Annotated in this window: 104 protein-coding genes and 1 tRNA gene (2 of these 105 running past the window's edge); 59 read left to right on the plus strand and 46 right to left on the minus strand. The window is 61.8% G+C overall.

Going from position 1 to position 114,110, the window contains the following annotated elements:
- The 13 genes from AC1RRC_RS07060 to AC1RRC_RS07120 all read left to right on the plus strand — a co-directional run.
- A protein-coding gene (locus tag AC1RRC_RS07060; protein ID WP_493054550.1) for a LacI family DNA-binding transcriptional regulator crosses the window boundary here: on the plus strand, positions 1-90 show its 3' end. The gene continues 870 nt to the left of window position 1, outside the view; the window shows 90 of its 960 coding nt (coding positions 871-960); the start codon falls outside the window, past its left edge; it ends in the stop codon at positions 88-90.
- Positions 91-218: 128 nt separating this feature from the next.
- Positions 219-2,522: a glycoside hydrolase family 65 protein gene (locus tag AC1RRC_RS07065; RefSeq protein WP_493054551.1), complete on the plus strand. Its 2,304-nt coding sequence runs from the start codon at positions 219-221 to the stop codon at positions 2,520-2,522.
- A 9-nt stretch (positions 2,523-2,531) separates the two neighbouring features.
- Positions 2,532-3,176, plus strand: a complete 645-nt coding sequence (gene pgmB / locus AC1RRC_RS07070) for a beta-phosphoglucomutase (RefSeq protein ID WP_493054552.1) — start codon at positions 2,532-2,534, stop codon at positions 3,174-3,176.
- 104 nt (positions 3,177-3,280) lie between these two features.
- Complete coding sequence (locus AC1RRC_RS07075; RefSeq protein WP_493054553.1) at positions 3,281-3,439, plus strand: hypothetical protein; 159 nt, start codon at positions 3,281-3,283, stop codon at positions 3,437-3,439.
- Positions 3,440-3,635: 196 nt separating this feature from the next.
- Positions 3,636-4,643 (plus strand): TRAP transporter substrate-binding protein, encoded by a 1,008-nt coding sequence (locus AC1RRC_RS07080; protein WP_493054554.1) that lies wholly within the window; start codon positions 3,636-3,638, stop codon positions 4,641-4,643.
- 35 nt (positions 4,644-4,678) lie between these two features.
- On the plus strand, positions 4,679-5,737 hold the full coding sequence (locus tag AC1RRC_RS07085; protein ID WP_493054555.1) for a porin: 1,059 nt from the start codon (positions 4,679-4,681) through the stop codon (positions 5,735-5,737).
- A 51-nt stretch (positions 5,738-5,788) separates the two neighbouring features.
- The gene (zwf, locus tag AC1RRC_RS07090) at positions 5,789-7,255 is read left to right on the plus strand and encodes a glucose-6-phosphate dehydrogenase (protein ID WP_493054556.1); all 1,467 of its coding nucleotides are present in this window, start codon (positions 5,789-5,791) and stop codon (positions 7,253-7,255) included.
- A gap of 303 nt (positions 7,256-7,558) precedes the next feature.
- Positions 7,559-8,851 carry an ABC transporter substrate-binding protein gene (locus AC1RRC_RS07095; protein WP_493054557.1) on the plus strand — a complete coding sequence of 431 codons (1,293 nt, stop codon included), beginning with the start codon at positions 7,559-7,561 and terminating at the stop codon, positions 8,849-8,851.
- Positions 8,852-8,894: 43 nt separating this feature from the next.
- On the plus strand, positions 8,895-9,860 hold the full coding sequence (locus AC1RRC_RS07100) for a carbohydrate ABC transporter permease (RefSeq protein ID WP_493054558.1): 966 nt from the start codon (positions 8,895-8,897) through the stop codon (positions 9,858-9,860).
- Positions 9,861-9,899: 39 nt separating this feature from the next.
- Complete coding sequence (locus AC1RRC_RS07105; RefSeq protein WP_493054559.1) at positions 9,900-10,739, plus strand: carbohydrate ABC transporter permease; 840 nt, start codon at positions 9,900-9,902, stop codon at positions 10,737-10,739.
- Positions 10,740-10,796: 57 nt separating this feature from the next.
- Positions 10,797-12,470 carry an alpha-glucosidase family protein gene (locus AC1RRC_RS07110; protein WP_493054560.1) on the plus strand — a complete coding sequence of 558 codons (1,674 nt, stop codon included), beginning with the start codon at positions 10,797-10,799 and terminating at the stop codon, positions 12,468-12,470.
- A 74-nt stretch (positions 12,471-12,544) separates the two neighbouring features.
- Complete coding sequence (locus tag AC1RRC_RS07115; RefSeq protein WP_493054561.1) at positions 12,545-13,762, plus strand: ABC transporter ATP-binding protein; 1,218 nt, start codon at positions 12,545-12,547, stop codon at positions 13,760-13,762.
- Positions 13,763-14,007: 245 nt separating this feature from the next.
- Positions 14,008-15,228 (plus strand): maltoporin, encoded by a 1,221-nt coding sequence (locus AC1RRC_RS07120; RefSeq protein ID WP_493054562.1) that lies wholly within the window; start codon positions 14,008-14,010, stop codon positions 15,226-15,228.
- An 85-nt stretch (positions 15,229-15,313) separates the two neighbouring features.
- Here AC1RRC_RS07120 and pdxR read toward each other — a convergent pair whose 3' ends face one another.
- Positions 15,314-16,825, minus strand: coding sequence for a MocR-like pyridoxine biosynthesis transcription factor PdxR (gene pdxR / locus AC1RRC_RS07125; protein WP_493054563.1), 1,512 nt, complete (start codon positions 16,823-16,825; stop codon positions 15,314-15,316).
- Positions 16,826-17,192: 367 nt separating this feature from the next.
- Here pdxR and AC1RRC_RS07130 point away from each other — a divergent pair, with 367 nt between their 5' ends.
- Together AC1RRC_RS07130 and AC1RRC_RS07135 are read left to right on the plus strand one after the other, a co-directional pair.
- Positions 17,193-18,128: a porin gene (locus AC1RRC_RS07130; protein WP_493054564.1), complete on the plus strand. Its 936-nt coding sequence runs from the start codon at positions 17,193-17,195 to the stop codon at positions 18,126-18,128.
- A 33-nt stretch (positions 18,129-18,161) separates the two neighbouring features.
- The gene (locus AC1RRC_RS07135) at positions 18,162-19,523 is read left to right on the plus strand and encodes an amino acid permease (protein ID WP_493054565.1); all 1,362 of its coding nucleotides are present in this window, start codon (positions 18,162-18,164) and stop codon (positions 19,521-19,523) included.
- A gap of 36 nt (positions 19,524-19,559) precedes the next feature.
- Here AC1RRC_RS07135 and AC1RRC_RS07140 read toward each other — a convergent pair whose 3' ends face one another.
- Together AC1RRC_RS07140 and AC1RRC_RS07145 are read right to left on the minus strand one after the other, a co-directional pair.
- Positions 19,560-20,471, minus strand: coding sequence for a substrate-binding periplasmic protein (locus AC1RRC_RS07140; protein WP_493054712.1), 912 nt, complete (start codon positions 20,469-20,471; stop codon positions 19,560-19,562).
- Between the two features lie 53 nt (positions 20,472-20,524).
- On the minus strand, positions 20,525-22,408 hold the full coding sequence (locus tag AC1RRC_RS07145; protein WP_493054566.1) for a glucokinase: 1,884 nt from the start codon (positions 22,406-22,408) through the stop codon (positions 20,525-20,527).
- Positions 22,409-22,619: 211 nt separating this feature from the next.
- On the opposite strand from AC1RRC_RS07145, the gene AC1RRC_RS07150 reads away from it, so the two are divergent.
- The 3 genes from AC1RRC_RS07150 to gntR all read left to right on the plus strand — a co-directional run bounded on the left by AC1RRC_RS07150 (position 22,620) and on the right by gntR (position 25,761).
- Positions 22,620-23,654 (plus strand): substrate-binding domain-containing protein, encoded by a 1,035-nt coding sequence (locus AC1RRC_RS07150; protein WP_493054567.1) that lies wholly within the window; start codon positions 22,620-22,622, stop codon positions 23,652-23,654.
- Positions 23,655-23,747: 93 nt separating this feature from the next.
- A complete protein-coding gene (locus tag AC1RRC_RS07155; protein ID WP_493054568.1) occupies positions 23,748-24,665 on the plus strand; it encodes a substrate-binding periplasmic protein in 918 nt (305 codons plus the stop codon).
- Between the two features lie 67 nt (positions 24,666-24,732).
- A complete protein-coding gene (gntR, locus tag AC1RRC_RS07160; protein ID WP_493054569.1) occupies positions 24,733-25,761 on the plus strand; it encodes an HTH-type transcriptional regulator GntR in 1,029 nt (342 codons plus the stop codon).
- 231 nt (positions 25,762-25,992) lie between these two features.
- On the opposite strand, the gene AC1RRC_RS07165 is transcribed toward gntR, so the two are convergent.
- From AC1RRC_RS07165 to AC1RRC_RS07175, 3 genes are all read right to left on the minus strand, one after another.
- Positions 25,993-28,356 (minus strand): GH36-type glycosyl hydrolase domain-containing protein, encoded by a 2,364-nt coding sequence (locus tag AC1RRC_RS07165; RefSeq protein ID WP_493054570.1) that lies wholly within the window; start codon positions 28,354-28,356, stop codon positions 25,993-25,995.
- The gene (locus AC1RRC_RS07170) at positions 28,353-29,660 is read right to left on the minus strand and encodes an MFS transporter (protein ID WP_493054571.1); all 1,308 of its coding nucleotides are present in this window, start codon (positions 29,658-29,660) and stop codon (positions 28,353-28,355) included. Before AC1RRC_RS07170 ends, AC1RRC_RS07165 begins: the two co-directional genes overlap by 4 nt.
- A gap of 173 nt (positions 29,661-29,833) precedes the next feature.
- A complete protein-coding gene (locus AC1RRC_RS07175; protein ID WP_493054572.1) occupies positions 29,834-32,830 on the minus strand; it encodes a TonB-dependent receptor domain-containing protein in 2,997 nt (998 codons plus the stop codon).
- Positions 32,831-33,938: 1,108 nt separating this feature from the next.
- On the opposite strand from AC1RRC_RS07175, the gene AC1RRC_RS07180 reads away from it, so the two are divergent.
- From AC1RRC_RS07180 to AC1RRC_RS07195, 4 genes are all read left to right on the plus strand, one after another.
- A complete protein-coding gene (locus AC1RRC_RS07180) occupies positions 33,939-34,454 on the plus strand; it encodes a gluconokinase (RefSeq protein WP_493054573.1) in 516 nt (171 codons plus the stop codon).
- Between the two features lie 928 nt (positions 34,455-35,382).
- Entirely contained in the window at positions 35,383-35,628 is a 246-nt protein-coding gene (locus AC1RRC_RS07185) for a hypothetical protein (RefSeq protein ID WP_493054574.1), read from the plus strand.
- 427 nt (positions 35,629-36,055) lie between these two features.
- Positions 36,056-38,227 carry a 3-keto-alpha-glucoside-1,2-lyase-like domain-containing protein gene (locus tag AC1RRC_RS07190; protein ID WP_493054575.1) on the plus strand — a complete coding sequence of 724 codons (2,172 nt, stop codon included), beginning with the start codon at positions 36,056-36,058 and terminating at the stop codon, positions 38,225-38,227.
- A 135-nt stretch (positions 38,228-38,362) separates the two neighbouring features.
- Entirely contained in the window at positions 38,363-40,387 is a 2,025-nt protein-coding gene (locus tag AC1RRC_RS07195) for a glycoside hydrolase family protein (RefSeq protein WP_493054576.1), read from the plus strand.
- 151 nt (positions 40,388-40,538) lie between these two features.
- Here AC1RRC_RS07195 and AC1RRC_RS07200 read toward each other — a convergent pair whose 3' ends face one another.
- Complete coding sequence (locus AC1RRC_RS07200) at positions 40,539-41,222, minus strand: TetR/AcrR family transcriptional regulator (RefSeq protein ID WP_493054577.1); 684 nt, start codon at positions 41,220-41,222, stop codon at positions 40,539-40,541.
- 143 nt (positions 41,223-41,365) lie between these two features.
- On the opposite strand from AC1RRC_RS07200, the gene AC1RRC_RS07205 reads away from it, so the two are divergent.
- The 11 genes from AC1RRC_RS07205 to AC1RRC_RS07255 all read left to right on the plus strand — a co-directional run bounded on the left by AC1RRC_RS07205 (position 41,366) and on the right by AC1RRC_RS07255 (position 52,950).
- Positions 41,366-42,238 carry an alpha/beta fold hydrolase gene (locus tag AC1RRC_RS07205; RefSeq protein ID WP_493054578.1) on the plus strand — a complete coding sequence of 291 codons (873 nt, stop codon included), beginning with the start codon at positions 41,366-41,368 and terminating at the stop codon, positions 42,236-42,238.
- The gene (locus AC1RRC_RS07210) at positions 42,235-43,902 is read left to right on the plus strand and encodes an FAD-dependent monooxygenase (RefSeq protein ID WP_493054579.1); all 1,668 of its coding nucleotides are present in this window, start codon (positions 42,235-42,237) and stop codon (positions 43,900-43,902) included. Before AC1RRC_RS07205 ends, AC1RRC_RS07210 begins: the two co-directional genes overlap by 4 nt.
- A complete protein-coding gene (locus tag AC1RRC_RS07215; RefSeq protein ID WP_493054580.1) occupies positions 43,899-44,903 on the plus strand; it encodes a VOC family protein in 1,005 nt (334 codons plus the stop codon). The genes AC1RRC_RS07210 and AC1RRC_RS07215 overlap by 4 nt, the downstream gene beginning before the upstream one ends.
- Complete coding sequence (mhpA, locus tag AC1RRC_RS07220; protein WP_493054581.1) at positions 44,900-46,636, plus strand: bifunctional 3-(3-hydroxy-phenyl)propionate/3-hydroxycinnamic acid hydroxylase MhpA; 1,737 nt, start codon at positions 44,900-44,902, stop codon at positions 46,634-46,636. Before AC1RRC_RS07215 ends, mhpA begins: the two co-directional genes overlap by 4 nt.
- Positions 46,611-47,420, plus strand: a complete 810-nt coding sequence (locus tag AC1RRC_RS07225; RefSeq protein WP_493054582.1) for a 2-keto-4-pentenoate hydratase — start codon at positions 46,611-46,613, stop codon at positions 47,418-47,420. The genes mhpA and AC1RRC_RS07225 overlap by 26 nt, the downstream gene beginning before the upstream one ends.
- 10 nt (positions 47,421-47,430) lie before the next feature.
- On the plus strand, positions 47,431-48,399 hold the full coding sequence (locus AC1RRC_RS07230; RefSeq protein ID WP_493054583.1) for an acetaldehyde dehydrogenase (acetylating): 969 nt from the start codon (positions 47,431-47,433) through the stop codon (positions 48,397-48,399).
- A complete protein-coding gene (gene dmpG, locus AC1RRC_RS07235; RefSeq protein ID WP_493054584.1) occupies positions 48,396-49,424 on the plus strand; it encodes a 4-hydroxy-2-oxovalerate aldolase in 1,029 nt (342 codons plus the stop codon). The genes AC1RRC_RS07230 and dmpG overlap by 4 nt, the downstream gene beginning before the upstream one ends.
- A 104-nt stretch (positions 49,425-49,528) precedes the next feature.
- Positions 49,529-50,638 carry a transporter gene (locus tag AC1RRC_RS07240; RefSeq protein WP_493054585.1) on the plus strand — a complete coding sequence of 370 codons (1,110 nt, stop codon included), beginning with the start codon at positions 49,529-49,531 and terminating at the stop codon, positions 50,636-50,638.
- Positions 50,639-50,758: 120 nt separating this feature from the next.
- Positions 50,759-52,003: a hypothetical protein gene (locus AC1RRC_RS07245; RefSeq protein ID WP_493054586.1), complete on the plus strand. Its 1,245-nt coding sequence runs from the start codon at positions 50,759-50,761 to the stop codon at positions 52,001-52,003.
- Between the two features lie 13 nt (positions 52,004-52,016).
- Positions 52,017-52,418: a type 2 periplasmic-binding domain-containing protein gene (locus AC1RRC_RS07250; protein WP_493054587.1), complete on the plus strand. Its 402-nt coding sequence runs from the start codon at positions 52,017-52,019 to the stop codon at positions 52,416-52,418.
- Positions 52,419-52,746: 328 nt separating this feature from the next.
- A complete protein-coding gene (locus tag AC1RRC_RS07255) occupies positions 52,747-52,950 on the plus strand; it encodes a hypothetical protein (protein ID WP_493054588.1) in 204 nt (67 codons plus the stop codon).
- Between the two features lie 61 nt (positions 52,951-53,011).
- On the opposite strand, the gene AC1RRC_RS07260 is transcribed toward AC1RRC_RS07255, so the two are convergent.
- Positions 53,012-53,086, minus strand: a tRNA-Val gene (locus AC1RRC_RS07260).
- A 235-nt stretch (positions 53,087-53,321) separates the two neighbouring features.
- On the opposite strand from AC1RRC_RS07260, the gene AC1RRC_RS07265 reads away from it, so the two are divergent.
- Positions 53,322-55,328, plus strand: a complete 2,007-nt coding sequence (locus AC1RRC_RS07265; RefSeq protein ID WP_493054589.1) for a TonB-dependent receptor plug domain-containing protein — start codon at positions 53,322-53,324, stop codon at positions 55,326-55,328.
- A gap of 51 nt (positions 55,329-55,379) precedes the next feature.
- Here the strand turns inward: AC1RRC_RS07265 and AC1RRC_RS07270 are convergent, their stop codons facing one another.
- From AC1RRC_RS07270 to AC1RRC_RS07295, 6 genes are all read right to left on the minus strand, one after another.
- On the minus strand, positions 55,380-56,885 hold the full coding sequence (locus AC1RRC_RS07270) for a tripartite tricarboxylate transporter permease (RefSeq protein ID WP_493054590.1): 1,506 nt from the start codon (positions 56,883-56,885) through the stop codon (positions 55,380-55,382).
- Between the two features lies 1 nt (position 56,886).
- A complete protein-coding gene (locus AC1RRC_RS07275; RefSeq protein ID WP_493054591.1) occupies positions 56,887-57,348 on the minus strand; it encodes a tripartite tricarboxylate transporter TctB family protein in 462 nt (153 codons plus the stop codon).
- A gap of 93 nt (positions 57,349-57,441) precedes the next feature.
- Positions 57,442-58,416, minus strand: a complete 975-nt coding sequence (locus AC1RRC_RS07280) for a tripartite tricarboxylate transporter substrate binding protein BugD (protein WP_493054592.1) — start codon at positions 58,414-58,416, stop codon at positions 57,442-57,444.
- 273 nt (positions 58,417-58,689) lie between these two features.
- Positions 58,690-59,577: a flagellin N-terminal helical domain-containing protein gene (locus tag AC1RRC_RS07285; protein WP_493054593.1), complete on the minus strand. Its 888-nt coding sequence runs from the start codon at positions 59,575-59,577 to the stop codon at positions 58,690-58,692.
- Between the two features lie 135 nt (positions 59,578-59,712).
- On the minus strand, positions 59,713-60,075 hold the full coding sequence (locus AC1RRC_RS07290; RefSeq protein ID WP_493054594.1) for a cupin domain-containing protein: 363 nt from the start codon (positions 60,073-60,075) through the stop codon (positions 59,713-59,715).
- A 70-nt stretch (positions 60,076-60,145) separates the two neighbouring features.
- Entirely contained in the window at positions 60,146-61,573 is a 1,428-nt protein-coding gene (locus AC1RRC_RS07295; RefSeq protein ID WP_493054595.1) for a glycoside hydrolase family 28 protein, read from the minus strand.
- On the opposite strand from AC1RRC_RS07295, the gene AC1RRC_RS07300 reads away from it, so the two are divergent.
- From AC1RRC_RS07300 to AC1RRC_RS07310, 3 genes are all read left to right on the plus strand, one after another.
- On the plus strand, positions 61,572-61,754 hold the full coding sequence (locus AC1RRC_RS07300; RefSeq protein WP_493054596.1) for a hypothetical protein: 183 nt from the start codon (positions 61,572-61,574) through the stop codon (positions 61,752-61,754). The two genes, AC1RRC_RS07295 and AC1RRC_RS07300, sit on opposite strands and share 2 nt — an antisense overlap.
- A gap of 69 nt (positions 61,755-61,823) precedes the next feature.
- On the plus strand, positions 61,824-63,512 hold the full coding sequence (locus AC1RRC_RS07305; protein ID WP_493054597.1) for an FAD-dependent oxidoreductase: 1,689 nt from the start codon (positions 61,824-61,826) through the stop codon (positions 63,510-63,512).
- 109 nt (positions 63,513-63,621) lie between these two features.
- On the plus strand, positions 63,622-64,725 hold the full coding sequence (locus AC1RRC_RS07310; protein ID WP_493054598.1) for a DUF4214 domain-containing protein: 1,104 nt from the start codon (positions 63,622-63,624) through the stop codon (positions 64,723-64,725).
- A 43-nt stretch (positions 64,726-64,768) separates the two neighbouring features.
- Here AC1RRC_RS07310 and AC1RRC_RS07315 read toward each other — a convergent pair whose 3' ends face one another.
- Complete coding sequence (locus AC1RRC_RS07315; protein ID WP_493054599.1) at positions 64,769-65,029, minus strand: hypothetical protein; 261 nt, start codon at positions 65,027-65,029, stop codon at positions 64,769-64,771.
- 305 nt (positions 65,030-65,334) lie between these two features.
- Between AC1RRC_RS07315 and chrA the strand changes: the two genes are divergently transcribed.
- The 7 genes from chrA to AC1RRC_RS07350 all read left to right on the plus strand — a co-directional run bounded on the left by chrA (position 65,335) and on the right by AC1RRC_RS07350 (position 72,076).
- On the plus strand, positions 65,335-66,681 hold the full coding sequence (gene chrA, locus AC1RRC_RS07320) for a chromate efflux transporter (RefSeq protein WP_493054600.1): 1,347 nt from the start codon (positions 65,335-65,337) through the stop codon (positions 66,679-66,681).
- A 142-nt stretch (positions 66,682-66,823) separates the two neighbouring features.
- The gene (gene fnr, locus AC1RRC_RS07325; RefSeq protein WP_493054601.1) at positions 66,824-67,627 is read left to right on the plus strand and encodes a fumarate/nitrate reduction transcriptional regulator Fnr; all 804 of its coding nucleotides are present in this window, start codon (positions 66,824-66,826) and stop codon (positions 67,625-67,627) included.
- Positions 67,628-67,654: 27 nt separating this feature from the next.
- The gene (locus AC1RRC_RS07330) at positions 67,655-68,380 is read left to right on the plus strand and encodes a helix-turn-helix domain-containing protein (protein WP_493054602.1); all 726 of its coding nucleotides are present in this window, start codon (positions 67,655-67,657) and stop codon (positions 68,378-68,380) included.
- Positions 68,381-68,459: 79 nt separating this feature from the next.
- Entirely contained in the window at positions 68,460-69,959 is a 1,500-nt protein-coding gene (locus tag AC1RRC_RS07335) for a sensor histidine kinase (RefSeq protein ID WP_493054603.1), read from the plus strand.
- The gene (locus AC1RRC_RS07340) at positions 69,956-70,369 is read left to right on the plus strand and encodes a response regulator (RefSeq protein WP_493054604.1); all 414 of its coding nucleotides are present in this window, start codon (positions 69,956-69,958) and stop codon (positions 70,367-70,369) included. The genes AC1RRC_RS07335 and AC1RRC_RS07340 overlap by 4 nt, the downstream gene beginning before the upstream one ends.
- 10 nt (positions 70,370-70,379) lie before the next feature.
- On the plus strand, positions 70,380-71,447 hold the full coding sequence (locus AC1RRC_RS07345) for a sensor histidine kinase (protein WP_493054605.1): 1,068 nt from the start codon (positions 70,380-70,382) through the stop codon (positions 71,445-71,447).
- Entirely contained in the window at positions 71,444-72,076 is a 633-nt protein-coding gene (locus tag AC1RRC_RS07350; RefSeq protein WP_493054606.1) for a response regulator, read from the plus strand. Before AC1RRC_RS07345 ends, AC1RRC_RS07350 begins: the two co-directional genes overlap by 4 nt.
- Before the next feature lie 16 nt (positions 72,077-72,092).
- Here AC1RRC_RS07350 and gudD read toward each other — a convergent pair whose 3' ends face one another.
- Complete coding sequence (gudD, locus tag AC1RRC_RS07355; protein ID WP_493054607.1) at positions 72,093-73,421, minus strand: glucarate dehydratase; 1,329 nt, start codon at positions 73,419-73,421, stop codon at positions 72,093-72,095.
- Positions 73,422-73,612: 191 nt separating this feature from the next.
- Between gudD and AC1RRC_RS07360 the strand changes: the two genes are divergently transcribed.
- Both AC1RRC_RS07360 and AC1RRC_RS07365 read left to right on the plus strand, forming a co-directional pair.
- A complete protein-coding gene (locus AC1RRC_RS07360) occupies positions 73,613-74,659 on the plus strand; it encodes a LacI family DNA-binding transcriptional regulator (RefSeq protein ID WP_493054608.1) in 1,047 nt (348 codons plus the stop codon).
- Positions 74,660-74,691: 32 nt separating this feature from the next.
- Positions 74,692-75,030: a hypothetical protein gene (locus AC1RRC_RS07365; RefSeq protein ID WP_493054609.1), complete on the plus strand. Its 339-nt coding sequence runs from the start codon at positions 74,692-74,694 to the stop codon at positions 75,028-75,030.
- Positions 75,031-75,234: 204 nt separating this feature from the next.
- Here AC1RRC_RS07365 and AC1RRC_RS07370 read toward each other — a convergent pair whose 3' ends face one another.
- From AC1RRC_RS07370 to AC1RRC_RS07435, 14 genes are all read right to left on the minus strand, one after another.
- Positions 75,235-76,053, minus strand: coding sequence for a hypothetical protein (locus tag AC1RRC_RS07370; protein ID WP_493054610.1), 819 nt, complete (start codon positions 76,051-76,053; stop codon positions 75,235-75,237).
- Positions 76,054-76,223: 170 nt separating this feature from the next.
- Positions 76,224-76,598 carry a YajD family HNH nuclease gene (locus AC1RRC_RS07375; RefSeq protein WP_493054611.1) on the minus strand — a complete coding sequence of 125 codons (375 nt, stop codon included), beginning with the start codon at positions 76,596-76,598 and terminating at the stop codon, positions 76,224-76,226.
- 85 nt (positions 76,599-76,683) lie between these two features.
- On the minus strand, positions 76,684-77,112 hold the full coding sequence (locus tag AC1RRC_RS07380) for a hypothetical protein (RefSeq protein ID WP_493054612.1): 429 nt from the start codon (positions 77,110-77,112) through the stop codon (positions 76,684-76,686).
- 559 nt (positions 77,113-77,671) lie between these two features.
- Positions 77,672-78,130, minus strand: a complete 459-nt coding sequence (locus AC1RRC_RS07385) for a GNAT family N-acetyltransferase (protein ID WP_493054613.1) — start codon at positions 78,128-78,130, stop codon at positions 77,672-77,674.
- Between the two features lie 468 nt (positions 78,131-78,598).
- A complete protein-coding gene (locus AC1RRC_RS07390) occupies positions 78,599-79,117 on the minus strand; it encodes a GNAT family N-acetyltransferase (RefSeq protein WP_493054614.1) in 519 nt (172 codons plus the stop codon).
- 188 nt (positions 79,118-79,305) lie between these two features.
- Positions 79,306-80,154 carry a hypothetical protein gene (locus tag AC1RRC_RS07395; protein ID WP_493054615.1) on the minus strand — a complete coding sequence of 283 codons (849 nt, stop codon included), beginning with the start codon at positions 80,152-80,154 and terminating at the stop codon, positions 79,306-79,308.
- Between the two features lie 419 nt (positions 80,155-80,573).
- Entirely contained in the window at positions 80,574-80,846 is a 273-nt protein-coding gene (locus tag AC1RRC_RS07400; RefSeq protein ID WP_493054616.1) for a hypothetical protein, read from the minus strand.
- A 50-nt stretch (positions 80,847-80,896) separates the two neighbouring features.
- On the minus strand, positions 80,897-81,229 hold the full coding sequence (locus tag AC1RRC_RS07405) for a hypothetical protein (RefSeq protein ID WP_493054617.1): 333 nt from the start codon (positions 81,227-81,229) through the stop codon (positions 80,897-80,899).
- 171 nt (positions 81,230-81,400) lie between these two features.
- Positions 81,401-81,817: a tetratricopeptide repeat protein gene (locus AC1RRC_RS07410; protein ID WP_493054618.1), complete on the minus strand. Its 417-nt coding sequence runs from the start codon at positions 81,815-81,817 to the stop codon at positions 81,401-81,403.
- 48 nt (positions 81,818-81,865) lie between these two features.
- The gene (locus AC1RRC_RS07415) at positions 81,866-82,189 is read right to left on the minus strand and encodes a colicin immunity domain-containing protein (RefSeq protein ID WP_493054619.1); all 324 of its coding nucleotides are present in this window, start codon (positions 82,187-82,189) and stop codon (positions 81,866-81,868) included.
- Between the two features lie 76 nt (positions 82,190-82,265).
- Positions 82,266-82,640 carry a YajD family HNH nuclease gene (locus AC1RRC_RS07420; RefSeq protein WP_493054620.1) on the minus strand — a complete coding sequence of 125 codons (375 nt, stop codon included), beginning with the start codon at positions 82,638-82,640 and terminating at the stop codon, positions 82,266-82,268.
- A 113-nt stretch (positions 82,641-82,753) separates the two neighbouring features.
- Complete coding sequence (locus AC1RRC_RS07425; RefSeq protein WP_493054621.1) at positions 82,754-83,362, minus strand: hypothetical protein; 609 nt, start codon at positions 83,360-83,362, stop codon at positions 82,754-82,756.
- A 227-nt stretch (positions 83,363-83,589) separates the two neighbouring features.
- Positions 83,590-84,588, minus strand: coding sequence for a putative phage abortive infection protein (locus AC1RRC_RS07430; RefSeq protein WP_493054622.1), 999 nt, complete (start codon positions 84,586-84,588; stop codon positions 83,590-83,592).
- A gap of 327 nt (positions 84,589-84,915) precedes the next feature.
- A complete protein-coding gene (locus AC1RRC_RS07435; RefSeq protein WP_493054623.1) occupies positions 84,916-85,233 on the minus strand; it encodes a hypothetical protein in 318 nt (105 codons plus the stop codon).
- 656 nt (positions 85,234-85,889) lie between these two features.
- On the opposite strand from AC1RRC_RS07435, the gene AC1RRC_RS07440 reads away from it, so the two are divergent.
- Positions 85,890-87,422 (plus strand): SEL1-like repeat protein, encoded by a 1,533-nt coding sequence (locus tag AC1RRC_RS07440; RefSeq protein WP_493054624.1) that lies wholly within the window; start codon positions 85,890-85,892, stop codon positions 87,420-87,422.
- A gap of 78 nt (positions 87,423-87,500) precedes the next feature.
- Here AC1RRC_RS07440 and AC1RRC_RS07445 read toward each other — a convergent pair whose 3' ends face one another.
- Positions 87,501-88,232: a hypothetical protein gene (locus tag AC1RRC_RS07445; protein ID WP_493054625.1), complete on the minus strand. Its 732-nt coding sequence runs from the start codon at positions 88,230-88,232 to the stop codon at positions 87,501-87,503.
- Positions 88,233-88,304: 72 nt separating this feature from the next.
- Entirely contained in the window at positions 88,305-89,249 is a 945-nt protein-coding gene (locus AC1RRC_RS07450; protein ID WP_493054626.1) for a DMT family transporter, read from the minus strand.
- A 119-nt stretch (positions 89,250-89,368) separates the two neighbouring features.
- Here AC1RRC_RS07450 and AC1RRC_RS07455 point away from each other — a divergent pair, with 119 nt between their 5' ends.
- Both AC1RRC_RS07455 and AC1RRC_RS07460 read left to right on the plus strand, forming a co-directional pair.
- Entirely contained in the window at positions 89,369-90,196 is an 828-nt protein-coding gene (locus tag AC1RRC_RS07455; RefSeq protein ID WP_493054627.1) for an AraC family ligand binding domain-containing protein, read from the plus strand.
- Positions 90,183-91,109 carry a delta(1)-pyrroline-2-carboxylate reductase family protein gene (locus AC1RRC_RS07460; protein ID WP_493054628.1) on the plus strand — a complete coding sequence of 309 codons (927 nt, stop codon included), beginning with the start codon at positions 90,183-90,185 and terminating at the stop codon, positions 91,107-91,109. The genes AC1RRC_RS07455 and AC1RRC_RS07460 overlap by 14 nt, the downstream gene beginning before the upstream one ends.
- A 26-nt stretch (positions 91,110-91,135) precedes the next feature.
- Here the strand turns inward: AC1RRC_RS07460 and AC1RRC_RS07465 are convergent, their stop codons facing one another.
- Entirely contained in the window at positions 91,136-91,621 is a 486-nt protein-coding gene (locus AC1RRC_RS07465) for a MarR family winged helix-turn-helix transcriptional regulator (RefSeq protein ID WP_493054629.1), read from the minus strand.
- A 134-nt stretch (positions 91,622-91,755) separates the two neighbouring features.
- Between AC1RRC_RS07465 and AC1RRC_RS07470 the strand changes: the two genes are divergently transcribed.
- Complete coding sequence (locus AC1RRC_RS07470; RefSeq protein WP_493054630.1) at positions 91,756-92,169, plus strand: cupin domain-containing protein; 414 nt, start codon at positions 91,756-91,758, stop codon at positions 92,167-92,169.
- A 4-nt stretch (positions 92,170-92,173) separates the two neighbouring features.
- Here the strand turns inward: AC1RRC_RS07470 and AC1RRC_RS07475 are convergent, their stop codons facing one another.
- Positions 92,174-93,082 carry a helix-turn-helix domain-containing protein gene (locus AC1RRC_RS07475; protein ID WP_493054631.1) on the minus strand — a complete coding sequence of 303 codons (909 nt, stop codon included), beginning with the start codon at positions 93,080-93,082 and terminating at the stop codon, positions 92,174-92,176.
- Between the two features lie 132 nt (positions 93,083-93,214).
- Here AC1RRC_RS07475 and AC1RRC_RS07480 point away from each other — a divergent pair, with 132 nt between their 5' ends.
- Positions 93,215-94,381, plus strand: a complete 1,167-nt coding sequence (locus AC1RRC_RS07480) for a 4-hydroxybenzoate 3-monooxygenase (RefSeq protein ID WP_493054632.1) — start codon at positions 93,215-93,217, stop codon at positions 94,379-94,381.
- A gap of 138 nt (positions 94,382-94,519) precedes the next feature.
- Here the strand turns inward: AC1RRC_RS07480 and AC1RRC_RS07485 are convergent, their stop codons facing one another.
- From AC1RRC_RS07485 to AC1RRC_RS07495, 3 genes are all read right to left on the minus strand, one after another.
- Entirely contained in the window at positions 94,520-95,926 is a 1,407-nt protein-coding gene (locus tag AC1RRC_RS07485) for a multicopper oxidase family protein (RefSeq protein WP_493054633.1), read from the minus strand.
- Entirely contained in the window at positions 95,923-97,275 is a 1,353-nt protein-coding gene (locus AC1RRC_RS07490; RefSeq protein ID WP_493054634.1) for a TolC family protein, read from the minus strand. The genes AC1RRC_RS07485 and AC1RRC_RS07490 overlap by 4 nt, the downstream gene beginning before the upstream one ends.
- A 186-nt stretch (positions 97,276-97,461) precedes the next feature.
- Positions 97,462-97,815 carry a hypothetical protein gene (locus AC1RRC_RS07495; protein ID WP_493054635.1) on the minus strand — a complete coding sequence of 118 codons (354 nt, stop codon included), beginning with the start codon at positions 97,813-97,815 and terminating at the stop codon, positions 97,462-97,464.
- Positions 97,816-98,084: 269 nt separating this feature from the next.
- Between AC1RRC_RS07495 and AC1RRC_RS07500 the strand changes: the two genes are divergently transcribed.
- Positions 98,085-98,225, plus strand: a complete 141-nt coding sequence (locus AC1RRC_RS07500; protein ID WP_493054636.1) for a hypothetical protein — start codon at positions 98,085-98,087, stop codon at positions 98,223-98,225.
- A gap of 43 nt (positions 98,226-98,268) precedes the next feature.
- On the opposite strand, the gene AC1RRC_RS07505 is transcribed toward AC1RRC_RS07500, so the two are convergent.
- Complete coding sequence (locus AC1RRC_RS07505; RefSeq protein WP_493054637.1) at positions 98,269-99,099, minus strand: IclR family transcriptional regulator domain-containing protein; 831 nt, start codon at positions 99,097-99,099, stop codon at positions 98,269-98,271.
- Positions 99,100-99,231: 132 nt separating this feature from the next.
- Here AC1RRC_RS07505 and AC1RRC_RS07510 point away from each other — a divergent pair, with 132 nt between their 5' ends.
- The 4 genes from AC1RRC_RS07510 (at position 99,232) to AC1RRC_RS07525 (ending at position 102,482) form a co-directional block, all read left to right on the plus strand.
- Positions 99,232-99,912: a 3-oxoacid CoA-transferase subunit A gene (locus tag AC1RRC_RS07510; protein WP_493054638.1), complete on the plus strand. Its 681-nt coding sequence runs from the start codon at positions 99,232-99,234 to the stop codon at positions 99,910-99,912.
- Positions 99,909-100,559 carry a CoA transferase subunit B gene (locus AC1RRC_RS07515; protein WP_493054639.1) on the plus strand — a complete coding sequence of 217 codons (651 nt, stop codon included), beginning with the start codon at positions 99,909-99,911 and terminating at the stop codon, positions 100,557-100,559. The genes AC1RRC_RS07510 and AC1RRC_RS07515 overlap by 4 nt, the downstream gene beginning before the upstream one ends.
- A gap of 47 nt (positions 100,560-100,606) precedes the next feature.
- Positions 100,607-101,809: a 3-oxoadipyl-CoA thiolase gene (gene pcaF, locus AC1RRC_RS07520; RefSeq protein ID WP_493054640.1), complete on the plus strand. Its 1,203-nt coding sequence runs from the start codon at positions 100,607-100,609 to the stop codon at positions 101,807-101,809.
- Between the two features lie 97 nt (positions 101,810-101,906).
- Positions 101,907-102,482 (plus strand): lysozyme, encoded by a 576-nt coding sequence (locus AC1RRC_RS07525; protein ID WP_493054641.1) that lies wholly within the window; start codon positions 101,907-101,909, stop codon positions 102,480-102,482.
- 17 nt (positions 102,483-102,499) lie between these two features.
- Here the strand turns inward: AC1RRC_RS07525 and AC1RRC_RS07530 are convergent, their stop codons facing one another.
- From AC1RRC_RS07530 to AC1RRC_RS07555, 6 genes are all read right to left on the minus strand, one after another.
- The gene (locus AC1RRC_RS07530) at positions 102,500-102,769 is read right to left on the minus strand and encodes a DUF5985 family protein (RefSeq protein WP_493054642.1); all 270 of its coding nucleotides are present in this window, start codon (positions 102,767-102,769) and stop codon (positions 102,500-102,502) included.
- The gene (locus AC1RRC_RS07535) at positions 102,769-103,032 is read right to left on the minus strand and encodes a DUF5985 family protein (RefSeq protein ID WP_493054643.1); all 264 of its coding nucleotides are present in this window, start codon (positions 103,030-103,032) and stop codon (positions 102,769-102,771) included. The genes AC1RRC_RS07530 and AC1RRC_RS07535 overlap by 1 nt, the downstream gene beginning before the upstream one ends.
- Complete coding sequence (locus AC1RRC_RS07540; RefSeq protein WP_493054644.1) at positions 103,033-103,422, minus strand: hypothetical protein; 390 nt, start codon at positions 103,420-103,422, stop codon at positions 103,033-103,035.
- Between the two features lie 94 nt (positions 103,423-103,516).
- Positions 103,517-106,459: an insulinase family protein gene (locus AC1RRC_RS07545; protein ID WP_493054645.1), complete on the minus strand. Its 2,943-nt coding sequence runs from the start codon at positions 106,457-106,459 to the stop codon at positions 103,517-103,519.
- A 102-nt stretch (positions 106,460-106,561) separates the two neighbouring features.
- Complete coding sequence (locus AC1RRC_RS07550; RefSeq protein WP_493054713.1) at positions 106,562-107,308, minus strand: LrgB family protein; 747 nt, start codon at positions 107,306-107,308, stop codon at positions 106,562-106,564.
- Positions 107,301-107,678, minus strand: a complete 378-nt coding sequence (locus AC1RRC_RS07555; protein WP_493054646.1) for a CidA/LrgA family protein — start codon at positions 107,676-107,678, stop codon at positions 107,301-107,303. Before AC1RRC_RS07555 ends, AC1RRC_RS07550 begins: the two co-directional genes overlap by 8 nt.
- A gap of 400 nt (positions 107,679-108,078) precedes the next feature.
- Between AC1RRC_RS07555 and AC1RRC_RS07560 the strand changes: the two genes are divergently transcribed.
- From AC1RRC_RS07560 to AC1RRC_RS07570, 3 genes are read left to right on the plus strand one after another with little or no spacing between them, the layout of a single operon-like run.
- Entirely contained in the window at positions 108,079-108,714 is a 636-nt protein-coding gene (locus tag AC1RRC_RS07560) for an Hpt domain-containing protein (protein ID WP_493054647.1), read from the plus strand.
- A complete protein-coding gene (locus AC1RRC_RS07565; RefSeq protein ID WP_493054648.1) occupies positions 108,711-109,646 on the plus strand; it encodes a GGDEF domain-containing response regulator in 936 nt (311 codons plus the stop codon). The genes AC1RRC_RS07560 and AC1RRC_RS07565 overlap by 4 nt, the downstream gene beginning before the upstream one ends.
- A gap of 5 nt (positions 109,647-109,651) precedes the next feature.
- Positions 109,652-113,374, plus strand: a complete 3,723-nt coding sequence (locus AC1RRC_RS07570) for a CHASE domain-containing protein (protein WP_493054649.1) — start codon at positions 109,652-109,654, stop codon at positions 113,372-113,374.
- A 7-nt stretch (positions 113,375-113,381) separates the two neighbouring features.
- Here AC1RRC_RS07570 and AC1RRC_RS07575 read toward each other — a convergent pair whose 3' ends face one another.
- Together AC1RRC_RS07575 and AC1RRC_RS07580 are read right to left on the minus strand one after the other, a co-directional pair.
- Entirely contained in the window at positions 113,382-113,735 is a 354-nt protein-coding gene (locus tag AC1RRC_RS07575; RefSeq protein ID WP_493054650.1) for a hypothetical protein, read from the minus strand.
- A 57-nt stretch (positions 113,736-113,792) separates the two neighbouring features.
- Positions 113,793-114,110 carry the 3' portion of an isocitrate lyase/PEP mutase family protein gene (locus tag AC1RRC_RS07580; protein WP_493054651.1) on the minus strand. 495 nt of this gene lie beyond the right edge of the window, so only the last 318 of its 813 coding nucleotides appear in the window; its start codon lies off the right edge, out of view — the gene reads right to left on this strand; it ends in the stop codon at positions 113,793-113,795.

The raw sequence follows: 114,110 nt of genomic DNA on the forward strand, positions 1-114,110 counted from the left end.
CAGTTGGCAAAGAAAATGCTGGCCCTGATCGAGGGCCGGCCGGTGCAGTCCGAAATACTGCCAACCAAACTGGTGGTTCGCCAGACCTAGCGAATTTTCCCCTTGTAGTTCGTAGCACGTGCAGGCGCCGTTTGCCGGCGCTTCCTCCAGATCAAAATGACATCGATACCATCATGAAGGACCACACCTTGCCTCACTCTGATCAGCCTTTATCCGCTATGCAGCCCGATCCGTGGTGCATCCGTGAAAACGCCTTTTCCACGCAATCGCATTTTCTTGCCGAGACCCTGTTCGCGCAGGGCAATGGCTATATCGGCCTGCGCGCCACCGGGGAAGAAGGCTACTGCGGCCCGGCCGCCACCTCGCTCGATGGCAGCTACCTGAATGGGTTTTACGAAACCGAACCCATCGACTATCCCGAGACGGCCTACGGCCTGGCAAAGACCAACCAGTTCATGCTCAATGTCCCCAATGCGAAGGGGATAGAACTGTGGCTGGAAGACGAACGCTTCGATCCGCTGCAGGGCGAGTTGCTGGCCTACGAGCGCACCCTGGACTTCCGGACCGGCGTGCTGCGCCGCTCCCTTGAATGGTGCTCGCCGCAGGGGCGCCGTGTCGCCATCCGCAGCCGGCGCGTAGTCTGCTTCGCCAACAAGCATTTGTTCGCGATCGAATATGAAGTGCGGCCACTGAATTTTTCGGGCCGGGTCCGCCTTGTGACGTCGATCGACGGGGCGGTCAAGAATCAAGAAGCCGGTTCCGATCCGCGCGTCGGTTCGGCGGTGTCCGGGCCGGTCTTGCAATTGATCGAGGCGCGCCAGCATGACGGTTCGGCGGCCCTGGTGCAGCGCACCGTCAATAGCGGCTTTACGCTGGTCACGGCGACGGAGACACTGCTTGACCTTGACCACGGCTCCCACACCACGCGCAACGGGCAGCGCCTGGAACACACGATGACGTTGCAGCTGGAGCAGGGGCAGTTGGCGCGCCTGAATAAGTTCGGCTGCTATTTCTCTTCCCGTGATTACCCGGCGGACGAATTACTGGGACGCGGCCAGGCCACGCTGTCACGTGCCCGGATGGAAGGGTTTGATGCGCTGCTGCGTGCGCAAGAGGCGTACCTGAGCGACTTCTGGCTGCAGGCCGACGTCCAGATCGGCGGCGACGACGCGCTGCAACAGGGCATCCGGTTCAATCAGTTCCACTTGCTGCAGTCGGTCGGGCGCGATGGCAAGACCAATATCGCGGCCAAGGGAGTCACGGGGGAGGGCTACGAAGGCCACTATTTCTGGGATACGGAAATCTATATCTTCCCCTTCTTCCTGTACAACAAACCAGAGATTGCGCGCCAGTTGCTGGAATACCGGTATGCCGGGCTGGGGGCGGCGCGCAAGCGCGCGCGGGAAATGTCGCATGCTAAAGGCGCGTTATACCCGTGGCGCACGATTGCGGGTGAAGAGTGCTCGGCCTACTTTCCGGCCGGCACGGCGCAGTACCACATCAACGCCGACATTACCTACGCGATCAAGCAATATTGGGAAGCCACCCACGACCATGATTACCTGCTGCGCTGCGGCGCTGAAGTGGTGATGGAGACGGCCCGCATCTGGATCGGCATTGGCGGCGATGATCGCGAAGGACGTTTCAGCATCAACCAGGTGACCGGCCCGGACGAGTACACGGCCCTGGTCAACAACAACTATTACACCAATGCGATGGCGCGCATGCATCTGGAATTTGCGGCCACGCTGGCACAGCAATTACAAGCGTCATGGCCGAAGGAATTCGCCGGCATTGCCGAGCGTATGCAGCTCGAAGCGGGCGAGGCCGCCGCATGGCGCGACGCGGCGGCGCGCATGGTGCTGCCGTACGATGCGGCGCTGGGCATCCACCCCCAGGACGACAGCTTTCTGTCCAAGAAAGCCTGGGATTTCGCCAGTGTGCCGAAGGAAAAATATCCGCTGCTGCTGCACTTCCACCCGATGGTGATCTACCGCCACCAGGTCTGCAAGCAGGCGGACGTGGCGCTGGCCCTGCTGTTGCTGAGCGACCAGTTTACGCTGGAAGAAAAGCGCCGCGACTTCGATTACTACGAAGCGATCACCACCCATGATTCGTCGCTGTCGTCCTGCATCTTCAGCATCATTGCCGCCGAGGTGGGGTATGGCGACAAGGCATATGACTACTTCATGGAGACGGCGCGGCTGGACCTGGACAACACGCACGGCAATACCCATTACGGCGTGCATACCGCCGCCATGGCGGGCACCTGGATGGGCGTGGCCTATGGCTTTGGCGGCATGCGCGTGGCGGGCGGCGCGCTGGGGTTCGCGCCCACGCTGCCGCGCCAATGGACGCACTACCGCTTCCAGATCCACTTCCGCGGTTGCCGGCTGGGCGTGCGCGTGACGCAGGCCAGCGTGGAATACCACTTGCTGGCGGGGCCGGCGCTGCAATTTACCCATCGCGGCCAGCCTGTAGTGCTGGGCCTGGCCGGCCGAATCCAATCCTTCCCACTCTGAGAGATCACCATGAAACCAACCCGCTACGACGCCGTGATTTTCGACCTGGACGGCGTCCTGACCGATACTGCCCATTATCACTACGTGGCCTGGAGACAGCTGGCCGACAGTGTCGGCGTCCCGTTTGATTTGCAGGCCAACGAAGCATTGAAAGGGGTTGACCGCAAAGGGTCGCTGGAACTGATCCTGGCGGGCGCCCAGCGCAGCTACAGCGACGTGGAAAAGCAGGTCATGGCCGAGCACAAGAATTGGCACTACCAGCAATTAATCAAGGACATGACCGCCGCCGATCTGCTGCCGGGCGCGCTGGCGGCGCTGGAACGGGTGCGCGCTGCGGGCCTGAAAGTCGGGCTGGCGTCGGCCAGCAAGAATGCTGTCGATGTGCTGCACCGGCTTGGTATCCACAGCCATTTCGATTACGTGGTCGATGCGGCCCGTATCGCGCAGGGCAAACCTGACCCGGAAATCTTCCTGAAAGCGGCCAGCGAGCTGGGCGTGATTCCCGCGCGTTGCCTGGGCGTGGAAGATGCGGTGGCCGGGGTGGCGGCCATCAAGGCGGCCGGCATGCGTGCGCTGGGGGTGGGCGATCCGAGGGTGCTGACCCGGGCCGACGTGGTCATTCCAAGCCTGGAAGGGTTCACGCTGGACTGCTGAACAGTCTCGCTGTGCGTGCGATGCCATGAATCTCAAGAGTCTGGCCAATTTGCCTGGCGTCGCCCAAGGGATGCCAAGCCAAGCCGCTGGCGCGCAGCCTGGCCGTGGGCCGCAGCAATGCGTTCGGCATCATCGACCCGCTGGCGGCGCATGCGGCGGGCGATCCGGGGCTGTTCAAGCTGGTCGGGGGGATGTCGACGCGGCTGGAGCAGGCGCACATGCACCTGCTGATTGCGCCGGTGTCGTCGCACCGTGATCGTTGAACACCATCTGGCCGGTGCGGGCGCGGTGCATGCATTGCAGGAGGCCGGCATTGTCATCGGCCGGGCGGCATGGCCGGGCGCTGCCGCGGCGCCTGAGTGGATCCCCTGTTGTTCTTGATTGCAAAATCCAAAACGTTTAAGATTCATTAAAAACGTTTTGGATGATAAATAACTACTAATACCAAGGAGGCGTGTAATGAGGGGATTAATCAAGTCGTGGCTGGTGCTGTCCGCGTTCGCGGGCGTGGCCACGGGCGCGTTGGGCGCGGACTATCAGGCGCGCAACATCATCTTCGGCTACGGACTGGCCGAAGACAGCAACCAGGGCCGCGCCGTGAAGTTCCTGTCGGACGACCTGGCGAAACGCACGGGGGGCAAATTCAAGCTCAAGGGGGCAGCCAGCGGCGCCCTCGGGAATGACCCGCAGATGCAGGCGGCGCTGGTGGCCGGCAACCAGGACATGGCGGTGGTGTCGACCGCCACCCTGGTGGGCATGGTGAGCGATTTCGGCGTCTACGATTTGCCGTTCGTATTCGGCAACGAGCAGGAAGCCGATGCGATACTCGATGGTCCGTTCGGGCAGGCGCTCAACGCCAAGTTGCGCGAAAAGGGCCTGGTGGGCCTGGTCTATTGGGAAAACGGCTTTCGCAACCTGACCAACTCGAAACGCCCCGTCGAAAAGATCGAGGACTTGCAAGGGATCAAGCTGCGCGTCATGCAAAACCCCGTCTACATCGATATGTTCAAGAGCTTTGGCGCGCATGCGGTGCCGCTGCCGTTCCCGGAATTGTTCGGCGCCTTGCAATCGGGCGCGGTGGACGGCCAGGAAAATCCGGTCAACACCATCCAGTCGGGCAAGTTCTATGAAGTGCAGAAATACCTGTCGATGACCAGGCACGTATACAGCCCATGGATCGTGTTGGCCAGCAAAAAATGGTGGGACAGGCTGAGCCCCGATGAGCAAAAGGCCTTGCAGGCGTCCGCCGAGGCGGCCCGCGACTTCGAGCGCAAGGACAGCCGGGACGGCGCCGGCAAAGCTGTCGAATTCCTCAAGAAAAAAGGCATGCACATCAATGTCGTCAGTGAAAAAGAATTGGAGCGCATGCGCGACGCGAGCCGCGGTGCGATGCACAAGTTCGCTGCCGACGGTCACGTCGCGTTGATCAAAAACCTGCAGTCCAGCCTGGAAAAGCTGCGCAAGTAAGCGCCTGTCTATCCCTCAATTTTTGGATTCCTCTGATGAAAAGTACGACTTTTGCAGCAGCAGTTTTGGTCTTGTGCTGCGGCGCCGCCATGGCGCAAAGTTCGGTGGCGCTGTATGGCGTGGTGGACGTGGGCGTATCGCTCGACCGCGGCGGCATTGCCGGCAGTGCGACCCGGGTCACCAGCGGCATGGCGACGCAAAGCCGCTGGGGCCTGCGTGGCAGCGAAGACCTCGGCGGCGGCGTGAGCGCGCTGTTTGTCATTGAAGGCGGCTTCAGCGCCGACAAGGGCACGTCGACCCAGGGCGGCACGCTGTTTGGCCGCACGTCCATTGTCGGGCTGGGCGGGCGTTTCGGCGCCGTCACCGCCGGCCTGCAAGACACGCCGCATTTCACCACGCTCAACGTGGTGGTCGACCCGCTGCGCAACGGCATCGGCCGTTCGAACAACTTGATGGCGCCCACCGGTTTCCGCGCGCGCAATTCCATCCTGTACCGCAGCCCGTCGCTGAATGGATTTTCCGGCGACTTCATGTATGCGGCGGGGGAAGTGGCCGGCGACTTCGCTGCCGGTCGCACGCTCGGCGGCTCGTTCGGCTATCGCCAGGGCCCGCTCAACGTGCGCCTGGCTTACCACGTGCGCAACAACGATACCGACGTCGTGAAAAACACCGGCAACGCCAGGAACTTGCTGCTGGGCGCCAATTACGACATCGGCGTGGCCAAGGCCTATGGCGGCCTCGCCCTCGACAAGGGATTGAACAGTTCGCCGTTAAACAATACCGCCGCGTCGTTTGGCGGCGCCGCGCCGACCGCTTCGACCGATAGCAGTGCCGTGTTGCTGGGGCTGTCGGCGCCGTTGGGCGCCAGCACTGTGGTCGCGACGGTGATTGCCAAGAACGACAAGACCGTCTTGAACCAGGATGCGCGCCAGTGGGTGTTTGCGTACATGTATGCATTCTCGAAACGCACCGATCTCTACAGTTCGTATGCGCGCATCGTCAATCAGCACGGCGCCGCCTACACGGCCGGCAACAGTGAAGAACCCGGCACCGGCGACCGCCAATTCACGGCAGGCCTGCGCCACCGTTTCTGACCGCCCCCGCGTCCTGCGGACTCTTCTGTGTAGTTTGAAAGGAAATGATCGATGTCGAAAAATTCGGTTGCGGGCGAGACGCAGCCCCCGCAAGTGGTGGTGCTGTTTGGCGCCACCGGCGACCTGGCGCGGCGCAAGCTGCTGCCCGGTCTGTTTCACCTGTCGCGCGCCGGCTTCGCCCCCGGTTGCCGGATCATCGGCGTGTCGCTCGATGACCTGGGTGTCGATGAGTTTCGCCAAGTTGCCCGGGAGGCGCTGGATGAATTTTCGCCCCGCAAGTTCACGGATGCGGACTGGCAAGCCTTTGCGCCGAGCCTGGACTATTTGCCGCTCGCGGTCGGTCCGGCCGGGCTGCGCACCGCGGTCGAGCGGGCCGAACGGATGTTCGACCAGCCAAGCCAGCGCCTGTACTACCTCAGTGTGCCACCCGGCGCCGCCTTGTCGTGTGTGCGCATGCTGGGCGAAGCGGACCTGGTCGAACGCTCCCGCATCATCATGGAAAAACCGTTTGGCAGCGATCTGGACAGCGCGGTGCACCTGAACCGGCAACTGCACGAAGTGTTCCGTGAAGAGCAGATTTTCCGGATCGACCACTACCTGGGCAAGGAAGCGGCGCAAAACATCCTGGCCTTCCGCTTTGCCAATGGCCTGTTCGAACCGATCTGGAACCGTAATTTTATCGACCATATCCAGATCGATGTGCCGGAGACGCTGGGCCTGGGGGCGCGCGGGGAATTTTATGAGCAGACCGGCGCTTTTCGCGACATGGTGGCGACGCACCTGTTGCAGATACTTGCCTTCGTGGCGATGGAGCCGCCGACGACACTGGAGCCGGCGCCGATCAGCGAAGAAAAGAACAAGGTCTTCCGCTGCATGATGCCGGTCCAGCCCACCGATGTGGTGCGCGGACAGTATGCGGGCTACCGCGAAGAACCGGGCGTGCGCAGCGACTCGGACACCGAAACGTATATCGCGCTGAAATGCACGATCGATAACTGGCGCTGGGCCGGGGTGCCGTTTTTCCTGCGCACGGGGAAACGCCTGGCCGAAGGCCAGCGCATCATTTCGATAGCGTTCCGCGAGCCGCCGAAAAGCATGTTTCCAGCAGGCTCCGGGATCGGCGCGCAAGGGCCCGATCACCTGACCTTCGACCTGGCCGATGCGTCCAGGATGTCGCTGTCGTTCTATGGCAAGCGTCCGGGACCCGGCATGCGCCTCGACAAGTTGAGCTTGCAGTTCGCGATGCACGACACGGCGCTGGCCGGCGATGTGCTGGAAGCCTACGAGCGGCTGATCCTCGATGCGACGCGCGGCGACCGCACGCTGTTTACCACGGCCGAGGGGATTGAGCGGCTGTGGCAGGTGGCGGCGCCGTTGCTGCAGTCGCCGCCGCCGGTGCGGTTCTACGCGCCCGGGTCCTGGGGGCCGAATGCGATCCACCAGCTGATCGCGCCACGCACGTGGCGGTTGCCGTTCGAGCGCTCGTGGCGGGCTCCGCGCCCGCCCGTGGAAGGGTAAGTCGACGCCGCCTTGTAGAAATAGTATTTGCTGCGTCGCAAAATCAATAAGCCTGTACAAATGCCATTGAGCGCCTACACTGGACGTTGATGATAGCGCTATCATGTGTCGTCCTGGCAGAAAAATGTGTTTTTACAATGCGTTATTAAAGTTATTTACATTCCAAAACGCTTTGGATAGAATCCATAACGCTTTGGATGTTCATATGTGCATTCTAGGCGCAAGGATGTTTCCGCATAACGTCGTGCTGGAACTTTGAAAATAAGAAGGGCCCCGCAAGTTGCCGGGTCAACGGAGATCGCAATGATTGTTTTGAATGCTGTAAAGAAATCGCAGTTCTTGGGCGCAGTGGCAGCAACCGCCCTGATGATCAGTGGCGCCGGCGCCGTATCGGCGGCGGACCTCACCATTTCCTGTGGTTCAGTCGGCCAGGATTTTGAAATCTGCAAGAAGCTGACCGAAGAATGGTCCGCCAAGACGGGCCACAAGGTCACGCTGTTTACCGCACCGAATTCCACCACCGACGTGCTGGCGCTGCTGCGCCAGCAGTTCGGCGCGCAATCGGGCGAGATCGACGTGATCATGGTCGATGTGGTGTGGCCAGGCGTGCTCAGGGAACACTTGCTGGACTTGAAGCCGTATTCGAAGGGCGTGGAAAAAAGCCATTTCCCGGCGATCGTCGCCAACAACACGGTCGACGGCAAATTACTGGCGATGCCATGGTTTACCGATGCGGGCTTGCTGTACTACCGCAAGGACTTGCTGGAAAAATACAAGGAACCGGTGCCGGCCACCTGGGAGCAGATGAGTGCGACGGCGCAGCGTATCCAGGACGCCGAGCGCGCCGCCGGCAATAAAGGCATGAATGGCTATGTGTTCCAGGGCAAGGCGTACGAGGGCCTGACGTGCAATGCGCTGGAATGGGTCTCGAGCTACAAGGGCGGCAGTGTCATCGAGCCGGGTGGCCAGATCAGCATCAACAATCCACAGGCCGCCAAGGCGTTGGACATGGGCGCCAGCTGGGTCGGCAAAATCTCGCCCAAGGGTGTGTTGAGCTTTGGCGAGGAAGAAGCGCGCGGCGTCTTCCAGAACGGTAATTCGGTATTCATGCGTAACTGGCCGTATGCCTGGTCGCTGTCGCAGAAAGAGGGCAGCAAGGTCAAGAACAAAGTCGGCGTGGCGGCCTTGCCGAAAGGTGGCGCGGACGGCCAAAGCGCCGCAGCGCTGGGCGGCTACCAGCTGTCGGTGTCGAAATACTCGACTCATCCAGCCGAAGCGGCCGACCTGGTGATGTACCTGACCAGCAAGGATGTCCAGAAGCGCCGCGCCATCGAGGGTTCCTACAATCCGACCCTGCCCGAGTTGTACAAGGACGCCGACGTGCTGAAAGCGGCGCCATTCTTTGGCACGCTGTATGACGTGTTCACCAACGCCGTGGCGCGTCCTTCCACCGTGACGGGCAAGCGCTACAACGAAACGTCGGCGGCGTTCTGGGGCGCGGCGTACGCCACCATGTCCGGCAAGGCGCCAGGCGCGGCCAGTGTCAGGAAGCTGGACAGCGATCTGAGCCATATCCGCCGCGGCGACAAATGGTAAGCACGGTGTCGCGCCACATCCAATTCATGGGAAGAGACAATATATGAATACAGCAACACTCAGCGCTCCGCCGAACGCTGGCCATTCCGTGCCCGGTCCGGCGCCGCAAAGCGCGCTGACCAAACAGCGGGTACGCAGCGCCTGGCTATTCCTGGCGCCGATGCTGATTATCCTGGTGCTGGTGGCGCTGGAACCGCTGGGGCGCAGCCTGTGGCTGAGCCTGACGGATGCCCACCTGGACCAGTTGAACGGGCCGGGGGTGAAGTTCGTCGGGCTGGAAAACTATATTGGCGACTTCGGCCTGTTCTTCAACCAGGGCCACCTGGTGGAACCGCAATGGGCTGCCGCCGTCAAGAACACGCTGTTTTTCTCGGTCTGTTCCGTGACCCTGGAAACCATCTTTGGCATGGCTGTGGCGCTGGTGCTCAACGCCGAGTTCAAAGGGCGCGGCCTGGTGCGTACTGCCGTGCTGGTGCCGTGGGCGATTCCCACCATCGTGTCGGCCAAGATGTGGGACTGGATGCTGCAAGAGCAATACGGCATCTTCAACGTGGCGCTGGCGGCGCTGGGCTATGACAGGATCGCCTTCACCACGGACTTCCCGATGTTTTGCGTGCTGCTGGTCGACGTCTGGAAAACCACGCCGTTCATGGCGCTGCTGATCCTGGCCGCCCTGCAAATGCTGCCAAAGGATTGCTACGAAGCGGCGCAAGTCGACGGTATCCATCCGGTGCGGGTGTTTTTCAAGGTCACGCTGCCGCTGATCAAGCCGGCGCTGATGGTCGCCATCATCTTCCGCCTGCTCGATGCGCTGCGCGTATTCGACGTGATCTACATCCTGACCGGCACCAATGACAGCACCATCAGCATGTCGGGATTCGTGCGCGAAAAAATGATTTCCAACGGCTATGTCGGCGAAGGTTCCGCGGCGTCGACCGTGCTGTTCCTGGTGATCGCGCTGTGCACCATCTTGTACATGCGGTTCAGCCGAACCGATGCCGAAGGTTAAGTTAAGTGATCCGCATTTGCCGATCGTAGGAGAACTATTGTGGTGAAAAATATTTGGTGGCGGGTCGCCTTCTGGGCCCTGGTCACGGTGGTGGTGGTGTTCTCGCTGTTCCCGCTGTTGTACGCCATGCTGACCTCGCTGTTGACGGGCGGCGCGCTGTATGACGTCACGGAAGTGGTCGACACCGGTGTCAGCCTGGCCAACTACGCCGCGCTGTTCGACAGTACGCAACACTTTGGCGTGAGCATTGTTAACTCCGTAATGGTATCGATGTCAGTGGTGGTGGTCTCGCTGTTCCTCGGCGTGACGGCGGCTTACGCGCTGGGCCGTGTCAAGTTCCGTGGCCGCGGTCTGTTGCTGATGGCGATCCTGGCCGTGTCGATGTTCCCCCAGGTGGCGGTGCTGGCCGGCATGTATGAAATGATGCAGACGCTGGGCCTGTACAACAAGACGCTGGGTCTGGTGCTGCCGTATATGTTGTTCACCTTGCCGTTCACGGTCTGGGTATTGACCACCTTCATGCGCGATTTGCCGAAGGAGCTCGAAGAGGCCGCCGTCATGGATGGCTGCACGCCGTGGCAAATCATCAAGGACGTGTTCATGCCCTTGATGTGGCCGGCCTTGGTGTCGACTGGCTTGCTGGCGTTCGTGGCGGCCTGGAATGAATTCCTGTTTGCGCTGACCTTTGTCACCAAGGATCTCGGCCGTACCGTGCCGGTGGCGATTTCGCTGATCGGCGGCGGCGCCAGTTCGCAAGAACTGCCATGGGGCAAGCTGATGGCGGCATCCGTGCTGGTTACGCTGCCCCTGATTTTGATGGTGCTGGGCCTGCAGCGAAAAATCGTCTCGGGCTTAACCGCTGGCGCCGTCAAGGGTTAAGCGGTCATCAATCGGGCCGGCGGTTTCGTGCACGCGTGGAGTTTTGGAGCAGCGCCAATGAACAAGGTTAAGTCTTACAAGCAGTATTCGTGCGACCCCGGGCAGGCCGACTGGTGGCGTGGTGGTGCGGTCTACCACATCTATCCGCGCAGCTTCCAGGATAGCAATGGTGACGGCGTCGGGGACCTGCGCGGCATCGCGCAGCGCTTGCCATATATCGCGGCGCTGGGGGTGGACGCCATCTGGCTGTCCCCCTTCTTCAAGTCGCCCATGAAAGACTTTGGCTATGACGTCAGCGATTACACCGACGTCGATCCCAGTTTCGGCACGCTGGATGATTTTTCCCGCATGCTCGACCATGCTCACCGGCTGGGGTTGCGGGTATTGATCGACCAGGTCTTGAGCCATACGTCCGACCAGCATGCGTGGTTTGTGGAAAGCCGCGCCAGCAAGGTCAACCCGAAGGCGGACTGGTACGTTTGGGCCGACGCCAGGGGGGACGGCAGTCCGCCCAATAACTGGCTGTCGATCTTTGGCGGCTCGAGCTGGCAATGGGATACCGTGCGGGAGCAGTACTACCTGCACAACTTCCTCGCCAGCCAGCCCGATTTAAACGTGCGCAATCCGGCAGTGCAGGACGCGTTGCTGGAAGTGCTGCGCTTCTGGCTGGAGTTGGGCGTCGATGGTTTTCGGCTCGACACCGTGAACTTTTACATGCACGACGCCCAACTGCGGTCCAATCCGCCGCGCGGTCGCCCGACCGGCATCGATGGCGCGGTCGCCAGCGTCAATCCGTATGCGTGGCAGTGGCATGAGTATGACAAGACGCAACCGGAAAACCTCGCGTTTCTCCAGCGGATACGCGCGCTGCTCGATACCTATCCCGGCACTGCCACCATTGGTGAAATCGGCGCCGATGATTCGCTGGGCGTGATGGCGCAATACACCCAAGACGGCGATAAATTGCATACCGCCTATAGCTTTGACTTGCTCAGCGACGCCTGTTCGGCGCCGCACTTGCATCACGTCTTGCAGGACTTCGAACAGCGGGGCAGTGATGGCTGGGCGTGCTGGGTCTTGTCCAATCATGACGTGGTGCGTGTCGCCACGCGCTGGGGCGGCGGGCAGCAGGGCGGCGCGGCGGATGCGCTGAAATTGTTCGCGGCGCTGCAACTGTCACTGCGCGGCAGCCCGTGTATTTATCAGGGCGATGAATTGGGCTTGCCCCAAGCTGAATTGACCTTCGGCGAATTGCAAGACCCGTATGGCATCGCCATGTGGCCGGCCTTCAAGGGCCGCGACGGCTGCCGCACGCCAATGCCGTGGGAGTCAGCGGCGGTGCATGCCGGCTTTAGCGACGGCAGCCAGACCTGGCTGCCGCTGGCGGCGTCGCACCGCGCACTGGCAGTCGATCGCCAGCGCCAGATGCCGGACAGTGTGCTGATCCACTACCGCAGGTTCCTGCGGTGGCGCAAGACCCTGCCGGTGCTGGTTCATGGCGCCATCGAGCTGTTGCCGGCAGATCCGAACGTACTGGCGTTTGTGCGCAAGCTCGACGGCAGACAACTATTGTGCGCTTTCAATTTGTCGGCAACGGATGCGGCTTATCCGTTGCCGGACGGCTTGGGCGTACTCACTGCTTGCGACGGCCAGGGCTATGGTCCGGTACACCTGGTCGACAAGCGGCTTAACTTGGTTGGCTGGGGCGCGTGCTACGCCTGGGTGGCGTAGCACGCGGCCGGGTGTTGAGACACGTCCGGCCAGTCAATTTTAGAAATACAACAAATTTCAGAAGGAAGAGTGTCATGGGCGATTTGGTCTTTAAAGGTATCCACAAACGGTATGGTTCGGCACCCGACACCATCCGCGACGTCAACTTAACCATCAAGAAGGGCGAGTTTTGCGTCTTCGTCGGCCCGTCGGGCTGCGGCAAGTCGACCTTGCTGCGCATGGTCGCCGGCCTGGAAGATATTACCGGGGGCGAATTGCTGCTCGATGGCGTTCGGGTCAATGAAAAATCGCCGACCGACCGCGGCGTGGCGATGGTATTCCAGAGCTATGCACTGTACCCCCACATGACGGTGTACGAGAACATGGCGTTTGGCTTGAAGATCCAGAAGGCCAGCACCGACACGGTTGACAAGAAAGTGCGCGAAGCAGCGCGCATCCTGCAACTGGGCCATTTGCTGGAGCGGCTGCCGAAAGAGTTGTCAGGCGGCCAGCGCCAGCGCGTCGCCATCGGCCGTACCATCGTGCGCCAGCCGGAAATCTTCCTGTTTGACGAACCGCTGTCGAACCTGGACGCGTCGCTGCGCGTGCAGACCCGGCTGGAGATCGCCAAACTGCACGAGGATATCGGTTCGTCGACCATGATTTATGTGACCCACGATCAAGTCGAAGCGATGACGCTGGCTGACAAGATCGTGTTGCTCAATGCGGGCGAAGCGATGATCCGCGACGGCAGCGTGGCGCAATTCGGTCCGCCGCTGGAGCTCTACCATTTCCCGGTCAACAAATTCGTCGCCGGCTTCATTGGCTCACCGAAGATGAATTTCATCCCTGGCGTGCTGGAGCATATCGGTGCGGATTTCGCCACGGTGCTGGTGGGCGACAAGGAGCTGACCGTCCATGTCGATGCACTGGGTTTGGCGCGCGGCGCCGCGGTCGAGGTGGGCGTCCGTCCGGAACATGCGCTGGTGACGGAAGACAGGGACGCCGACAACGTGATTCATGGCCAGGTGGCGTTCGTGGAAAAACTCGGTGAGGCTTCGTACCTGTATGTGCGCCTGCACAATGACCAGTTGATCACGGTGCGCGAGAGCGGCGATACCGCCAGGGACATCGGCGACGTGGTGATGGTCAGGATGGAAGCCAATCAACTGCATCTGTTCAAGGAAGATGGCCGCGCTTGCCGCCGCATGATCTATGTGCCGGCACTGGACGCGGGCCGCGGCGCCCCGGCGGATCCAACGGCGCCGGTGGTACCCATGAGCACCATGAAAAGGCAGCGCCATCTGGCTTGATACGCCGGCGCCGGCGGTTTTTTTTGCCACGAATCCAAAACGTTTTGGATTAGCGGCAAGAGCGGTCGGCGCCACCTCGTCCATTCCAACTGTGTAAAAGGAGGCTGGCAGAAGCAGTCAGGGAGCGTTTTAACTAAAAATCCAAAACGTTTTGGATTTGTGCGCAAGGAGGTTGCCGAATGGCGGCCTCAAGAAAAAGAGAGGGCATAGCGACTCTCTCATATTGAGAAACCAGGGGATGCATTGTGAAGAACTTCAAGAATAAGACGTTGTCGGTGGGCGTGGTGTTGGCGTTGAGCGCGGGTTATGCCTGCGCGTCTGATGAGGCTGGTGAATTTCACGGTTACCTGCGCGCCGGCGTGGGCAAGACCACCAAAAATAGCGCGCAAGCGTGCTTCCAGGCGCCGGGCGCCAGCCAGAAATATCGCTTCGGCAATGAATGCGACACCTACGCCGAATTCGAGTACCGCAAGGAGTTGGTGAAGTCGGAAAGTGGCGCCAGCTTTGTCGGCACCATCATGACGAATTTCTACGAACCGAATTCGACCAGCGCCGGCAAGAACTTTGGCCTGGCTGAAATGATGATCGAGGCAAAGAACCTGCCGTTCCTGAACGGTGGCGTGGCCTGGGCCGGCAAGCGCTATTACAACCGTCCGGATATCCACGTGCTGGACTTGCAGCTCGTCAACATGGATGGTGTCGGCGCCGGTGTCGATGGCATTCCGCTGGGGCCGGGCCGGGTGGGCTACGCCATGCTGCGCAATGACAACCTGGGCGGCGTCGCCACGTCGTCCGCCACGCGCCAGCAATTCCTGTATCACGGCGTGCCCGTCAACCGCAACGGTTCCCTGAACGTTGACGTCACCCTGATCAACGCCAACGCGAAAGCCGCGGGCGCGTCGGGCGGCTATGCGTTGTCGGTGGCGCATAACCAGGGCGCTGTGTTTGGCGGCGCCAATACGCTGTGGCTGCAATATGCCCGGGGCGCCGGCGTGGCCGCCAAGTCCGGTGTGCTGGGCGACATCTTTGCCGGTTCCAGCAGCCAGCAAAGCCGCATCGCCGATCAACTGGTCTGGCAAATCACGCCCAACGTCACCGGTTCGGTCAATGCGCTGTACCAGCGCAACCGGAGCGCTACCGGCGTCACCACCTGGACGTCGGCAGGCGCCCGCCCGAGCTATGCGCTGAACAGCAACCTCAAGCTGGTGCTCGACGTCGGCCATGATGCGGTGCGCCCGGAGCGTGGCGACGTGCGCCACCTGACGAAGATTTCGTTTGCCCCGGTACTGACCACCGGCAAGGGTTATTGGTCGCGTCCTGAGTTGCGTGCATTCGTCACGTACGCAAAGTGGAACGATGCGGCGCAAAAAGCCGCAGCGGCGGGCGATCCGGTGTCGGGCACCGGCGTATTTGGCACTGCCCGGCGCGGCCTGTCGTTCGGGGTCCAGACGGAAGCCTGGTGGTAACGTAGTGCGGCGTCAACCAGCCGGTTGATGTGACGGAACGGCGGCGGCGGTGGCGACACCGCCGCCGGCCACATCGGCGTGGAAACTATGGCCAGAATTGCTTGATGACCCTGGCCAGCACGTCGAACGCGGGGCCGATCTGTTCATTGGGCACGCTGCCGTAGCCCAGCATCAGGCCACGCCGCGCGTGTTCCGGCTGCTGGTAATAGCGCGACAGCGGCCTGGCCGTGACGCCCTCGCGTTCGGCGGCCACGCAAATCGCCACGTCGTCACAGCCATCGGGCAGCGCCATTACCAGATGCAGTCCCGCCTCGCCGCCACATATCACGCCGTCGCCGAAATGGCGCGTGATTGCCGCGCGCAACAGGCGCAAGCGTTCCGCGTAAATGGCCCGCATGCGGCGGATGTGGGAAGCGTAATAGCCTTCGGCCATGAAGTCGGCCAGCGTCGCCTGGGTGTACAAATGGCCGCACCGGTATAGCTCCGACAGGCCCGTGGCGAAGGTTTGCGCCAATGGCTCCGGCACCACCAGGTAACCGATGCGCAAGCCCGGGAACAGGGTCTTGCTGAAGGTGCCCAAATACAGGACGCGCTCATGCCGGTCGAGTCCCTGCAACGCGGCCAGCGGTCGGCTGCCATAGCGGAATTCGTTATCGTAGTCATCTTCCACCACCCAGGCGCCCTGGGCGGTGGCCAATTCCAGCAAAGCCCGGCGCCGCGTCAGGCTCATCACCATGCCAAGCGGGTATTGATGTGACGGCGTGGCGACAATCAGGCGCGGCGGCGGGGCGTCCGGGCACAGCAGCAAGCCTTCGGCGTCAACCGGGATCGGCACGGTCTGCACACCGACCGAGCGCAGCACGCTGCGGGTGCCCCAGTAGCATGGATCTTCCACCCACGCGCGGTCGCCGCTGTCGGTGAGCATGCGGGCAATCAAGTCCAGGGATTGATGAATGCCGCTGGTGATCAGGATTTGCCCGGCATGGCAATTCACCGAGCGCGCCACCCGCAAATACTCGGCGATGGCGGCGCGCAAGGGCAGATAGCCTCCGCCACTGGAATAGGTGAGGAAATCGGCGCGCGAGCGGCGCCAGTACTTGTTGTGCAAGCGGCTCCAGATCTTGTTGGGGAATTGTGTGACGTCGGGCACCCCGGGCATGAACGCGCCCCACTGGGTTTGACAGACACCGGCCTGCGCAATCAGGTGGTCGCCCCGGTTTGACAGGAAGAACTGCGCCGCCGGAGCGCCGCTGTGCGCACTGTGTTGTTCATCGCGCGGCGCGATTGTGCTGGGAATCAAATGCGCCGGCTCGGTATCGGCAACAAAAGTGCCGGCGCCGGTGCGGGACTCCAGGAAGCCCTCGGCCAGCAACTGGTCATAGGCAAACGTGACGGTGTTGCGGGACACGCCCAGTTCCGTGGCCAGCGCCCGTGTGGACGGCAGTTGCCGGCCCGGCGCCAGTGCCTGCGACAGGATGGCTTCCCGTATCACCCGGTAAATCTGGCGGTTGACCGCGACCGGGCGGTCCACTGTTTTAACGCTGCGCTGGCAATCCACGCGCTGCAAAAGAAAATCCGATACGGACGCGATACGCAAGCTGGCTCCATAAGAATTGACGCGGACCGGCGTGGGCAAGTGCGCCCTGCAGGCAGGGTCCGGCGTAATGGGATGGAGGCCACTTTGCGATGCGTTTGGCATGGCAAAGTGGCCTCATGAAAAAACTCCAACTGGCTCTACATTCCCTGGCCACTTGAACCTTAATATCAAGCTGGTTGTAACACTTCTGTAACAAATTCCCGGATGCGACCGATCGCCAGCGGGCGCTGGCAATCAGTGATGATAGCGCTATCAGTCAAGCCTTGCAATCGCTCGATGGCAGCCTGGCAGGACGGCGCCGGCATGCGCTGGTGGCGCCGGGATTCAACAATGAAAAGGGAACCCAGTGAATATGAAGGTATGCGCCATGGCGGCGCTCACCGCCTGTACGGGGCAGGCGCACGCGCAATCGGCACTCTCCGTCTACGGCGTGCTCGATGCGGGCTTGATCAGGCAGACCGGGACCACGCTGCAAGTCGGCAAAGGCGACTTTAACCGGCTCGGGTTCAAGGGCAGCGAAGCGTTTGGCAATGGCTGGTCCGCCAACTTCCGCCTGGAGGCGCGCTTCTTGCCGGACACCGGCACGACCGAGGCCAATGGCCAGCGGCCGCTATTCCAGGGACGCTCATGGGTCGGCTTGTCGGGCGAATTCGGCGCGCTCCGGCTGGGACGCGATATGACTGCCGTGCAAGACGCGGCGTCGGATTTTGATCCGTTTGCCTTCCGCACCGTTGGCGCGATCGACGCGATCACCGGCAACTATCTGTCCGATACGTCGCTTGCCTCTTCCGGCAACCGCTTTTCGAACGCGGTGTTTTACCAGAGCCCCGTGCTGCGCTGCATGCAGCTCAGCCTTTCCATCGCCACCCGGGAGCCGCTCAATGGTGTGCCGACTGTGAAGTCCCACCCGTATTCCGTTGCGCTGCTGTACAACGCCGGCGCACTGGCCGCCATGGTGGGCGTGGAACGCGGCACCAATGAGGACCGCTTCGTCAGTCTGAACGGCGCCTGCAAGATCGGGACCGCCAATCTGATGGCCTCGTACTCCCGCTTGCAGCGCGCCGTTGGCTTCGACGAAACCAATTGGCTGCTGGGCGGGGATATTGCGGTGCGGGGCGGGGCGATCAAGCTCGGCTACGGCCACATCAAACCGCAATTGTCGCGCGCCAGCAAACAGGCATCGCTGGGCTATTGGCACACGCTGTCCACCCGCACCGATCTTTATACGGATGTGAGTCGCCGGAGCGCTGCGGGCGGACCAGCCAGCCACGCACTGGACCTGGGTTTACACCACACCTTTTAAGCGAAGGATTTTCATGACTGACGAGGAGAGAAGATGAGTTCATCAACACCTGTATTGAAAAAAGGGCTGAAACAACGGCACCTGACCATGATTGCAATTGGCGGGGTGATCGGCGGCGGCCTGTTTGTCGGCTCGGCCGCCGTCATCAAGACGACCGGCCCGGCGGCATTTCTCAGCTATGCGCTGACTGGCCTGCTGATCGTGATGGTCATGCGCATGCTGGGTGAAATGGCGATCGCCAATCCGTCGAGCGGCGCATTTGCCGACTACGCGCGGCAAGCGCTGGGCGGCTGGGCAGGGTTTTCCGTGGCCTGGCTGTACTGGTATTTCTGGGTCGTGGTGGTGGGCTTTGAAGCGGTGGCCGGCGCAAAAATCCTGACTTACTGGCTGGGCGACGTCCCGCTATGGCCGCTGGCGTTTGGCTTGATGGCGCTGATGGTGGCGACCAACCTGTTTTCCGTGTCGTCCTTTGGCGAATTTGAATTCTGGTTTGCCGGCATCAAGGTGATCGCCATCGTGATCTTCCTGCTGTTTGGCGGCTTGTATGTGGTGGGCATGTGGCCTAACCACGGCATGGACTTCAGCAACCTGGCCGCGCATGGCGGCTTGCTGCCCAATGGCGGCGGCGCCATCTTTTCCAGCGTGGTGGTGGTGGTGTTCTCGATGGTTGGCGCGGAGATCGCCACCATTGCCGCGGCGGAGTCGGATAATCCCGCCGAGGCCATCAAGAGCGCCACGAATTCCGTGATGTTCCGGCTGGGCACGTTCTACGTCGGTTCGGCGTTTTTGCTGGCGACCATCTTGCCATGGGATTCCGTGGTGCTGGGCGCATCGCCGTTTGTCAGCGCCTTCAAGGTCATGGGGATTCCCGGGGCAGACCACATCATGAATGCCGTGGTGTTGACCGCGGTGCTGTCATGCCTGAACTCGGGCATCTACACGGCGTCGCGCATGCTGTTTGTGCTGGCGGCAAATAACCAGGCCCCGGCCAGCTTCACCAGCACCAATCGCAAAGGGGTGCCGATGACGGCCATCCTGGTGTCCAGCGTGGTCGGTTTCCTGTGCGTGGTGGCCGCTTACGTGTCGCCGGATACGGTATTCATGTTCCTGCTGAACTCGTCCGGCGCGATCATCCTGTTCGTGTACATCATCATTGCCTTGTCGCAGGTGATCTTGCGCATGAAGACGCCGGCGCAGCCGCGCGCGGTCAAGATGTGGCTGTTCCCGTGGCTATCGCTGGCCACCATCGGCGTCATGGTGGCGCTGCTGGTGCAAATGGGGCTTGACCCGGAGACCCGCTCGCAACTCTACCTGAGCTTGCTGGCGCTGGGCGTTTCCGTCTTGACGTACTGGGTGACGTGCACGCGGGCCAATCCCGCGCTGGAAAAGGGTTAATGGCGCCACTCCCGGGCCGGTGCGGCCCGGGAGCATTCAGGGCAGGGGAGGGCGCAGGTTCTTGCTGTCGCCCGGCTGGAACCACAGTTCCTTGCGGCCCAGCGGGGTTTCCGCACTCAGGTGCGGATTATCCATGTCGATGATGAGGCGCTTGTCGATTTTCGCTTGCCGGATGGCCGGCCCGAAATATTTATAGAACAGCCGGTCAAACGAACCATCGGCCAGCGCAAGTTCCAGGCCACGCCGGATTTCTTCCGCCAGCTTGCTATTGTTTTTACTGACAAAGAAATAATCGGGGGCGGGATAGCGTATCAGGATGTACGGATCGATGACGGTGCGCGCATCAGCCGCCGCTTCGTCCCATATCTCGCCGACCGCCCGGGGGAAGTAGTCGATCCGCCCGGCATTCAACATATCGAAGATGTTGTAGTACCCGGTAATGCCACAGACCTTCAGGCCATTGGATTTCAAGATGTCGACATCGGTCCAGTCATGGCCCTGGCCGGCCAGGAAGGCTTTGATGTCATTGACGGTTTTGACGTCGCGGAATCGTTCGGCATGCGACTTCGGCAACAGCATCAGGCGCCAGCCGATCAAGCCCTTCGACAGCGGGATGCGGACCGGCAGCAATCGCGCTTCACGCTCGCGCGACGTGGTGGTGCCGACCACGTCGACCTTGCCGCTGGTGCGCGCCAGTTCCAGCAGCGCGCGGCTTTGGTGCATGTACAAGGTGGTGAATTTTAACTGGTACGCGGTGCCGGCTTTTTGCAGCGCCAGCTGGAGCAACTGGATATTGTATTCATTGCGGCTGTCCTTGACGTTTTCCGTGCGCGGGTACAACACGGTTTCCGCCGCCGACGCCGTGCCCGTGCCCCATGCCAGCAGCGCCGCTGCCATGCACAGGCCGCACGACCAGTGCGATTGACGCGCTCCCGCTGAATTTACCATGCTCAATTTGACCTCCCCAGGCTGAATCACTGCCGCAAGCGCGGCGGAACTTCTCATTGCTGACAATGCGATATGGACGGTGCCAACGGTTCGGGCTGGCCGGCGCCGGCCCGTTCCGCCTTTTGCCCATCGACGGATAAGCCGACGCATAAAATGTCGATCAGCAGCAGTTGGATAAAGCGTGAAATCATCGGCAGGTAAGTGGCCGCGTCAGGGCCGCCCTCGCTGTGGCTGGCACCCAGGCAGACCGTGGCCCGCTTCGCCAGTTGCGATTTGTGGCAGGCAATGGCGATCACGCCTGCGCCGGCCGCCCGCGCCGCGCCAACCGCCGCCAGCAGTTCCGTGTCATGGCCGCCGCTGGCGATCGCAATCACCAGGTCGCTGGCGGTCAGCCGCGCGGACGCGGGCAGGAATTGGTGAACGTCACTGTGGATCGCGGTCGGGATGCGCTGGCGCTGCCGCAGCAATTTGTATTGTCCGTCCAGCGCCGGGACGCCGGCGTTGCCGGGTGCATAGAAATCAATCCGGCTGGACTGCCGGATCAAGTCGATTGCGCGGCCGATCGCGTGCGGGTCGATTTGCCCGCGCAGTGCGAGCAGGGAAAACGCCGTGTTATGGATGACTTTGTCCGTCCATGCCTGCACATTATCGACGCCGCGCACCGGGCTGTGACGGGCAGGAAAGGAAGTGTTCAAGGCGCCGGCATACTTCAGCTTGAAGTCGCGCATCCCCATGAAACCCAGGGTACGGCAAAAGCGGATCACGGTTGGCTCACTGACTTGCGCCTGGCGCGCGATAGCGGCAATTGGCATTTCCACGATCCGGCGGGCCTGTTCCAGCACGACGGTGGCGACTCTGCGCTCGGCTGGCGGCGACACCCGCTGCAAATGCTCGACCCGCCCGACCAGCAGGCTGGCGTCGCTGCCGCCCTTCAGACGGCCCGACAGCATGGCCGTCAAACCATGAAACGCGGCCTCGTGCGTGGTGACCAGGCAGGTTGGAATGTGCGCCACATAGCTGGCGATCGGGCCCCTGGCCTCGAACCGCCGGCGGAACGGCGAACGGGGCAGCCAGTCGCGCAGTTCGGATGTCATGCCGCAATCGATAAAGACACCGCCGACTGCGCCCAGGGTGGTCGCCATGTGGGCGCAAAAGGCGGCCAGTGCACTGCAGAAGACGTCCATCACTTCGCTGCAGAGCGGGTCGTGGTCGAGCGCGGCCCGTGCCATGATGTGCCGGGCGTCGGCGGCGCCGGGGATGACGCCATGGCGCTCGGCCAGCGCGCGGTACACCAGTTCGATACCGGCCGGCGAGAGGAGCCGCTGGTAGGTGACGGAGGGCCAGGCGCGGCGGGCATGGTGCAGCACGTCGAGTTCGCGCTGGTCGGACGGTCCGAAGTCAATCTCGCCGCCCTGCTGGCCGATGGTCAGGAAGCCCTCATTGGTCGGGACCAGCCCGGCTGCTGCGGCGCCTGTCCCGGCACCGACCGCCACGATGGCCAGCACGCCGTTGGCGACGGGCGCGCCGCCGCCCATGCTGGTGCGGCCTGCCCCGGGTAAGTGTGGCAGGGCCATGGCCAGCGCCGCCAAATGATCGACGACCAGCAGCGTTTGTAGTCCGAGCCGTTGTTGCAAGGTCGGGGCGGGGCAGCCGTACGCGTCGCTCAAGACACGGGAGGGATCGGCGCCGGCCGGGCAAGCGATGGCCACGGCGCCATGCCGTACCGGTTCGCCCGCGTGGTTCGCCAGATAGGCCGTCAGCAACAGCGTGATGTCGCCCGTGTTGTCATAGCTGAAGCGCCGCGCGGCGCTGAAAACGCCCGGTGAGGACTCGAGTGCAAAGTGCGCGCATCCGTCACTGAACTGGGCCAGCAGGCGGGGGGCGTCGGCGTAGGGCGCCCCCCGCCGATGGCGTTCCGGTTTGACGTATTGATTCATGGTGCGCAGCGGTGCCTGGCTGATTTCCTGAAAAACATACCAATATTTCGATATGCAAGCGTTATGAACTGTAACCAAAACGTTTTGAAAAGTAAATGTGTTTTATCCTTGGGTATGTTGAAGGTACGTTGGGCGCGCTATATTGCTGCTACCGGCGGGGACGGCGACGCGCCCGTCCCGTTACGTTCCGCTGCATTTTTTCCTGGATACCATGTCGCTTAAATTAATCGCCCAAACCCTGGGCTTGTCCATCACGACGGTCAGCCGCGCCCTCAACGGCTATCCCGAAGTGTCTGAAAAAACCCGCAGCCAGGTGGTCGCCACCGCCAGGCGGCTGGGCTACAGTCCCAATGTATCGGCGCGCGGCCTGGTGACCGGCAAAATGGATGCGGTGGGCATGCTGTATCCGATCAGCAGCCGCACCTTGGGCGACCCTGCCTTCCTGAAAACCATTGCCAGTCTGGCCTGCCGGCTGGATCAGGAAGACATGGACCTGGTGATTTCGTCGGCGGCGGAAGAAGACGAGTTGCGCGCTTACCGGCGCATGATCGGGCGCCACCGGGTCGATGGCTTAATCGTGGCGCAGACCCTGGTGCGAGACCCGCGGCTGGAATATCTGCTGGAACAGCAGTTTCCCTTTATCTCTTACGGGCGGAGCCAGGGCTGTGATCGCTATCCCTGGTTTGATGTCGACAACCGCAGTGGCCTGAAGGCGGCGGTCGCACGCTTGCTGGCGTTCGGGCATCGCAAGATTGCCTTGATCAGCGCATCGCCCGCGCTGAATTTTTCTTCGCAGCGGCGGATCGGCTATCAGGAGGCGTTGACCGAGGCCGGTCTGGCGGTCAACCCCGCTTATCTCCTCGACGACGTCTTCGATCGCCGCAGCGGGTATCGCGCCATGATGCGCTTGCTGGCGCTGGAGCACGCGCCGACGGCGGCCATCGTTGAAAACGATCTTGGCGGCATCGGCGCGATCCGCGCGCTGCTCGATGCGGGGGGGGGTCCCGGCAAGGATCTGTCCATCATCACTTATAACGGCTTACCGCCCGATACCCTGCTCGGCACGAAAGTCACGTCGGTGGTGTTGCCCGACCCTGAGCAAATCGGGCGGCAATTGGCCGATATGACACTGGCGCTGTTGCGGGGGGCGGACTGGCGCACGCTGCAAGTGTTATGGCAGCCCCAAATCAAGGCAGGAATGTCTGACGGTCCTTGCCCGGCCGATAAACCGGCGGTGCGGCGCTGATGCAGCGTAAATTTCCCTTTACAAATGCTGGTCTGGTGCTAGATTGAGATTATATTGATAGCGCTATCACATTTGGCGCGCGCGGAGGCTGAAATGAAATACCTGCCAGCTCAGAGAATGCAAAGATGGGATTTGTTCAATAGTGTATTCCTGGTGAGCCTGCTCTTTGCATTATGCGCCGCGTCATGCGCCGCCACCCAGGTTGTCCAGTATCCCCGCGCGGAAAGCATCAAGGATTGTCGCAACGACTATAATGTGCAATTGCTGCAATTGGCATTAAAAAAAGCCGGCGCGTCCTACCAGTTGAAATTCACGTCGCTGTATATGCACCAGAGCCGCGCCCTGCTGGAGCTGGCGCGGCCGGACGGGCAGGTGGATGTGGTGGGCACCACCACCTCGAAGGAGCGTGAAGCGCAATTGCTGCCGATTCGTATTCCGTTGTCGAAAGGCTTGATCGGCTGGCGCCTGATGCTGTTGCCGAAAGCGGATGCCGAGAAATTCAAGGGCGTCAAGGGACTCAATGACTTAAAGACTTTTAGTGCGGTGCAAGGCCATGACTGGACTGATACGGATATTTTGCAGAAGAATGGGTTAAAGGTATTTGGCGTAGTCGGCTATTACAATATCTTTGATATGCTGATGATTAAGCGGGTAGATTATTTTCCGCGGGCGATTGCGGAAATATGGAATGAAGCAATGCGTGACCCGCGTAGCGCAATTGATCCGTATATTATCTTGCGCTATCCGTCCGCCGATTATTTCTTTGTAAATAAATCGAATGTGAAGTTGGCGGAAGAAATTCGCCGCGGCTTGGAAATCGCATTGGCCGATGGGTCGTTTGATAAACTGTTTTACGAATATTTCGCACCGGCCATACGGCTGGCCAAACTGGACAAGCGGGTCATCATCGATCTGGAAAATCCCACGCTCAGCGCGGAAACGCCGTTGGCCCGTAAGGAACTGTGGTTCCACGATGGCGATATCAAGAACTTCCTGCGCGCTGCGCCATAAGCCGGCACTGGCAGGAAAGCCGCGCAGACCGTACACTGACTTTGCCGACCAACTTCAATTATTCTGGATGAACCATCCTGCCAGGACCAAGAGCCGCGCCACCGGACGTGTGACGCTCGAAGCCGTGGCTGCCCATGCGGGGGTGGCGACCATGACTGCGTCGCGCGCCATCACACAGCCCGATATGGTGTCGTCCGTGCTGCGCGATCGCGTCAACAAGGCAATTGAAGAACTGGGCTATGTGCCCAACCGTGCCGCGCGTGCGCTGGCGTCGTCCAAGTCCAACGTGATCGTGGTGCTGGTCCCGTCGTTATCCAATGCGGTATTTACCGACGTGCTGATGGGCATACAAGATGCGCTCGGCCCTCACGGCTATCAAATCCTGATCGGTAACACGCGCTATTCGGATGCCCACGAAGAACGCTTGCTGAACGCCTATATGCAGTCCAACCCGGATGGCATCTTGCTGTCGAGCCTGTTGCACAGCGAGGGTGCGGAGAAAATCCTGGTCGGATGCGGCGCCCCCCTGGTGTCGATGATGGACTTGTCGACTGATCCCGAGCGGGCGTCGGTGGGGTTTTCCCAGGTCGAGGCGGGCTATAAAATGACGCGCCACTTGCTGGCCAAGGGATACCGCCGCATCGGCTACATGGGCGCACAGCTCGATGAACGCACCATGCGGCGGCGCGACGGGTATCGCATGGCGATGGCGGAAGCGGGCATGCTCGACCCGCTGCTGGAGCTGATGGTGGCGACGCCGTCCAGCATTGCCCTGGGGGCGGAGTTGCTCGAGAAAATGATGGCGACCATCGCGCGCCTGGATGCGGTTTTCTGTTGTAACGACGACCTGGCCCATGGGGCCATTTATTACTGCCAACGGCAGGGGATTGCCGTGCCCCGGCAAATGGCCATTTGCGGCTTCAACGACTTGCCGGCGTCAGCCTGGATGCATCCCTCGTGCACCACGGTGTCGACGCCACGTTATCAGGTGGGTTTCGAAGCGGCGTCCCTGCTGCACGCGCTGATCAAGGGTGAGCAGCCCAGCGCCCGGCATATCGACCTGGGCTTCACTATAATGCAACGCGAGAGTACCTGACGTCACGCCCGGCCCTGCAGGGAAACACCTTACAAAGCGGCCGTGGCAATGCCCGCGCGGATAGCGATCATAGCGCCAACATCGATACGCGAATTGGCGCCAAAATCAGACTACCCGTGCAATGTCGCTTGAACCGCCGCGTCCGAGGCCCCATTGCCCGAGTGTCGCGGATGCCGATGCGGTCAGTGTGGTGGTGCAGACCGGCGGCGCCTGCCGCCCCCGGCATTGTGACTATTCCGGCACACAAACATCCAGGATGTAGGTCTCGCCCGCGATAACTGGCGACACGCGGGCTTCCGGCAGCACTTGGCCCCCTTGCGACACGGTCATTTGCGCCACGTCCGCGCGGCGGACGTACATGACGAATTTGGCGCCACGGAACAGCCGCGTGACTTTCATCTGGTCCCAGGAGTCGGGCATTTGTGGCTGGATGCGCAGGCCATCGCCATCCCCCTGCAAACCGCACAGACCTTCGATGAAGCAGCGATACGCCCAGGAAGCCGTACCGGTGTTAAACAGGTGACTGGATCGGCCTGCGTGTTTCGGGTACTGGCGATAGGCGCCGCGGTAATAGTTGGGAATGAAAACGGGAAGCTGTCCGCGCTGCAGGTAGTCTTCTTCGCCAGGTCCCGGGATCATTTGCCGCAGCAGTTGGTAAGCGCGGTTGTTTTCGCCGGCAATATACAAACTAAAGATGTAAAACACGGCCGCATGGTTGTACACGGCGCCGTTTTCCGCAGAGCCGGGATGCTTTTGCGTCACCCGCCCAATGTCTTCTCGCATGCTTGAAAACGGTGGCGCGAACATCGCCACGCCATACGGCGTACTCAGTTGCGCATCGACCTGGGCCAGCATCTTCTCGCGCTGCTGAGGATTGGCGGCGCCGCTTAAAATCGACCACGCTTGCGGGTTGAGCCAGATTCGGCCTTCGATGTCTTGCCTGGTGCCGAAGGTCACCCCGTCATCGGTGATGCCCCGTGCATACCAGTCGCCATCCCACAGATGGCGGTTGGCGGCTTCGTTGATGGCGTCGGCGCCGCACCGGTACAACACCGCCATTTTCGGTTCACCATGCCGCGCGCAGATGTCGGCCCACAGATTCAAGGCGTAGGCCGTCGCGATGGTCAGCCAGCCGGACACGCCCTGTCCCTTGTAGCCGACCATGTTCATCGGATCGCACCAGTCGCCTTGCGCAATGTAGCTCAGTCCCCGCTGGTCACGCGCCCCGTCGAGCCAGTCCATCGCGCGGCAGATACGGGCAAACACCGTGAGCGCCTGGCCATCCGTGACGCCATGGACGGTTTCGTTCAGTAACGCGTAGTCGTCGGTCTCGTCGAGGTAAGACTTGATGCACACCGGCAACCATACGCAATGATCGGTATGCGGCACCTGGTTGATGTATTTCAGCTCGGCGCCTTCCGCCAGCAATATGCCGTCCGGCATGGCGCCATTGGCTTCCTGCTGTGACAGCGCATGCAGGAAGGCGGCGCGGGTGGTGGCCGGATGAATGTAGCTCATCCCCATATTGTCCTGCAGGTAATTGCGGGTCTGCGGATCCGTGGTCAGGCGGTTGACGTCGCCGTGGTAATACACTTGCCGCGCCAGCCAGTTGTTGACGAAATTGTCTAGCTCGGCATCCGGCGTTTCGATTTCAAGGCAGCCGCTGCCCATTTCGATATAGCATGCGTAATCGCTGCGGGCATTGGCAAAGGCGGCCTCGCTCAGGTGCTTGCTGCGCACATTGCGGATCTCGGCATCGTCGAACGCCGGGCCGAACAGGAAGCGGTAGGTGCGTTCTTCCTTCGGCTCCAGTTCGATACGGTATTGCACTGCCGCCGCGGGGCTTTCGTAGCGCGCTTCGCCGCGCCCCAACTCGGTGGTATCGAGCGAGGACGGCGCATGCAGTCCGCCTTCGCCCTCGAAATTTTGCAGGACGGTTTCCCACGAGGTCGGTTCGGTTTCGCACAGGAAGAACGTTTTGTCCTTAAAGTACTTGTTCTTGAAGTAGTCCGCGACTTTTTGGTATGGCGTCACACTGGTGGCAACGATGCCGCCCAGGTCCGCGCGGTATTCCGCGGACTGGTTCATCCACGACATGTAGCCGATCGGGAAGTAGGGATACACGCTGATGCGGCGCTTGTGGCCGGACAGGTTGGTGACCTTGACCGTCCAAAATTCCACCACGTCGTCAGTCGACAGGAACAGCGTCATCTCGATGCGGACACTCAGGTTTTCGACGATCCAGGCGACGTCGCTCTTGCCAACTGAAAAGCAGAAATAATCCAGCGGCGCCCGCGCCGGTTCATAGGGAACGGAAAAGAAGCGGCCGGACTCTTCATCTTTGACGTAAAGGAAACGGCCGGGATGGTGCGCATAGTAGTTTTGTTCCGGCTGCATGAACGTCTTGGCCTCGAGATTGGGCGCATGGGCGTACTTCGCGGGCTCCGGTTGCATGAATTGTGCGGTGGCATAGCCCCGGCAATTGACCTGGACCATCATCTTGCGATTCCATAGGAATGCGCCAGCCTTGGGCATGACAGTCGGGCTGGTTAATTCGTAACGGTCGCCGTTGTTGGTGGGATAGAGCGTGTTCATTTTTTTCGTGCCATCAGTTCGGTTTGAATTTGGTTCAGTTTGCGGCTGTCCAGCGTATAGAAAAACATCACCGCCACCGCGAGCAGTGCGAATAGGGCGGGAATCACGGACATCAGCCACACAATGCCACCTTGCGAGACGGCGGTTTGCGCGGCGTTCGGCACGTAGCCCATGGTTGTCAGCAGCGCGCCGATGACGGCAACCGCGATGGCCGTGCCGAGTTTTTGCGAGAACGTGGCGGCGGCGAACGTCAGTGCCGTGGCACGGCGACCAGTGCGCCACTCGTTGTAGTCCGCGGTATCGGCATACATGGAAAACGCCAGAGGCGACTTGGGGCCCAATACAAAGCCCATGGCAATCTGCGCCGCGTACATCAAGCCGATTTGATGCTGCGGGATAAAGTAAAAGGAAGCGGACAGCAGGGCGGTCATGCTCATGAGGATGATCAGCAATTTTTTCTTGTCGACGAAACGGGTCATTACCGGTGTCAGCGCCGCGCCTGCCGCCGCTGCGACCATATAGGCTGGAACAAAGGTGGCCAGCAGTTCAGGGCGCTGGACGTAGTATTTGAAGTAGTACACGGCGGTGGAGGTGCGCAAGGTGATGGTCACCATGATGATCAGTGACAGAAAAAACAGCACCACCCATGGTCGGTTATGCAGCAAGTCCCGGATGTCTTGCCGCAGGTTGGCTTGCTGCGCCGCCGGCGGTGCGATGCGCTCGCGGGTATTGAGAAACGTGATGGCAAACAGGACGGTTGCTGCGATGGCCCAGGCCACGATGGCCAGTTGCCACCCCCGCTGTTCGTTGCCGGCGCCAAAGAATTTGACCATGGCAGGTGTCGCTGCCGTCACAATGCTGCTGCCGGCAAAGGCGAAAATAAATCGCAAGCCATTGACCGTGGAACGTTCCTGCGTATTGCCGGACATGACGCCGGACAAGGCGTTGTACGGGATGTTGACACTGGTGTAGCACACCATCATGAGCAGGTAAGTTGCATAAGCCCAGATGAGTTTGCCGTCAGGTCCCAGGCCGGGTGTCGTAAACGTCAGCCCGGCGGCGCCAGCCAGTGGCAGCGACATCCAGACCAGATAAGGGCGGAACTTGCCATAGCGGGTCGTGGTCCGGTCGGCCAGCGCACCGATCATCGGATCCGTAAATGCGTTGATGATCTTGACCGCAAACAGCATGGCTGCCGCGGCACTGGCCGATATGCCGAACACGTCGGTATAAAAGAACAGCAAGAACGTCGCGATATTCGTCCAATAAAAATTGAACCCCATATCGGCGACGCCATAGCTCATCTTTTCTCGCCATGACAGGGACGCAGTGAGCACTGGGGTCGGTGGCGGTTGCATAGTCATAGGGATTGTAGATGATCTGGTGGTCAAAATGCCCCCGAAGTTGGGCCGTTAAATCGCTCCCCGGCCGCGAAAGCCGGACAGGGAGCGCTGCATGCGTGCCGCGTGGTCAAGCGTTAAAAGTCATAGCGCAGGCCAACCCGATACGTGCGGCCCAGCACATCGTACAACGCGGGGTTAATGCCGAAACCCGGGTTGGGTTGCGGCGCCGGCACGGGGTCGACATTGGCAATGTTGTCAATTTTGAAGAATGCCATCAGGTTCTTGGAAAACTTGTAGCTGCCGCCGAGGTCGACATAGAACGCACCCTTCATCTTGTTATCGGCAATGGTCGGGTGAATCAAGGTCGACACCGGGCAGTTGGTTTGGCATTCAATGAATTCATTGCTGTACACGCCTTTGCTGATCCAGCGCTCGCTCAGGGTCACGCTGATTTTGTCGTGATCCCAGGTCTGGGTCATCAGCCCCTTCCATTTGGGCGTCGCTCCCAGGTTGACGCCGGCGCCTTCGGTAGGGATGGTGCCGACGACGCCGGAGTTGGTGATGAAGCTCTTGGTGTGCGTCGCCAGCGCGCGCAACGTCAGGCGGCCCGGCAAACCCAGCGCGCTCAGGTTGGTCCGGTACGCAGCCTCGATGTCAAACCCTTTGTTGCGCAGCGACGCCAGGTTGAATGCCTGTACGGTAACGTAATTGCTGCCTGGCGTATTCAGTACCATCGCCTTGCAGATTTCCTGATTGCCTGCCACGCACAAGTCGACTTCCTGCTGGGCCGTCAGGGACGAGATGACATTGTTGACCTTGATGTCAAAGTAATCCACCGACGCACTAAAGCCGGGCGCCCACGATGGCTGGCTCAGTACCACGCCCAGCACCGTGTTGCGCGCAATCTCGGGGCGCAGCTGGGTGTTGCCGATGGTGCGCTGCTGGATTTGTACCGACGTGCCTTGGTAATTGACTGCATTGTTGACCACCACCGGCGCCGCAAACAGTTCGCTTAAATTCGGCGCCCGCACGTCTTGCGACGTCACTGCGCGCAGCATCAGGCCGCTCACGCCGGTTTTCCAGTTGGCGCCCAGCTTCCAGCTGTTGACGTAGCCCGACGTGCTGTAATGCGTGCGGCGCCCGGCCACGTTCAGGTTGGCGTCGCCCAGGCTGGCCGATTTGAGGACAGGGACATTGAGCTCGACGTAACCTTCCTTGACGCTATAAGCGCCTTGGCCATTGTGATAATTGCCGGCGTACCAGTTGTTGCCGACTGTGGCATTGAGTACCGGGTCAGCCGGATAGGCCGCGCTGTTCGGGCTGTCGGCCGACACGCCGTTACCGTAGGCGTCGGCGCGCACCGTATATTTCTCCTTGCGCCATTCGGCGCCCGTGGCAATGGCCACCGGACCGGCCCATGACGAGAACGGCTCGCCGTTCAGGTTAAAACTGACCACCTGCTGGGTTTGTTTGGCATGCTGCTGTGGCCCGTTGGCCGGCGCGATGTAGGCCCAGGCCGCTGGATTGATCGCAACGTTGCCGATCACGTTCAGCGGTACGCAGCCCGATGCGACGGCGGCCGGATTGCGGCATGCCACGGTGCCATTGGCCAGTCGCACCGCGTCAATCGCGGCAAGGTAGCGGTTATTCAGCGTGATGTCGTGGACGATGAGGTCCGTATCGTTGCGCCCATGCTGGGCATAGGCGTTGTAGCTCCAATCCTTGTTCAGCGCAGTAAAACGGCCTTCGGCGCCGAGCACGAAGCGCAGTTGGGTACGGGTCGGATGCACATTGATGTTGGCCGGGAAGATCGCATTGGCCGTGCCGTATTTGAAGCTGGTAATGTTATTCGCCGCACAGGCAGCCTTGACGCTGTCTGGCAGGAACGGGTTTTCGCACTGGATGTCGAGATTGCCTTGTTTGGCGGCGCCCGGATTCGGCGAGAACTGCGATGCGACTTGTCCATAATTCATGCTGGCAAAGATCGAGTTGTCCGGCGTGACGTCATAGCCAACCCGGGTATAGGCGACTTTGCGGGTCAAATCCATGCCCAGCGTGGTGCCGGCGCCGACGCTGCCGCTCAAATCGCCGCCGACGCAGAAAGGCGAGACGCAGTTGGTGACGGCGCCCGTACCGGTTGGTTTGCCGTTGGAACCGTATTGGAACTGATAGGGCTGGCCGTTATCACCGAATGCCGTGCCTTGCAGCGGGCCGCTCGTGATCAGGCCGTATTTCGAGTACTGGAATTGCTGTGCGTGCTCAATGAAGCGGTACTGCGGCTTGCCGTCATTGGTCTGGCCCAGCGGACGGACTTCAAAGGCAGGATTTTTGTACCAGGTCCGGCCATTTGACCCCACTTCGCCGAAGCCAGGGGAAGGCACGCCTTTCTCGCGGCCATATTCGCCGCTGACCACCACATGCAGCTTGTCGTCCATAAAGGAACTGCCCCATGCAGCCTGCAATGAGACGTTCCTGTCATCGCCGTAGGTGGTTTGGCCACCTTCGCCCTTGAACTTGAAGCCCTCGTATTTTGTGTCGGTAATAAAGTTGACCACGCCGCCAACCGCGTCCGAACCATAGGAGGCCGATGCGCCGCCGTTGACGACGTCGACGCGCTTGATCAGTAATTGCGGGAACTGGCTGACATCGGTGACGCCCGTGACGTTGGCGCCGACGACGCGCTGGCCATCGAGCAGGGTCAGGGTGCGGATCGGTCCCAGGCCACGCAGCGAAAGCGAACTCAGTCCCTGGATGCCGCTGCTGGTGCTGTTGGTGCTGGTCGTGCGGCCTGTGCTGCCTTGCAAGGCGGGCAGTTCGGCAATGGCATTGAACAAATTCGGCTTGGCGGATTTATCCAGGTCGCCAGCGCTCAGGGAACTGGTGGGGGTAGGCTGGGTAAAGCCACGCGAAACAATACGGGAACCCGATATCGTCACGACGTTGGTGACGAGCGCGTCCGCCGCCGGCGCAGGGGCGGCTTCCGGTACGGCCGCTTGGGCGCCTTTTGCGGTGTCGTTCTCCGGGGCCGACCCTGGGGTAGCCGATTGCTGCGCATAGCCTGGCAAGGCTAACCAGGCACAGGCGCTGGCCACTGCCAGGTTGATCAGGGTTCTACGGGCTGGGTTCTGCATGATGTCTTTTCTCCGTTTTTCTAATGTATTTGCTTTACGCTAAGTTCGAAGCGGCGTGAGGTGCACTCATCCCGCCTCTGCCAGTCGCGTGCACTGGCAAGCAAGTCTCGACCCATCGATCCGGGTGACGAGTGGCAAACAATTCGTTTCAAGCATTGGCCGGGCAGGCACCGCTCAGCCATGCACTGGTAGGGCAGGCACTGGCTGTGAAGCCAGTTCGCACGGTCGTGGTTGACCGCATCATTGACAGAACCGAGGGCGCCAGGCAGTGCTTGTAGTATTGCCTGACAACCATCCTTCACCAATCTTTATCGCAAACCGCAAGCCAATATGGTAGCGCTATCATAACTGCTTGTTTTGCCTAGATAGCGCTAACATCGATATCAGTATAGTAGCTTAGTCCGTTTCTTTGTAAAGCCACTTTTTATGTTGCAATGCAGCACACAAGACGCTGCTGAGTATGCGCGATACTGTGATTTGGTCCGCTGGCGCTATAGGCGTGCGCATGCATGCAGAGAAAATTTGCACTTGCAGCATAAAGTTTTTCTATGTTTTTCATTTCGTGCTGAAAAACGCCAAAAAAGTCGAAAACATTCATTTATATACGTTTTGGAAGTGTTCGAAACGTTTTGGGGGTTGTGGTGACGGATCTTGTGCGGTGATTGCGAAGTTGGTGCGGCCGAACTCTGCTTCGGCCTCCTTGGCAAGCGCTTCGTAAAATGCCTGACAATATTTTTTGTCGCCAGGTTGCGTCGTGGTGGTGGCCTGTTGCTGCTGGCACTGTTCACATCGGCAAAGTCCAGTGCATGGGTCGGACGATTCGGTAGTAGGGGGTATGCTCATCTTCAATCAGGGGCAAGCCATCAGGCCGGTTAGGACTGTCCTAACGGTTGCCGCGTTTAAACGAGGCAAAAGTGGCTTTTGGTGCGCGAAATCAAAACGTTATGAACTTTACCCAAAACGTTATGGATTGTAAATGTATTTTTCCATGCCTCCCTTCTGGAAGGGCGATCGCGCACAAGTTTTCCTTTACAACGCTGTACTAATAGCTAAAATGCAGGTTTCTGATAGCGCTATCAAACTCGTCAAACTTTGATAGAAAAATCATATGAAACATATCAAACAGTCAAGCCGGTGGGTTGTCATGGGCGTCTGCGGCAGCGGAAAAAGCGAGGTTGGTGCTCGCGTGGCCAAAGCCCTTGGTGCAGCGTTTATTGAAGGAGATGATTTTCACTCGCCGGCCAATGTCGCAAAAATGGCGGCCGGCATTCCGCTGGACGACACGGATCGCGTGACCTGGCTACAGTTGCTGCGCGATGAAATTGCCGCCGCGTGCAGGCGCGGTGACAGCTTGGTGGTGTCATGCTCAGCGTTGAAGCAGCGTTACCGCGATGTCTTGCGCGCGGGCGATCCTGCGCTGGGCTTTGCCCATCTGCACGGCGAGCGCGGAGTCATCGCTGCCCGACTCGCGAAGCGCAAGGATCACTATATGCCACCTGCCTTGCTGGACAGTCAGTTGCTGGCGCTGGAGCCCCTGGTGCCGGGCGAAGCGGGGATGACGCTGGATGTGGCGGCCAGCCCAGAGCAGTTAGCCAGTGCGATTCTCGCGGCTGCACAAAGCTAATCCGGCCGGCCGGCAGGTCGCGCAGCGCGACATCCCGCAGCGTGGTGGAAAACGCCCGCAGTTCAATAGGCCCGGCCGTGTTGGTCGGTATCTGGGCAATGAAGCCGATCTTTGTGTTGAACAGGGCAAGGAAGTTCGCACCATCCGGCCCCCGGACCGACAGCCTCCCGGCGATGCCGCATAATTGCTTGCGGTGAGATGGGGAATTGGTCTTGCAGGATTTGCGCATCCTGCGCATTCCCGCCCCGCATTAAGAAAAATTGTGGTTGCGGCGGCATGCAAACGCTGCGGATGGTCAGCCAGGTCGCGGTCGAGGATACTGTCCTCGGTGCGCAGGCCGATGCGGTGGGCGGTATTGATTTGCGGTTCCACCAGCCGCATTAGTTCATCGGTTGCCCGCTCGGGGGCGCGCTCAAACCCGAACGACAAGGAGTGGCCGTAACGGCGCAGGTAGCCATTGAGGCGGATGCGCAGGTTCTCAATCAATTCAAGCGGTCCAAACTGGTCGAGTCCAGTGAAAGTGCAGGGGGTAAAAAGGACTAAATTACACCAGAAACGAAAAAGCCGGCTTCGCAATGAACCGGCTTTCCTGTAACTGCTTGATTTTGCAGTGAAACTTTGGTGGGAAGCACAAGTTTCGAATTTGGACTGGTGGCAACGTCAAAACATCATGGATGCCGTCTGCGCAGGGAAGGTAATGTAGCGACTACCGCTTCACTGCGCTGACGTACGCTGGGAGCATTGGTTATTGCCCCAAGTTTGCCCCAAATTCCGGGGTGACAGGCGTTTTGAACCTTGCAGTGTGAATGCTGTTGAGGGGTATTTTTTGCAGCCGTCTCCCTATGGGGAAGGGTGCCAGATGGCCAGAAAACGGCACGGCATGGCGGTAAATTAAACCGGAATTTGCACCAGGCTGAGTGTGGACGCGATGAGCGCCATGGCGCGGATTGCGGAGGACTGCGCCAGCCCGCTCCTAGTCGCCTGGATGCCGCGGGAAAGCCTGGATCCGGGCGCCGATGACAGGGCCTCCATCGAGGTCTGGCTGAAGACCATCGCCGGCAACAGCTCCAACGGGGCGCGGGAGACTATCAACACCTACTGCTACCAACTGGCCAAGCTGCGCTGGTACTGCGAGCGCCTGGCCGGCCTGCCGCCGGGGTGCTGGAGCATGTAGCGTGTCAGCGCCTTTGAAAGTTGCCTGGCCAAGCTGCCGCCGCACGCGCTGTGTGAGAAATGCGGTAAGCGGATTTTCGGTCCGGAGGATGGTGGGCATACGCGGTACCGCAAGCGGCCGGCAGCTAGTCCGCCATCCTGCGTTTCATCCATTCCATCATCAGCGCCCTGCACGGCACCGGCTATCTGCCGGTCATCGCCACGGCCGCATTGACGGAACTGGCGCCTGACAATGACGGTATATCAAATAGGTATATCTAAAACGAATATTGTGAATTGATTGGGCAAAAACAGCATGCCAAACTCTGCGCAAAAGATTGAAGGCGCTGCGTATGGGGGCTGCGGTATGGCGACTTGTGTATTGTGGTTTCTTGTTAACTGCTCCCGCCTCAGTAATCCATCCATATTAATTAGAAGGAGTCCCAACCTTGTGCGACCGCAACTTTTGGCCGCTCTTCATTGCCGCAATAACCTGCCTTCCCGTCGGCATCGCCATCGCTGCGACCGGATCCCCCAACGTTCAGCGCATCGAATTGAAGGGAGACGCCGGCGGAAAACGCTTTGATGGCATCGGCATTGTGGACGGGGGAGGCGCCACCTCCGTGCTGTTGAAGGATTATCCGGAGCCACAGCGCAGCCAGATCCTGGACTTGATGTATAAGCCAAAGTTTGGTGCTTCGGTCAGCGCCCTGTTGGTTGAGATCCCCGGTGACGGCAATTCGACGCAAGGTTCTATGCCCAGCCATATGCATACCCGGGACGACCTCGATTACACGCGTGGCTATACGTGGTGGGTGATGCGCGAAGCGAAGAAGCGCAATCCCGCGCTGACCTTGGATGGCACCGCCTGGAGTGGTCCGGGCTGGCTTGGCGACAAGGGTAACGGCTTCTCGCCAAGCGGTGGCAAGGGGGAGTTCTTCTCGACGGACGCGGCGGATTATTATGTAAGCTGGCTCAAGGGTTTGCGCGAGGTGTATGGCCTGGAGTTCGACGCTATCGGCAGCCGCAATGAAAAGGGCGTCAGCTATGATTTCGTGAAAACACTGCGCGCCCGGCTTGATGCCCACGGCTACGGCAAGGTGAAGATCCACAGCTTTGACAATTGGCATGATGAATCGAAGTTTGATTTCGTCAAAGACATGCCGAACGACAAAGATCTGCGCGACGCCATCGACATCGTCAGTGCTCACGTCAACGTCCTCGACAAGTCCAGGGTCCCGCCGGAGGTGCGGGAATCAGCGGGAAAAATGGGCAAGCCCTTGTGGAATACCGAGGGGCATGTGTACATCGCGGGCTATGACGGAGCGATTGGCGTGGTTCGCGCCTTTAACGAAAACTACGTCCATAATGGCATTACCAAGATCGTCAACTGGTACGGTATTGCTGGGGTGTATACAGCGGAACCCTACGCTGGTGATAAGGAATCCGCGATCCGCGCGAACTGGCCATGGAGCGGGCACTATCGTTTGAATCCGCACCTATGGGCTTATGCACATTATGGCCAGTTCACCGAGGCCGGCTGGACATATCTAAACGGCGGCTGCGGAGAACTCGACGGCGGCGGCACCTTTGTGACGTTGAAATCTCCAGGCAAGGACTACAGCGTCATCATCGAAACCAGGGAGGCAAAGGCACCGCAACAGCTTCAGTTCAAGGTGGGCAAAGGCTTGTCCGCGCGGGACGTCTCGGTCTGGCGCAGCAACGTACAGGAACAGTTTGTCCGCATGGCCGATATCCACCCACGGGACGGTGTGGTCACGCTGACATTGGATCCGAATTCCATCTACTCGCTGACCACTACTCGTGGTCAGCAAAAAGGCGCATTCCCCGACGTGCCCACGTTGCAGGCCTTCCCGTTCCCTTACCGTGAGACTTTCGATCAGTACACGCAGCCCCAGGAATGGGGCCATTTGCCGCGCTATTTCGCGGACATCGCGGGCGCCTTTGAACTGGCGTCCTGTCCGGGAGGCCAGGGCCGATGCATGCGCCAGGCGGTTCCCGTCGCCACCCATTCCTGGGCGCCCGACTGGAATCCCTACACCATTATCGGCGACGACCAGTGGGCCGACTACGAGGTCGGTGCCGATGTCTATCTGAACCCCGGCGAGGCGGCGGGAGTGATGGGGCGCGTCAATCATGTGGGGTCCGGATACGGATTCATCCCGAAGGGCTACTTCCTGCAGTTGAACGACAGCGGCCGGATCGAGCTAGTTGTGGCGCGCGGCAAGGCGGACAAAAAGGCGCTGGTGGGCGATAGTGAACAGCAAGCGCTGATTAAAGCGCAAAACGACGCCAGCGAGGGCGGCGAGAAGGTACTGGCATCCGCGCAGGTTGCGGGAGCGGGTGCGAACCGCTGGCACAACTTGATGCTGCGATTCAAGGGGGCCGAGATCACGGGCTTGGTGGACGGCAAACCAGTGGTCAGCTCGACGGATGGCTTGTACGGAAAAGGAATGGCGGGCGTGATCGCGGGCGCGAGCGGGAAAAAGTTCAGTATGCCGTATTTCGACAATGTGACGGTCAACCGGATCGACGGACCGGCGCCAGCACCTTCAATTGCATTGCCGGGACAGGGACCGATCTATCGAGTCTCGAAATAATCTTAAAGAGAAACAGAAACAATGGAACGCAGAGCATTTTTAAAGTCAGCCGGCGCCGCGGGTGCGCTAGGCACGGCAATCGGGCCGGTGGCCGCGCAGCAGCAAAGCGGGGAGGCCGGCGCCGGCATATCCATTTTGTCCAGCGCTTCATTCAAGCTGGGGTTTGAACCGTCATCCGGCAGTATGCTTTCCATCGCGCATCCGCAAGACAACGCCCGCATGAGCTGGATTGGCGGCCCGGCCAACGCGCCGTGGCAAACGCGCTCGCTGCAATGGGGGCTTGGATTCGCTGACCTCGGCAAGTCGGTGATGCACCGGGGCCGCTGGGAGACGGCGGCCGGGTTCTTGGTGGACGCCGCCAAGCGGCAGGCGCGCAGCGTCTACCGGGTGGGCGCGCTGGAAGTGGTGGTCACGCGCACGTTGAAGGAGGACGCGCTGGAGGAACGCTACCAGTTCAGCAACCTGGGCGCCGATGTCTTGCCGATGGCGGGCTCCAGGCACGCGCTGGCTATCGCCACGCCGTTCAACGATCACTACACCGACTCGCACGATGTGATGGAGAATCGCTGTCACGCGCACATCTGGACGGGTGGCACATCATCGTGGGTGGCCATGCAGCGCATGGGGGGGCGCGCACCGCATCTGGGACTGGTGCTGACCGAGGGCTCCCTTGCTTTTTACAGCGTGTGGGGACGGGACGAGGTGGTCAGCTCCAACACCCGTGGCAACTTCATGCTGCATCCGGAAATCCGCGACCTCCAGCCAGGCGAGACGCGCGCCGTGGCCTGGACCATGTTCTGGCACGGAGGCTGGGACGATTTCTTCGCGCAGTGCGCCGCTCGTTCGACGGTCTTCGTGCAAATGGAGGCCTCGCACTACACGGCCTATGTGGGCGAATCGGTGCGGTTGTCGGTGCGGGGCAGGAACCTGAAGGCGGCGGCGCTGAAACACAAGGACGTGGAACTGCCGCTGACGCGCGCCGGCTCCGCGCTGCAGGCGTCGTTCAAGGCCGACATCGTGGGCGAGCGGGTGCTGCAACTGACCACGACTGCTGGCACGAAGACGCCGATCGTGCTGAACGTGGTGCCGGCGCTGGACCAGTTGATCGCCGCGCGCTTGAAATTCATCGTCGAACGCCAGCAGGTCAACACGCCGGGCGACCCGGCGGAGGGCGCTTTCGTCGTATACGACAACGAGACCGAGTCGCAGGTGCGCAGGGACAAGGTGGCGGCGCGCGACCGCAACGAAGGACGCGAACGCCTCGCCATGGGGGTGCTGCTGGCGCGCTGGCTGCGCACGCAGCCTGAACAGGACCCAGCCCTCATGACCGCGCTGCACCGCTATGTGGAATTTGTCTCCACGCGCCTGCAGCGGCCCGACGGCTATGTGCTGGACGCCGTCGGCAGCCCGATCGAACGCCTGTACAACTGGCCCTGGGTGGCGCAGCTGCACCTCGAGCATGCGCGGCTCACCGGCGCGGAGGCATCGTGGCAGGCCTTCGTCCGTACCATCGAGAGTTACTATGCACTGGGCGGGGAAAAGTTCTACGCTATTGGCATACCGGTCTATGACGGGCTGACCGCCCTCAGGAAGGCGGGCCGCATGGCGGACCATGCCAGGGTGCTGCCGTTGTTCGAAAGGCACGCGCGCAGGATCGAGGAAATCGGTTCGCGTTATCCGGAGATGGAAGTGAACTACGAGCAGTCCATCGTCGGGCCGGCCGCCGTGCTCCTGCTGGAGCTGCATAGGGCCACCGGCGACACGCGCTGGCTGAACGCCGCCAAGCCCCACTTGGCCTTGCTGGAACTGTTTAACGGCCGCCAGCCGGACCACCGCATGAACGACGTGGCGATCCGCCACTGGGACGGTTACTGGTTTGGTAAACGGCTGCTGTTCGGCGACACCTTCCCGCACTATTGGAGCACGATCACGGCCATCGCCTTCCATCACTACGCCCGGGCTGGCGGTGGCAAGGCGTATGCGCAGCGGGCCGAAGGCATCATTCGCAACAACCTGTCGCTGTTCCAGGCGGACGGGCGCGCGTCCGCCGCGTATGTGTATCCACTGTCCGTCAACGGCCTGTACGCGCGCGTTGCCGATCCCTATGCCAACGACCAGGACTGGGCCTTGGTGCACGCGCTGCAGATGCGGGATTCATGATTCGTTTGCCGGGTGTCGCCTCGGTTTTGTGCCGCATGTCGCTCCCGGCGCGTCCTGCGGCACCTTGCCTGCACGCGGCCGGAAGTGCGGATGAGTTGATGAGGACCGAACAGCTTTGTGAAATTAGCTCGTCAGTATTCCTGCCTTGGCCTTATGCGGCGGCGGCGTTGCTGCGCCCGAGCAGCGAGTCCGGCGCCACTGCAATCCGCGCCAGTGGCAATGCCACGAACTCGGCTGCTTCCGCCGGCGTCATGCCCATGCCGCGCAGGATCGCCGCTACCATGCGCTCCGGGTAATCCGGCGCCACATCCCCTGTCGACAGCCGCAACACTGTGGTCAGCATGGTCCCGGCCATGATATCCAGCCCTTCCTCAATGGTGATGCCGCGGAACTGGCCGGTTTGCAAGCCGTCCGCGATATGCTGCGGCAGGAATTCATAAAACAGGTTATTCGGTCCCGCCGCGTGCAGTCCGGCCGCGCACACGAATCGCGCAAACAGGGGATAAGCCCTGGCCGCCTGTAAATACAGCCGCAGGCCGCAGGCGATGCGGCGCGCCGGATCGGCATAGCCGCCGACCTCCGTTTCGATCAGCCGCAGCAGTTCATTGTTGAGCGTATCGCTGAGCGCCTCCAGCAATTCTTCATTGGTCCGGAAATGGTTGTAAAACGAGCCTTGCGACACCTTTGCGGTTGCGATGACTTGCTGGATCGCGCTCGCCCCCACGCCATTTTCCGCAAACACTTGCAACGCGCTTTCAATCAGCCTCGCGCGCATGCGTTCGCGCCGCTCGATGGCCACCCGCGTGCGGTGATCGCCATTGCTTGCCTTTTCCATGCCGGTTCCTGTCGTTCGTCCTGAAGGCGAGAGTATAAGCAATACCCTGGCTGTTGTCATCCCGAGACATTTCTCACAACGAGACTCTTGTCATAGCGAGATAAATCTCACTATACTCTATCAACACCACCTGGAGACACTTCATGCAATCCTCGAACCATGGCGCAAGCCTGGCCGGCCACACAGTGCGCATAGGCAATAAACACATTCATGTCAGCGAAGCGGGCCAGGGTCCGGCCTTGCTGATGCTGCATGGGGGCGGTCCCGGCGCATCCGGCACCCCCAATTACGAACGCAACATCGGTGCGCTGGCCGCGCACTTCCGCGTCATCGTGCCGGACTTGCCCGGCTATGGCCGTTCCACCAAAGGCCTGAGCCGGACCGACCCTTTCGGCGAACTGGCCGACACCATGCATGGCCTGCTTGATGCGCTGCAGGTGCGGCGTGCCCATGCGGTTGGTAATTCGCTGGGAGGCGCGTGCGCATTGCGCATGGCGCTGGACCGTCCGGCGCGCATGGGCCGGCTGGTGTTGATGGGGCCGGGCGGTGTCGACACCACGCGTGGCTTGCCGACCAAGGGCCTGAATCACTTGCTGGATTACTACAAAGGCGAAGGGCCGACGTTGGATAAGCTGCGCACCTTCATCCGCGAAGATCTGGTGTTCGACGGCAGCCAGGTGCCGGACGCCGTCATCGAACAGCGGTTTCAGGCCAGCATCGACCCGGAAGTGGTGGCGCAGCCGCCGCTGCAACGTCCCAAAGGCATCCCGAAGTTCAGCAAGATCGATTTCACCCGCGACAGTCGACTTGCCACACTGCCCAACCCGACGCTGGTGCTGTGGGGCACAGAAGACAAGGTCAACCGTCCCAGTGGCGGCAAGTCGCTGCAGCGGCGCATGCCGAACTGCGATTTGTACCTGTTCAGCCGCACCGGCCACTGGGTGCAATGGGAACGGGCCGACGAATTCAACGCGCTGGTGACGGCGTTCATCCAACAAGACAGGAGTCCAGCATGAGCGGCACCCCAACCATCCTGATCGCCGGCGCCGGCCCGACCGGCATGTGCGCGGCCATCGAAGCGGCGCGCCGCGGTATTGCCGTGATCGTCGTGGAAGTGAAATCCGCCGATCAGCCGGCCGACGCCAAGTGCAACAGCATGGCGTCGCGCACCCTGGAAACGCTGCGCCGTTTCGGCATTGCCGACGAGGTGCGCGCGGCCGGCTTGCCGGACGATTTTCCGACCGACGTGATCTACGCCACCAGCATGAATGGTCCGGAGTTGACCCGCATCGGCATGCCGTCGCGCGATGAGCGCAGCGCGGAACCTTTTCCGAAGGATTTTCCCGATGCGCACTGGCGCACGCCGGAACCCTATGTCCGCATCAGCCAGCTATACAGCAATCCCATCATTGCAAAACGCATGCGTTCCCTGTCGGGCGTCACCGTGCATTACGACACCGAGGTCCTGGGGTATGAACAAGACGCCACCGGCGTCAGCCTGCGCGTCAGGTCCGGCGGCGTGGAATCCGTGCTGCGCGGCGATTATCTGATTGGCGCCGATGGCGGACGCAGTCCGGTACGCTACCAGATGGGTGTCAAGTTGCAGGGCGACGCAGCGCTCGCGCATACCCGCTCCAGCCTGATCCGCGCACCAGGCCTGGGCAAATTGTTTGGCGCGCGCCGCAAGGCCTGGATGAGCTGGATCGTCAACCACAAGGTGCGTGGCGTGGTGGTGGCCATCGACGGCGCGGACCTGTGGCTGGTGCATCGCACCTTGCCGCACGGTGAGCGTGATTTCGAGGCGCTGGACAAGGAGCAGTCGATCCGCGACATGCTGGGCGTGGATGGTGATTTCGCTTTTGAGATCGTGCACCATGAAGACTGGGTGGGGCGACGGCTGGTGGCCGAGCGCATGCGCGATGGTCGCGTGTTCCTGGCCGGCGATGCGGCCCACCTGTGGGTCCCGTTTGCCGGTTACGGTATGAATGCCGGTATTGCCGACGGCGTCAGCATCGCATGGCTGCTGACCAATGTGCTGCAAGGCTGGGCCGGTCCCGCCATGCTCGATGCCTATGAGGCGGAGCGCCATCCAATCACGGACCAGGTGTCGCGCCTGGCGATGCAAAGCATGGTCGAGATCATGGATACGCTGGGCAGGAACACGCCGCCTGCCGCCATGTCGTCGCGCTACAACCCGGCCGGCATTGCGATCCGCAAGGTCATGGGCGCCAAACTGCATGCCTTGAACGTACCGCAGTTCACACCGGAAGGGTTGAATTTCGGCTATTACTACGATCACTCGCCCATCATCTCGTACGACGGCGTGCCGCCACCGTCCTACAGCATGGGCTCGGTCACTCCGTCAACCGTTCCGGGCTGCCGCTTGCCGCACATCTGGCTGGCGCCTGGCGTGTCGGTGTGCGACAGGCTGGGCATGGCATACACCGTGCTGCGCTTCGAACCAGGCATCGACTTGGCGCCGCTGATGGAAGCCGCGCACGCGGCCCACATGCCGCTGGCGATGCTGGACGCGCCGCCACAGGCCGGCGATGAAGCGTTCCAGCATCCGCTGCTGGTGGTACGCCAGGATATGCATGTCGTCTGGCGCGGTCATGCGCTGCCCAATGATTGCCGCCTGCTGGTTGACCGGTTGTGCGGCAAGGTAACGGTGCTTGCATGAATACGGAGACCCGTCAAGGCGCTGCTTCGCTGTTCGGGCGGATGCGCTTGGGCTATGTGCTGGTCGAATCGCGCAAGCGCGATGACTGGCACCGCTTCGGCGAAGAGGGACTTGGAGTGCATGTCGACCGGACGGGCGATGACGCGCTGGTTTATCGAATCGACCGCCACCAGCGCCGCTTGATCGTGCGCGACGGCCCGATGGAAGACGTGGCCGCGCTGGGATGGCAACTGGATCACGACGATGCCGTGCAACTGGTGTTGCAACGCCTGCGGGCGCGCGGCATCGCAGTGGAAGCCGGTCCGCCGGAAGAGGCGGCGCTGCGCGGCGTGGCGCAATACTGGTCGTTCGCGGGGCCGAAGCGCGTACGCGTGGAATTGTTCGTGCATCCGGTGTACACCCCTGCTGCGCTGTCCATGCGTGCCAGCGGATTTGTCACCGGGGCGGGAGGCATGGGCCACGTGGCCATCACCACGCGCGAACCGGAAGCAATGCAGGCGTTCTGGCGCGAAGTGTTCGATGCGCGGCTGTCCGACCATATCGAGGAGCGGTTGAACGGTGTGCTGATGGAACTGACATTCCTGCGGGTTAACGAGCGCCACCATTCAGTGGCCACGGCAGCCACGCGCGGCGTGCGGTTCAATCCTCTGCGGACGCAGATCCACCACCTGAACCTGCAGGTCGCCAGCCTGGATGACGTGACCGAGGGTTACCGCCGCTGCCGCAAGCTCGGCTACCGCATTGCCAGCGCAATCGGACAGCATCCGAACGACCGGGAAGTGTCGTTTTATGTGGAAAGCCCGTCCGGCTTCGAACTTGAGCTGGGATGGGACCCCATCGTGGTCAACGACGCCACCGGCTGGACCCCCACCACGTACCACGGCATCAGCCTGTGGGGGCATTTCCCAGAAAGCCTGACTGCGGGCGACAAGCTGAAACAACTGGGGCGGGGGCTGCTGTCGCTCACGCAGCGTGAATACGTGGCAGGGAGAAAATCATGAACCATCAAGGAGACACGGTGGACGTGGCCATTGCAGGTCTTGGCCCCACCGGACTGATGCTGGCGCATTTGCTGGGCCGGCGCGGCTGGAAAGTGCTGGTGCTGGAACGTGAGCCGCGGTTTTACGGCAATGCGCGCGCCGTGTATACCGACGACGAATGCATGCGCATCTTCCAGTCGGCCGGAATTGCGCCGGACCTGGAGGCGGACATGCTGCTCGACACGCCGGCGCAATGGGTGTTCGCCGATGGTTCCGTGCTGGGCCAGTTCATCAGCACGAAAAAGCCCTATGGCTGGGGGACGTCGAACTTCCTGTACCAGCCGTACCTGGAAACCAAGCTGGAATCCTTGCTGGCCCGCTACCCGAACGTGCGCATCCAGCGGGGCCGCGAACTGGTGAATTTTCTGCAGCATGTCGATGGCGTCACGTTGACGCACGCCGCGACTGCCGGTTCCGCCTATGGCGCCAGCGAGTGCGCCGCCGATACCGCGCCGGCGCACCGCGACGTTGATGCGGTACGGGCGCGCTACCTGATCGGCTGCGACGGCGGGCGCAGTACCGTGCGTTCGCTGCTGGGCATTAAGCTGGCGGGCACCAGTTTCCCCAATCCATGGCTGGTGATCGACCTGCGCCTGAAGGAGGGGGAGCAGGCGTTCCGCCACATCCCGTATTTCAGTTTTTACCTGAAACCGGAGCAGCCGACCATCAGCGTGCCGCAGCCGGATGGCCATCACCGCTTTGAATTCATGCTGGTACCGGGTCAGACCAGGGAATACATGGAACACCCGGCCACTGTGCGGCGCCTGCTGGCACAGCACATCGACGTCGACAAGGTCGAGATCCTGCGCAAGCTGGTGTACACCTTCAATGCGCTGGTGGCGGAGCGCTGGCGCGACGGGCGCGTGCTGCTGGCCGGCGACGCGGCCCACATGACGCCGCAGTTCATGGGCCAGGGCATGAGCTCCGGGCTGCGCGACGCGGCGAACCTGGCATGGAAGCTCGATGCGGTGCTGCGCGGCGGCGCGGACGGCGCTTTGCTCGATACCTATGAGTCCGAACGCCGGCCGCATGCGAAGCAAATGATCGATGCATCGGTGCTGATGATGAAATTCGTTTCCCAGCGTAACCCTGCCATGGCATGGCTGCGCAATACGCTGGTGCGGGCCATGTTGCTGGCGCCGGCCTTGCGCGGCTATGTGCGCGAAGGCGGTTTCAAGCCTAAACCGGCTTTTGCGAAAGACCAATACTTCGGCTTGCCGCGGCAGCGGCGCCACGGGGCCGAAGGGCGTTTGCTGGCGCAGCCGCGGGTGCGCACGTTTGACGGCCGCCACCTGCTGCTCGATGAAGCACTGGGCGAGGGCTGGGCTTTGCTGGGCTATGGCGCCGATCCGGCGGCTCCCCTGCCGGCAGCGTTGCAGCGCAGCCTTGCCGCGCTTGGCATGCGTTACGTCACGGTGTTCGGGCTCGGCATGCGGCCACAGGGGCAAAGTATCGCGCCGGTCGCGCCGTCCGGCGTGGCCGAACTGGAAGACGTCGGCGGCGAGCTGACGGCGTGGCTGCGCGAGGCGGGCGTGAACGCCGGCCGGATTGCCATTGTCCGCCCCGACAAATACGTATACGGCATCGTGCCGCCGACGGCGCTGGCCGCCGCGATGCAACAGCTTTCTCAACAACTTTGCCGGTCTGTTCCGGCGCACAGGGTCCAACATGACGATTTTGAAAATGCCGCCTGAGGCATCAACCGAGGCTGTCGTCCAAGCCGCCGCCGCGTTGCGCGCCGCGCGTGCGCAATGCAGGCCGGTTCCACCCATTTCCGCCACGTTCGGCATTGGCGGACTGGACTGCGCCTATGCCGTGGCAGGCATCAACACGGCCCTGGCGCTGGAGCAGGGGCGAAGCATCACAGGACTGAAAGTCGGTCTGACATCGAAAGCGGTGCAACAGCAACTGGGTGTCGGCGAGCCGGATTTCGGCGTGTTGCTCGATGACATGGAGGTGCTCAATGGCGAGATAGTCCCGATGGCGCGGCTGATGCAGCCCAAGGCGGAGGCGGAGATCGCCTTCGTTGTCGGGCGGGACCTGGATACGCGGCAGCCATCGTGGGCGCAATTCCTGAATTGCCTGGAATACGCACTGCCTGCGCTTGAAATCGTCGACAGCGCGATCGCCGACTGGAAGATCACGCTGGCCGATACCGTGGCCGACAACGCATCGTGCGGCATGTATGTGCTGGGCGACCAGCCGGTGGCGCTGGGCGCGGTGCAATTGCTCGACGCCGGCATGCAGATGACGAAAAACGGCGAAACCGTGTCGGTCGGCTCGGGGGGCGCCTGCCTCGGCCATCCATTGCGCGCCGCCTACTGGCTGGCGCGCACCATGGCGGCGCGGGCAAATGGTTTAAGGGCGGGGCAGGTGATCCTGTCTGGCGCGCTGGGGCCGATGGCGCCGGTGGTGGCAGGCGATGTGCTGCAGGCGCGTATCGCAGGCGTGGGCACGGTGTCGTGCCGGATGGCGTAAGGAGACTGGAATGCATCACAAGATCAAGGCTGCCATCATTGGCAGTGGCAATATCGGCACCGACCTGATGATTAAAATTCTGCGCCATGGCGAGCGGATCGGGATCGCCGCAATGGTGGGGATCGACCCGGCATCGGACGGCTTGGCGCGGGCCGCGCGCCTGGGCGTGGCCATCACGCCGGAAGGTGTGGAGGGTCTGGTGCGCCTGCCGGAATTCGATGACATCGATATCGTGTTCGATGCCACATCCGCTGGCGCCCACGTGAGAAACGACGCCTTCCTGCGCGCCGCGAAGCCGGGCATCCGCCTGGTCGATCTGACGCCCGCAGCCATCGGCCCGTACTGCATCCCGGTGGTCAACGGCGCAGCGCATATCGGTGCCCCCAACGTCAATATGGTGACGTGCGGTGGCCAGGCCACCATCCCCATGGTGGCCGCCGTCAGCCGCGTGGCGCATGTGCATTATGCGGAAATCGTGGCCAGTATCGCCAGCAAGAGCGCCGGCCCCGGCACCCGCGCGAATATCGATGAATTCACGGAAACCACTTCGCGTGCCGTGGAAACCGTGGGCGGCGCCGCGCGCGGCAAAGCCATCATCATCCTGAATCCGGCCGAGCCGCCGCTGGTGATGCGCGACACCGTGTACACGCTGAGCGATGTGGCCGACCGCGCCGGGCTGGAACGTTCAATCGAACAGATGGCGGCGGACGTGCAATCGTACGTGCCGGGCTACCGTCTCAAGCAGCGGGTGCAGTTTGACGAGGTGCGGCATTTGCGCATTCCCGGTGTCGGCCATATCGACGCGGGACTAAAAACGTCGATATTTCTTGAAGTGGAGGGCGCCGCGCATTACCTGCCCGCCTATGCGGGCAACCTGGACATCATGACCAGTGCCGCACTGCGCATGGCGGAACGCATGGCTGAAAATATGACCGGACCTTTCGCAGGCAAGCTGGTGCAGGAAAGGAACCCATCATGAACCACGATAACGGGCGCAAGCTCACCATTTCCGACGTCACATTGCGCGACGGCAGCCACGCGATCCGCCACCAGTACAGCATCGACCAGGTGCAGCGCATTGCCCGCGCGCTGGACGAGGCGGGTGTGGATTCCATCGAAGTCGCGCACGGCGACGGGTTACAGGGCGGCAGTTTCAATTACGGCTTCGGGGCGCATACCGACGTCGAATGGATCGCCGCCGTTGCCGCCGTGACCAGGCGCGCGAAAATCGCGACCCTGCTGTTGCCTGGCATAGGCACCGTGCACGATTTAAGAGCCGCCTATGAGGCCGGCGCGCGCATCGTGCGGGTGGCCACGCATTGCACGGAAGCTGACATTTCGCGCCAGCATATCGAATATGCGCGTTCGCTTGGCATGGATGCCGCCGGCTTTCTGATGATGAGCCACATGACGACGCCGGAGCACCTGGCGCAGCAGGCCAAGCTGATGGAAAGCTATGGCGCCACCTGCTGCTACGTGGTCGATTCCGGTGGTGCGCTGACGATGAATGACGTACGTGCGCGGTTCCGCGCCTTCAAGGCGGTGCTAAAGCCGGAAACCGAGACCGGCATGCACGCGCACCACAATCTCAGTCTGGGTGTGGCTAACAGTATCGTGGCGGTGGAAGAGGGTTGCGACCGCATCGACGCCAGCCTGGCCGGCATGGGCGCGGGTGCCGGCAATGCGCCGCTGGAAGTGTTCATTGCGGCAGCGGAGCGCATGCAATGGAACCATGGCTGCAACCTGTATAGCTTGATGGATGCTGCCGACGACATCGTGCGTCCGCTGCAGGACCGGCCGGTGCGGGTAGACCGAGAGACCCTGGCGCTGGGCTACGCGGGCGTCTATAGCAGCTTCCTGCGCCACAGCGAGGCGGCGGCGGAGAAATATGGCTTGCGCACGGTCGACATCCTGGTCGAACTGGGTCGCCGCCGGATGGTGGGCGGGCAGGAAGACATGATTGTCGACGTGGCGCTGGATTTGCTGAAGCGACAGGCCGCGTAAGCATGCCGTAGTCCGTCTTACTCATCCATTTAAATTTGCCGGCGCGCCGCTTCCTGGTGGCGCGATGGCCCCTTGCATCCCTAAGAATAGCATCAGGAGACACGATGAACACCCCAACCAACTCCCGCCGCACTGCGCTGACCACCGCTTTGCTGCTGTCCGCTGCGGCACCGGCCCTGGCTGGCGAAGGCTTCCAGGTCCGCTACAACCTCGCCGGCACACTGGGTGGTGAAATGTTTGCACCGCCAGACCAGACCGGCTGGGCGGCCGGCGTCGCCGCCACGCACCTCGACGTCAACAAAGTGAGCGGCGACGACGGCGGCGTGCTGACCAACCGTACGCCGTCCGGCACGGTGCCGGTGCCGGGCGCGCCGACCGCGCTCGCGCCGCAATATGGCGCCCATACCGCGCAGGTGTACGGCACGGGAACCTTTAAGTTGATGAACTTCGCGGCCGGCTATGTCTCGGAGGACAGCTATGGCGGCGGGCGCCTCGCTTTCCTGTTCAATGTGCCGCTTGGTGAGAAAACGCAGTATTTCGATGCGAAGGGGGGCACGCCGGCGCTGCAATGGAACGCGGTCGCGGTGGCCGCACTCCCGGCCGTCGCGCGGGCGGCCGTCAATGCTGGATTCAACGCGCAATACCAGGGCGCACTGGCGACGCAGGCTATGGCGGAAACCGGCAAGGTGTCAGGCATCGGCGACGTCGAGTTGCAGGGCGGCTGGCTGTACGTGACCGACAAATGGCGGCTGCTGGCCGGCATCTCCATCGTACTGCCGACTGGAAAATATTCATCGAAGGCGGGGCCGGACATCGGCTTTGGCAACTTCACCACGTTCCGTCCGTCCGTGCAGGCGGCGTACATGGTCACGCCGGACTGTTCTCTGTCCGGCAAATTCACGGTGGGTATCAATGGCCGCAATCAGGACAACGATTTACGTAGCGGGAACTGGGTGGGCGCGGAACTTGCCGCAGGCTATAAGACGCCGCTGGGTGTGTTCGGCGTGCATGGCATCCGCGTCCAACAAGTCCAGGACGACAGTAACAATCCATGGGGCGCCAGCCGCTTCCGGTCCAACAATGCGGGCGTATTTTTTACCACGCTGGTGCCGGGGTTCAATGCCGCGTTGACTGCACAAGTGATGAGTTCCACCAATTCACGTAATGCCAAGCATGGCAATTTCAGCCAGGTGCGCGTCACCAAAGTGTTTTAACCGCTCCGTTGTTCCCGCACTCCCCGAACTATGCCCGGGGAGTTGTTGCTGCGGCCTGGCGGCCGCGGTTTTTTCTCCCTTACTTGGACTTACACCATGAAGCACCCTATGTGTCCTACCATGCTGGCACTGACGCTGGCTATGCTGGCGACGACAAGTTATGCCGCCGGCGATGGCCCGGCCGTCACCGTGTCCGGCTATGGCACGTTCGCCTACACCATGAGCGATACCGATACAGCGGAATTCGGCCGCAGCAACCAGCTATATGGCGCGAAAAAGTCGCCAGTGAATTGGGTTGATTCGAACCTCGGCATCCAGGGAACGCTGGCCGCCAATGACTGGCTGTCGTTCACGGCCCAGGGACTGGCCCGTAAGCTCAACACCGGCGACTGGGGCGCCGAGCTTTATTGGGCCTATGCACGGGCGAAGATCGGTCATCGCTGGACGGCGATGGCTGGCCGCATCGCCGCCCCGATCTACCTGATCTCGGATTATCGCAACGTCGGCTTTGCCAACACGACGATCCGTCCGCCGCAGGAAATGTATGCGCAAGTCCCCTACGACAACCTGGACGGCGCCGCAGTCAGCCACCAGGCTGATATTGGCGGCGTCAACCTGACCACGCAGTTGGTTGCCGGTTCCACCAAGCAGGATCTGACCGTGCCCGGGGCAGCGCCCGGTACGCATACGGTGCTGAGGATCCATGGCGCCAAGTCTGTGAACGTGTTGGCCGAACAAGGTGCGCTCACACTGCGCTTCAGCTACACGCAATCGCGCCTGACTGCGGACAATTCCGCAACGATTCCCCTGACGTTGGCCTTGAGCAGTGCAGGTACAGCATATGGCATGCCGCAGCTGAATGCACTGTCTGACCGGTTGGCGGCCAACAATAAAAAGGCATCGTTCACGTCAGCCGGTCTGGTGCTGGATCGTGGCAAGCTGTTGCTACAGGCAGAGGTAGGCAAACGCAAAGTCGATGCTTTCATTCCCGATACGCGCGCATGGTATCTGATGGGCGGATACCGCTTGGGGGCGTTCATGCCTTATGCGGCATACGCGTCGCTGCGCTCGCACAATTCTGTCGGCAATAACGTGCCGGCTGCCTGTAGGGCCGATTTACCCGCGTCCTGTGGGGTAACCGTCCGTATGCTGGCGGGCGCGGTCGACGGTGTGCTGGCGCGCGGACTTGCCGTGCAGTCGACCATCAGCGCCGGTGTGCGCTGGAATTTCGCGCAATCGGCGTCGTTCAAGGCGCAACTGGACCGAGTTCGTCCCGATCACGGAGCTGGCCTGCTGATCAATGCCGCGCCGGGTTACCACGGTAGCGCCACCGTCTGTGCGGCCGGCGTGGATTTTCTTTTCTGAGGCAAGGATGAACATGAAGACACTGATGGCAGGTGCCGTGTTGTACGCGGCATCGTTGGCGGCTGATGCGGAAGAGCTGGTCGTGATCGTCAACCCGTTGAATCCGGCTACGAAAATGTTCCCGTCGCAGGCTGCACAATTTTTTCTTGGCAAATCGCAAATGTTTACTCCGGTGGATTTGCCGGAAAACTCGCCGCTGCGCGCGGAGTTTTACCAAAAGGTGGCGGGCAAGGACGTTAGCGAAGTCAAGGCAATCTGGGCCAAGCTGACGTTTACGGGTAAAGGCGCCGCACCGAAAGAATACCGCAGTAGTTCCGACGTGAAAAAAGCCGTGGCGGCTGATCCCAACGCGATCGGTTATATTGACAAGGCGGCGCTGGACGGCACCGTCAAGGTTATCCTCACGGTGCCATAAGTAATGGAGACACTTGCCATGCCACACCGGTCTCAGTCTGGGTGTCGACCTGTATACGGTTGGCCGGATATTGGGGCATGGCAACGTCCAGACAACCCGGCGCCAGGCCCTTTCGCATGTCGACGCCAAACGGGGCAGGGCTGACGCAGGTTGTTCCAGGTAGTCGTGGCCGGCGCCAGCGTTGGCGGTGCAAATGTAGCGCGGCGCGCATTTTGGCACCGTTTTGCGACGAGTTTGACACCGCCTGTGACCACTGCTGGGTGACCGCGTACGCGGCGGTGCCGGCCAGGTCGGCGTGACCCGCACCGGCTGTTTCGGAAGACCGGTGATGGGCAAACTGTTGTCAGCGACCAAGGACGGCGAAGGTAGCGAGAGCGGCAAAGCCGCCACTTGGCGCTCCACGAAGCCAGTGGCCGCCTTCAGAGCGGCCTGCCGGTCGCTGCGCTGTAAGGCCTGTAACGGCGTCACGCCGTTTAACGACCTCTTGAACGAAAATAGCCGACTCTTGTCGGCTATTTTTGCGGCAATGTGATTTCGCATTGCCCCAATTTTTATCAGCTTTTCTCGTAAAGCACTGACAAATAAAGAATTTTTGGTGGGAAGCACAAGTTTCGAACTTGTGACCCCTGCAGTGTGAATGCAGTGCTCTACCCCTGAGCTAGCCTCCCGTTGAGTGCAAGCATTATAGCGTACGAAATGTATTTGTAAAAGGGGGATTGCCAATTTCTGTCCCGGCGTCAAAGGTCTGCAACGCAACCATGACCTCTGTCCAAGACAGCGCGCCACCTCGTGTTGCCTCTATACCAGAACCGCAACGTTGTCGTTGGTTCAACGCAACGCCGCGTAGTAAACTCCGGAAACGCCATTCTTTCTGTTTCCTATGAACCGCAACCGGTATCGACCATGCGCCGCCTGATTGCCCTCCCATTGATGTTCGGGCCCTGCGCGCACGCGGAGCAGCCCGATGTGGATTTGACGTCCCTGTCGTTTGAAGACCTGGGCAAAATCGATGTCAGCGCCTCCTCCCTGTTGCCGGCCACCTGGCTGTCAACGGCGTCGACCGTGACGGCGCGCTCGCCGCGCGACTGGGAGCGCAGCGGGGCGCGCCGTACTTACGATGCGCTGGCCGATGTGCCGGGCGTGTTCGTGATGCCGCATACCAACGGCAACCAGATGCTGGCGATCCGAGGCTATGCGCGGCTGACTTCGTTTACCGGGGTGGCGGTGACGCTCGATGGCGTGCCGCTGACCGACTTGTACCGCTCGTCGCCGCAATACAGCATGCCGGCCATTAATCTCGGCGTGCTGGCGCAAATGCAGTTGATCCAGGGGCCGGGCTCGGCGCTGTATGGCAGCGACGCCTTCCACGGCGTGCTGGCGCTGCGCACGCACGGCGCCGACGAATCCGGCGCGGAAGCCAGCGCCACCGCAGGTCACGGCGGCTATTACGATGTCGCGCTGCGCGGCACCATGGCGCTGGGCCAGGATGGCCACGCCAGCATGGCGTTCGCCGCCAATGGCCAGGGCGACCAGCACCGGACCGCCACACGGCCCAATCCGGCCGGCGGTGCGCCGATCTCGGTCGAACGCGATAACGCCTTCATGGCGCAGACGGCCGTGGTGAAAGCATCGCTGGCGCGCATGGGCGGCTGGACCTGGCAGGGCGGGCTGTACCTGCACCGCTATGGCGCCGACAATTTCCAGGGACTGGGTTCGCGGCTGGCCGGGGCGCAGGATCTCGGCGGCGTCGATACCCGCTTCGCCATGCTGCAGGCGGGCGCCACCCGGCAAATGGGGGAAGATGCGTCGCTGGAAGTCAAGGCGTATGGCTGGTGGATCGACAATTCGCTGGCGAACCGCCTGCAGTCGGGCGGGAACACGGTGCAGCGCGACCTGGCCAGCCGCCAGGACCGCATCGGCCTGCAAGCGATTTACCGCGACAGCCTGCCGGCCTGGCGTACCGGCTGGGCGCTGGCGCTGGGCGCCGAGCGTCTCAACGTACGGGACGTCCACACCACGGTGCACAACCTGGCGGGCGCTTTCATCAGCAACACTCCCAATGCCTCGTCCGGTTCGGTGCGCCATGTGCGCAGCGCCACGCTGGAATTGAATACCCGGCTGGCCACCGACTGGCGCGCCGTGTATGGCGCGCGGCTCGATGACTATTCCGACTTCGGCCGCCACACTTCGCCCCGCGCCGGCGTTATTTACCAGCCGGCCGAAGGCAGCGCCATCAAGCTGCTGTATGGCCAGGCGTTCCGCGCGCCGTCCGCGGCGGAGCGCAACGGCAACATCAATACCGTGCTGGGCAACGCCGCCCTGAAGCCGGAAACCATCGATACCACCGAACTGGTGGCGCAGCACCAGAAAGGTGGCCTGCTGTGGCAGGGCAGCCTGTTCCGCTCGACGTGGAAGGAAGGGATTGCCATCGTGTTCCGGCAGGATTTGCGGATCAACCAGTTCCAGAATGTCGATAACAACCGCGCGCATGGCGCCAGCGGCGATGTCACGTGGCGGCAGGGCGCCTGGCAATTCGGGTTGGGCGCGGCCTGGGTCGCCAGCCGCAATGCCGTCAGCGGCGCGCGCTACAACATCTTCCCGCGCAACTCGGCCACCGCTTCAGTGGCCCATACCGTGGCGGAAGGGGCAGGGCAGATCAGCCTGGCGCAGCGCTGGATGGCGGGCTTTGACGATATCCCGAGCGGCGACATCTTCAAACCCACGCACTTGCCGCGCTATGCGCGGACCGACTTGTCTTATGTGCACCAGTATTCGAAGCCGTTGTCGGTGGCGTTCGTCTTGCGCAATGTGCTGAACCGCGATAACCGCTTGCCGTCCCCACTGGGGTCGGTCGGCGGGATTCCCGATGAGCGGATCAATGCCAGCGTGCGGGCGACATTCCGTTTTTAACCGGGTTTCACCAAGGCGGCGGGCGGCCCGCAAGCGAACCGCCCGTTCCCATCAGTCGTCTTCGTGGAACGCTTCTTCCCGCTTCTTGCGCAACGACGGCAGCATCACCACCGCCAGCGCCACGGCCGCCATCACCAGCATGGTGGCGCTGATCGGGCGCGTGACGAACACCATCGGGTCGCTGTGCGACAGCAGCAGCGCACGGCGCAGGTATTCTTCCATCATCGGCCCGATAATGAAGCCCAGCAGCATCGGCGCCGGTTCCAGTTCCAGTTTCGCGCAGATATAGCCGAACAGGCCGAACAGCGCCATCAGCCAGACGTCGAATTCCGCGTTATTCAGGCTGAACACGCCGATCGCGCAAAACATCAGGATGCCCGGATACAGCAGGTGGTAAGGCACCATGATCATGCGCACCCACAGGCCAATCATCGGCAAATTCAAGATCACCAGGAACAGGTTGCCGATCCACATCGACACGATCAAGCCCCAGAACAGCGCCGGCTGTTCCGTCATGACAGCCGGTCCCGGCTGGATGCCCTGGATGATCATCGCGCCGATCATCAGCGCCATGACAGGATTGGATGGAATGCCGAGGGTCAGCATCGGAATGAACGAGGTTTGCGCGCCCGCGTTGTTGGCCGCTTCCGGCGCCGCCACGCCTTCGATGGCGCCCTTGCCGAATTGCGCGGCATTCTTCGATACTTTTTTCTCGATCGAATACGACGCGAACGACGCCAGCATGGCGCCGCCGCCCGGCAGGATGCCCAGCGCGGAACCCAGCACCGTGCCGCGCAAGACCGGCGCGATGATGCGCTTGAAATCGTCCTTGGTCAGCATCAGCCCCGACACTTTTTTCATGATCAGGGTGCGCGATTCATCGTGTTCCAGATTGCGGATGATTTCGCCGATGCCGAACATGCCCATGGCGACAATCACGAAGTTGATGCCGTCGGCCAGTTGCGGCATGTCGAAGGTGAAGCGGGCCGCGCCGGAATTGACGTCGGTGCCGACCAGTCCCAGCAGCAAGCCCAGGATCACCATGCCGATGGCTTTCAGCAGCGAGCCGCTGGCCAGCACCACGGACGCCACCAGGCCCAGCACCATCAGGGAAAAGTATTCGGCCGGACCGAATTTCAGCGCCAGGTCGGCCAGCGGCGGGGCAAACAGCGCCAGCAGCACGGTCGCCACCGTGCCCGCGAAGAACGAGCCCAGCGCGGCGGTCGCCAGGGCCTTGCCGGCATGGCCCTGGCGCGCCATCTGGTAGCCGTCGATGGCGGTCACCACCGACGATGATTCCCCGGGCAGGTTGACCAGGATCGCGGTGGTCGAGCCGCCATACTGGGCGCCATAATAAATCCCGGACAGCATGATCAGCGCGGAAATCGGCGGCAAGCCAAACGTGGCGGGCAGTAGCATGGCAATGGTGGCGACCGGGCCGAGGCCGGGCAGCACGCCGACGGCGGTGCCGACAAATACGCCGATCAGGCAATACAGTAAATTGGTCAGTGTAAAGGCCGTGTCGAGGCCGAGTCCGAGGTTGGCAAAAATATCCATGTCAGCCTCCCAGCCATGGGCCAAAGATCGGCATCGGCAAGCCCAATACCTTGACGAACAGCAGGGCACTGAAGGCGGCCAGTCCGGTGGCGATCAGCACGCTGGGCAGCAGCTTGAATTGCGGACTGGCCCAGGCGCTCAGCATGACCAGCACCACAATGGCGGGCACCAGGCCGGCGCCGCGCATCAGGATGCCGAACAGCGCCACGGCCGCCAGGATGATCAGCAGGTTTTTCAGGTGGAACGCGCCGACGGCCTCACCCGGGCGCAGCATCGAACGGACCACGGAGGCCACGCCGATCAGCGCCAGCATGGTGCCCAGGATGGTGGGGAAATATGCCGGGCCCATGCGGCCGGCGGTTCCCATTGCGTAGTCCTGGCCGATGAACACGGCGGCCAGGCCAACGAAGATAAAGATGATGCCCGCCCAAAAGTCCTTGGGATGGCGGATGAAGTTCGGCACGATACTGTCTCCCCCTGCTTCGTTATTATTCGGTTGTCAAGCGGCGGCCGGGCCTGACAGTGACGCCCGCCGCCGCGTGTCGGTCCTGCGAACTTAGTCGGCGTAGGCGCCGGCCTTGGCGATGATTGGGCTCCAGCGGTCGACTTCCGATTTCAGGTGCGCCCGCAGCGCTTCCGGCTTGGCGCGCGCGTCGGCCACCGGTTCGGTGCCGAGGTCGGCAAAGCGCTGCTTGACGGTCGGGTCTTTCAAGGCCACCTGCAGCGCGCCGGACAGGGCGTCGACGATCTGTTTCGGCGTGCCTTTCGGTGCATACAAGCCGTGCCACACCGCCACTTCAAAGTGCGGCAAGCCCGCCTCGTTGAGGGTCGGCACATCCGGCATGTTGGACAGGCGCGTCTTGGTGGTCACGCCATAGGCCTTGATCTTGCCGCCCTTGATCTGGCTGGTGGTGTTGGTGGTCTGGTCGCACATGAAGTCGACCTGGCCGCCCAACAAGTCATTCATGGCCGGGCCGGTGCCTTTATAGGGCACCGTGGTGAGATCGGTTTCAATCGCGGTCATGAACAGCATGCCGCACAGGTGCGAGGCCGAACCCAGGCCCGCGTTGGCGTAAGTCACCTTGCTCTTGTTGGCTTTGACATAGGCCAGGAATTCCTTGAAGTCCTTGGCGGGGAAGTCCTTGCGGGCCACCAGGGTCATCGGCACATCGGTCACCAGGCCGACCGGCTCGAAGCTGTCGAGCGCGTTGTAGGTAAGCTTGCGGTACAGCGCCGGGGCGGTCGAATGGCCGATATGGTGCAGCAGCAGCGTGTAGCCATCGGGCGCCGACTTGGCAACGCGGCCCGCGCCGATGGTGCCGCCGGCGCCGCCGACGTTTTCCACGATGATGGTTTGCTTGAGTTTGGTCCCCATGGCTTGCGCGACCAGGCGCGCAACGGTGTCGGTCGGGCCGCCGGCCGCGAATGGCACCACCATGGTGATGGTCTTGTTCGGATAGTCCTGCGCCTGGGCCATGGCGCTGCCCAGCAGCGCCAGCACGCCGGCGGTACGCAAAAGAGTGATTTTCATTGGGGTGTCTGCCTCTATCGATGTTGTATGAATACGTGGCGCTATCCTGGTCCACGCCCTGCTACTTCTATCAAGCCCGGGCGCGCGCCGCAATTGTGGGAAACCGCAATGGTTGGAAACCACAATATGCGCCATGGAATGTCATAGTGCGCCACAGGCATGAGCATGGCACGTCTGGCAATTTTGTGGTGGAAAATTGCATCGGGTGCACACCCGGATGCACAAAATAAAACGGGCGCATCGCTGCGCCCGTTTTCAGGAGGTGGGGATGGCTTATTGCAGCAGCGATAACACCAGCGACGACTGGCTGTTGCTCTGTTTGAGCATGGCCGTGCCGGCTTGCAGCAGCATCTGGCTCGACATCATGGTCGCGCTTTCTTCCGCGAAGTCCACATCCATGATGCGGCCGGACGCGTTCTTGGTGTTGTTGACCATGTTCGACAAGTTTTGATGAACGTGGTCGAGGCGGTTGGCGGCGGCGCCCAGTGCGGAACGCACGCTGGACACGGATTGAATGGCGGTGTTGAGGAAGGTGATCATGTCATTGGCGTCGGTGGCGGTGGCAATCCCGGTACCGGTGCCGGTGCCGACCGTGCCGTCGGCGGCAAACACGTGGCCGCCGTTGGTGGCCAGCAAGTCGGTATGCATGGTGGTCAGCTGGGTCGACAAGTCCTGGGACATGACTTCGGTCTCGGCCGAGCCGATCTGGAAGTTGATGGCGACCATGAATTTGCTGTCGGCTTTGCTGGACAGCAGCGTGGTGCCGCCAAACGTCGTATTGCTGACGATATTGGTCAATTCGTCGGTCAGGGCATCGTATTCCGACTGCATGGCGGCGCGGTCGGCATCGGTGGCGGAACCATCGGCCGACTGGGTGGCCAGGTCTTTCATGCGGATCAGGATCGCCGTGGTTTCATCGAGCGCGCCGTCGGCGGTCTGGATCATGGAAATCGAGTTCTGGGTATTGCGCATGGCCGTCTGCATACCGCTGGTCTGGGCACGCAGGCGCGTCGCGATTTGCAGACCGGCAGCGTCATCCATCGCGGAATTTACGCGGTAGCCCGTACCCAGGCGGGTCATCGAGTTGGACAGACGGCTGTTGGTGCGGCTGATCGAATTTTGCGCGGACAGCGTGGCAGCGTTGGTATGCAGACTCAGCATGTTAAAAGCTCCTGTAGGCGGTGTGTTTGTTTTGAGTACCGTTCAATCTCACAAGACGACCAGTGCCGCAGGGCCATTAAATTGTCGCTAATAGAAAGTTTTAATCGAATATGAATCCCGATAGTATTCACCCGATCACGCTGCGCGCTCCACGATGACATAGTGTTTTTTCACCGCCTCCAGTACTTCGAACACCCCCTGGAAGCCGGCCGGGATCACCAGCGCCTGGCCGGGACCGGCTTCCACCGCATGGCCATGTTCATCGATCAGGCGGCAGCGGCCTTCCGTCACAAAAAAGAATTCATCCTTGTTGTCCGGGAAAGCGATGCGCCAGCTGCCGACTTCACAGGCCCAGATGCCGGCATCGACTTCGCCGCTGCTGCTGGTGAAATGGTTCCACGTGGTGCGCTGCGGATTGCCGGACACCAGGCGGTCCGGGCGGGGCTGGTCATAGGCGGGGGGCGTCGTCATGACGCTGAAATCAGTGATGGCGGGCATGGCGGGGATGGCTGCGCTGAAATGAATGAGGGCGTGATTGTACCCGGCCATGCCCGGGCTTTCATCGGGATCAGGTGCGCTGCACGAAGCCTTCCGCGTTTTCCACGCTCACGGGCCGGCCCAGCACCTTGTCGACCCGGATCGCCTGCAAGGTCACGTTGCGTACCGGCAGCGCTTGCTCGCCCTTGATCCGGCAAACAAACTGCGCTTCCCGCACGGTGACGTTGCTGACATGGAGCCCGTCGATCGGGGTCAGGCGCCGTTCATAGGTCGGCACCAGGTTGCGCCACTGGTACAGCACATCGGTTTCCACGCTCAGCACGCCGCCGGCAATGCGGGTCGCGCTGACATTGGACACGTGGATATTGCGCACATAGCCGCCGCGCCGTTCATTGGTCTTGACGAACAGGAGGTTGTTGATGGTGCTGGGCGCATCGGAACCGGCATGGTCGAAGTGGCAGTTATCGACCCAGACATTTTCAATGCCGGCCGACAGTTCACTGCCTATCGCGATCAATTGATGGCCGTTGCGGATGCGGCAATTGCGCATCACGATATTGCGCGACGGTACGCCGATGCGCCATGCATCCTGGTCGCGTCCGGACTTCACGGAAATCGCATCGTCGCCCTGGTCGAACACGCAATCCTCGATCAGCACGTTTTGCGTCATTTCCGGATCGACGCCGTCATTGTTGTGGCCATGGGCGCGGATGTGCACGCGGCGGATCACGACGTCGCGGCACAGCAGCGGGTGCAGCACCCAGAACGGACTGTCTTCGATCCGGATGTCTTCCACCAGCACATGGCGGCAGCGGTTGAATTGCACGAAATGCGGCCGCAGGTTGGCGTCGCCCGCCGCCATTTGCCGCCCAGACACCGGCATTCCTTTGGCCGCCATGTGATACAGCGCCACCAGTGCATCCATGTGCGCCTTGGGCCGCGCGTACCAGACTTTCCACACGTCGAGCCGGGCTTTCAGGGTGCCGCTGCCGGTAATGGCGACATTCTCGCAATCGTGGGCGTAGACCAGCGGCGAATAGTTATAGCATTCCAGGCCTTCCCAGCTGGTCAGCACGGCCGGCAGGTAGTCGGCCGGATTGGCGGAAAACAGCAAGGTGGCGCCCGCTTGCAGGTGCAAGTTGACATTGCTTTTCAGGTGGATGCAGGCCGTCGGCCAGACGCCGGGCGGCACCACCACCGTGCCGCCGCCCGCCGCATGGGCCGCGGCGATGGCCTTGCGCAGCGCGGCACTGGTGCCGGCCTGGTCATCTTGCCGCGCGCCGAACGTGTTGATGGCAAAGCGCGGGCTGGCGCTGAAGTCCGGCACGCCGATGGCCGGCATGGCGAAGGGGGCGCTGACTTGAACCGGCTGGCGGCGCACATTGCCCGCCGGTCCTGCCGGCGTCAGCGGGCCCGCCTGGGCCGCGTCGCCGGCGGCGGCCCGTGGCGGGGACTGGCATCCGGCCAGCAGGGGCAGGATTGGCAGTGCGGGCAGCATGGGCAGTGTTGCGGCGGCCTTCAGCAATGTGCGGCGCGGCGAGGGAGCGGGGGCGCGGGATGGCAATGCGGTCTCCTGGTGGTCGAAGGGATGCGGGGCCCGGCCATTCTACGAGGCGGCGATGGCGCGCGGTATGGCGGTTCTGATCGACTTGCTGAGCAATGAGGCCGCCATGCTGTAGCTATTCCGCGCGCCAACTCCCCGCTTTTACCTACACTGGGGCCATCACACTGCGGCAGGAGGGCTAGCCATGGGCACCACTGATAGCGCCGGCGACAACGCCGGCAATCACGCCGGTAATCTCGCCGGCAACCACGCCGACAACCAGGGCACCAAGCACGCCACCAATCACGCCACGAACGGCGCCAGCAATGGCGCATCGCTGTCGCCCTGGCTGGACCATGCCGGCTTGCCGGAATTTCCACCCCTGTCCGCCGACATCCATACCCAGGTCTGTGTGATCGGCGCCGGCATTGGCGGCCTGAGCACCGCTTATTTGCTGGCGCGGGAGGGCAAGCACGTGGTGCTGATCGATGCGCTGGCGATCGGCGCCGGGGAAACCGGGCGCAGCACCGCGCACTTCTTTCCGCCCGATGAATGGTATCGCGGTGTCGAGGCCGGTTATGGCGGTGAGCATGCAAAGCTGGTGGCCGACAGTTTCAGCCAGGCGGTCAGCCTGGTGGAAGCGCTGGTCCGCAGCGAACAGATCGATTGCGCCTTTGAACGGGTCGATGGCTACCTCGTGGCTCGGCCGGAGCACGACCTGCAGGACATGGCGCGCGAATATGAAGCGGCGCAGCGCGCCGGGGCCGACGTGACCTTGCTGGAGCGGGCCCCGGGACTGCCGTTTGATACCGGACCGTGCGTGTGTTATCGCGGCCAGGCGCAATGCCATCCACTGCGTTATCTTGGCGGGCTGGCGGAAGCGCTGGTGCGCCATGGCGGGCGGATTTATTGCGGCACGCGCGCCCATGCCGTGAAAGGCGACCGCGCGGTGCAGGTGGTGCATACCGACGGCGGCGACATTTACGCGGAAGCTGTGGTGGTGGCCACCAATACCCCCTTCAACAACCGCGTCGCGGTGCACACCAAGCAGGCCGCTTACCGTACCTATGTGGTGGCGCTGCAGGTGCCGCGCGGCGCCGTGCCGCACCTGCTGTTGTGGGACACGGGCGACCCGTATCACTACGTGCGGGTCCACGCGCCGGCGGGGGCGGAGCACGACTTGCTGATCGTCGGCGGCGCCGACCACAAGGTGGGGCAGGATGACCATCCCGCGCATCGCTACGATGAACTGGAACAATGGGCGCGCGCCCGCTTCCCCATGGCGCGGCAAGTGGCGTACCGCTGGTCCGGCGAAGTCATGGAACCTGCGGACGGCCCGGCCTACCTGGGCCGCAATCCGGCGGACGACGATAATGTGTATGTCATCACCGGCGACTCGGGCAATGGCATGACCCATTGCACCATCGGCGCCATGATCATCGCCGACCTCATCATGCGGCGCGACAATGCCTGGACCGATCTCTATGACCCGGCGCGCAAGGTGCTGCACGGCATGCAGGGATTCATGGCGGAACAAGCCAACACGCTGTCCTACTATGCCGAGTGGGCCACCGGCGGCGAAGTGGAGTCGGCGGCGGAAATCGCGCCGGGGCAGGGCGCCATCCTGCGGCAGGGCATGCACAAACTCGCGGTATACCGCGACGCGGAGGGCGGCTTGCATGCGCTCAATGCGCGCTGCACCCACCTGGGCTGTGTGGTGCACTGGAATGCGGGCGAGTGCAGCTGGGATTGTCCGTGCCACGGTTCGCGCTTTGACACCCGGGGAACGGTCTTGCACGGCCCCGCCGCGTCGGCGCTGGCGGCGGCCACCTTGCCCGACGCGGCAGGCTTGCCCCCGGCCGGTCCCGGCGATGCGGAGCATGCGCGGCGGTAAATCCGGTCGCCAAGCGATGTAACCCTGGAAACAAAATGTAATTGTTGCCGTGGCCAATAACAGTGCTGATTAAGATCAATCATCACATTGATTTTTCCGGAGGCACGCCGTGAGCTACAGCACCCTGACCCAGTATGCGGGCTTGACCAATTTTGAAATGAATACCGCGCCGCGCCTGCCCCTGTCGGTCTATTCGCCCGGCAATGGTGCGACGTCGGTGTTTGATTACGCGGCGCTGTACCAGGCGGATTACGCGGGCGCGGCCAGCCATGCCGTGTTCAGCTGGCAGGGCCAGGCCGGCGCCGTGTATTCCATCACGGCCGGCAGCTATCTCGATCCGAAACTGTTGCTGGTATTTGATGACATGGGCAAGGCGATTGCCGAGGATGACGGCGGCGGCGTCTTTGGCAGCGACCATGTCAGCTTTGTCGCGCCCTATACCGGCACGTATTACGTCGACGCGTCGTGGGTGCAGGGGAGCCGTGGCGGCGAGCAGAAAGTCACGCTGGGCATCCTGGAAGACCTTGGCAGCAGCAAGGTCGCGGTGACCGGCGGCACGCCGCGTAGTGAACAGCTCGACGGCACCGTGGGCGATGACGACATGTATGGCATGAGCGGCGATGATTCGCTGTATGGCGGCAAGGGCAATGATTTCCTGGATGGCGGCTGGGGCACGGATTCCTCGTATTACCTGGGCAACCGCAACGACTACACGGTGGCCAAGGATGGCGGCGGCTTCCGCGTGACCGATAAAGCCGGCGCGGAGGGCAGTGATTTGCTGGTCAACGTGGAACGGCTCGATTTCGGCGACGTCGATCTGGCGCTCGATATCGATGGCGCCGGCGGCCAGGCATACCGGCTGTACCAGGCCGCCTTTAACCGCACCCCGGACAAGTCCGGGCTGGGGTACTGGATTGCCCAGCTGGACCGTGGCGCCAGCCTGACCGACGTGTCGCAAGCCTTCGTGAACTCGGCCGAGTTCACCGGGCGCTATGGCGCGAACGCGACCAATGCCAGCATCGTCAGCAACCTGTACTGGAATGTGCTGCACCGTGCACCCGAACAGGCCGGCTTTGACTACTGGGTCGATGTGCTCAACGGCCACCGCGATTCACTTGCCAATGTGCTGGCCAATTTCAGCGAGAGCAAGGAAAACTATGCGAACCTGGTCGGGGTCATGAGCAATGGCGTGGAATTCCAGCCATGGGGGTGAGGTAGCGTGAAATAACAAGGCCGGCATATGCCGGCCTTTGTTGTTAGTGGAGCGGGCGGTTGCGCAGCCAGTCCGTGCTCCAGCCGGTCTGGGTTTGCTCGCCAGAAAAGTCATAGACGCAAAACACGCGTTCATCGAACGCGGCCACCAGGACAAAATCACTGCCTTCGAAATCAGGTTGCGTCATCAGGTTCAAATACGCTTCGTCTGCCATTGCCAGATCCGACGTCGTGGTTTCCGTCCACGCCAGGCGTTCGCCGGTCATGGTGCGGACATAGATATGAAAATGTTCTTGTTGCTGCATAGCTATTCACCAGTTTTAAGGAGGGCAGTCCTCCATCCTAAGCGTTCTTGGACGCGGCGAAAAGGCCCGATTCAATCGTGCGCCGGTCTTTTTTGCAGAATAGTGCGGTTTTTCAGTATTTTGTGGAAATTGATGTACGTTACTCGGGTGAATAGATTCAAGGCCATTAATAATGTGGTTTCGGAAAGGTTATGCCATTGACTATTTGCCGTGGGAATTAGCATATTTGAAATAATTCTATGGGGCATACGGTCCGCTTCGTACAATGCGAAGATTGCTCCAATTCAAATCACTGTATGGATCCGATGCACCCTTCCCACGTCAAACCAGCGCCGGTCGGTTTCTGGCAAGCGTTCGCCTTTTGGCTGAAGCTGGGTTTGATCAGTTTCGGCGGCCCGGCCGGGCAAATCGCCATCATGCACCAGGAACTGGTGGAAAACCGCCGCTGGATTTCCGAACGGCGTTTCCTGCATGCGCTCAATTACTGCATGGTGCTACCGGGACCGGAAGCGCAGCAGCTGGCCACCTACATCGGCTGGCTGATGCACCGCACCTGGGGCGGCGTCGTGGCGGGCGGGCTGTTCGTCCTGCCATCGCTGCTGATCCTGATCGTGTTGTCGTGGATTTATATCGCGTTTGGCGACGTGTCCGTGGTGGCGGGGCTGTTTTATGGCATCAAGCCCGCCGTCACCGCCATCGTGGTGCAGGCGGCGCACCGCATCGGGTCGCGCGCGCTGAAAAACAATGCGTTATGGGCGATTGCCGCCGCCTCGTTCATTGCGATTTTCGCCTTCGATGTGCCATTCCCGCTGATTGTCCTGGCGGCCGCGCTGACGGGATACATCGGCGGCCGCATGGCGCCCGCCACGTTTGCCATTGGCGGCGGCGGCGGCCATGGCGGCGCCGAGGCGTCGTATGGCGCGGCGCTGATCGACGACACCACGCCGCCGCCGGCCCATGCGCGCTTCCGCTGGCGCAAGCTGGCGCTCATCGTTGTGGCCGGCGCGGCGCTGTGGACCTTGCCGATGGGCGCGCTGACCGCGCTCTTTGGCTGGCACCACACGCTGACGCAAATGAGCTGGTTTTTCACCAAGGCGGCCCTGCTGACCTTTGGCGGCGCTTATGCGGTGCTGCCGTATGTCTACCAGGGCGCGGTCGAACACTATGGCTGGCTGACGCCGCGCCAGATGATCGACGGGCTGGCGCTGGGTGAAACCACGCCGGGGCCGCTGATCATGGTGGTGGCGTTCGTCGGGTTTGTCGGCGGCTATGTCAAGGCCGTGTTCGGGCCGGACGCGCAATTCCTGGCGGGGGCAACGGCCGCCGCGCTCGTCACGTGGTTCACCTTCCTGCCCTCGTTCCTGTTCATCCTGGCCGGCGGCCCGCTGGTGGAGTCGACCCATGGCGACATTAAGTTCACGGCGCCGCTGACCGCCATTACCGCCGCCGTGGTCGGGGTGATCCTGAACCTGGCGCTGTTTTTCGGCTACCACGTGTTGTGGCCGGAGGGGTTCCATGGGCGCTTCGACCCGTGGTCGGCCGTGATTGCCGCCGGGGCCGCGGTGGCGCTGCTGCGCTACAAGCGCAATGTGATCCACGTGATTGCGGCCTGCGCGGTGGCGGGACTGGGCGTGAAACTGGCGCTGGGTTAAGCCAGCGCCATGCCAAGGCGGCAAGGCCTTGTCACGGATCCCCTACATTAACTCATGGCAATGCCCGATACCGTGACAGCGCCGGGAGCGCGATACTGGTGTTCATCGAGGACGTGCAACGCACACCGAACAGGAGCAGCCCATGAATACCGTGATTCCCATCGCCGCCGCCAACGCCAGCACGGTGGCGCCAGCCGCCAAATCGGGCAAGGTCAATTGCACGCTGTGCAGCTTTAACCGCTTTTGCCTGCCGCAAGGCCTGGCCGACAGCGACGTGGCGCGCCTGGACCAGATTATCGCCCGCCGCCGCCGTCTGGCGCGCGACGAGCAATTGTTCAGCATGGGGGCCTCGTTCGGCAGCCTGTTTGCGGTGCGCCTGGGCCACTTCAAGACGGCGCAAGTCAATATCCACGGTGAGCAGCAGGTGACGGGCTTCCACATGGCGGGCGACTTGCTGGGGATGGATGCGATCGGTTCGGGCTTGCACAACTGCAGCGCCACCGCGCTGGAAGACAGTGAGGTCTGCGAAATCCCGTTTAACCGCTTGCAGGAACTGGCGATGCAGACGCCGTCGCTGATGCAGCAATTCCACCGCGTGCTGGGCCGTGAAATCCAGCGCGAACAGGCGATCATGCTATTCCGCGGCAGTATGCGCGCCGACCAGCGCATGGCGCTGTTCCTGCTGAACATGGGCGCGCGTTACGCGGCGCGCGGCTATTCCTCCGCCAGCTACCAGTTGCGCATGTCGCGCGAAGATATCGGCGGCTACCTGGGGCTGACGATCGAAAGCGTCAGCCGCCTGCTGGCCCGTTTCCGCAAGCAGGGCTGGATCAAGCTCGACAACCGCGATATCCGGCTCCATGACCGCGACAGCCTGGAAGCCCTGTCGACCGGACGGGAACCCGGCGCGGACAGCACCATTGCCGCCGAGGCGTGCGCCGCCTGAAGGGTTGTCATGCACGTTGAATGCCTCATGCCGGCGCCCCCGGACCCGGCGGACTGCTCCCAATGCGCGATGGGCAACCTGTGCCTGGCCGGCGGGTTGCGGCCCGGCGAGTTGGCGCAACTGGAAACCATCGTGGGCGGACGGCGCACGCTGATGCGGGGCGAATACCTGCACCGCGCGGGCGACGCTTTCGTCAAGCTGTACGCCATCCGCAGCGGCCACCTGAAAACGCTGCGCCATGCGCACGGCAATTGCCAGCTCACGGGTTTTCCCATGGAGGGCGAGTTGCTGGGGCTCGATGCGATCGCCGACGGCTGTCATGACACCGACGCGGTGGCGCTCGAAACCTGCGAAATCTGTGAAATTCCGTTTGACCGGTTGCGTGAATTGCTGGTGGCGGTGCCTGCGTTGATGGACCAGTTCCACCGTGCGCTGAGCCGTGAAATCCAGCGCCAGCAGGCCTCCCTGTTCCTGATGGGGAATGCGCGCGCCGAGCAGCGCCTGGCGCTGTTCCTGGTTGGATTGCGGGCGCGCTATGCGGCGCGCGGCGCGCCGTCCACGCAAATCCAGCTGCGCATGTCGCGCGATGAAATCGGAGCCTACCTGGGCTTGACGATGGAATGCGTGTGCCGCTTGCTGGCGCGCTTCCGCAAAGCGGGATGGATCACGCTGACGGGCCGCCACCTGACCATCGTGGACGGGCCGCGGCTGGCGGCGCTGGCAGAGGGCGTTTGCCAGGAACCACTGGTGTAGCGCCACTTAACCCGGCGTGCCTTCCCGTGCTATTCTGCGCGAAAAGGTCACGTGCCGGGTTGGCGACAAGGGGAGTGGGTTGGATAATTTTGTGATGGAAGGCCGCAACCTGGAATGGCTGCTGGCCGCCGCCAGCGATGCCATGCTGATTGCAGACCACGGCGGCCACATCGTGCTGGCCAATCCCGCGTTGTGCAACCTGTTTGGCTATGAAGCCGGGGCATTGCAGGGGCAACCGGTGGAAACGCTGGTGCCGGCCCGCTTGCGCGCGGCGCACGCCGGCTTGCGCCACGGGTTCAGCGCGCATCCGCGCCCGCGCGCCATGGGTGCGGGGGCTGAATTGTCCGGCGTGCACCGCGACGGCCGCGAATTCCCGGTCGAGGTCAGCCTGTCTCCGCTGAGCGCGGACCCGCCGCTGGTGCTGGCCATCGTGCACGACATCACGGCCCGCAAACAGGCCGAAGCCGCCTTGCAGGAAAGCGAAGCGCGCATGCGCGCGGTGTTCGATTCAGTGGCCGACGCCATCATTACCATTGATGAGCATGGCGTCATGGAGCGCCTCAATCCCGCCGCCCAGGCCTTGTTCGGCTATGCGGAAGTGGAAGCCGCGGGGCAAAACGTGTCGATGCTGATGCCACCGTCGCACCGGGACCGCCATGACGGCTACCTGGCGCATTACCGCGCCACGGGCGAACGCAAGATCATCGGCATCGGGCGGGAAGTGGAAGGGCGGCGCAGGGATGGCGCGATTTTCCCGATCGAACTGACTGTGACGGAAATGTGGCTCGGCACGCGTCGCATGTTCACCGGCGTGGTGCGCGATATTTCACAGCGCAAGGAAGCCGAGCGCGAAAACCGCCAGCTGTTGCAGGAACTCACCAGCGCCAACGAGGAGTTGACGAATTTCGCCTATGTCGTGTCGCACGACCTGAAAGCGCCGCTGCGCGGCATCGGCTCGCTGGCCGACTGGCTGGCCACCGATTACGCCCAGCACTTCAATGAGGAAGGCCGCGAGCACATGCGCCTGCTGATCAACCGTGTGCACCGCATGGGCGCGCTGATTGACGGCATCCTGCAGTATTCCCGGGTTGGCCGCGTCAGGGAGGCACGGGTGGCGGTGGAGGTGAACCGCATGCTGGCCGACGTGGTGGATTTGCTGGCGCCGCCGCCGCACATCACGGTCACGGTGCAGCCGGACATGCCGGTCCTGGTGATGGAGCCGACGCGGCTGCAGCAAGTGTTCCATAACCTGATCTCGAATGCGATCAAGTACATGGACAAGCCGGCCGGCCGGATCACGGTGGGCTGGGCCGAACTGGACGGGGAATGGCGCTTCAGCGTGACTGACAATGGCCCCGGCATCGAAGCGCGCCACTTTGAACGGATCTTCCAGCTGTTCCAGACCCTGGCGCCACGCGACCGCGTGGAAAGCACCGGGGTCGGCCTGGCGCTGGTGAAAAAAATTGTGGAAATGTACCAGGGGCGGGTCGGCGTCGAGTCGGTGATAGGCCAGGGCAGCACCTTCTGGTTCACCTTGCCGGCCGGCGTGCGGCCGTCCCTTCTTCAGGAAAATGAATGAAAGTAGCCAACAAACCGATTTTGCTGGTCGAGGACGACCAGGTCGATATCATGACGATCCTGCGGGCACTCAAGGAAATCCATGTCTGCAACCCGGTGGTCAGCATGGAAAACGGCGAGGCCGCGCTGGACTGGCTGTCGCGGGCGGACGGCGATTTACCGTGCATTATCTTGCTGGACCTGAATATGCCGATCATGAATGGCATCGAGTTCCTGCGGCTGGCAAAACAGGATGAGCGGCTGCGCCGCATTCCCGTGGTGGTGCTGACCACGTCCGAAGAACAGGAAGACAAGGTGCGCAGCTTTGATCTCGGAGTGGCGGGCTACATGGCCAAGCCGGTGGATTACCGCCGCTTCGTGGAAATCGTGCGGTCGATCGACATGTACTGGACGCTCAGTGAAATGCCCTGAGGGAGAACCGATGGAACGCCCCGCACTCAATGTGCTGATCGTCGAGGATGACGTGGTTGACCGCATGGCGTGCCGCCGCACCTTCGCCGCGGCGCCGGAAGCAGCGTTTACCTTGGTGGAAGCCGATAGCGGGCAGCACGGACTGACCGTTGCCCGGCAAGGCCAGGTCGATTGCATCCTGCTCGACTATGGCTTGCCCGACATGAGCGGGCTGGAGTTCCTGGCTCAACTGCCGCCGTCCGGGCCGCCGGTCATGATGCTGACCGGCGCCGACAGCGCGATGGTGGCGGCGGAAGCCATGCGGCGCGGCGCCCGCGACTACCTGGTCAAGGATGGCGAGGGACGCTACCTGGCGCAATTGCCCGCCGCCATCTTGCGCATGTTGCGCGAACAGCGGCTGCTCGATGGCAAGCAGCGCGCGGAAGCGGAATTGCGCAAGCTGGCCGCGCACCAGGAAAGCATCCGTGAAGATGAGCGCAAGCGCATTGCCCAGGAAATTCATGATGAACTGGGCGGCTTGCTGACCGGGATTAAGGCCTATATCGGCGTGGCCATCGAACGGGCAGGCGGCCATGCCGACCCGCTGCTGGCGGAAGCGTCAGGGCTGGCGCAGGACGCGATCGCCACCGTGCGGCGCGTGATCACCGACTTGCGGCCCAGCGTGCTCGACCAGCTGGGCCTGTGGGCGGCGCTGGAATGGCATACGGAACAGGTGGCGCAGCGCTCCGGCCTGCGCTGCGCCTGCCGCATCGAACCCGATGCCGCGGAGCTGGAACTGGACGCGGGCCGCAGCACCATGCTGTTCCGCGTGGTGCAGGAAGGATTGACCAACGTGGTGCGCCATGCGCAGGCGGCGTCGGTGCTGGTCGATGCGTGGCGCGACGGTGGCAGTTTGCTGATCACCCTGGTGGATGATGGCGTCGGGATTACGGAAGAACGGCTGCGCAATGGCGCATCCTGGGGGATTATCGGTATGCAGGAAAGGGTGCGCCATTTTGGCGGGGAATTGCAGATTCGGCCGGGCGACGCGGGCGGCACGTTATTGCGCGTGCAGTTGCCGCTGGAGGCCACTCCATGAGTGCGATCCGTGTCTTGCTGGTCGATGACCACGCGATTGCCCGCAACGGTGTGCGCCTGATGCTGGGGACGGCCGACGGCATCGAGGTGGGCGGTGAAGCGTGCAACGCCACCGAAGCGCTGCAGCGCCTTGGCGAACAGGAATATGACGTGGCGCTAGTCGATATCCAGATGCCGGGCAAAAACGGGCTGGATTTGCTGCGCCAGTTGCGCAGCGACTATCCGCGCATGGCGGTGCTGATGCTGAGCACCTATTCGGAAGATATTTATGCGGTGCGGGCGTTGAAAGGCGGTGCGGCGGGTTATCTCACCAAGGACGCGCCGACCTCGACGCTGGTGGACGCCGTGCGCAAGGCCGCCCATGGCGGCAAACATGTCAGCCCCGCGCTGCTGGAAAAACTGGCCAGCCTGGTGGGCGGCGGCGGCGTGCAGGGCGTGGAAGCGCTGTCGAACCGCGAGCTGGAAGTGTTTAAATTGATTGCCGCCGGCGAATCGTTGGTGAAAATCGGTGAAACCCTGCACCTCAGTCCCAATACCGTGACCACGTACCGCAGCCGCATCCTGGAAAAGATGGGCATGGCCAGCAACGCCGACCTGACGCGGTACGCGATCGAACACGGCCTGATTTGAGACCGGCCGGTCCGGCTTAGCGCACGAACGCGGGGCGCTTCGGATCGAAGGTCCAGCCGGGGATGAAGTATTGCATTTGCACGGCGTCGTTGCGCGCGCCCAGGCCCATGCCCCGGTACACCTGGTGGGCTTGTTCCACCGCCTGCATGTCAAGTTCCACGCCCAGGCCCGGCGTGGCTGGCACTTGCACCTTGCCGCCGGCGATGTGTAGCGGATTGCTGGTCAGGTATTGGCCATCCTGCCAGATCCAGTGGGTGTCAATCGCGGTGATCTTGCCCGGCGCGGCGGCGGCCACGTGGGTGAACATCGCCAGCGAAATATCGAAGTGGTTGTTCGAATGCGAACCCCAGGTCAGGCCCCACGCCTCGCACAGCTGCGCCACCCGCACCGAGCCCTGCATGGTCCAGAAGTGCGGGTCGGCCAGCGGGATATCGACCGATTGCAACTGGATCGCATGGCTCATCTGGCGCCAGTCGGTGGCGATCATGTTGGTGGCGGTCGGCAGGCCGGTGGCGCGGCGGAATTCCGCCATGGTTTCGCGTCCCGAATAACCATCTTCGGCGCCGCACGGATCTTCCGCATAGGCCAGCACGTGGTGCTGGTCGCGGCACAGGCGGATCGCATCTTTCAGCAGCCAGCCGCCGTTCGGGTCCAGCGTCACGCGCGCATCGGGAAATCGCTCGGCCAGCGCGGTGACGGCGGCGATTTCTTCTTCCCCCCGGAACACGCCGCCTTTCAGCTTGAAGTCCTTGAAGCCATAGCGCGCATAGGCCGCCTCGGCCAGCCGCACCACGGATTCCGGGGTCACGGCTTCCTCATGGCGCAGGCGCAGCCAGTCGTCCGTAGCGTCGGCGCCATTGTCATACGGCAGGCCGGTCTTATTGCGGTCACCCACATAGAACAGGTAACCAAGCATGTCCACTTCGGCGCGCTGCTGGCCCTCGCCCAGCAGGGCGCACACGGGCACGCCCATGAATTTGCCCACCAGGTCCAGCAGCGCCGCCTCCAGTGCCGTGACCGCGTGCACGGCAATGCGCAAGTCAAAGGTTTGCAAGCCACGGCCGCCCTGGTCGCGGTCGGCGAAGGCCGCGCGGGCGCGGTTCAGAATCGCCTGGTACTGGCCGATCGGCTGGCCGATCACGAGGTCGCGCGCGTCGTCCAGGGTCTTGCGGATGGCCTCGCCGCCCGGCACTTCGCCCACGCCCGTGTTGCCGCTGCTGTCGGTCAGGATCACGAGGTTGCGCGTAAAGTAGGGGCCGTGGGCGCCGGACAGGTTGAGCAACATGCTGTCGCGGCCGGCAACGGGAATGACGCGCATGGCGCGGATGAGGGGAGTGGTGGTCATGTGGTGTTTGAAATGATTGAAAATGATGTGTTGTAATGAAATTCGATGCAGTTTACATTTTCAATCATATTGCGCCATAAGGGAATTAGCAAGCCATGCCGCATGGTTGGAAATGATTGAAAATGATGATGCGCTGGATTCCACGACCGGGGATCTGCAGTTAAAATTGCGCTTTTCTCCACGAACCGCCCATGGAAACCATTACCCCGGATGACAACGCCCCCCGCCATATCACCAGCGCCACGCTGATCGATGTGGCGCGGGTGGCCGGGGTGTCGCCGATCACGGTGTCGCGCGCGCTGAACCAGCCGCAACTGGTGCGGCCCGGCACCCTGGCCCGCATCCAGGCCGCCGTGCGGGAAACCGGTTACGCGAAAAATCCCGGGCCTTCGGCGGCGGTGCAGCCGGGCGGGCGCAGCAAGCTGGTGGCGCTGATTTTGCCCACCGTATCGAATCCCATCTTTGCCGACATGGTGCAGGCGGCCAGCGACAAGCTGACCGACGGTGGCTACCAGCTGTTACTGGGCCTGGCCGGTTATGAATTGTGGCGCGAGGAAATCCTGGTGGAAACCGTGTTGAGCCGCAAACCGGACGGCATCATTTTGACCGGCACGCTACACTCCGACAACACGCGCAAGCATTTGGCCGAGGCCGGCATCCCGGTGGTGGAAACCTGGGATTTGACGCCGTCGCCAATCGACATGGTGGTGGGGTTTTCCCACGAGGAGGTCGGCAAGACCGTGGCGCAGCGCATGCTGGACAAGGGTTACCGGCGCATCGCGCTGCTGACCGCCAGCGATCCGCGCGCGGCGCGCCGCAACCAGGGCATGCAGGCCGCGCTGGCGCGCCAGGGCGTGAGCGTGGCGGCGACGGAAACCGTGGCGGTGCCGGCCAGCCTGCAACTGGGCCGCGAAGGCTGCGCGCGGCTGCTGGCGTCCGCGCCGGACATCGAGCTGGTGGTGTGCAGTTCCGATACCTTGGCGCAGGGCGCGCTGACGGAAGCGGCCAGCCGGGGCATCAATGTGCCGAACCAGTTGGCGATCCTGGGCTTTGGCGACTTGAATTTTGCCGCCCACACATATCCGTCGCTGTCGAGCGTGCGGGTCGACGGCCACGCGATCGGGCGGCTGGCCGCCGACGCGCTGCTACAGCGGCTGGCGTTGCCGGCCGGGGCTGCGCTGGTCAAGCCGCAAGTGATCGACACGGGGTTTGAATTGATCGAACGGGGTAGTACGTAACGCTAACTGGTATCCAACCATTGGGGGCGGAGATGGGCGCAGATTCCTTTATTGCTTTTTACGGCGTCAAGGTCGCACTGGACCCGGATGATGAAGACACGCTGGACGCCTGTGATGACGGCACCGACCCGCGCTGCATGGCGGCGCGGCGCGCCGGGCTCGACACCTTTACGGGGCAGATGACGGACGGCGAGGATTGTTTCCTGTATATCGGCCAGCGGCTGGCCTGGCTGGGGCTCGAGCATGACACCTATGCGGTGGTGGACATGAAACGCCTGGCGGAAATTGCCGGCGATGTCGATGCGAAATTGCTGGAAGCGGACTTGATGCAGGCGGCCGCGCTGCATTGGCAGTTTATTGGGCAGTATTGAGCGGTCAAGCCGTTCCGGGGATTCGACGCCATGCCGCGCAGTAGGCTTGGTGAAATCTTGGCGGCGCATCAGGCTGTGTGCGCATGCAAAGCATATGCGTGGTCAGTATGTCACTTTCCTCGGCGTTTTCGGGCGCGGCCTGGCAGCTCCTTTGATGGCCCGAATTGCTTCGGGGTGGGGACTGCATATGTGCCGGAAGATGATTTAGCGAGCGACAGGAGAGGCGCCCGGCTCGCCGGGTGACGTCCGCGATGGCAGTTCGCTTGGCTTTTTTGCTTCCTTTGAGAGAAAAGCCTGAACATCCGACACGCGATCTGCATATGCGTATTCGAAATTCTCGATGGCCCCCGGAAGTTCGATTGCGCACCATCGCATTGCTTGTGCGTCGTTTTGTCCGGCCTGCGTTAGCCGCGTTGCCATTTCTTCCCTGGGCATCTCCCGCTCGGCAAGCCCGAAGAGCTTCGCGTATAGGGGCACCGAAGAAGACATTAGCTCTTTTCGACGCTCGCCTTCTGCAGCAGGGAAGATGTCTCTGCAGAAGTTGGTCCAGAGACGAAGTGAGTTGGCAAGCGAAATGATTTCGCCAACCATCCTTTCTGTGACTGGAAGCTCATCAAGCACTTCTACTTGAGGGGCGAACTGGCGATTCAGGCTTAGCCGGTGTACCTTTCCTGCCGTAATCTTGATCTCTACTCTTGGCACCTTCTTCCACTCACCATCTCGTGGGGACGGGGGAAAAAATTCGTAGCAATCCTTACTAGTACCGCTAAATTCAGATTGCTCGTAGTAGACAAAGTAGTTGCCGGGGTCAATCTTTTGCAGGTTTAGTCCGGACGTGAGGACGGGGCCATCAGGAAGCTGTTGCATTCCAAGGAGCTTGCTGATATTGCCGCCGCTGCAGGGTTCGCCCAACTTGTGGCTTCTTGTCGCCACGGCAATTTCTCCATATTGGTCAGATCGCGCAAAAGCTGAGTCTGCTAAAAGGCAGGCAAGAAGCATGAGGGCAAACTGTCTTTTCATCATCCGATCGCTTCTAGCTGAAAATTGCTCATGGAGTTGGCGGAATTGCACCAAATGCCATTTGGTGGATATTGCGCTCTAACGAGGCTGTAGAAAAATCCCAACGTGGCAGTAAAGCGAACGTCTGCCAATGGCCGATTGCACCTATTCACGCCGTCGGCAGCACCCTACCGTTATTTTTTCTTTTTCATCAGACCAGCCAATGAGGCAAACGGATTATGCGTTGCCGGCGCGACCTCGGCCGATTTCAGACCAGGTCCCCGGTCGGCCTCAAGGTAACGCGAGTGTTCGTTATCGTGGCAGTAAAGGCACAACAATTCCCAGTTGCTGCCATCAGGCGGATTGTTGTCGTGATTGTGGTCACGATGGTGCACGGTAAGTTGCGAAACATTGGCATGCGTGAATTCGCGCATGCAGCGCCCACACACCCACGGATACATTTTCAGCGAGCGCTCGCGATAGCCCAGCTCGCGCTGGTCGGCCGCGCGCCGTGCGTCGGCCACAATTTTGTCCAGCCGCGCGGCGTCCGGTTTTTTTCCTACAGTCATGCTTATTTCCTTTCCTTACTGTTACATGTTGGCCAGCAGCGCACACCGTCGGCCGGTTCGGCCGCTGGCGCTCCATTGTGGACCCTCAGTTAACAACCTCAATTTCGGCTTCAAGCCACACGGTTGGCTTGGCATTCAACATCGACACCGGGTTCGGATTCAAGTTGAACGTCAATGACTTGGGGACACCACTTACCTTAAATTCCGCACTGGAATCGGCTAACGGTTGTGACCCACAGATAGAACAGAGCGGAATAGCATCAGGAGGTACTACACTCACGCCCGCAATCGCGAAGGTAATGTTGCCTTTGGAAATTGCAATTGCCCCGCGTACAGAAATACTCTGATTCTTTCCTTTCCAAGTCATATTGCAGCCCGAAATCTCGCGAGTATTTGAGCGGGTGGCACTGCCGTTATCAGAATAGACTGGGATTTTACCGCTAACCGTGCAGAGCTTAGTTATCTTGGTCACTTGTCCATTGTGTGCTTCGACCAGCTGGACCATAGCAGTCATATTGGCGTTGCGCAGTACGGGAGGTGCAGGCGGTGGCGGCGGGATTGCATGTGCTGGTAGCGTGCATAATATTAGCGACATAGCTAACAACCGACTTCGGGACAATTCTGCCAGTTTCATAAGATATTATTTTTTTGACTGAGCTGCTCTTTGGCCGTTATCGGCATTGAGCTTCTACATCCTGGACGAAGCTAGGAAATTCTGCCCGTGCGTCTTGCGGCACCTGCGCGGCTTTGCGGGCGGGCGCTGAATTCCTCAACGCAAACGTCTCCAGTTCGGGTTGTGATACACGCGGCGCATCTGGAAATGATGCCAGCATGCGTAGTTCCGGGCGCCAGATTCACTCATGCGGTTCCTGTAGGCGCTGTAACTATGCATAGATAGATCCGGCCACCAAGGCCCGCCGCTACGGGGGGGCGGCACCATCATTCTCGTGTCACCTGCGCATAGTTGCGATCTGCGCATAGGGGCGCTATGTAAACCTTTAAATAGCACCTCATTGCAGTCATTCAGTTTGCCAGTAGTCGACTGCTGCGGGAGGCGCTCATTAAGTCGGGTTTTACCTGACTAGTGCCAAGCAGTAAAAGCGGTCCGCTCCACTTTCTGGTAGTGGGTCCGGGCCACGAACCCATCCCAAAGACTCATACAGGTGAACCGCAGCCCCCATGTTGCCCCAAGTCTCGAGTTCCAGTTGAGTGAAGTTATGGATAACGGCCTGTGCTATTCCCTCGCTCAGCAGTGTTCGGCCGATGCCCTGTCCTTGCATGTTCGCATCGACGTGGAAGCCGAACAGCTTGGCGACAGACCCCTCCATACGCTGAATTGCAAGGCAGCCGACTAGTTTGCCATCTACCTCTGCCACTAATTCGATTTCGTTAGGGGTGTTGGCTTGGCCAAGCGCGCCAATGGCAGCATCTAAGGTGTCAAAATCCGCGATTAAACCGAAAGAAGCTAATGATTTCTGTACTACAGCCTTGGCACCGGAATTATCGATGGGAAGAGCTTTACGGATTGACATTGCTACCTCTTGAGTGATTCAGAGCAATGATTCTATGCGAGAACTTCGCGTCAGTCGAGCGAGCGCCATTCTTCCCATCCATCACGGACCGTCTAGTATTGGCCGGTTGATGTCAATTTAATGCCTAACTGAGGACGCCATCCCTGCCTCACACAGGTCTGCGGGCACAGTCCCAAACCTCAGGAGCAATTCCACCCGTTCCTCCCTCCGGTTTGCGTGTAGCGTTGGGGTTTCCAAACCAAAGCGCCACATGGTCTTCAGGTATCCCAGTGTCCCCAGGGAGGCCAACAATCACTGCTGGCAGCGTGAGCCCTTTTTAACTTCGGCTTGCGCGTCGCAGAAAGTCGGCACTTGCACGGCGCGGCCGTTCGCGGCACAGAAACTCGGGTTTTCACACAGCCTGGCCCCAAAGCGGACGAAAAAAACTCCTGACGAACGATTTTACTATCAACAAAATAGACGATCTTTCTATCGGTTTGTATTTAAATCTATTCTCAAATAACCTGCACGATTTTCCGTGTATCCGAGTTTTCTGAAAAAATATTGGGCTCGTTCGTTTTCAATAGCCACATCCGCCTCTAAACCAGTTAGTTTGAGAACATCTTTGGCGAAATTCATCAAAATGCAAATCGCTTCTTTCATGTAGCCTTTGCCCCATGCGGAATGCCGTAATAAACACCCGACTTCGGCTGTTCGTCGCTCCGCATCGAAGCAGTGGAGACCGCACGTTCCAATGACCTCATCACTATCTCGCAATGTTATGGCCCACTCAATAGACTCACCAATAGCAAGAAGGTGGCGAACGCTTTTTAGCATGATCTCAACGAAATATTGGTTCGGAAAAGGGTCTTCATCCGTATATTTCATTACAAGCGGGTCTCCGTATATATCCAATAGGGCCGCAATATCATCGTCCCCCAACGCCCTTAGGATAATGCGCTCGCTTTTCAGAATAGGCAGGGTCTTGGGTAGTAGAAATTTAACCATTATCTTATGTCGAACGAGAGATGTTTTAATAACTTTTGGAAAGCATGGTTAAACACGTTCGTCTGTGCTCACAACTCCATTATCTGATAGATTCACCTACGACATAGCCATTCCTGTGTCTGCTTTTGGCCGTTCGGCGTTGAACAAGAAGCGCTCGAGGTAAATAACGAGGTTGGGTGCCACGTGTGTCAACGATTAGCCTTAGTCAGATATTGAGAAAATTCCCTGAGCAGGACTTCAGTGTTTTTTCCGTACATGACTTGAAGTGCCGCGTTAAATTCCGTCCCGGACAACACTAACTGAATCAGTTCATCGAATTTAGCGGGTTGTGAGTCGCGCAAGAAATGCACAAACAATGCACCCACCCTGTATAAAAGCCAGTTGGCCGTTCCATTCTTGGTAACCGCATCAAGCGGGTTGCTGCTTGCAAACCAAAAATCTATTTTTCCGGACAGGAATGCGTGCTTTTCTTCGCTACTAATCAGGTTCAGTAGGTTCCCGCCTTTGGTGTAATCTGCGCCGCCGTTTGCAACAAAAACCGCGATGGCTTCGCGGAACCAAAGCGGAATATTCTCCACATGAGCCTTTTCGCCGAGATGGGTGTAAAAAAGGTAGTGCGTCAGCTCGTGCGTGGTCAATTCAGCCAGTCTGGACTCATTCTGGCTAAAAGCGCCGGGAGACAAAAAGAGCTTTCCCCAATAGACAGCGCCTTTCACATTCTTTGATAGGAAAACATATTCATTGAATGAGTTCTGCGACGAGCAAACGTATACTTCGATGGTTTTTTTGAAACGCGCGTGAAGAATGGATTCCACTTGGGCTTGGCTTCCATTTAGAATCGGCTTCAATGCAATTGCATTTTCCTCCGCGGGCTTTTCGTATCGTATGCGCTGGTCATCGCCAAGCAAGACAAAATGATCCGTGGACTTGTATTTTGCCAGGACAGCCTTTAAAAATACGGATTGACTCAAGAAGATGCCCATGATGAAAAGTAGGGCAAGCGAGACTGCGAAAATGACGAGTTTCTTGTGTTTCACGGTTGAGGTCTGGCCACTGGCGAAGAATTCGTATGGATAAGGAGCGACCGAATGTCAGTCTGCTCTTGGCCGAATACAGGCATTAAGAAACCCATTCTAAGGCAGAGGGAGCTGTCATGCCTGAAATGTCGATATGCTTCTTCAGCTTCCTGGCTAAGCAGACGCAGACCGTCTCCTGAGGCCATCCCCAATCCCCAGGGTCCGGAGCCAATTCCACAATTCTGTACTCACATGTTTCAAGGTTAAACTCGACTGTACCCCAATATTTCTGAGTAATCGAATCTGGCGTAAAGCGATAAGTAGCGGTTAAGCCTGATGAAGAAATGAGTTTAGCAAGATAATGGCGTATCGACACCAGTGTGATTCCTTTTCTGTATAGATTGGCACGGCAGTTTATAGCCGGTTGGAGCCTTATATTTTCACTTGGAGCGTTTTCTAGCATCTACAAGCGCCTCCATCAGCTGGCCATCGAAGTACTCGGTCTCGTCTCGTTCCTTGGTCTTCAACCGAAACTCTGCCTCTTCGCACATTTTAATTTCAGCGATTTTTTGATTAAGATATGTTGCCACCATCAAATCAGACAAGTCGCATAGCGAAATTTCCCAACTATCACGGCAACGTTGCATGAGTCCAGTAGTTTCATCGCCTTGCCAAGGCCCCATGATAGTGGACACAGATAATCCGATTGCCATAATTATTTCATTTTCGCGAATGGCTGCTCTTGGCCGAAGGTGGCCGGTGGTTACTGTTCCACCTTCAAGTCCAAATTAATCAATTGTTCTGGGATTTCCATCTGCGCCGCCTCCAGTATCGAGCGGCATTTCTTTGCCGGCGCGCACGGAATGAGAAAATCCCCCTCATTGCTCAACCCAGCGATGTCAAAGAAAACGTTTCCTTTTTTCGATTGCAGCTCCACTTTAACTGGTACGCTAAAAGTCGCGGCGCGGTACATAGTAGCGGTTTCCTCTGGCCTGGCAGCAGGAGTCGGTGCCATTCTAACGTTCATCTTCCCATCCTTCACCTCGAACAATGGCATATCGGCGCGCGTAACGAAGGCCTCTGAAGTAGTTTTCATCGTTATTCCGTTGGTCCAAACATATTCAACACTCATCAATATGGCAAATAAAACGAGTGCCGCTGTCGCTGTTCGAGACATAGGTTTAGTGGTTTCCAATTCACATTTTGGCTAATGGCTTCGATAGTCCGGTCCTGGCCGTAAGCGTCGGCGCCAAGGCTCCTGGATCATTCAGATTTTAGCAGGTTTGAATCGTCTTCTTTTCCCCATGTGCCTTGCCAACTCGAGGTTCTTTCTGGCCAAGCGAAACGATTTCGAGTTTCGCCCCACTTGGCGATAATATATTATCGCGGCAGTTGGTCGTCGCTGATCCAATAACGCGTTTGCTATGTTGTAGAGAAGGTCTCCGCGTTGACTCCAGCAGCTCCGGATGAAGGCTGCGCGATACAATTTTCCGGCTTTGAACGGTTGCCCGAGTTCGCTATAGCAATCAGCGATTGCCCAAAGCGTATCTGCGTCGTTCGGTGCTAGTGCCAATGCTAAGCGAAACACCTTAATTGCCTTCCGTAGGCTGCCCGTTTTATACAATTCGTCCGCCTGCTTGTAGCAAGCCATATGCTGCGGCCATACATCATTTTCAATGCTCATGATCGCAAACCATGTTGGTTTATTGTTTCGTACGACCGGTTCTGGCCGTTATGCGCCCGGTTCTGTCCACCACCTTTGGTAACTATCTCTGACCTCGGCCTTGAGCTGAGCCGCCGATATGTCTGGTGGAGATGACGGTTCGGGCGAGTAGCAGTCACATGCTGTGAAAACTTGATCCATGATTTCGCAAAACTCACGTCCGTCAGCTACTCTAGCCTTGCCTGCATTAATATGCTCCCATAGAGCATCCCGGTCCAAACGCCATTGCCGCATAAAACGGATAATGAACTCATCGGCCGACAGCACGTCTTGAACGAATTGTGCCATTGCGTCCTGATAAATCTTCTGGTGGTTATGGTATGTCATTTCCATTCAGGTCTTATTGTCACTGACGAACGTCGGTTATTGGCCGATTGCACCTATTCACGCCGTCGGCACCACCCTAGCGTTATTCTTTCTTTTTCATCAGACCGGCCAATGAGGCAAACGGATTATGCGTTGCCGGCGCGACCTCGGCCGATTTCAGACCAGGCCCCCGGTCGGCCTCGAGATAACGCGAGTGTTCGTTATCGTGGCAGTAAAGGCACAGCAATTCCCAGTTGCTGCCATCAGGCGGATTGTTGTCGTGATTGTGGTCACGATGGTGCACTGTAAGTTGCGACACATTGGCATGCGTGAATTCGCGCATGCAGCGCCCACACACCCACGGATACATTTTCAGAGAGCGCTCGCGATAGCCCAGCTCGCGCTGGTCGGCCGCGCGCCGTGCGTCGGCCACAATTTTGTCCAGCCGCGCGGCGTCCGGTTTTTTTCCTACAGTCATGCTTATTTCCTTTCCTTACTGTTACATGTTGGCCAGCAGCGCACACCGTCGGCCGGTTCGGCCGCTGGCCCCAAAGCGGACTATGGCTAAAACTTGTACATACCGTTTTGACTTTACGGCTGGGCGAACGAATGACTTATCTTCACGTATCCATCGAGAGCAAGGCGCTGTAGGCGGAGTTGAACAACCTCAATTTCTAGATAAAGGCAAGCAAGTATTTCCGCAGCGGTAAGCCAGAGCGCGAGTCTAGTGTTTTTTAGAAAAAAATCGCGTCGCGAAACTGTTTTATCACCTACTTCCACATCATCGTTAATGCCGTGGCCGAAGGATTTTATAACGGCACTTTGCTGTTGCTTGTCGAACGAATCAATATATTTTCCGAATGAGAATCCGATACTTGCAATATTGTGAACGAGCTTATTGCGCAATGTGGCGAGGCCTAAGAGGAATTTGGATTGCTCATTGGTGATGGCGCCGAGCTTCCTTAAGAGCGTCACTCTTCCAAACTTGGAGTTTGCATAATCTAACTCTGCGAACGAATCCGCTAACTCAGGCGTATCCAGTCGTTTGATCAGGATGTGTGTGCTCGCTGCCTCGAATAAGGCACTTAGCTTGACCACGAAAGACCAATCGTCCTCTTCGAGAATTTTTTCATAAAAACCACTTGGCAATGCGAGGTGCTTTTCAAACTCAAGGATATTATTGAAAATTTCGTTTTTCATATAACTTTTCCAAATAGGAAACGCACCTATGGATCTAAAATTTTAGCGGCGATTCCTGGCCGGTAGCAGCATTCGCATATTCGTTATACACTGTATAACAGATCATGATCGTGCCCGCTGTGCTTACTTCGTAGCGATCAAGTGTGCGCTTTACATCAGGATCGCCGACAGATCTTTCATTATATTGAGTAAGCGAATTAGCATCGCCAAACAGGTCTTTAACGTAACTAATCGAACAACGATTTGGTTCTGACCAAAACTGACTGACTATCTGCCTGCCCTCTTTGAGGCCAAGCATCAAAATCATGCTCTTGCCATTCAAAGTCATTTTCTCCTTCGAAGTAGAGATTGATGTCGAGTTCGGTTCGAGCGTTAAAGAAGTCTTGGGGGATGTTTTGAACCATCCTGTATTTTCTGATAAAACCCTTGTTCCACCAGCTTTTCCCCAACGGAGTCAAGCTATTCACCAATAACAAAGCTTGTTCATAATTTGTAAGTTGAGCACGTATCGTCTTAACGTAATCATATTTATTAATGAAATTAGGTTGACTATCAACGTAACATATTGCCTGGAATAAGTGACGATAGTAGTGCCCTAGGCGCGACTGGTGGCCATCTAAAGGCTGGTACGATAAATCAGAATTACGCTTAATGGCAAATTTCGTCTCTTCCTTGTCAAGGAAATCCGTTAGGTCATCTACATAATTTTCACCGAACCTAGCGATCAGGGATCGTCTTAACATTCGTGTAGAATTTGGGCCAACGCCAAAAAACAAGGCATAGTAGGACACACACAGAAGATCATCGTTGGTGAGTTTTTCAGAACCTTTAAGGCCGCGTATGGTATAAAGGATGCCTTGCCACTCGCGGATCAGCGAGACGAAAACCTTGCGACCCATTTGGTCTCCAACCACGAACTCAGCAACATTTTCACGATGCATCTTCACTAACTCAAAGTACTTACTTTCAAAATTCTGCTGTGTGGAGGCTTGGAGCTGATTTCGCAAATTCGATAATAGAAGTAAAACACTTGCAATCGTAAAAACCGTCCCCACAAACCCGCCTATAAAGTCCCCCAGCAACCCTGCGCCTTGGCTCGAAATTAGCGTCCTCAAATTCGGAACACACACTACCAAGCTGAGCAGGATGAGAAAAATAAGAAAAAGTGTGAGTTCCAACCAATGTTTGGTAAATCTATGAGCATTAGCTTTAGGAGCCGCTAACATTGCGCCGCTCCGGTAATTGTCAATCTGCCATGCCGTCGCGCGGGAAGGACAGCCACAGCGAACGCATCGCTCTAAATTCCCCGTGTTAGTTAAACGGCAGGAGTGACATGACCAATCGAAAGAAACTTGGTTTTTCACAGAATTACTCAATCTCATTAAAATGTATACCATTGACGCGTTTCACTAGCGGAACACTTTGCAGCAACTCAGCAGTGTCTGCACTTTTCAATCCGCAACTCTCGCTTGATGAAATTAAAGCAGACGCCCGCTCTTAGCCGATTGTACGCGGTCGCGTCGTCGCCTTCATCGGCTCTGGGAGTCGACGGTTCATAGGCGTCGATAACGCTGCCATTCGTCCCAAACCTTCTCGGCGATTTCCCCATATGCGCCGATGGGCCCGGCCGTTTCTGCGTCGAACCAAGTACAAAATTCCTCGTGAATTATTTGCTGAACGTCGTCTTTGGTGTTTGCGTGCTGTAATCGAGGAATGATGGTTCCCACTTCTGGGTCGTACTCGTCAGTGTTCGTTTCAAAATTAATTCCGACCGGGTCGGCCGCGAAAAGAAGTTTTGAGAGCGCATCAAAAAGCGCACTGTATTCGCGCCGAACTGCCGTCCTCTTCTGTGCTTCTGTGCTGTTAGTCATGAAAATCTTCTCGTGCATTGACGATGAAACACCGGCCGTTTTTAGAAAGCGCCCGCTGCAACGACTCAGTGTACGACGTTGTTGCTCCCCGGACAAGTAAGTGGTTTTGTTAGGTGTCCCAAGGACTTGAGGTGCGTCCTATTTTCGCAGCCAGCCCAATTTTTCCATTGAAAACCGCGAATCGCCCGGGCGTTCCTGACCAATGCGCGCCGTTCTTTATCAACCGCCAGCCAGCGCCGTACAAGCTCCGTAACGCATGTTTCCGGCTTGATGCCGGGACGTGTTTGCATAAGATGCAGTTTGAGGTCCAGAACCCCCCCTGATGGGCAGGTATAGCGGCTGCTTCGGATCATCAGCCGCGATTCAGTCCCCTTCGAGAAGCGTCTAAAGATTGTCCCGAAGAAACGGAATAGGGCACACTTTAGCCTTCCCCCCCTCGAAACTGGATCAAACCAGACTTTCGCCCTGGATTCCTAGCCCGTTTTCGACGCACGACCTGGATTTTTCAACCGGATTAGACGCCGATGGCCCGGAATATGCCGGGTTAGACCCTGATTCATTTGGCACCCGCCTGACCGCCCCCGAAATAATCATCGCGTTGAACATTCCCGCCTGGTTACCGGCATTAGCATAGTTCCGAAAAATTGAAAGGAACCATGAAGCCCATCGCCTTGCACCGGTTCGCTCCTCTGATGGCCTTGTTGCTGGCCACGCCGTCACCCGCGCAAACGCAGGCCGCTCCCGCCGCCCAGGTCACCGTCAACGGCACGAAAGCCACCGCCGACGATCCGCGCAATATCGTCACGGCGCGCAGCCGTGTGCTGTCGCGCAAGCTGGGTTCTTCATGCAATTTTATGAGCAGCTATAGCGCGAGCGACGATGACGTGACGTTGCGTTACATGCGCGACTTTAACCTCGACGACAGTATCTCCAATCCCGCCGAGCGCATCGATGAGTCCAGTCCGCTGGGCAATGTGGCGCGCATGGCCGATGCGACGTCCGTGGAAAACCCGGTGCCGTCCACCGATGCGATGGCGCCGTCTGTCCAGTGTGGCAACAATGACCGCAATTTCGCGGCCGGGCGCAACCGCATCGAGCGCAAGGATAAATCCATGGTGCAGGCGCTGGCGGCGCTGGACAAGGAAGATTACGCCGCAGCGCTGGCACTGTTTAACACGGCCTACACCAAGCTCGGGACGGATGAAGCGGCGCTGATGATAGGCAAGATGCACTTGCACGGCCTGGGTACGCCGAAAGACCCGGCGCAGGCGCGGGCCTGGCTGATCAAGGTCATCGACATGCGCTACCACCCTGTCGAAGACCGGTTGCAATTCGATCCGGCGCACTCGGAGTGGATGAATGCACGGGTGGAGGCGGCGATGCTGCTGGCGAAAATGGCGCTGCTTGGCGCCGGCTCGGACACGGGCACGGGAATCGGCAACGGCTCTGGCTCCGCCACCAGCGCAGGCACGGGTTCGGGGAGTGGCGCGGCACGCGACGCGGCGCAGGCGCGGCAGTGGTATGCCCGGGCCGCCGGGTATGGCTTTGTGCCGGCGTTGAACATGCTGGGCATGGCGGCGCTGTCAGGTTTTGGCGGTCCAAAAAATGCCGCGCAGGCGCGTGACTGGTTCAGGGAAGCGGCGGAAGCGGGCTATGTGCCGGCCCAATACCAGCTGGGGCAACTGTATTACGACGGCGCACAGGGTATTGTGCAAGACTATAAACAGGCTGGCGCGTGGCTGATGGCGGCTGCCAGGGGCGGGCATGCCGGGGCGATGTTCGGCGCGGCGCGCATGTACGACCTGGGCCATGGCGTGGCGCCGGACCAGCAGCGCGCGCTGGGGCTATACAAGCAGGCCGCTGTCAAAGGCCACCCCGATGCGGAAAGTGCGCTGGCCACGTATTTTTATGAGGGACAACTGGTCAAGCAGGACTACGCGACGGCCCGCAAGCTGTTCCATGAAGCCGCGATGCAGGGCCAGGCCGACGCGATGTTCAACCTGGCGGTGATGCTGGCCGAAGGGCAGGGCGGCGCGCGGGATGTGGCGCTGGCCTACGTATGGATGAACCTGGCAAAGGCATCCGGTCATGCTTCGGCGGGGGCGGCGCTGGGGGAAATCGCGCCGCGGTTGAGTGCGCAGGACAGGGTGACGGCGGATGGTATGTTGAAAACGCCGGCCACGCGGTGAGGCAGGGGGGCTTGATGAATCCAAGCCCCCCTGCGGAATGACCGCGCCGACTCCGGCGCCGGCGGCGGCGGCAGCCTGTCACATGCCCAGACGCCGCAATACTTCCTTGTTCATTTCGCGCGTATGCTGGTTCCAGTACGCCATGGTGTGTTCCAGTTCCGGCTTCAGGCTGTCCGCCAGCGCGTGTTCGCCCGCTGCGCGGGCCCAGATGATGTATTCGGCGCGCGCGGTAAAACTGTTGAACCGGGCCAAAGCTTCGGCAAACGCCGCTTTGGCTTCCGCATTGCGTCCGGCCGCGCCCAGGGTCTGCGCCCGCAAAATGGCAATTTCCTCTGCGCGGAAACTTGGGTCCGCGCGGCGCATGAAATCCATGTGCGCGATGGCGGCATCGATGCGCCCGCAAGCGAGATTGGCGCGCGCGGCGCCACGGCGCACTTCCAGGTCGGCGCCAAACACGCCGTTCAGGCAGGATTCAAAGGTCGAGGCGGCTTCTTGCGCGCTGCCGGCGTCGAGTTGAGCATAGGCCAGGCGCATCTGGTTTTGTGCGGTGGGCGTGAATTCAAAGGCGGCTTGCGCTTCGCGCAATTCCCGCCCCGGGTCCAGGGCCCGCGCCGCCGACGCCACCGCCTTGCGGGCGCCATGTTCCAGGCGCGAATTCGGCAAATAAATCGCGAAGAAGTAGACGATGCTGCCCAGCATCGGGAATGAAAATAAAATCAGCAGCCAGTACAGCTGCTGCCGCGTGCGCACCGCATGCACGGCGAACAGCAGCGCGATGAGGATGTGCAGTCCGAGACCGAAAAGTGGCATGATGGTAGAGATAATGCAGGGCTGAAAGCCAGCATTATCGCCGCAGCGAGGGGGCGGAAAGTACGCGCTTTGTCACAGTCCGCTTCGCGCCTGCGCGTTCAGCCTGCGCAACGTATGGAATCCCTGCACGATCCAGCTGTAGCCGCTGACCAGGACGATCCCGGCCAGCACCAGCAGGGCGCCCAAAATGAAATTGGGTTCGATGTGTTCATCGAGCAGGTAGCCGCCCAGCCCCACGGCAAACAGCGGGGTCAGGAAGGAAAACACGCCCAACCGCGACGCCAGGTAGCGCCGCAGCATGGCGAACCAGGCCAGGTAGCTGACAAACGATGCCACCACGGACTGGAACGCCAGGCTGCCGAGCGCCAGCGGCGTGGCAGTGAAGGTCAGCTGGCCGAGCGCGGCGGCGGCCGGCAGCAGCAGGACCGGCGCGGCCACCAGCTGGTACAGCAGGGTTTCCGTGGCGGGGGCGGACGACAGTTTCGAGCAGCGGATCACCACCGTGGTGGCGCCCCAGGCGGCGCCGGCCGCCACGCACATCAAGTCGCCGGCCAGCATGTTGGCCATGTCGCGCGCCGGGCCCTGGCGGCCAATGAAGGTGACGGCGATACCGATAAACGCCAGCGCAATACCGATCCACTGGCCCGGCGCCAGGCGCTCGGACGGCAGTTTCCAGTGCAGGCCCAGCGCCGCGAAGATTGGCCCGGTGTACAGCAGCACCACGGTATGGCCGGCCGTGGTGTGGCGCAGCGCTTCGCCGATCAGCAAGTATTCCAGTGCAAACAGGAAGCCCGCCATCAGGCCGGGACGCAAGCCGCCGTCCGTGAATTTTTCACGGCGCCACCACATCAGCATGGCCACCAGCACGGCGGCGATGCCAGAGCGCAGTGAGATTTGCAGCAGCGGCGAGACATCAGCCGCCGTGGCTTTCAGCGCGATTTGCTGCAAGCTCCAGGTCAGGCACAGCAGCGCCATCAGGCCGATGGCTTGCCCATCCAATGTTTTGCGCGTGTCCACGGCGATTCCTTCATCAATAAACTAAGATCCATTATGCGCCTGGCAGCTTTGCTTGATATAGTTCAAAACTGACAGAACATAGCGTCAGCCCGCCAGTCGCCGGGGTTGACAGGAAATTGATGACCTCGCCGCCCCGTCACGTCCGGATGCCGCCGTTTACCGACACCCTGCCGGCGCCGATTTATTTCCGCGCGGTCCAGGTGCCGGCCGACACGATTTATCCGTGGCATTGCCACCAGTGGGGCGAGTTCGTGTATTCGTTCAGCGGCGTGATGGAAGTGAAACTGGCCGGCAGCCATTACCTGGCGCCGCCGCAATATGGCGTCTGGCTGCCGCCACGGGTCGAGCATATCGGCCAGAACCGGCTGGCGGCGGAACACAGTTCGCTGTATATCGCGGAAGAGCTGTGCGGCGCGTTGCCGGCGGTGACGTGCGCGCTGGCGGTCGGTCCGCTGGTGCGCGCCATCCTCGAACAGTTGCGCCAGCATCCGCCCGCCAGCCCGATTGACGCCAGCGATGAGCGCCTGCTGCGGGTGCTGGTCGATCAACTGGCCGGCGCGCAATGCGTCGGCAGTTATTTGCCGATGTCGGACGACCCGCTGCTGGCGCCGGTGCTGGCCATGCTGGAAGCCGATCCCGCCGACAACCGCTCGCTGGCGCAACTGGCGCACGCGGCCCACACCACCGAGCGCACCCTGATGCGGCGCTGCCAGCGCGAGCTGGGCATGACCCTGGCCGACTGGCGCCAGCGCTTGCGCGTGGTACGCGCCATGGCGCTGCTGGAAGCCGGGCAGACGGTGGAAGCGGTGGCGCTGGACCTCGGCTATGCCAGCGCGTCGGCGTTTATTGCCATGTTCCGCCGCCTCACCCATGAAACCCCGGATGAATACCGCAAGCGCGCCGGCTCCACAGGAAAAACCCCAGGACGATCCCATGCACATCCTTGACGCGGCCCGCACGGCCGAATCATTGCCATATTCCCTGCTGGTGCCGGCCGTGGCGCAGGCGGCCATCGGCCTGTCCCGTGGCGGGATCGACGCGCCTGAGCGCAAGGTTGTCACCATCGACGCCGATGCCGTGCTGCTGTGCATGCCGGCGGTGGCGCCGGACATCAGTGTGACCAAGCTCATTACCGTCCATGGGAAGAATGCGGCCCATGGCTTGCCGGCCATCCAGGGCGAAGTCATCGTGTTCGATACCGCCACCGGACGGCGGCTGGCGCTGCTCGACGGGCCGACCGTGACGGCGCGCCGCACGGCGGCCATGACCTTGCTGGGCATCGAGACACTGGCGCCACGCCGTCCCGCCTCGGCGCTGTTGATTGGCACGGGCGCGCAGGCGCTGGCCCACGCGCACGCCCTGGCGGACTATTTTGGCGTGCGCGCTTTCCATGTCGCGGGGACGTCGGCGGCCAAGGCGGCAACCTTTGCCGCGGTGTTATTGGCGGCGTTGCAGGCGCGCCATCCGGGTGTGATGGTGCACGCCTGCGCCGTGCAGGCCCTGGCGGAGCGGGCGCTGGAGGCCGATGTGGTGATCGCCTTGACGACGTCCACCGTGCCGGTGATTCCATCGATGCTGCCGGACGATACGCTGGCAATCGGTGTCGGCGCGTTCAAGCGCCACATGGCGGAATTCCCGCCGGCGTTGCTGCACGCGCGCGACATCGTGGTGGACGACGTCCACGGCGCGCGCCATGAAGCGGGAGATTTGATCCAAGCCGGCGTGGACTGGGCCGGTGTGTGCGCGCTGGGCGACATCCTGTCCGGCAAGGCGCCACGGCCGGCGAAGACGCCCGTGTTCAAGACCGTGGGGCAGGCCGCGTGGGACCTGGCGGCGGCGCGGGTGGCCATTGGCCGCTGACGCGGCCTGTTGGATTGCGGCGAGTCTTATTCCCGCACAAAGATCTTTTGCAACAAGCCCAGCAACTGCGCCCGTTCCTGATCGCTCAGCATCGCCGTGGCTTCCGCTTCCAGTTCGCCCGTGGTCTGTTCCGATTGCATGCACAGCGCCGTGCCTTGTCCCGTCAGGATCAAGGTCTGCGAGCGCTTGTCCAGCGGATTGCGCTGGCGCAGTACCAGGCCCCGTGCTTCCAGCTTGTCCAGCATGATCGCGAGGTTCGGCGGCGAGACATTCACCGCCGCCGACAGCCGTTTTTGCGTGATGTTGGGATTGGCCTTCAACAGGCTGAGGACGGAAAATTCCGCCGGCTTCAAGTTGAATTGCGCCATGCGCTCGTCGAACAGCGGCACGATGGTGAGGTAGGCGCGGCGGCAATTGTAGCCAACCAGGCTGAGCAGGTGATCCTGTTTCAGCGGCTGTTCCGCCGCTTCCTGCACGGCATCAATGAGTTCCTTGTGTTTCCTGGTGGGCATGGCAAAAACTCTGCTTTTTGGTTAGCGCTGCATTATAAGGCTAAATAGTTATATCTTAGAAGTACCTATTGTGCAATAAGCCGGGGTTTGCCGTAGCCCGCTATACTCGGACACCACACATGAGAGGAGCGCCCATGACCACACCACGCCAGCCTGTCGTCTTGCCGCCCGGCGGTGGACGCAGCTATCCGATGGGCCGCATTTCCGCACTGTTCAAGGCGGACGGCGACGAATCGGCCAACCAGTATTCGATTTCCGAATGGTGGCTGGAGCCGCGCACCACCGGCCCCGGGGCGCATGCGCACCCGGAAGACGACGTGTTTTATGTGTTGGAAGGAACCATGAGTTTTTTCGTTGGCGACCATTGGGTCGATGCGCCGGCGGGATCGTTCGTGCTGGTGCCGGGCGGCGTCACGCACGATTTTGAAAACCGGGGCGAACGGCGCGCCGGGGTGCTGAATTTCTCGGCCCCGGGCGGGTTTGAACCGGCCATGCCCGGCATCAGCGACTGGTTCCACGAACATCCACCGGGCGCGCCGGCCGGTTGATCGGCTACGCTTCCCCTGCCAGTGATTGATTGCGGAAATCCTTGGGCGTCACGCCGATGCGTTTCTTGAACAGGCGGCTGAAATACGCCGGGTCCTGGAACCCCAGTTCATAGGCGATGCTGGCGACGGGCGAGGGCGCATAGGTCAGCTTGCGGCACGCTTCCAGCATCAGCCGGTCCTGGGCGATGTCGAAGGCGGTCTGCCCCGCGACTTTCAGGCACAGCCGGTTCAGCCGCACCGGGGTAAGGTGCAGGGCGTCCGCATACTGGCCCACTTGCCATTGTTCCCGGTAGCGCTGTTCGACCTGGGCGCGGAAGCGGCTGAACAATTCAAAGTCGCCCCGGCCCGACTGGTGCGCGGACTGCTGTTCCGCCTGCGCCCGCGTCAACAGCACCAGCACGCTGCACGCCAGCCATTCCAGCAAGTGCGTGTGGCCGTAGTGGGGCCAGGCGGCTTCCGCCATCAGGCTGTCGAGCAGTGCCCCGATGCGCGCATGGAGTTCGGGCATGGTCTCCAGCGACAGCGCCAGCGGCTGGATAAACAGCGGCGCAAACAAATCGCCCCGGTCGCGGCCGGCGGAATACACCAGTTGTTCATCGATGGTCAGTACATAACCCTGCGCTTCCTCGGAAAAATCGAAACCGTGTTCCAGCGACGGGTGGATCGTGATGACGGTGGGGCCGATGCGTTCCCACACAGCCTCGCCGACGGCGGCGCGGACTTGCCCTTCCATTAAAAAAAGTACCTGAAACAGGGCCTTGTGCGTGTGGCGGCCGATGTGCCAGTCGTGCTGGCGGCTGCGCGCCTGGATGGTTTCAATATGCACCAGTTCGGCACCTTCCGCCCGCTGTTGCTCGCCGTACAGGGCAAACTGGGGGACGTCTGGCGGGGGAGGGAAAGGCTTGCGGGCCATGGCGGACGACCTTGTGTATGCATTGCGGGTGTGAAAATAGTACAAGTAATTTGCGAAACCATCCATTCTTTTCAGCGCAGGGGGGCACTACGATAGAGCCATCAAAAACAGTCATACACCGAGGAGAAGACCATGCGTACCCAAGTCGCCATCATTGGCGCCGGCCCGGCCGGCCTGCTGTTGTCCCACCTGCTGCATTTGCAGGGGATCGAGTCCATCGTGCTGGAATCGCGTTCCCGCGACGAGATCGAGGCGACCATCCGCGCCGGGGTGCTGGAACAGGGCAGCATGGATATCCTGCTTGACGCCGGTGTCGGCGAACGCATGAAAAAGGAAGGCGCGCTACACCACGGCTTTGACCTGCAATTCGATGGCCGCCGCCACCGCATTGATTTGACGGGGCTGACGGGCAAGGCCATCACGGTCTATCCCCAGCATGAAGTCATCAAGGACCTGGTGGCGGCCCGTATGGCGGCCGATGGCCAATTGCTGTTCCAGGTGACCGACGTGGTCCCGGGCGGGATCGACGGCATCGAACCGTCGGTCACGTTCACGCACAACGGCGAGGCGCGCCGCATCGACGCGGACTTCATCATTGGCTGCGATGGTTTTCACGGCGTATCGCGCCCGGCCATGCCGGCGGCGGGCCGCGAAGATTGCCAGCGTATTTATCCGTTCGGCTGGTTCGGCATCCTGGTGGAATCCAAGCCTTCATCGGACGAATTGATTTATGCGCAGCACGAGCGCGGCTTTGCGCTGGTCAGCACCCGCACCCCGACGGTGCAGCGCCTCTACTTCCAGTGCGACCCGGCCGATAAAGTCGAGAACTGGTCCGATGACCGCATCTGGGCGGAATTGCATGCGCGCCTGGAACACAACGACGGCTGGCAAGTCCAGGAAGGGAAGATTTTCCAGAAGGGCATTATCGGCATGCGCAGCTTTGTCTCGACGCCGATGCAGTCGGGCCGGCTGTTCCTGGCGGGCGATTCGGCGCACATCGTGCCGCCCACCGGCGCCAAGGGGATGAACCTGGCGATTTCCGATGTGCGCCTGCTGTCGCGCGGTCTGGAACAGTTTTACCGCCAGGGCAAGCAGGACTTGCTGCAATCGTATACGGCCGATGCGCTGAAACGCATCTGGCGAGCCGAGTATTTTTCGTGGTGGATGACGCGCCTGATGCACACCTTCGCCGACGCCACGCCGTTCGAACGCCAGATGCAGCGCGCGGAACTGGACAACATCGTGGCGTCGCGCCAGCTGGCGACGGCGCTGGCGGAGAATTATGTTGGCGTGTTTTAAGGCGCGTTGACGCTGGCACGGCAGCTTCCGCTGCGCGGAAACTGCCCTACGCGGTACGAATTTGTGGATGGCGGAAAATGCGTAGGGTGGATTCCGCAAGGCGGAAGCCACCATGCCGGCATGACGATGCGGCCCGCTTCAGTGGCCCGAGTGCGCGCCCCCGGATGGTTTCCTCACCGTCACCTCCACATCAGCCTGATGCTGGTGGTGCGGCTTGGCCAGCGCCTTGCCCGCATCCTTGCTGCGCACCGGTTCCGCCAGCTCCCCGGTCCATTCATACGCCACCGACCCCTTGGGATGCCGGTACCAGCCCGGGTCCGTGTAATCGCCGCGTTTCTGGTCCTTGCGCACCTTCATGACCGTAAACATCCCGCCCATCTCCACGCCGCCAAACGGGCCTTCGCCCGTCATCATCGGCAAGGTGTTTTCCGGCAGCGGCATTTCCATGCCGCCCATCGAGCCGCCCTTGTCGCCCATCACCATATAGCCCGGCACGATCTTGTTGATTTTTTCCGCGATGCCGCTGTGGTCCACGCCGATCAGGTTTGGCACGTCGTGGCCCATGGCGTTCATGGTGTGGTGCGACTTGTGGCAGTGGAAGGCCCAGTCGCCCGGTTCGTTGGCAACGAATTCAATCGCCCGCATCTGGCCCACGGCGACATCGGTCGTGACTTCCGGCCAGCGCGCCGACGGCGGCACCCAGCCGCCATCGGTGCCGGCCACCACGAATTCGTGGCCGTGGATATGGATCGGGTGGTTGGTCATGGTGAGGTTGCCGACGCGGATGCGGACCTTGTCGTTCTGGCGCACGTTCAACGATTCGATCCCAGGGAACACGCGGCTGTTGAAAGTCCACAGGTTAAAGTCCAGCATGGTGTTGGGATTCGGCGCATAGCGCCCCGGTTCGATGTCGTAGGCGTTCAGCAGGAACACGAAATCGCGGTCCACCGCGTGCAGCGACGGGTCCTTCGGGTGCGTGACCCAGAACCCCATCATGCCCATCGCCATCTGCGTCATTTCATCGGCGTGTGGGTGGTACATGAAAGTCCCGGGGCGGCGCGCGATGAATTCATAGACAAACGTCTTGCCGGGCGCGATGGCCGGCTGTGTCAGGCCCGTCACGCCATCCATGCCATTGGGCAGGCGCTGGCCGTGCCAGTGGATGCTGGTGATTTCCGGCAGTTTATTGGTGACGAAGATGCGCACGCGGTCGCCTTCCACCACTTCGATGGTCGGGCCGGGCGACTGGCCGTTATAACCCCACAGGTGGGCCTTCATGCCGGGCGCCAGTTCGCGCACCACGGGTTCGGCCACCAGGTGGAATTCCTTGACGCCGTTGTTCATGCGCCAGGGCAGCGACCAGCCGTTCAGGGTGACGACCGGGTTGTACGGCCGGCCATTGGGCGGCGGTGGCGGCACGTGGGTGTCCGCGTTGGCCATGGTGGGCGCTTCCGGCAGGGTGGCGGCGCCGGCTTTGGTGACGGCGCTGGCGGCCACGGCGGTGGCGGCGCCGGCGTTCAGGAGGAAGTTGCGGCGTGTGGTCATGGCTGGGCTCCCGCGCCGTGCTGCGCGGCCTGTAATTGGGTTTCCGCGATCCAGAAATCGCGCTGGGCTTCAATCGATTCGTTAACGCTGTTCAGTTGTTCGCGCGCATCGGCCAGTAATTCAAACACCGAGGCCAGCATGCCGTTGTAGCGCAACAGCACTTCGTCGGAAATGACTTTCCGCTGAGGCACCACCTGGTCGCGGTAGTGGCGCGCGATATCGTAGGCCGTGCGGTAGCCGGAATAAGCCAGCCGCACGTCGGAGCGGGCCTGCAGCGCCGCCGCCGTGGTGCGGTGCAAGGCTTGCTGGTATTGCGCCTCGGCGCGGGCCATCCTGGCGCCGCCCCAGTCGAACAGCGGCAATTCCAGCGAGACTTCATAGCCGTTCTGGCGCGGCATGCCGGTGGCGCTCTTGTTGGCATAGCCGGCGTCGAACACATTGATGAAGCGGGTGGCCCTGGTCAGGCCCAGGTCGGACGCGGCGGTTTCCGCATCGCGCCGCGCGGCCAGCACGTCAAGGCGGCGTTCCAGCGCGGTGCGTTCCGCTTGCTGCGGTTCTTGCGCCATGGCCGGCAACTCCGGCAAACGGTCCGGCAATTGCAGCGTGTCGCTGCGCTCCAGGCCCAGCAGACGGGCCAGGTGTTCGCGGGCGGCCAGGGCTTCATGGCCGGTGCGGGCCTGGCGCGTGATGGCGTCGTCATAAAACGCGCGTTCGCGGGCCTGGTCCAGGCGGCTCCAGTTGCCGCTCTTGCGCATGCGCTCGGCCAGCAGGGCGCCGGCCTCGGCGGCGTCGCGCACCTGTCCCGCAAACGCGGCGCTTTGCGCGGCGGCCACGGCGGTGTACCACGCGCGGCGGGTGTCGTGGGCCAGTTGCACCGCATGCCCGGCGGCCGCCAACTGTGCGCGTTCCAGCTGGCGCCGGGCGATGCCGCTGCGCGCGGGCAAGGTCAGCAGGCCGGCGATATCGAATGTGACACTGCGGTCGATGTCGGTGTCGCCCCCGCCGCGCACGCGGCCAAACCCGATGCCCGGATTGCGCAGGCGGCCGGCCTGGGCCACATCGGCGGCCGTCACGCCCAGTTCCGCCAGCGCGGCTTTTAACGATGGGCTGTTCAGCAGGGCAATGCGCACGGCGCTGTCCGGTGTCAGTGGCTGTTGCAGCAGGGTGGCGATTTCCTTGCCGGCGGCGGTGTCCGGTGCGGCCATGGACAGGGGCGCGGCTTGGCCGATGCGTTCCGCAGCCAGCGCGGAGGCGGCGTCGGCGCCGCCATCGGACGGCACGGCGGCGCAGCCGGCCAGCGTGGCCAGCGCCGCCACGATGGCGGCGCGGATGATCAGGTGTGCCGCCATATTAATGCTCCTTGCGCTGTGGCAGTGGGCGTTGCAGGGGCGAATGCGCGGGCCGGATGGATACAGCCAGCGGCGCGCCGGCTGCCACGGGCGGCAGGGCGTGTAACGGTTTCATGTTGTGGTTCCTTGTGACGTGCCGGTAATCCGGCGGACGCGGCGCGGGCCGCGGCGTGTAACGCGAACGGGTTACAGCGCGCGGGGCGGGCGTTCCAGGCCGGCGGGGAAAATCGCGGCGATGGCCGCTTCCTTGGCGGGCATTGCACGGGCGGCGCGGGGCAAAGGGCCGGGCGGGAGCGCCGCATGCGGCGGCGCGGTGGCGGCCGTGCAGCAACTGGCGCAGGTACTGCATTTGCCGTGCGGCTGGCGGCCGGCGCCGCCATCGTCTTGCGCCGGCGCGCCATCCACGGTGGCCGCAAGCTGTTCATGGCAGCCGTGCGACGCGGACGAAGACACCGCAGCCGATACGGATGCCGGGGCGGCGCCCTGCGCCGCGCAGGCGGCAAATACCGCGGCGCTGCCTTGCAGGGGCAAGGCGGCCATCAATATCCACAGCAGGCAGCGAACAAGAAAGGGCATGGGGTTCGGAGAAAAAACGCGGCAAACGCCGTATCAGGCCGACACTATAAACCTTGCCACGGGGGGAAGGTCAAGCGGCGCGCGGTGCAAGTATTTGCCATAAAGAAAAGTTTGTTGCAATTTATCTAGTGTTCTGGTGGCAAGTGTGTTACCTTTGGTTTTGGGAAAGTGACTGTTGGAGGCGGCGGATGGTGGGCGGTAACTCTGCATCGCAGAGACGAACGAATACACATATGGCGGCAATCGTCGAACATGGCGTGATGCTGAACGATACGATGGGCCGGCAATTGGCGGTGTCTTATATGCGCAGTTTTGATGTGCCGGACAATGTCATTGAACGGGTGCTGGGCCAGGGACGGCGCCGCACGTTTTAATCCAGGCTGATCCGCGCCAGATACCCTGGCGCCGCACCAGCCATCACGGCAGCAGCACCGATAATTCCTGCGCTCCGCGCAGCAGCGCCGGCAGGAATTCCTTTTCAAGTTTATCCACCGACACCCGGGCCGCTTGCGCGCCCACGTTCAGCGCCGCCAGTACCTGGCCCGATGCGCCCCGCACGGGCACGGCAATCGAGCGCAATCCCACTTCCAGTTCTTCATCGTTGACGGCGTAGCCGGCCTGGCGCACGCCGCGCAGGATGTCCCGCAAGCGCGCTTCTTCCACCACCGTCCGCTCCGTCATCGGGCGCAGCCGCGTTTTTTCAAAGTAGGCATCGAGTTCGCCGGGCGGCAAGTGCGCCAGCATGACCCTCCCCAGCGACGTGCAATAGGCCGGCAAACGGCTGCCGGTATTGAGCGCCACCGACATCACGCGCGACGTGGCCGCGCGCGCAACATACAGGATTTCCCCTTCATCGAGCACCGCCAGCGAACTGGATTCATTCAGTTCGCGGCTGATGGCGTTCAGGCACGGCTGCGCCGACACCGTCAGCGGGGTGGACGACAAATACGAATACCCGAGCGTCAGCACTTTCGGCCGCAGCGAGAAATTGTTCAGTTCCGCATCGACATAGCCCAGCTGCTGCAAGGTGTACAGGCAGCGCCGCACGGCGGCGCGGGGGATGCCGGTCTTGTTGCTGATCTGCGCAATGGTTTGCGGCTTGCGCGAATCGGAAAACGCGCGCACCACCGCCAGGCCGCGTGCCAGCGACGTCATGAAACTGGGATCGGTCATCGCATCGATCTGTTCGGCGATGGTGGGTTCGCGCTCTGCCGGGGCGGCAAGGTCTGGAGTCGGTTTGGTAGGCATGGCGGGATTTTATCCGGAGTGCCGTTCCCGATAGAAGATTTTTTCTTGACCGCGGCGCGGCAATGTCGATACACTGAGTGTGCGATAAACAAACATGTGTGCGGTAATCGAACACTTTAAATGGGATGAACCATGATCGACAAGACATTTGACTCTCTGGAAGGCGCCGTCGGCGATATCCACGATGGCGCCACCGTGATGATTGGCGGCTTTGGCAACGCGGGCATGCCGTCGGCGCTGATCGATGCGCTGATTGCGCACGGCGCGCGCGACCTCACCATCGTCAACAACAATGCCGGCAACGGCGACACCGGCCTGGCCGCGCTGCTCAAGGCCAAACGCGTGCGCAAGATCATTTGCTCGTTTCCGCGCCAGGCGGACTCGCACGTGTTCGATGCGCTGTACCGCGCCGGTGAAATCGAGCTGGAACTGACGCCGCAAGGCAACCTGGCCGAGCGCATCCGTGCGGCCGGCGCCGGCATCGGCGGCTTTTTCACGCCGACCGGTTTCGGCACCTTGTTGGCGGAGGGTAAGGAAACCCGCGTCATCAACGGCCGCAACTACGTGCTGGAATCGCCGATCCACGCCGACTTTGCGTTGATCAAGGCGCTGAAGGGGGACCGCTGGGGCAACCTGGTGTACCGCAAGACTGCCCGCAACTTCGGCCCGATCATGGCGATGGCCGCGAAAACCACGATTGCCCAGGTGCAGGACGTGGTGGCGCTGGGTGAGCTGGATCCGGAAGTGATCGTTACGCCCGGCATTTTTGTGCAGCGCGTCGTCAAAGCTGATGTGAAAGGGAATGTGCAATGAGCAGCGAAGTGAAACGCTACAGCCGCGAACAGATGGCGGCCCGGGTGGCGCGGGATATCCAGGAAGGCGCGTACGTCAACCTCGGCATCGGCTTGCCGACCAGCGTCGCCAATTACCTGCCGGCCGAACGTGAAGTGTTTTTGCACAGCGAAAACGGTTTATTGGGCATGGGCCCGGCGCCGGCCGAAGGCGAGGAAGACGAAGACTTGATCAACGCCGGCAAACAGCCGGTGACCTTGCTGACCGGCGGCGCTTACTTCCACCACAGCGATTCGTTCGCGATGATGCGCGGCGGCCACCTTGACATCTGCGTGCTGGGCGCGTTCCAGGTGTCGTCCGAAGGCGATCTGGCCAACTGGCATACCGGCGCGCCGGATGCGATTCCCGCGGTGGGCGGCGCGATGGACCTGGCGATCGGCGCCAAGCAGGTGTTTGTCATGATGGAACACCAGACCAAGAGCGGCGAATCGAAAATCGTCGGCCAGTGCACCTATCCGGTCACCGGCATCGGCTGCGTCAACCGGATTTATACCGACCTGGCGGTGCTCGATGTGACGGCGCGCGGCCTGGTGGTGCGCGAAATGGCCGACGGCCTGAGCTTTGAACAACTGCAAACGGTGACGGCCGCGCCGCTGCTGCGAGCCTGAACGCGCGCATGGCGGTTTGCCGAGCCAACTAATTTAAGGAAACTGAAATGAACGATGCTTTTATCTGCGACGCGATCCGCACTCCCATCGGCCGTTACGGCGGCGCACTGAAAGATGTGCGCGCCGACGACCTCGGCGCCATCCCGCTGCGCGAACTGATGCGCCGTAATCCGCAGGTGGACTGGCAAGCTGTCGACGATGTGATCTATGGCTGCGCCAACCAGGCTGGTGAAGACAACCGCAATGTGGCGCGCATGGCCGCGTTGCTGGCGGGCTTGCCGCTCGAGGTGCCTGGCACCACGGTCAACCGCCTGTGCGGTTCCGGCATGGACGCGGTGGGCCAGGCGGCCCGTGCGATCCAGTCCGGCGCGGCGCACCTGATGCTGGCGGGCGGCGTGGAATCCATGACCCGCGCGCCCTTCGTGATGGGCAAGGCCGACAGCGCCTTCAGCCGCAGCGCCGCGATATATGACACCACCATCGGCTGGCGCTTTCCGAACAAAGCCATGAAGCAACTGTATGGGACCGACGCGATGCCGGAAACCGCGGAAAACGTCGCGGTCGACCACCATATCAGCCGCGCCGACCAGGATGCGTTTGCCTTGCGCAGCCAGGACCGCACCGCCCGCGCCCAGCGTGACGGGCTGTTTAATGACGAAATCGTGGCGGTGCCGGTCCCGCAAAAGAAGGGCGATCCAGTGCTGTTTGCGCAGGATGAACACCCGCGCGCGACCAGCCTGGACACGCTGGCCAAACTGAAAGGCGTGGTGCACGCGGAGGGCAGCGTTACGGCGGGCAACGCGTCGGGCGTCAATGACGGCGCCTGCGCGGTGCTGCTGGCCAGCGCGCAAGCGGTGCGGCAATATGGCTTGACGCCGCGCGCCCGTGTGCTCGGCATGGCGGCGGCCGGTGTGGCGCCGCGCGTGATGGGCATCGGGCCGGTGCCGGCCGTGCAAAAGCTGCTGCGCCAGCTGGACATGACCCTGGACCAGTTCGACCTGATCGAGCTGAATGAAGCGTTCGCATCGCAGGGCCTGGCGGTGCTGCGCGGCCTGGGGCTGGCCGATGACGATGCGCGCGTCAACCCGCAGGGCGGCGCGATCGCACTGGGCCATCCGCTGGGCATGAGCGGCGCGCGCCTGGTGACCACCGCAGCGTACCAGCTGCAACGCGGCGGCGGGCGTTACGCGCTGTGCACCATGTGCGTGGGCGTGGGGCAGGGCATCGCGATCGCCATCGAGCGGGTGTGATTAAATTTGTGGCATTTTTGCACTTGTGACAATCCGTGACTTTGTGCTGGAGATCCCGGCCTAACTTGAAACGATAACGTTTACAAGGGAGGTCGGGATGTCCAAAGCAAACCAGAAACCATGGGATAAAAATCCCGCAACCCTGGCGGTGCCGCTGGCCGCCACCGCCGTGGTACGCCGCCTCGAAGGGTTTTCCGCCACGCCATACGACGACAATGGCAACCTGCCGGGCGGCACCTGGACCATCGGCTACGGTTCCATCGTTGACGGCAATGAAAGGCCCGTGACCGATAAAACACCGAAAATCTCCGAAGACGAGGCCGTGAAATTGCTGCAGCGGGATATGCGCGGCGCGGCGCTGGCGGTCGCGCGCCGCGTCAAGCCGGCCTTGAACGAGGCGCAGGCCGCTTCGCTGATTTCATGGACGTATAACCTGGGCGAAGGCAACCTCGCCAAGTCCACCATGCTGACCTTGCTGAACAGTGGGAAAATTGACGCGGTGCCCAATGAAATGCGCAAATGGATCCATCACGAAGGCAAGCCGCTGGTGGGGTTGCTGCGGCGGCGCTGGGTCGAGGCGGCGATCTTTTCCGGCATGGACGAGACCAATGCCTGTACCGTGGCCTGGAAAACCATCGACAGCCTCGACGACTGGCCGTCGCTGCAGGCTTGAGCGGGCATATCGGGGGCTCACTCCGGCGGCGGGCGGCGGTTCTTGCCAATGATGGCAACCAGGATCAGCGCATACGCCGCCAGCCGCATCAGGTAATACAGGGGCGAATCCGGCGCGTCGACGGGCCGCATGGCGCCCAGCAGGCGCTGGGTCGCTTCCAGCGTGAAGGCCAGCGCGAAGTACAGGAAAAAGCGGTCGCGCGTATGGCGCCAATAGCGCAGGAAAAACAGCGCGATGACGGCGGCCGCCATGACAATCGCGCCGACCAGGATGGCATTGAGCGGCATCAGTCATCCTCCCAGATCAGCCCGTACAGCAGCGGCAGCAGCGCCACCAGCGCCGACGCCAGCCGCCACGTGGTCAAATCCACGTCCGGTTCCGGGAACACGATGCGGTCCAGGATCAGCAGGATATTGTTGACCACCAGGCAGGAAAAGCACAGGCCGCTCCACAGCAGCAGCCGGTGGCGCGTATGCCGGTAGCTGCGCAACAGCAGCCACGCACAGGCAAACGCGGTGGCGGCGCACAACAGGTAAATAATGTTGGCCATTTATTTGTCCTTTCGCCATACAAAGGCGTCCGCGAACAGCTGCGCCTTCTTGTTGGTTTTCGCATGGATCAGTGTGCTGACTTCGACCAGGTGGCGCGCATAGACTTGCGCGACCCGGTCCAGCATGTGCGCCAGCGGCGCTTCGGCCGGCGCGTAGCGGAAGCTGCCCGCCATGCCGGGCGCGGGCGTCGTGATGCCGGCGCCGTGCAGCTGGCGCAGCAGGGTATCGCAGGCGGCGCCGTTCAGGTACAGGCGCTGCGCCAGGCCGTGGCTGTTCCACGCCTGTGCGGGGTTATCCCGCATCAGCAGCAGTGCTTCCAGGTAAGGGATCGATGGAATCCGGAGCAGGATAAAACGCCGGATGTCATCGGGAATGGCACTTGGTTCCATGACGGCAAAGAAATAGATTTCTTGCCGTCATGTTCCCACGAAATGTTACAACGGGTGTGTACGATTGGAAATGTGAGGCTGCCAATGCCTGATGTCAGGACGTCAGGGCCAGCATGTCGACCACGTCCAGCCCGGCCAGGTCTTGCTCGGTGTTGCCGGCAAAGGCGGCCCGGCTTGGCGTGCCGTTTTTCAGCCAGGTCCGCACGGCCGCCTTGATGGTGTCTTGCGTGCAGTGCAGCACACCGTGGCGGAACCGGCGCCGCACGTCCATCGCGATGCCGCGCCGGTGCAGGGTCCAGGCCGCCAGCACCGCGTCGTACGGCGAGTCCGGACGGTCCAGTCCCCGCACCACGCAGATGATGGCTTCTTCGATTTGTTCCTGCGTGAAATCGGTGGCCAGCACCTTGTCGATCGCGGCGTTGAAATCCGCATAGGTGCCCGCCAGGCGGGGATCGCGGTACGACATCATGGAAAAGATCCCGGCGTTGCCGGCATAACCGGCCGACCCGCCATAGGCGCCGCCCTGTTCGCGCAGTGCCTGGTGCAAGACCTGGTGGGTTAACAGTTCCGCCGCCACCGCCAGCGCGGCCGCATCGGCATGGGCCTGGCGCGGGGCGGGCCAGGCGATGCTGCAGTGATTGACCTGGCCGGGGGCAAACAGCGCGGCATTGGCCAGCGGCGGCGTTGCGGCGCCGGCCGGCGTCACGGGCCCGGAGGCCGACGCCGCCGACGCCGCCGCTGCCCGGTCCGCGCCGGGCATGCTACCGGCGTGTCCGGCTGGTCCGGTATCGTGCCGGTTGGCGCCTGGCAGCCGGATCGCGGCGGCCAGCGCATCGGCGTCACCGCCGGCGCCCGCGCACAGCACGGTGACGGGGCCGGCCACGATGCGCTCGTGCAGCGCCGACAGGCGCCGGGCAATCTCAGCCACGCCTTCCGGCGTATGCGCCATGCGCTGCAGCTGCGCCATGAAGGGCAGCACGGTGGTGCCGCTGGCCAGGTCTTCGATATGGCGCAGCGGAGACAGCGGGGCGGCGGCGGTCAGCGCCGCATAGCGGTTGCCGGATTGCGCCAGGCTGTTGATGCGATTGCGCACCATGCGCTCGACCAGGAACGCGATCCGCTCATGCTCGTCGAAACGGGGGCTGGCAATGTGCGAGGCCAGTAAATCGCCCATGCTCTGGTGTTCTTCGCGCAAGCCGCTGGCGGCAAAGCTGACATCGAGCAGCAGCGAACCGTCTTCGCGCATGATGGCGTCGAAATTGACGCCGAACGTGGCCGCCATGCGCTGGCGCCATGCGCCGGCTTCTTCGTAATTCATGCCGGCCACGCCGAGGTCGCGCCGCAAGTCGGTATACAGCTGCAGCCATGGCCAGTCTTCGGCCGGCATGTCCGATACGTCGTAATGCACCCGCGCATAGGAAATGCCGTTCGACGCGATATCGAAACGGTAGGCGCCGTCGATTGGCGCGGGAATATCGGGCAACAGGCGCGGTTCGGTGCCGACGTCGCCTGGCAGGATACGGGGCAGCACGCCATTGTCGACCACGCGCCGCTGGTGGGCGTCCAGTGCGGCCGCGTCGTCGAGGATGCGGCTGCGCTCGGTCTCGGTCAGTGCCGCCTGACGGACCGCCAGTGCGGCTTCTTCCTGCGCGGCGCGTTCCGAAAAATATGCGGGATCGGGCACCACCGTGACTTCCAAGCGTGCCGGGGAATCGAGCATGGTGCGCACCAGTCCTTTGAAGAAGTCCGGGTCGGCGATGTCGCGCTCGAGCTGGGCCAGCACGGCATCGCTGTCGAAGGCGCTGATCACGTCGCCGCCGCGCATGGCGACGGGCAGCGCGTGCAGCATGCGGCCCAGGACATTGGGCATGCGGCCGCTGGCCGTGTCGCGCTGGCCGTAGCGGATGTCGCGCAGGGCGGCCGACAGCATGTCGTGCGGCACGCCGTGGGTGGCCGCGTATTGCAGCGCTTCCCACATGCGGGCGCGGGCGGCGCCCAACTGGTCTTCCGTCAAGCCTTCCATGCCGACGTGGAACAGCATCTGGCGCGCGCTGGGGTCGTGCCCGTTCAGGCGCGACGGGCGGCCAAAGCCGGCCGATTCCATGGCTTTTTTCAGTGGCGCGGACGCGTCGCCCAGCAAGCCGGCCGACAGCAGGTTGGCGTGGTAATGGACAAAGGCGTCGGCCGATTCGCCCATCAGCCAGGTCAGCTGGAAGCCATATTCGTCCGGCTTGCCGGACTGCGACGGTATCCGGATCGCATGGTCGCGCGGCGCGGTGAACGGCGCTGCCAGTTGCGGCACGCGGCGCGGCGCGCCGCCGGGCAGGCGGGCCAGCACCTTGTCGGTGATGTGGCGCTGGATGTCGAGCGGGTCGATCGGGCCGGCCGTCATGAATACGGCTTGCGACGGGTGGTAATGGCTGGCGTGGAAATCCTTGAGCATCTGGTGCGTCAAGTCGGGAATCGCCAGCGGATCGCCGCCGGACACCACCTGGTACGTGGTTTCCGGCAACAGGGCGGCGCCGATGCCGTTGTACAGCGCGCGCATCGGGTCGGCAAACGCGCCTTTCATTTCATTGAACACCACACCCTGGTAACCGAGCTTGCCATCGTCGAGCGTATGGCGCCAGCCTTCCTGCAGGAAGTTCAGGTAATCGAGGTTGGGGAAGAAGGCGGCGTCCAGGTAGACGTCCAGCAAGTTGAAGAAGTCGGTGCGGGAGGTCGAGGCAAAGGGGTAGACGGTGCGGTCCGCGTACGTCATGGCGTTCATGAAGGTCGCGGTGGAGCGGCGCAGCATGGAAAAGAACGGGTCGCGCACCGGATAGCGGCCGGAACCGCACAGCGCCAGGTGTTCCAGGATGTGGGCGCGGCCGTCGCTGGTGTCGGGGACGGTGGGGAATCCCACCAGGAAAGCCAGGTCCGGCTGCGTCGTGGCGACGTGGATGTGCACGGCGCCGGAGGCGGGTTCCACATATTCGTCGACGGTGGCCTGCAGGGTGGGGATGGTATGGCTGCGGAGTTTATTGAACTGGATCATGGGGTCCCCCGGTTGTCAGGCAGGACTCCAGTGTAAGCGCAATTGGTGTTTCCATGCGGACTGTAGCGCCAGTCCGACAAACGCGGCGCGCGCTCGCCCCGGTCAGCCCCCCAGCCACCGCATTAGCCAAGGCGCCAATTGCGGCGCCAGCAGCGCCGTCAGCACGCCATTCAAGCCCATGCCGAGCCCGGCAAAGGCGCCCATTTCCGCGCTGACCTGGAAGGCGCGGGCGGTGCCGATGCCGTGCGACGCCACACCCAGCGCAAAGCCGCGCCACTCCGGCCGATCGATACGCAGCGCATTGAACAGGGCGCGCCCGGCCACGGCGCCGAAGATGCCGGTGATGATCACCAGCACGGCGGTCAGCGCGGGAAGACCGCCCAGCTTGTCGGACACCGCCATGGCGATCGGCGACGTGGCCGATTTCGGGCCGATACTGGCCGCCAGCTGGTGCGTTCCGCCCAGCGCCAGCACCAGGCCTACGGCCGAGACGATGGCCGTCACGGAACCGGCCAGCAACGCGCACGCCATGGGAATAAAGACCTGGCGCACGCGCGGCAGGGCGCGCGCCAGCGGCACGGCCAGCGCCACGGTGGCGGGCCCCAGCAGGAAGTGCACGAACTGGGCGCCGGCAAAATAATCGCGGTAAGGCATGCCGCTGGCGGCCAGCACGCCACAAATCAGCGCCACCGCGATGGCGACCGGGTTGGCCAGCGGCGAGAATTTGCAGCGGGTGTAAATCGCATGGGCCAGTGCATAGGCGCACAGGGTCAAGGTCAGTCCCAGCAGCGGCGTGGCGGCCAGGTAAATCCAGATGCGGTTCAATTCCGGCAGGGCGGTTTCAGGCATCATTGCCGTCCTTGCGCTCAGTGTCCTCAGTGTGCTCCTTGCGGGACGCCGCGCGCATCACCAGCGCTGTCACGCCCAGGGTCAGCGCCGTGCTGGCGATCACGGAAACGATCACGGCCAGCCAATGGCCGCGCAGCACCGAGGCCGACACCATGATGCCGACGCCGGCCGGCACGAACAGCAGCGACAGGTGGCGCAGCAATTCATTGGCGGTCGCTTCCATGGTCTCAAGCAGCCGGGGCGACGCCGCCAGCGCCGCCAGCAACAGCAACATGCCAATCACCGGGCCCGGCACCGGCAACCCAAACGCATACGCCAACCCCTCGCCGAGGGACTGAAACAGCAGCAACAAGGAAAAAGTCGTCAACATTAATAGTGGGGTCAGGCGTGCATTCGTGCATAAATCGCCCGGGGTCAGGCGTGCATTCGTGCAATTCTATCGCGCTTGCCCAGGTGGCGCCGGGGCGGATTGGCGTTGGCCACATCCTTGCCAGACCGCGGCACGGCGTGGCCCGCTTTGCCCGTACAGGCACGGCGTGGCTTCCAGCCGGTTATCCGGCAAAAAGATATGCATGAATGCACGCCTGACCCCAATGGAATTGCGCATGAATGCACGCCTGACCCCCTTGTGGACCCCCTTGTGGGCCCATTGGCGGGGAGCGTGAGGTTCTGTGGCGGCCATGTTACGGCCGGTGCGCGACCGTGCCGAATGCGAGTATGATCGCAAACATGATAATTGCATCCCGGTAAATGGCGGAGAGCGACAAATAATGACGAATAACACAACTGGCGGCATGCCAGGAAATGAACCGGGAATTGAGCCGGTTTTTACGGCGGGGGTGTTTGATGTGGCGCGGCTGATGGCGGCTGCCGCCAGCCAGCCGGCCCAGCGCGAAGCGCTGCTGGTGCTGATGGAAAAGGTCTGCGGCGTGGCGCCGCGCGACATGGATGACGCCTTGGCCGCCTGGCGCGAGGGACAGCCGGTGCAGGCTGCCGCGCTGATCCACTCGCTGCGCGGCAGTATCGGCACCCTTGGCGCCAGCATTTTCTCCGCCAGCTCGCGCGAGCTGGAAGCCGCAGTCAGGGAGGGGCGCGCGAACGAGCAGCAGTTTGACGCCGCCCGGCGCGAATTGCAGGCATCGGTCGATACGGCGCTGGCCTGGCTGGCGCGCCAGCCGCGCCTGGCCATGACGGGCACGGTGGCGGACGGCGCCGAGGTGGCGCGCTGGAAAGCCCTGGTGGCCGGGCGCGATATCGACGCCGTCACTCAATACCCGCAAGTGCGGTCCGCGCTGGCGTCGCTGGGCCCGGCCCGCGCCGCCGCGATTGAGCAGGCCATGGCGCGCCTGGACTTTTCCGCTGTCCTGTCCGCGCTGGGAGAGCCGCCGCAGGGAGGGCAGCGATGAGCGCGCCGGCCGATGAAAACACCATCCTGATCATCGACGACAATGCCGAGACCATCCAGCTGCTGGCCGCCATGGTGCGCGACCAGGGCAAGGTGATTTTCGCCATGGACGGCATTACCGGCCTGGAAATGGCGCGCCGCCAGCGTCCGCAGCTGATTTTGCTCGATGTGGAAATGCACCACATGGATGGCTTCGAAGTGTGCCGCCGGATTGCCGCCGACCCGGATTTGCCGCACAGCCCCGTGATCTTCGTGACCGCGCAATCGAGCACGGAAAGCGAACTGGCGGGCCTGGCCGCCGGCGCCGTCGATTTCATCACCAAGCCGCTGATTGCCCCGGTGGTGCAGGCGCGCGTGCGCACCCACTTGCGGTTGCAGGCCGCGCTGCAAAGCTTGCAGGGCCAGGCCAGCCGCGACGGGCTGACCGGGCTGTATAACCGGCGCTTCTTCGATGAGCGGATGGCCGAGGAATTTGCCCGCCACCAGCGCCAGCGCGACTTGATGGGCGTCGCGCTGATCGATGTCGACCATTTCAAGCTGTATAACGACCATTACGGCCACCAGTTGGGCGACACTTGCCTGAAAGCCGTGGCCGAAGCCATCGGCAGCGGCACGCGCCGTCCCGCCGAAGTCGTGGCGCGCTATGGCGGCGAGGAATTCGTGGTGCTGCTGCCCAATTCCGACTGGGCCGCGCTGGAACACTATGGCGCGTGGATCTGCGGCCGGGTGGCGTCGCTCGGGTTGCCGCACGCGGCGTCGCTGACCGCGTCGCACGTCAGCATCAGCGTGGGCCTGAGCGCGATGTTGCCCGAACCGGGCAGCTCCGTCGAAATGTTCCTGGGCCAGGCCGACCGCGCCCTGTACCTGGCCAAGCAGCAGGGCCGCAACTGTTACCGGGTCGCGGCCGAAGGCGCCGGCAGCCACGGACCCTGACCATCATGACGCGGCGCGACTGGAACCTGACCGGCCAGCCGCGTTGGCGGCAACTCGCCGCTATCCTGGCCTGCGCCCTGCTGTATGCGGCGCTGGCCGCGCTGGGCCAGGTGCTGGCCATATCCAAAGGCAATGGCGTTCCCGTGTGGCTGCCGACCGGCCTCGGCCTGGCGGCCGTGTTGCTGTGCGGGCCGCGCATGCACTGGGCCGTGCTGCTGGGGGCGATGCTGGCCAATCTCATGATCCAGGTTCGCCATGGCCCGCTGACGCTGTCCGGCGCGGGGGCATCGGTGGTGATTGCGCTGGCCAACATGGTGGCGGTGCTGCTGGCCGCGCGCTGGGCCCGGCGTATCTTCGGCGCGAGCTTCCGTTTCCAAAGACTGCGTCAGGTCTACCTGTACACTGCGGCTTCGGTGGTGGCCTCGGTACCGGTGGCGCTGGCCGGCGCCCTGACCTTGCTGGTGGCCGGCAATATCGGCGCGGCGGACTTTGCCGATGTCGCGACCGCCTGGTGGATGGGCGATGTGCTGGGGTTCCTGGTGGTGGCGCCACCGCTGCTGGTCTTCGCGCTGCCGGACGATACGTCGCTGCAGCCGTCCGGGCGGCGCCTGGAAGCCGTATTGCACGCCGGCGTCACGCTGGTGTTGCTGGCGGCGGCCTTCGCGCTGCCGCTGGCCGGTTATGTGACGTTTTCGAGCGCCCCGTTCCTGCTGTTGCCATGCGCCGGCTGGGCCGCGTGGCGTTTCGGCCAGCGCTGCAGCGGCCTGCTGGTGCTCTTGATCATGCTGGCGGCATGGCTGTCGTCCGCCGCCGGGGCGCCCGCGTTCGTGGTCGGCGCCCAGCACGGCACCTTGCTGGCGCTGGGCGCCTACATCGGCCTGACCGCCGTGACGGCGCTGATGGCGGGCGCCGATGCCGAGCGCAATGCGCAGTGGCGCGCGCCGGGCGGGCGGCGCGGCACCATCCAGTGGCCGCCGCTGTTGCCGCTGTGCGTGCTGTATGCGGGACTGGGCGCAACCGCGGTGTCATGGCAACTGGTGGCCGATTACACCGAACAGCGCGCGGCGGATAATTTCCAGCGTATCGCGCAACAGGTGTGGCAGCGCGTGGAAAGCCGCGTGACCGATTACGAACGCTTGCTGAAGATCGGCGCGACGTATTTCGCGGCATCGCACTCCGTCGAGCGCAAGGAGTGGGCGCGTTTCGTGGCGGGCCTGGAAATCGAACAAAGCTTCCCCGGCTCGACCAGTGTCGGTTACGTCGCGTGGCTCGACGACGACATGGTCACCCCGTATGAACAGGGCATGCGCGGTGAAAACCCGGCCTTCCATATCTGGCCCCGGGACAGCGTGGGCGGGCACCTTGCCGTGGCCCAGTACCTGGAACCGTTCAACGACACCAACCGGCGCGTCTGGGGCTATAACGTGTTGTCGGAGCCGGTGCGGCGCGCGGCGCTGATGGAGGCGGCGCGCAGCGGCAGGATCGCCGCCACGTCGCGCCTGACCCTGATCAGCGAGCGCACCGACCTCGGTGTGCCGCCGCCGCCCGGCTTCGTCATGTACCACCCGGTGTACCGGGGCGGCGTCGACCCCGGCACGGAGGCCGCGCGCATGCATGAACTGATGGGGTTTATTCATGCCGCGTTCCGCATCGAAGACTTGTTTGGCAGCATGGCGCTGGGCGCGTTGCCGGAAATGAGCCTGGAAGTGCTGGAAGATGCGCAAGGGCCGCTGCTGTACCGCAGCGGCGCGGCGGCGGGTGAGCGCGACACGGTGTTTGCGCGCCGGTATACGCTGGAGAAAGCGGTCATGCTGGGCCAGACCGGGCGCTATTGGCGCGTGCGGGTGTCATCGACCGCCGGTTACGAAGCGAGCATCGACCGCGAAAAGGCGCAGATCGTGCTGGTGTTGGGCGCGCTGGTCAGCATCCTGATCTTTGAAATGGTGCGTTCGCTGTCGTCGACGCGGCTGGAGGCCTTGGCGCTGGCCGAGCGCATGACGCGCGAACTGCACGAGAAAAACGCGGTGCTGGAGCGGTCGGAAACCGAAGCGCGCCTGGCGGCCGAAGAATTGCTGGGCGCGAAGGAGCGGGCTGAATCGGCCAGCCAGGCCAAAAGCGCGTTTGTCGCCAACATGAGCCATGAATTGCGCACGCCGATGAACGCGGTGCTGGGCATTTCGCAGTTGATGGGGCGCACCCAGCTGACGGCGGAGCAGCAAAATTACCTGGGCATGATCGCCGCGTCCGGCCGGACCCTGCTCAATGTGCTCAATGACATCCTGGATTTCTCCAAAGTCGAAGCGGGGCGGATGGAGCTGGCGGAAACCGATATGTGCATCGACGACGTGGCGCATGCGATCGGTGCGGTCATGGCGGTCAATGTGGGGGACAAGCCGATCCGAGTCGTGATCGATGTGGAACCGGGTGTGCCGCCGTGCATGCGGCTCGACGCCATGCGGCTGGAGCAAATCCTGATCAACCTGGCCGGCAATGCGTTGAAATTTACCCAGGAGGGCAAGGTGTCGCTGCGGATCGGGGCCGCCCCGCAGGATGGCGAGCGGCGCATGCTGCACCTGACGGTGGCCGACACCGGGCCCGGCATGGAACCGGACTTGCTGCCGCGCCTGTTCTCGCCCTTTGTGCAAGCGGATTCGTCGATGAGCCGCCGCCACGGCGGCACCGGCCTGGGCCTGGCGATTGCCCGGCGCCTGGCGCGGCTGATGGGCGGTGGCATCACCGTGGACAGTACGCTCGGTCACGGCAGCACCTTCACCGTCACGGTGCCTTATGGTTCGGCGGCGGTGTCAGCGCCACCGGCGATGCCGGCGCCCGCGCTGTGCGGCATCGCCGTGCTGTTGCTGGAAGACGATGACGACACGGGCCGCGCCCTGGTGCATGCGGCGGCGCCGTGGGACTGGCGTTTTGGCCGCGCCGCCAGTGTCGAACAGGCGCTGCGCCTGCTCGACAGCACCGCCGGCGTACCCTATGCGGGACTGGTGGCGGGGCCGTCGTTTGACGCGGCCAGCCTGTTGCCGCTGTTGGCGCGGATGGCGGGGAAAAGGGTTGCCGGGGAGGAGAGAGATATGGGCGCGAAGGCTGATACCAACACGGGCGTGGCAGATGGTGCGGCAGCCGGCACATCGGCGGAACCGTCGGCAGGCAGGGCAGGTGCGCCCTTCGTGGTGCGCCTGGTCTCCGGGTTTGGCTCACTGGCGCAGCCGTTGCCCGCTGAGCTCATGCATGCCGCGGTCTTGCATTGTCCCGCCACGCGGCGCAGTTTACTGGCGGCGGTGCTGCAGGCGGCGCACGGCGCCCAGGCCGAAGCCGGGACCGGGCCGGTTGGCGCGGCCGGCGGCGAGCTGGCCGGCATGGCGCTGCTGCTGGCCGAAGACAATGCGCTGAACCAGGTGGTGGCCTCGACCATGCTGCAGGGCGCGGGCGCGACCGTCGATATCGCGGCCAACGGCCAGGAAGCGCTGGAAGCCATGCGCCGCTACGGCAGCCGCTATCACGTGGTGCTGATGGATGTGCAGATGCCGGTGATGGATGGTTTCACGGCGACGCGCGCGATCCGCACGGAACTGGGGCTGCGGACCACCATCATTGCCATGACGGCCGGCGTCACGCAGGCCGAGCGGGCCGAATGCCTGGCGGCGGGAATGGATGATTTTATTGCCAAGCCGGTCGAATGCGATGACATGATCGCCACCATTGCGCGTTACCGGTAAAGGCGGTTCAAGGCGCCGGATACGCCGGCAGTTCCGCCATCACTTGCTGCAGCGCCGCGTGCGTGGCCGCCACCGCCGGACTGGCCTTGCGCAGCGCATCGTAATGGGCGCGGAACACGGCGTCCGATGGTGGCAGCGGCCCCAGCAACCGCTCCGCCTGTGCGTGCAATTCCCGTTCGATGCCCAGTGACGGGGCTTCCTCGTCATCGAGGAATTCGTCCACTTCCGCGATCAGGCGCGGCAGCGGCGCCATCCACACCACCGGGGCGCCGCCGGACGCGGCCAGCATGGCGCGCTGCAAGGCTTGCAGCGCGCGGTCCAGGTGATGCAAGTCGCTGCGCAGGGATTTACCTTCAATCATCGGACGGCTCCGTTCTGGATGGGCATGTCGCCATCATACGGCATGCCGTCCGGCGAGTCAGCCGCGCTTGCCGCTCATCAGCTGATTGAGTTGCGAGTACGTCAGCTGCGGCGCGCCGTTCGGGGCGATGGCGCCGCTGCGCAGGAACTCGCCCATGGCGTGCGTGATGTAACTGCCGGCCATTTCCGCGATGTCGGACCCTGCCGACAGGCGCCGCACCCCCAGCGCCCGCATCCGCTCCAGCGATGGAAAGCCGGGGCGCACCAGCACGTTGAGCGGCAGGCCGCAACCAGCCGCAATGGCGGCGATATCGGCTTCCTCGCGCACGCCCGGCGCAAACAGGCCGCTGGCGCCGGCTTCGCGGTACAGCGCCGC

Source organism: Pseudoduganella sp. GW821-FHT12E03 (genome assembly GCF_058807115.1).

Coding starts and splice junctions, on each gene's coding strand:
- AC1RRC_RS07465 (WP_493054629.1), bottom strand. CDS start 91,621: ATGCCCACCAGGAAACACAAGGAACTCATTGATGCCGTGCAGGAAGCG.
- AC1RRC_RS07535 (WP_493054643.1), bottom strand. CDS start 103,032: ATGGCCAACATTATTTACCTGTTGTGCGCCGCCACCGCGTTTGCCTGT.
- AC1RRC_RS07155 (WP_493054568.1), top strand. CDS start 23,748: ATGAAATACCTGCCAGCTCAGAGAATGCAAAGATGGGATTTGTTCAAT.
- AC1RRC_RS07515 (WP_493054639.1), top strand. CDS start 99,909: ATGAGCAGCGAAGTGAAACGCTACAGCCGCGAACAGATGGCGGCCCGG.
- AC1RRC_RS07270 (WP_493054590.1), bottom strand. CDS start 56,885: ATGGATATTTTTGCCAACCTCGGACTCGGCCTCGACACGGCCTTTACA.
- AC1RRC_RS07205 (WP_493054578.1), top strand. CDS start 41,366: ATGCAATCCTCGAACCATGGCGCAAGCCTGGCCGGCCACACAGTGCGC.
- AC1RRC_RS07175 (WP_493054572.1), bottom strand. CDS start 32,830: ATGCAGAACCCAGCCCGTAGAACCCTGATCAACCTGGCAGTGGCCAGC.
- AC1RRC_RS07065 (WP_493054551.1), top strand. CDS start 219: ATGCAGCCCGATCCGTGGTGCATCCGTGAAAACGCCTTTTCCACGCAA.
- AC1RRC_RS07485 (WP_493054633.1), bottom strand. CDS start 95,926: ATGACCACACGCCGCAACTTCCTCCTGAACGCCGGCGCCGCCACCGCC.
- AC1RRC_RS07445 (WP_493054625.1), bottom strand. CDS start 88,232: ATGCCACTTTTCGGTCTCGGACTGCACATCCTCATCGCGCTGCTGTTC.
- AC1RRC_RS07225 (WP_493054582.1), top strand. CDS start 46,611: ATGACGATTTTGAAAATGCCGCCTGAGGCATCAACCGAGGCTGTCGTC.
- mhpA (WP_493054581.1), top strand. CDS start 44,900: ATGAACCATCAAGGAGACACGGTGGACGTGGCCATTGCAGGTCTTGGC.
- AC1RRC_RS07255 (WP_493054588.1), top strand. CDS start 52,747: ATGGGCAAACTGTTGTCAGCGACCAAGGACGGCGAAGGTAGCGAGAGC.
- AC1RRC_RS07425 (WP_493054621.1), bottom strand. CDS start 83,362: ATGAAAAACGAAATTTTCAATAATATCCTTGAGTTTGAAAAGCACCTC.
- AC1RRC_RS07475 (WP_493054631.1), bottom strand. CDS start 93,082: ATGGCCCGCAAGCCTTTCCCTCCCCCGCCAGACGTCCCCCAGTTTGCC.
- AC1RRC_RS07085 (WP_493054555.1), top strand. CDS start 4,679: ATGAAAAGTACGACTTTTGCAGCAGCAGTTTTGGTCTTGTGCTGCGGC.
- AC1RRC_RS07565 (WP_493054648.1), top strand. CDS start 108,711: ATGAGCGCGCCGGCCGATGAAAACACCATCCTGATCATCGACGACAAT.
- AC1RRC_RS07100 (WP_493054558.1), top strand. CDS start 8,895: ATGAATACAGCAACACTCAGCGCTCCGCCGAACGCTGGCCATTCCGTG.
- AC1RRC_RS07265 (WP_493054589.1), top strand. CDS start 53,322: ATGCGCCGCCTGATTGCCCTCCCATTGATGTTCGGGCCCTGCGCGCAC.
- AC1RRC_RS07560 (WP_493054647.1), top strand. CDS start 108,079: ATGACGAATAACACAACTGGCGGCATGCCAGGAAATGAACCGGGAATT.
- AC1RRC_RS07240 (WP_493054585.1), top strand. CDS start 49,529: ATGAACACCCCAACCAACTCCCGCCGCACTGCGCTGACCACCGCTTTG.
- AC1RRC_RS07350 (WP_493054606.1), top strand. CDS start 71,444: ATGAGTGCGATCCGTGTCTTGCTGGTCGATGACCACGCGATTGCCCGC.
- AC1RRC_RS07285 (WP_493054593.1), bottom strand. CDS start 59,577: ATGCTGAGTCTGCATACCAACGCTGCCACGCTGTCCGCGCAAAATTCG.
- dmpG (WP_493054584.1), top strand. CDS start 48,396: ATGAACCACGATAACGGGCGCAAGCTCACCATTTCCGACGTCACATTG.
- AC1RRC_RS07305 (WP_493054597.1), top strand. CDS start 61,824: ATGGGCACCACTGATAGCGCCGGCGACAACGCCGGCAATCACGCCGGT.
- gudD (WP_493054607.1), bottom strand. CDS start 73,421: ATGACCACCACTCCCCTCATCCGCGCCATGCGCGTCATTCCCGTTGCC.
- AC1RRC_RS07250 (WP_493054587.1), top strand. CDS start 52,017: ATGAAGACACTGATGGCAGGTGCCGTGTTGTACGCGGCATCGTTGGCG.
- AC1RRC_RS07345 (WP_493054605.1), top strand. CDS start 70,380: ATGGAACGCCCCGCACTCAATGTGCTGATCGTCGAGGATGACGTGGTT.
- AC1RRC_RS07430 (WP_493054622.1), bottom strand. CDS start 84,588: ATGTTAGCGGCTCCTAAAGCTAATGCTCATAGATTTACCAAACATTGG.
- AC1RRC_RS07245 (WP_493054586.1), top strand. CDS start 50,759: ATGCTGGCACTGACGCTGGCTATGCTGGCGACGACAAGTTATGCCGCC.
- pgmB (WP_493054552.1), top strand. CDS start 2,532: ATGAAACCAACCCGCTACGACGCCGTGATTTTCGACCTGGACGGCGTC.
- AC1RRC_RS07385 (WP_493054613.1), bottom strand. CDS start 78,130: ATGTCAATCCGTAAAGCTCTTCCCATCGATAATTCCGGTGCCAAGGCT.
- AC1RRC_RS07365 (WP_493054609.1), top strand. CDS start 74,692: ATGGGCGCAGATTCCTTTATTGCTTTTTACGGCGTCAAGGTCGCACTG.
- pcaF (WP_493054640.1), top strand. CDS start 100,607: ATGAACGATGCTTTTATCTGCGACGCGATCCGCACTCCCATCGGCCGT.
- AC1RRC_RS07180 (WP_493054573.1), top strand. CDS start 33,939: ATGAAACATATCAAACAGTCAAGCCGGTGGGTTGTCATGGGCGTCTGC.
- AC1RRC_RS07370 (WP_493054610.1), bottom strand. CDS start 76,053: ATGATGAAAAGACAGTTTGCCCTCATGCTTCTTGCCTGCCTTTTAGCA.
- AC1RRC_RS07400 (WP_493054616.1), bottom strand. CDS start 80,846: ATGGCAATCGGATTATCTGTGTCCACTATCATGGGGCCTTGGCAAGGC.
- AC1RRC_RS07115 (WP_493054561.1), top strand. CDS start 12,545: ATGGGCGATTTGGTCTTTAAAGGTATCCACAAACGGTATGGTTCGGCA.
- AC1RRC_RS07200 (WP_493054577.1), bottom strand. CDS start 41,222: ATGGAAAAGGCAAGCAATGGCGATCACCGCACGCGGGTGGCCATCGAG.
- AC1RRC_RS07500 (WP_493054636.1), top strand. CDS start 98,085: ATGGCGGCAATCGTCGAACATGGCGTGATGCTGAACGATACGATGGGC.
- AC1RRC_RS07540 (WP_493054644.1), bottom strand. CDS start 103,422: ATGGAACCAAGTGCCATTCCCGATGACATCCGGCGTTTTATCCTGCTC.
- AC1RRC_RS07570 (WP_493054649.1), top strand. CDS start 109,652: ATGACGCGGCGCGACTGGAACCTGACCGGCCAGCCGCGTTGGCGGCAA.
- AC1RRC_RS07315 (WP_493054599.1), bottom strand. CDS start 65,029: ATGCAGCAACAAGAACATTTTCATATCTATGTCCGCACCATGACCGGC.
- AC1RRC_RS07555 (WP_493054646.1), bottom strand. CDS start 107,678: ATGTTGACGACTTTTTCCTTGTTGCTGCTGTTTCAGTCCCTCGGCGAG.
- AC1RRC_RS07530 (WP_493054642.1), bottom strand. CDS start 102,769: ATGCCGCTCAATGCCATCCTGGTCGGCGCGATTGTCATGGCGGCCGCC.
- AC1RRC_RS07095 (WP_493054557.1), top strand. CDS start 7,559: ATGATTGTTTTGAATGCTGTAAAGAAATCGCAGTTCTTGGGCGCAGTG.
- AC1RRC_RS07150 (WP_493054567.1), top strand. CDS start 22,620: ATGTCGCTTAAATTAATCGCCCAAACCCTGGGCTTGTCCATCACGACG.
- AC1RRC_RS07440 (WP_493054624.1), top strand. CDS start 85,890: ATGAAGCCCATCGCCTTGCACCGGTTCGCTCCTCTGATGGCCTTGTTG.
- AC1RRC_RS07300 (WP_493054596.1), top strand. CDS start 61,572: ATGGGCAGTGTTGCGGCGGCCTTCAGCAATGTGCGGCGCGGCGAGGGA.
- AC1RRC_RS07545 (WP_493054645.1), bottom strand. CDS start 106,459: ATGATCCAGTTCAATAAACTCCGCAGCCATACCATCCCCACCCTGCAG.
- AC1RRC_RS07135 (WP_493054565.1), top strand. CDS start 18,162: ATGAGTTCATCAACACCTGTATTGAAAAAAGGGCTGAAACAACGGCAC.
- AC1RRC_RS07360 (WP_493054608.1), top strand. CDS start 73,613: ATGGAAACCATTACCCCGGATGACAACGCCCCCCGCCATATCACCAGC.
- AC1RRC_RS07405 (WP_493054617.1), bottom strand. CDS start 81,229: ATGAAAACTACTTCAGAGGCCTTCGTTACGCGCGCCGATATGCCATTG.
- AC1RRC_RS07575 (WP_493054650.1), bottom strand. CDS start 113,735: ATGATTGAAGGTAAATCCCTGCGCAGCGACTTGCATCACCTGGACCGC.
- AC1RRC_RS07110 (WP_493054560.1), top strand. CDS start 10,797: ATGAACAAGGTTAAGTCTTACAAGCAGTATTCGTGCGACCCCGGGCAG.
- AC1RRC_RS07340 (WP_493054604.1), top strand. CDS start 69,956: ATGAAAGTAGCCAACAAACCGATTTTGCTGGTCGAGGACGACCAGGTC.
- AC1RRC_RS07505 (WP_493054637.1), bottom strand. CDS start 99,099: ATGCCTACCAAACCGACTCCAGACCTTGCCGCCCCGGCAGAGCGCGAA.
- AC1RRC_RS07165 (WP_493054570.1), bottom strand. CDS start 28,356: ATGAACACGCTCTATCCCACCAACAACGGCGACCGTTACGAATTAACC.
- AC1RRC_RS07480 (WP_493054632.1), top strand. CDS start 93,215: ATGCGTACCCAAGTCGCCATCATTGGCGCCGGCCCGGCCGGCCTGCTG.
- AC1RRC_RS07145 (WP_493054566.1), bottom strand. CDS start 22,408: ATGAATCAATACGTCAAACCGGAACGCCATCGGCGGGGGGCGCCCTAC.
- fnr (WP_493054601.1), top strand. CDS start 66,824: ATGAATACCGTGATTCCCATCGCCGCCGCCAACGCCAGCACGGTGGCG.
- AC1RRC_RS07230 (WP_493054583.1), top strand. CDS start 47,431: ATGCATCACAAGATCAAGGCTGCCATCATTGGCAGTGGCAATATCGGC.
- AC1RRC_RS07140 (WP_493054712.1), bottom strand. CDS start 20,471: ATGGTAAATTCAGCGGGAGCGCGTCAATCGCACTGGTCGTGCGGCCTG.
- AC1RRC_RS07470 (WP_493054630.1), top strand. CDS start 91,756: ATGACCACACCACGCCAGCCTGTCGTCTTGCCGCCCGGCGGTGGACGC.
- AC1RRC_RS07420 (WP_493054620.1), bottom strand. CDS start 82,640: ATGACTGTAGGAAAAAAACCGGACGCCGCGCGGCTGGACAAAATTGTG.
- AC1RRC_RS07215 (WP_493054580.1), top strand. CDS start 43,899: ATGAATACGGAGACCCGTCAAGGCGCTGCTTCGCTGTTCGGGCGGATG.
- AC1RRC_RS07510 (WP_493054638.1), top strand. CDS start 99,232: ATGATCGACAAGACATTTGACTCTCTGGAAGGCGCCGTCGGCGATATC.
- AC1RRC_RS07295 (WP_493054595.1), bottom strand. CDS start 61,573: ATGCTGCCCGCACTGCCAATCCTGCCCCTGCTGGCCGGATGCCAGTCC.
- AC1RRC_RS07460 (WP_493054628.1), top strand. CDS start 90,183: ATGCACATCCTTGACGCGGCCCGCACGGCCGAATCATTGCCATATTCC.
- gntR (WP_493054569.1), top strand. CDS start 24,733: ATGAACCATCCTGCCAGGACCAAGAGCCGCGCCACCGGACGTGTGACG.
- AC1RRC_RS07080 (WP_493054554.1), top strand. CDS start 3,636: ATGAGGGGATTAATCAAGTCGTGGCTGGTGCTGTCCGCGTTCGCGGGC.
- AC1RRC_RS07375 (WP_493054611.1), bottom strand. CDS start 76,598: ATGACTGTAGGAAAAAAACCGGACGCCGCGCGGCTGGACAAAATTGTG.
- AC1RRC_RS07550 (WP_493054713.1), bottom strand. CDS start 107,308: ATGCCTGAAACCGCCCTGCCGGAATTGAACCGCATCTGGATTTACCTG.
- AC1RRC_RS07390 (WP_493054614.1), bottom strand. CDS start 79,117: ATGGTTAAATTTCTACTACCCAAGACCCTGCCTATTCTGAAAAGCGAG.
- AC1RRC_RS07210 (WP_493054579.1), top strand. CDS start 42,235: ATGAGCGGCACCCCAACCATCCTGATCGCCGGCGCCGGCCCGACCGGC.
- AC1RRC_RS07170 (WP_493054571.1), bottom strand. CDS start 29,660: ATGAGCTATGGCGTCGCCGATATGGGGTTCAATTTTTATTGGACGAAT.
- AC1RRC_RS07290 (WP_493054594.1), bottom strand. CDS start 60,075: ATGCCCGCCATCACTGATTTCAGCGTCATGACGACGCCCCCCGCCTAT.
- AC1RRC_RS07380 (WP_493054612.1), bottom strand. CDS start 77,112: ATGACTGCTATGGTCCAGCTGGTCGAAGCACACAATGGACAAGTGACC.
- AC1RRC_RS07410 (WP_493054618.1), bottom strand. CDS start 81,817: ATGAGCATTGAAAATGATGTATGGCCGCAGCATATGGCTTGCTACAAG.
- AC1RRC_RS07415 (WP_493054619.1), bottom strand. CDS start 82,189: ATGGAAATGACATACCATAACCACCAGAAGATTTATCAGGACGCAATG.
- AC1RRC_RS07280 (WP_493054592.1), bottom strand. CDS start 58,416: ATGAAAATCACTCTTTTGCGTACCGCCGGCGTGCTGGCGCTGCTGGGC.
- AC1RRC_RS07525 (WP_493054641.1), top strand. CDS start 101,907: ATGTCCAAAGCAAACCAGAAACCATGGGATAAAAATCCCGCAACCCTG.
- AC1RRC_RS07495 (WP_493054635.1), bottom strand. CDS start 97,815: ATGGCCGCCTTGCCCCTGCAAGGCAGCGCCGCGGTATTTGCCGCCTGC.
- AC1RRC_RS07185 (WP_493054574.1), top strand. CDS start 35,383: ATGAGCGCCATGGCGCGGATTGCGGAGGACTGCGCCAGCCCGCTCCTA.
- AC1RRC_RS07490 (WP_493054634.1), bottom strand. CDS start 97,275: ATGGCGGCACACCTGATCATCCGCGCCGCCATCGTGGCGGCGCTGGCC.
- zwf (WP_493054556.1), top strand. CDS start 5,789: ATGTCGAAAAATTCGGTTGCGGGCGAGACGCAGCCCCCGCAAGTGGTG.
- AC1RRC_RS07455 (WP_493054627.1), top strand. CDS start 89,369: ATGACCTCGCCGCCCCGTCACGTCCGGATGCCGCCGTTTACCGACACC.
- AC1RRC_RS07330 (WP_493054602.1), top strand. CDS start 67,655: ATGCCGGCGCCCCCGGACCCGGCGGACTGCTCCCAATGCGCGATGGGC.
- AC1RRC_RS07130 (WP_493054564.1), top strand. CDS start 17,193: ATGGCGGCGCTCACCGCCTGTACGGGGCAGGCGCACGCGCAATCGGCA.
- chrA (WP_493054600.1), top strand. CDS start 65,335: ATGCACCCTTCCCACGTCAAACCAGCGCCGGTCGGTTTCTGGCAAGCG.
- AC1RRC_RS07435 (WP_493054623.1), bottom strand. CDS start 85,233: ATGACTAACAGCACAGAAGCACAGAAGAGGACGGCAGTTCGGCGCGAA.